This is a genomic window from Rhodococcus sp. MurmanLake-1 (assembly GCF_056945715.1).
On record NZ_JBWZNF010000001.1, the window covers coordinates 1,152,477 to 1,267,139 of the forward strand.

109 protein-coding genes and 2 riboswitches (2 of these 111 running past the window's edge) are annotated in these 114,663 nt (G+C 62.3%); of the genes, 50 read left to right on the forward strand and 59 right to left on the reverse strand.

Annotated elements, in window-relative coordinates:
- The 3 genes in view from AC2ETI_RS05310 to AC2ETI_RS05320 are tightly spaced (each overlapping or abutting the next) and all read left to right on the forward strand, a layout consistent with a single transcriptional unit that may run on beyond the window.
- Positions 1-179: the end of a Gfo/Idh/MocA family protein gene (locus AC2ETI_RS05310; protein ID WP_070386858.1), read on the forward strand. The gene continues 862 nt to the left of window position 1, outside the view; the window shows 179 of its 1,041 coding nt (coding positions 863-1,041); the start codon falls outside the window, past its left edge; it ends in the stop codon at positions 177-179.
- Complete coding sequence (locus AC2ETI_RS05315; RefSeq protein WP_029254998.1) at positions 176-1,042, forward strand: TIM barrel protein; 867 nt, start codon at positions 176-178, stop codon at positions 1,040-1,042. The genes AC2ETI_RS05310 and AC2ETI_RS05315 overlap by 4 nt, the downstream gene beginning before the upstream one ends.
- A complete protein-coding gene (locus AC2ETI_RS05320) occupies positions 1,039-2,040 on the forward strand; it encodes a Gfo/Idh/MocA family protein (RefSeq protein ID WP_483633631.1) in 1,002 nt (333 codons plus the stop codon). Before AC2ETI_RS05315 ends, AC2ETI_RS05320 begins: the two co-directional genes overlap by 4 nt.
- 58 nt (positions 2,041-2,098) lie before the next feature.
- Here AC2ETI_RS05320 and AC2ETI_RS05325 read toward each other — a convergent pair whose 3' ends face one another.
- The 4 genes from AC2ETI_RS05325 to AC2ETI_RS05340 form a co-directional block, all read right to left on the reverse strand.
- Positions 2,099-2,911: an ATP-binding cassette domain-containing protein gene (locus AC2ETI_RS05325; protein WP_007727336.1), complete on the reverse strand. Its 813-nt coding sequence runs from the start codon at positions 2,909-2,911 to the stop codon at positions 2,099-2,101.
- 3 nt (positions 2,912-2,914) lie between these two features.
- On the reverse strand, positions 2,915-3,973 hold the full coding sequence (locus tag AC2ETI_RS05330) for an ABC transporter permease (protein WP_483633632.1): 1,059 nt from the start codon (positions 3,971-3,973) through the stop codon (positions 2,915-2,917).
- Positions 3,974-4,036: 63 nt separating this feature from the next.
- A complete protein-coding gene (locus AC2ETI_RS05335) occupies positions 4,037-5,038 on the reverse strand; it encodes a substrate-binding domain-containing protein (protein WP_007727338.1) in 1,002 nt (333 codons plus the stop codon).
- 160 nt (positions 5,039-5,198) lie between these two features.
- Complete coding sequence (locus AC2ETI_RS05340) at positions 5,199-6,200, reverse strand: LacI family DNA-binding transcriptional regulator (RefSeq protein ID WP_019747686.1); 1,002 nt, start codon at positions 6,198-6,200, stop codon at positions 5,199-5,201.
- Positions 6,201-6,316: 116 nt separating this feature from the next.
- Here AC2ETI_RS05340 and AC2ETI_RS05345 point away from each other — a divergent pair, with 116 nt between their 5' ends.
- Positions 6,317-7,342 (forward strand): Gfo/Idh/MocA family oxidoreductase, encoded by a 1,026-nt coding sequence (locus AC2ETI_RS05345; RefSeq protein ID WP_483633633.1) that lies wholly within the window; start codon positions 6,317-6,319, stop codon positions 7,340-7,342.
- Positions 7,339-8,115, forward strand: a complete 777-nt coding sequence (locus tag AC2ETI_RS05350) for a TIM barrel protein (protein WP_081098366.1) — start codon at positions 7,339-7,341, stop codon at positions 8,113-8,115. Before AC2ETI_RS05345 ends, AC2ETI_RS05350 begins: the two co-directional genes overlap by 4 nt.
- Here the strand turns inward: AC2ETI_RS05350 and AC2ETI_RS05355 are convergent.
- Positions 8,112-9,152 (reverse strand): Gfo/Idh/MocA family protein, encoded by a 1,041-nt coding sequence (locus AC2ETI_RS05355; protein ID WP_483633634.1) that lies wholly within the window; start codon positions 9,150-9,152, stop codon positions 8,112-8,114. The genes AC2ETI_RS05350 and AC2ETI_RS05355 overlap by 4 nt on opposite strands.
- Positions 9,153-9,232: 80 nt before the next feature.
- Between AC2ETI_RS05355 and AC2ETI_RS05360 the strand changes: the two genes are divergently transcribed.
- From AC2ETI_RS05360 to AC2ETI_RS05370, 3 genes are all read left to right on the forward strand, one after another.
- Positions 9,233-10,228, forward strand: coding sequence for a Gfo/Idh/MocA family oxidoreductase (locus AC2ETI_RS05360; RefSeq protein ID WP_069145862.1), 996 nt, complete (start codon positions 9,233-9,235; stop codon positions 10,226-10,228).
- A gap of 95 nt (positions 10,229-10,323) precedes the next feature.
- Positions 10,324-11,508: a phytanoyl-CoA dioxygenase family protein gene (locus AC2ETI_RS05365; protein WP_060938838.1), complete on the forward strand. Its 1,185-nt coding sequence runs from the start codon at positions 10,324-10,326 to the stop codon at positions 11,506-11,508.
- 61 nt (positions 11,509-11,569) lie between these two features.
- On the forward strand, positions 11,570-11,887 hold the full coding sequence (locus AC2ETI_RS05370) for a hypothetical protein (protein WP_228118192.1): 318 nt from the start codon (positions 11,570-11,572) through the stop codon (positions 11,885-11,887).
- A 97-nt stretch (positions 11,888-11,984) separates the two neighbouring features.
- Here AC2ETI_RS05370 and AC2ETI_RS05375 read toward each other — a convergent pair whose 3' ends face one another.
- From AC2ETI_RS05375 to AC2ETI_RS05395, 5 genes are all read right to left on the reverse strand, one after another.
- Complete coding sequence (locus AC2ETI_RS05375; RefSeq protein WP_029254990.1) at positions 11,985-12,410, reverse strand: hypothetical protein; 426 nt, start codon at positions 12,408-12,410, stop codon at positions 11,985-11,987.
- Between the two features lie 58 nt (positions 12,411-12,468).
- A complete protein-coding gene (gene iri, locus AC2ETI_RS05380; protein WP_153213019.1) occupies positions 12,469-13,905 on the reverse strand; it encodes a rifampin monooxygenase Iri in 1,437 nt (478 codons plus the stop codon).
- Between the two features lie 121 nt (positions 13,906-14,026).
- Complete coding sequence (locus AC2ETI_RS05385) at positions 14,027-15,412, reverse strand: MFS transporter (RefSeq protein ID WP_322742364.1); 1,386 nt, start codon at positions 15,410-15,412, stop codon at positions 14,027-14,029.
- A 30-nt stretch (positions 15,413-15,442) separates the two neighbouring features.
- On the reverse strand, positions 15,443-16,591 hold the full coding sequence (locus tag AC2ETI_RS05390; RefSeq protein ID WP_046378299.1) for a Gfo/Idh/MocA family protein: 1,149 nt from the start codon (positions 16,589-16,591) through the stop codon (positions 15,443-15,445).
- Between the two features lie 106 nt (positions 16,592-16,697).
- Positions 16,698-17,435, reverse strand: a complete 738-nt coding sequence (locus AC2ETI_RS05395; RefSeq protein ID WP_003941006.1) for a GntR family transcriptional regulator — start codon at positions 17,433-17,435, stop codon at positions 16,698-16,700.
- A gap of 199 nt (positions 17,436-17,634) precedes the next feature.
- Between AC2ETI_RS05395 and iolC the strand changes: the two genes are divergently transcribed.
- From iolC to AC2ETI_RS05435, 8 genes are read left to right on the forward strand one after another with little or no spacing between them, the layout of a single operon-like run.
- Entirely contained in the window at positions 17,635-18,639 is a 1,005-nt protein-coding gene (gene iolC / locus AC2ETI_RS05400; protein ID WP_211917075.1) for a 5-dehydro-2-deoxygluconokinase, read from the forward strand.
- On the forward strand, positions 18,632-19,531 hold the full coding sequence (locus AC2ETI_RS05405; protein ID WP_133728409.1) for a Cgl0159 family (beta/alpha)8-fold protein: 900 nt from the start codon (positions 18,632-18,634) through the stop codon (positions 19,529-19,531). Before iolC ends, AC2ETI_RS05405 begins: the two co-directional genes overlap by 8 nt.
- A gap of 21 nt (positions 19,532-19,552) precedes the next feature.
- Positions 19,553-20,425, forward strand: coding sequence for a 5-deoxy-glucuronate isomerase (gene iolB, locus AC2ETI_RS05410; protein WP_195791093.1), 873 nt, complete (start codon positions 19,553-19,555; stop codon positions 20,423-20,425).
- A 14-nt stretch (positions 20,426-20,439) separates the two neighbouring features.
- A complete protein-coding gene (gene iolD, locus AC2ETI_RS05415) occupies positions 20,440-22,395 on the forward strand; it encodes a 3D-(3,5/4)-trihydroxycyclohexane-1,2-dione acylhydrolase (decyclizing) (RefSeq protein ID WP_046379854.1) in 1,956 nt (651 codons plus the stop codon).
- A gap of 52 nt (positions 22,396-22,447) precedes the next feature.
- Positions 22,448-23,353, forward strand: a complete 906-nt coding sequence (locus tag AC2ETI_RS05420; RefSeq protein WP_069145857.1) for a sugar phosphate isomerase/epimerase family protein — start codon at positions 22,448-22,450, stop codon at positions 23,351-23,353.
- A gap of 26 nt (positions 23,354-23,379) precedes the next feature.
- A complete protein-coding gene (locus tag AC2ETI_RS05425) occupies positions 23,380-24,420 on the forward strand; it encodes a Gfo/Idh/MocA family protein (protein ID WP_483633635.1) in 1,041 nt (346 codons plus the stop codon).
- A gap of 2 nt (positions 24,421-24,422) precedes the next feature.
- The gene (locus AC2ETI_RS05430) at positions 24,423-25,307 is read left to right on the forward strand and encodes a sugar phosphate isomerase/epimerase family protein (protein ID WP_483633636.1); all 885 of its coding nucleotides are present in this window, start codon (positions 24,423-24,425) and stop codon (positions 25,305-25,307) included.
- A 24-nt stretch (positions 25,308-25,331) separates the two neighbouring features.
- Positions 25,332-26,837 carry a CoA-acylating methylmalonate-semialdehyde dehydrogenase gene (locus AC2ETI_RS05435; protein ID WP_308372268.1) on the forward strand — a complete coding sequence of 502 codons (1,506 nt, stop codon included), beginning with the start codon at positions 25,332-25,334 and terminating at the stop codon, positions 26,835-26,837.
- A gap of 62 nt (positions 26,838-26,899) precedes the next feature.
- On the opposite strand, the gene AC2ETI_RS05440 is transcribed toward AC2ETI_RS05435, so the two are convergent.
- Positions 26,900-27,472, reverse strand: a complete 573-nt coding sequence (locus AC2ETI_RS05440; RefSeq protein WP_019747666.1) for a dihydrofolate reductase family protein — start codon at positions 27,470-27,472, stop codon at positions 26,900-26,902.
- Positions 27,473-27,670: 198 nt separating this feature from the next.
- Between AC2ETI_RS05440 and AC2ETI_RS05445 the strand changes: the two genes are divergently transcribed.
- Positions 27,671-28,984, forward strand: a complete 1,314-nt coding sequence (locus AC2ETI_RS05445) for a D-alanyl-D-alanine carboxypeptidase family protein (RefSeq protein ID WP_483633637.1) — start codon at positions 27,671-27,673, stop codon at positions 28,982-28,984.
- Here the strand turns inward: AC2ETI_RS05445 and yhjD are convergent.
- The 7 genes from yhjD to AC2ETI_RS05480 all read right to left on the reverse strand — a co-directional run bounded on the left by yhjD (position 28,981) and on the right by AC2ETI_RS05480 (position 35,640).
- Entirely contained in the window at positions 28,981-30,015 is a 1,035-nt protein-coding gene (yhjD, locus tag AC2ETI_RS05450) for an inner membrane protein YhjD (RefSeq protein ID WP_020969131.1), read from the reverse strand. The two genes, AC2ETI_RS05445 and yhjD, sit on opposite strands and share 4 nt — an antisense overlap.
- Before the next feature lie 51 nt (positions 30,016-30,066).
- Positions 30,067-31,101, reverse strand: a complete 1,035-nt coding sequence (gene trpS / locus AC2ETI_RS05455; RefSeq protein ID WP_003941025.1) for a tryptophan--tRNA ligase — start codon at positions 31,099-31,101, stop codon at positions 30,067-30,069.
- A gap of 26 nt (positions 31,102-31,127) precedes the next feature.
- Entirely contained in the window at positions 31,128-31,622 is a 495-nt protein-coding gene (locus AC2ETI_RS05460; RefSeq protein ID WP_483633638.1) for a barstar family protein, read from the reverse strand.
- Complete coding sequence (locus AC2ETI_RS05465; protein WP_021343644.1) at positions 31,622-32,170, reverse strand: guanyl-specific ribonuclease; 549 nt, start codon at positions 32,168-32,170, stop codon at positions 31,622-31,624. Before AC2ETI_RS05465 ends, AC2ETI_RS05460 begins: the two co-directional genes overlap by 1 nt.
- Positions 32,171-32,196: 26 nt before the next feature.
- Positions 32,197-33,042 (reverse strand): exodeoxyribonuclease III, encoded by an 846-nt coding sequence (locus AC2ETI_RS05470; RefSeq protein ID WP_080656710.1) that lies wholly within the window; start codon positions 33,040-33,042, stop codon positions 32,197-32,199.
- A gap of 36 nt (positions 33,043-33,078) precedes the next feature.
- Positions 33,079-34,287: an MFS transporter gene (locus tag AC2ETI_RS05475; RefSeq protein WP_372451250.1), complete on the reverse strand. Its 1,209-nt coding sequence runs from the start codon at positions 34,285-34,287 to the stop codon at positions 33,079-33,081.
- 129 nt (positions 34,288-34,416) lie between these two features.
- Positions 34,417-35,640: an NADP-dependent isocitrate dehydrogenase gene (locus tag AC2ETI_RS05480; RefSeq protein ID WP_019747659.1), complete on the reverse strand. Its 1,224-nt coding sequence runs from the start codon at positions 35,638-35,640 to the stop codon at positions 34,417-34,419.
- Between the two features lie 305 nt (positions 35,641-35,945).
- Positions 35,946-36,086: riboswitch (SAM riboswitch) on the forward strand.
- Between the two features lie 143 nt (positions 36,087-36,229).
- On the opposite strand from AC2ETI_RS05480, the gene AC2ETI_RS05485 reads away from it, so the two are divergent.
- The 4 genes from AC2ETI_RS05485 to AC2ETI_RS05500 all read left to right on the forward strand — a co-directional run bounded on the left by AC2ETI_RS05485 (position 36,230) and on the right by AC2ETI_RS05500 (position 41,211).
- On the forward strand, positions 36,230-37,555 hold the full coding sequence (locus AC2ETI_RS05485; protein WP_021332494.1) for a bifunctional o-acetylhomoserine/o-acetylserine sulfhydrylase: 1,326 nt from the start codon (positions 36,230-36,232) through the stop codon (positions 37,553-37,555).
- Complete coding sequence (gene metX / locus AC2ETI_RS05490) at positions 37,552-38,688, forward strand: homoserine O-acetyltransferase MetX (protein ID WP_020906986.1); 1,137 nt, start codon at positions 37,552-37,554, stop codon at positions 38,686-38,688. Before AC2ETI_RS05485 ends, metX begins: the two co-directional genes overlap by 4 nt.
- Positions 38,689-38,857: 169 nt before the next feature.
- Complete coding sequence (locus AC2ETI_RS05495; protein ID WP_070386844.1) at positions 38,858-40,636, forward strand: DEAD/DEAH box helicase; 1,779 nt, start codon at positions 38,858-38,860, stop codon at positions 40,634-40,636.
- Positions 40,636-41,211, forward strand: coding sequence for an SWIM zinc finger family protein (locus tag AC2ETI_RS05500; RefSeq protein ID WP_020969123.1), 576 nt, complete (start codon positions 40,636-40,638; stop codon positions 41,209-41,211). Before AC2ETI_RS05495 ends, AC2ETI_RS05500 begins: the two co-directional genes overlap by 1 nt.
- A gap of 5 nt (positions 41,212-41,216) precedes the next feature.
- Here AC2ETI_RS05500 and AC2ETI_RS05505 read toward each other — a convergent pair whose 3' ends face one another.
- Positions 41,217-41,501, reverse strand: a complete 285-nt coding sequence (locus AC2ETI_RS05505; RefSeq protein WP_003940740.1) for a DUF3017 domain-containing protein — start codon at positions 41,499-41,501, stop codon at positions 41,217-41,219.
- A 5-nt stretch (positions 41,502-41,506) separates the two neighbouring features.
- Positions 41,507-42,364, reverse strand: a complete 858-nt coding sequence (locus AC2ETI_RS05510; RefSeq protein WP_007727401.1) for a bifunctional methylenetetrahydrofolate dehydrogenase/methenyltetrahydrofolate cyclohydrolase — start codon at positions 42,362-42,364, stop codon at positions 41,507-41,509.
- 64 nt (positions 42,365-42,428) lie between these two features.
- Here AC2ETI_RS05510 and AC2ETI_RS05515 point away from each other — a divergent pair, with 64 nt between their 5' ends.
- A complete protein-coding gene (locus AC2ETI_RS05515; RefSeq protein WP_019747653.1) occupies positions 42,429-42,908 on the forward strand; it encodes a GNAT family N-acetyltransferase in 480 nt (159 codons plus the stop codon).
- A gap of 31 nt (positions 42,909-42,939) precedes the next feature.
- Entirely contained in the window at positions 42,940-43,215 is a 276-nt protein-coding gene (locus tag AC2ETI_RS05520) for a DUF1905 domain-containing protein (protein ID WP_070386843.1), read from the forward strand.
- A 6-nt stretch (positions 43,216-43,221) separates the two neighbouring features.
- Here the strand turns inward: AC2ETI_RS05520 and AC2ETI_RS05525 are convergent, their stop codons facing one another.
- Both AC2ETI_RS05525 and AC2ETI_RS05530 read right to left on the reverse strand, forming a co-directional pair.
- Positions 43,222-43,842 carry a pentapeptide repeat-containing protein gene (locus AC2ETI_RS05525; RefSeq protein ID WP_003940770.1) on the reverse strand — a complete coding sequence of 207 codons (621 nt, stop codon included), beginning with the start codon at positions 43,840-43,842 and terminating at the stop codon, positions 43,222-43,224.
- Between the two features lie 51 nt (positions 43,843-43,893).
- Positions 43,894-44,565: a DUF2510 domain-containing protein gene (locus AC2ETI_RS05530; protein WP_259118910.1), complete on the reverse strand. Its 672-nt coding sequence runs from the start codon at positions 44,563-44,565 to the stop codon at positions 43,894-43,896.
- A gap of 136 nt (positions 44,566-44,701) precedes the next feature.
- On the opposite strand from AC2ETI_RS05530, the gene AC2ETI_RS05535 reads away from it, so the two are divergent.
- Positions 44,702-45,166: a tRNA (cytidine(34)-2'-O)-methyltransferase gene (locus tag AC2ETI_RS05535; protein WP_019747649.1), complete on the forward strand. Its 465-nt coding sequence runs from the start codon at positions 44,702-44,704 to the stop codon at positions 45,164-45,166.
- Between the two features lie 6 nt (positions 45,167-45,172).
- Here AC2ETI_RS05535 and AC2ETI_RS05540 read toward each other — a convergent pair whose 3' ends face one another.
- From AC2ETI_RS05540 to AC2ETI_RS05550, 3 genes are all read right to left on the reverse strand, one after another.
- On the reverse strand, positions 45,173-49,357 hold the full coding sequence (locus AC2ETI_RS05540; protein ID WP_428691564.1) for a bifunctional nitrate reductase/sulfite reductase flavoprotein subunit alpha: 4,185 nt from the start codon (positions 49,355-49,357) through the stop codon (positions 45,173-45,175).
- A gap of 180 nt (positions 49,358-49,537) precedes the next feature.
- Positions 49,538-49,750, reverse strand: a complete 213-nt coding sequence (locus AC2ETI_RS05545; RefSeq protein WP_080909699.1) for a hypothetical protein — start codon at positions 49,748-49,750, stop codon at positions 49,538-49,540.
- 6 nt (positions 49,751-49,756) lie between these two features.
- Positions 49,757-50,920, reverse strand: coding sequence for an FAD-dependent oxidoreductase (locus tag AC2ETI_RS05550; RefSeq protein WP_483633639.1), 1,164 nt, complete (start codon positions 50,918-50,920; stop codon positions 49,757-49,759).
- A gap of 75 nt (positions 50,921-50,995) precedes the next feature.
- On the opposite strand from AC2ETI_RS05550, the gene AC2ETI_RS05555 reads away from it, so the two are divergent.
- On the forward strand, positions 50,996-51,676 hold the full coding sequence (locus AC2ETI_RS05555) for a TetR/AcrR family transcriptional regulator (RefSeq protein WP_020906975.1): 681 nt from the start codon (positions 50,996-50,998) through the stop codon (positions 51,674-51,676).
- Between the two features lie 25 nt (positions 51,677-51,701).
- Here AC2ETI_RS05555 and AC2ETI_RS05560 read toward each other — a convergent pair whose 3' ends face one another.
- On the reverse strand, positions 51,702-52,613 hold the full coding sequence (locus AC2ETI_RS05560; protein WP_019747644.1) for a LysR family transcriptional regulator: 912 nt from the start codon (positions 52,611-52,613) through the stop codon (positions 51,702-51,704).
- Between the two features lie 90 nt (positions 52,614-52,703).
- On the opposite strand from AC2ETI_RS05560, the gene AC2ETI_RS05565 reads away from it, so the two are divergent.
- Positions 52,704-53,789 carry a TDT family transporter gene (locus AC2ETI_RS05565; protein WP_044480105.1) on the forward strand — a complete coding sequence of 362 codons (1,086 nt, stop codon included), beginning with the start codon at positions 52,704-52,706 and terminating at the stop codon, positions 53,787-53,789.
- 74 nt (positions 53,790-53,863) lie between these two features.
- Positions 53,864-54,505, forward strand: a complete 642-nt coding sequence (locus AC2ETI_RS05570; protein ID WP_029254966.1) for a dihydrofolate reductase family protein — start codon at positions 53,864-53,866, stop codon at positions 54,503-54,505.
- Between the two features lie 50 nt (positions 54,506-54,555).
- On the opposite strand, the gene AC2ETI_RS05575 is transcribed toward AC2ETI_RS05570, so the two are convergent.
- Positions 54,556-54,864, reverse strand: coding sequence for a rhodanese-like domain-containing protein (locus AC2ETI_RS05575; protein ID WP_019747641.1), 309 nt, complete (start codon positions 54,862-54,864; stop codon positions 54,556-54,558).
- 85 nt (positions 54,865-54,949) lie between these two features.
- Between AC2ETI_RS05575 and AC2ETI_RS05580 the strand changes: the two genes are divergently transcribed.
- On the forward strand, positions 54,950-55,789 hold the full coding sequence (locus AC2ETI_RS05580; protein WP_031330946.1) for a CPBP family intramembrane glutamic endopeptidase: 840 nt from the start codon (positions 54,950-54,952) through the stop codon (positions 55,787-55,789).
- A 33-nt stretch (positions 55,790-55,822) separates the two neighbouring features.
- A complete protein-coding gene (locus AC2ETI_RS05585; protein WP_060938826.1) occupies positions 55,823-56,713 on the forward strand; it encodes a poly(ethylene terephthalate) hydrolase family protein in 891 nt (296 codons plus the stop codon).
- On the opposite strand, the gene AC2ETI_RS05590 is transcribed toward AC2ETI_RS05585, so the two are convergent.
- The 4 genes from AC2ETI_RS05590 to AC2ETI_RS05605 form a co-directional block, all read right to left on the reverse strand.
- On the reverse strand, positions 56,700-57,707 hold the full coding sequence (locus AC2ETI_RS05590; protein ID WP_483633640.1) for a zinc-dependent alcohol dehydrogenase family protein: 1,008 nt from the start codon (positions 57,705-57,707) through the stop codon (positions 56,700-56,702). The two genes, AC2ETI_RS05585 and AC2ETI_RS05590, sit on opposite strands and share 14 nt — an antisense overlap.
- 57 nt (positions 57,708-57,764) lie before the next feature.
- Positions 57,765-58,535: a glucose 1-dehydrogenase gene (locus AC2ETI_RS05595; RefSeq protein WP_019747637.1), complete on the reverse strand. Its 771-nt coding sequence runs from the start codon at positions 58,533-58,535 to the stop codon at positions 57,765-57,767.
- Between the two features lie 14 nt (positions 58,536-58,549).
- Positions 58,550-58,897, reverse strand: a complete 348-nt coding sequence (locus AC2ETI_RS05600) for a hypothetical protein (protein ID WP_007727425.1) — start codon at positions 58,895-58,897, stop codon at positions 58,550-58,552.
- Positions 58,898-59,113: 216 nt separating this feature from the next.
- Positions 59,114-62,401 (reverse strand): error-prone DNA polymerase, encoded by a 3,288-nt coding sequence (locus AC2ETI_RS05605; RefSeq protein ID WP_387404208.1) that lies wholly within the window; start codon positions 62,399-62,401, stop codon positions 59,114-59,116.
- A 269-nt stretch (positions 62,402-62,670) separates the two neighbouring features.
- Between AC2ETI_RS05605 and phoA the strand changes: the two genes are divergently transcribed.
- The gene (gene phoA, locus AC2ETI_RS05610; protein WP_021343627.1) at positions 62,671-64,203 is read left to right on the forward strand and encodes an alkaline phosphatase; all 1,533 of its coding nucleotides are present in this window, start codon (positions 62,671-62,673) and stop codon (positions 64,201-64,203) included.
- A gap of 37 nt (positions 64,204-64,240) precedes the next feature.
- On the opposite strand, the gene AC2ETI_RS05615 is transcribed toward phoA, so the two are convergent.
- From AC2ETI_RS05615 to AC2ETI_RS05630, 4 genes are read right to left on the reverse strand one after another with little or no spacing between them, the layout of a single operon-like run.
- On the reverse strand, positions 64,241-65,011 hold the full coding sequence (locus AC2ETI_RS05615; protein WP_387404210.1) for a (2Fe-2S)-binding protein: 771 nt from the start codon (positions 65,009-65,011) through the stop codon (positions 64,241-64,243).
- The gene (locus AC2ETI_RS05620) at positions 65,008-65,841 is read right to left on the reverse strand and encodes an ABC transporter ATP-binding protein (RefSeq protein ID WP_020969107.1); all 834 of its coding nucleotides are present in this window, start codon (positions 65,839-65,841) and stop codon (positions 65,008-65,010) included. Before AC2ETI_RS05620 ends, AC2ETI_RS05615 begins: the two co-directional genes overlap by 4 nt.
- Positions 65,838-66,878 carry an iron chelate uptake ABC transporter family permease subunit gene (locus tag AC2ETI_RS05625; RefSeq protein WP_172933419.1) on the reverse strand — a complete coding sequence of 347 codons (1,041 nt, stop codon included), beginning with the start codon at positions 66,876-66,878 and terminating at the stop codon, positions 65,838-65,840. The genes AC2ETI_RS05620 and AC2ETI_RS05625 overlap by 4 nt, the downstream gene beginning before the upstream one ends.
- Positions 66,875-67,870 carry an ABC transporter substrate-binding protein gene (locus tag AC2ETI_RS05630; protein ID WP_029254958.1) on the reverse strand — a complete coding sequence of 332 codons (996 nt, stop codon included), beginning with the start codon at positions 67,868-67,870 and terminating at the stop codon, positions 66,875-66,877. Before AC2ETI_RS05630 ends, AC2ETI_RS05625 begins: the two co-directional genes overlap by 4 nt.
- A gap of 116 nt (positions 67,871-67,986) precedes the next feature.
- Positions 67,987-68,134, reverse strand: a riboswitch (cobalamin riboswitch).
- A gap of 69 nt (positions 68,135-68,203) precedes the next feature.
- Here AC2ETI_RS05630 and AC2ETI_RS05635 point away from each other — a divergent pair.
- The 3 genes from AC2ETI_RS05635 to AC2ETI_RS05645 all read left to right on the forward strand — a co-directional run bounded on the left by AC2ETI_RS05635 (position 68,204) and on the right by AC2ETI_RS05645 (position 72,621).
- Positions 68,204-70,324 carry an MMPL family transporter gene (locus AC2ETI_RS05635; RefSeq protein WP_483633641.1) on the forward strand — a complete coding sequence of 707 codons (2,121 nt, stop codon included), beginning with the start codon at positions 68,204-68,206 and terminating at the stop codon, positions 70,322-70,324.
- A 129-nt stretch (positions 70,325-70,453) separates the two neighbouring features.
- Positions 70,454-70,576 carry a hypothetical protein gene (locus AC2ETI_RS05640; RefSeq protein WP_019747629.1) on the forward strand — a complete coding sequence of 41 codons (123 nt, stop codon included), beginning with the start codon at positions 70,454-70,456 and terminating at the stop codon, positions 70,574-70,576.
- A gap of 50 nt (positions 70,577-70,626) precedes the next feature.
- Positions 70,627-72,621, forward strand: coding sequence for an SDR family oxidoreductase (locus AC2ETI_RS05645; protein WP_387404214.1), 1,995 nt, complete (start codon positions 70,627-70,629; stop codon positions 72,619-72,621).
- Between the two features lie 96 nt (positions 72,622-72,717).
- On the opposite strand, the gene AC2ETI_RS05650 is transcribed toward AC2ETI_RS05645, so the two are convergent.
- Both AC2ETI_RS05650 and AC2ETI_RS05655 read right to left on the reverse strand, forming a co-directional pair.
- Positions 72,718-73,446, reverse strand: a complete 729-nt coding sequence (locus AC2ETI_RS05650) for a response regulator transcription factor (protein WP_020969102.1) — start codon at positions 73,444-73,446, stop codon at positions 72,718-72,720.
- The gene (locus tag AC2ETI_RS05655; RefSeq protein WP_483633642.1) at positions 73,443-74,684 is read right to left on the reverse strand and encodes a sensor histidine kinase; all 1,242 of its coding nucleotides are present in this window, start codon (positions 74,682-74,684) and stop codon (positions 73,443-73,445) included. The genes AC2ETI_RS05650 and AC2ETI_RS05655 overlap by 4 nt, the downstream gene beginning before the upstream one ends.
- A gap of 229 nt (positions 74,685-74,913) precedes the next feature.
- Between AC2ETI_RS05655 and AC2ETI_RS05660 the strand changes: the two genes are divergently transcribed.
- From AC2ETI_RS05660 to AC2ETI_RS05670, 3 genes are all read left to right on the forward strand, one after another.
- Positions 74,914-75,999 carry a serine hydrolase domain-containing protein gene (locus tag AC2ETI_RS05660; RefSeq protein WP_021343618.1) on the forward strand — a complete coding sequence of 362 codons (1,086 nt, stop codon included), beginning with the start codon at positions 74,914-74,916 and terminating at the stop codon, positions 75,997-75,999.
- A gap of 426 nt (positions 76,000-76,425) precedes the next feature.
- Positions 76,426-77,622, forward strand: coding sequence for a serine hydrolase domain-containing protein (locus tag AC2ETI_RS05665; RefSeq protein WP_483633643.1), 1,197 nt, complete (start codon positions 76,426-76,428; stop codon positions 77,620-77,622).
- 285 nt (positions 77,623-77,907) lie between these two features.
- On the forward strand, positions 77,908-79,059 hold the full coding sequence (locus tag AC2ETI_RS05670; RefSeq protein ID WP_230544065.1) for an MFS transporter: 1,152 nt from the start codon (positions 77,908-77,910) through the stop codon (positions 79,057-79,059).
- Between the two features lie 92 nt (positions 79,060-79,151).
- On the opposite strand, the gene AC2ETI_RS05675 is transcribed toward AC2ETI_RS05670, so the two are convergent.
- Together AC2ETI_RS05675 and AC2ETI_RS05680 are read right to left on the reverse strand one after the other, a co-directional pair.
- On the reverse strand, positions 79,152-80,777 hold the full coding sequence (locus tag AC2ETI_RS05675; protein WP_080909693.1) for an N-acyl-D-amino-acid deacylase family protein: 1,626 nt from the start codon (positions 80,775-80,777) through the stop codon (positions 79,152-79,154).
- 154 nt (positions 80,778-80,931) lie between these two features.
- Positions 80,932-81,921, reverse strand: coding sequence for a threonine ammonia-lyase (locus AC2ETI_RS05680; protein WP_153213043.1), 990 nt, complete (start codon positions 81,919-81,921; stop codon positions 80,932-80,934).
- A gap of 81 nt (positions 81,922-82,002) precedes the next feature.
- Between AC2ETI_RS05680 and AC2ETI_RS05685 the strand changes: the two genes are divergently transcribed.
- Positions 82,003-82,917 carry a LysR family transcriptional regulator gene (locus tag AC2ETI_RS05685; protein ID WP_153213044.1) on the forward strand — a complete coding sequence of 305 codons (915 nt, stop codon included), beginning with the start codon at positions 82,003-82,005 and terminating at the stop codon, positions 82,915-82,917.
- A gap of 25 nt (positions 82,918-82,942) precedes the next feature.
- Here AC2ETI_RS05685 and AC2ETI_RS05690 read toward each other — a convergent pair whose 3' ends face one another.
- Positions 82,943-83,527: a TetR/AcrR family transcriptional regulator gene (locus tag AC2ETI_RS05690; protein ID WP_020969094.1), complete on the reverse strand. Its 585-nt coding sequence runs from the start codon at positions 83,525-83,527 to the stop codon at positions 82,943-82,945.
- Between the two features lie 77 nt (positions 83,528-83,604).
- Between AC2ETI_RS05690 and AC2ETI_RS05695 the strand changes: the two genes are divergently transcribed.
- Entirely contained in the window at positions 83,605-84,219 is a 615-nt protein-coding gene (locus AC2ETI_RS05695) for an NAD(P)H-dependent oxidoreductase (RefSeq protein WP_387404221.1), read from the forward strand.
- Positions 84,220-84,233: 14 nt separating this feature from the next.
- On the opposite strand, the gene AC2ETI_RS05700 is transcribed toward AC2ETI_RS05695, so the two are convergent.
- Entirely contained in the window at positions 84,234-84,815 is a 582-nt protein-coding gene (locus AC2ETI_RS05700) for a GNAT family N-acetyltransferase (RefSeq protein WP_387404223.1), read from the reverse strand.
- A gap of 76 nt (positions 84,816-84,891) precedes the next feature.
- Here AC2ETI_RS05700 and AC2ETI_RS05705 point away from each other — a divergent pair, with 76 nt between their 5' ends.
- Positions 84,892-85,875 carry a hypothetical protein gene (locus AC2ETI_RS05705; protein WP_483633644.1) on the forward strand — a complete coding sequence of 328 codons (984 nt, stop codon included), beginning with the start codon at positions 84,892-84,894 and terminating at the stop codon, positions 85,873-85,875.
- Between the two features lie 54 nt (positions 85,876-85,929).
- Here AC2ETI_RS05705 and AC2ETI_RS05710 read toward each other — a convergent pair whose 3' ends face one another.
- The 4 genes from AC2ETI_RS05710 to AC2ETI_RS05725 are packed head-to-tail and all read right to left on the reverse strand — an operon-like array spanning position 85,930 to position 88,517.
- A complete protein-coding gene (locus tag AC2ETI_RS05710; protein ID WP_483633645.1) occupies positions 85,930-86,832 on the reverse strand; it encodes a sucrase ferredoxin in 903 nt (300 codons plus the stop codon).
- Positions 86,833-86,862: 30 nt separating this feature from the next.
- Positions 86,863-87,435, reverse strand: coding sequence for a YdeI/OmpD-associated family protein (locus tag AC2ETI_RS05715; protein ID WP_070796130.1), 573 nt, complete (start codon positions 87,433-87,435; stop codon positions 86,863-86,865).
- 9 nt (positions 87,436-87,444) lie between these two features.
- Positions 87,445-87,948 carry a hypothetical protein gene (locus AC2ETI_RS05720; RefSeq protein ID WP_387404229.1) on the reverse strand — a complete coding sequence of 168 codons (504 nt, stop codon included), beginning with the start codon at positions 87,946-87,948 and terminating at the stop codon, positions 87,445-87,447.
- 8 nt (positions 87,949-87,956) lie between these two features.
- Complete coding sequence (locus AC2ETI_RS05725; RefSeq protein ID WP_070386976.1) at positions 87,957-88,517, reverse strand: TetR-like C-terminal domain-containing protein; 561 nt, start codon at positions 88,515-88,517, stop codon at positions 87,957-87,959.
- Between the two features lie 292 nt (positions 88,518-88,809).
- Here AC2ETI_RS05725 and AC2ETI_RS05730 point away from each other — a divergent pair, with 292 nt between their 5' ends.
- Positions 88,810-89,643: an alpha/beta hydrolase gene (locus AC2ETI_RS05730; RefSeq protein ID WP_019747617.1), complete on the forward strand. Its 834-nt coding sequence runs from the start codon at positions 88,810-88,812 to the stop codon at positions 89,641-89,643.
- Here AC2ETI_RS05730 and AC2ETI_RS05735 read toward each other — a convergent pair.
- On the reverse strand, positions 89,640-90,596 hold the full coding sequence (locus AC2ETI_RS05735; RefSeq protein WP_029254948.1) for a GlxA family transcriptional regulator: 957 nt from the start codon (positions 90,594-90,596) through the stop codon (positions 89,640-89,642). The two genes, AC2ETI_RS05730 and AC2ETI_RS05735, sit on opposite strands and share 4 nt — an antisense overlap.
- A 126-nt stretch (positions 90,597-90,722) precedes the next feature.
- Between AC2ETI_RS05735 and AC2ETI_RS05740 the strand changes: the two genes are divergently transcribed.
- The gene (locus AC2ETI_RS05740) at positions 90,723-91,361 is read left to right on the forward strand and encodes an HD domain-containing protein (RefSeq protein WP_020969087.1); all 639 of its coding nucleotides are present in this window, start codon (positions 90,723-90,725) and stop codon (positions 91,359-91,361) included.
- 9 nt (positions 91,362-91,370) lie between these two features.
- On the opposite strand, the gene AC2ETI_RS05745 is transcribed toward AC2ETI_RS05740, so the two are convergent.
- From AC2ETI_RS05745 to AC2ETI_RS05775, 7 genes are all read right to left on the reverse strand, one after another.
- Positions 91,371-92,327: a R2-like ligand-binding oxidase gene (locus AC2ETI_RS05745; protein ID WP_019747614.1), complete on the reverse strand. Its 957-nt coding sequence runs from the start codon at positions 92,325-92,327 to the stop codon at positions 91,371-91,373.
- Between the two features lie 87 nt (positions 92,328-92,414).
- The gene (locus tag AC2ETI_RS05750; protein ID WP_483633646.1) at positions 92,415-94,052 is read right to left on the reverse strand and encodes a sulfatase family protein; all 1,638 of its coding nucleotides are present in this window, start codon (positions 94,050-94,052) and stop codon (positions 92,415-92,417) included.
- A 45-nt stretch (positions 94,053-94,097) separates the two neighbouring features.
- Positions 94,098-94,439 (reverse strand): DUF6292 family protein, encoded by a 342-nt coding sequence (locus tag AC2ETI_RS05755; protein ID WP_092763793.1) that lies wholly within the window; start codon positions 94,437-94,439, stop codon positions 94,098-94,100.
- A 67-nt stretch (positions 94,440-94,506) separates the two neighbouring features.
- Entirely contained in the window at positions 94,507-95,262 is a 756-nt protein-coding gene (locus AC2ETI_RS05760; RefSeq protein ID WP_020906952.1) for an alpha/beta fold hydrolase, read from the reverse strand.
- Positions 95,249-96,094 (reverse strand): alpha/beta hydrolase, encoded by an 846-nt coding sequence (locus AC2ETI_RS05765; RefSeq protein WP_483633647.1) that lies wholly within the window; start codon positions 96,092-96,094, stop codon positions 95,249-95,251. Before AC2ETI_RS05765 ends, AC2ETI_RS05760 begins: the two co-directional genes overlap by 14 nt.
- Positions 96,095-96,258: 164 nt before the next feature.
- On the reverse strand, positions 96,259-97,812 hold the full coding sequence (locus tag AC2ETI_RS05770; protein ID WP_069145839.1) for a DNA polymerase Y family protein: 1,554 nt from the start codon (positions 97,810-97,812) through the stop codon (positions 96,259-96,261).
- A complete protein-coding gene (locus tag AC2ETI_RS05775; RefSeq protein WP_483633648.1) occupies positions 97,809-98,729 on the reverse strand; it encodes a hypothetical protein in 921 nt (306 codons plus the stop codon). The genes AC2ETI_RS05770 and AC2ETI_RS05775 overlap by 4 nt, the downstream gene beginning before the upstream one ends.
- Positions 98,730-98,956: 227 nt before the next feature.
- Between AC2ETI_RS05775 and AC2ETI_RS05780 the strand changes: the two genes are divergently transcribed.
- The gene (locus AC2ETI_RS05780; RefSeq protein WP_020906948.1) at positions 98,957-100,156 is read left to right on the forward strand and encodes a serine/threonine-protein kinase; all 1,200 of its coding nucleotides are present in this window, start codon (positions 98,957-98,959) and stop codon (positions 100,154-100,156) included.
- Positions 100,157-100,183: 27 nt separating this feature from the next.
- Here the strand turns inward: AC2ETI_RS05780 and AC2ETI_RS05785 are convergent, their stop codons facing one another.
- Positions 100,184-101,572 carry an FAD-binding oxidoreductase gene (locus tag AC2ETI_RS05785; protein WP_019747606.1) on the reverse strand — a complete coding sequence of 463 codons (1,389 nt, stop codon included), beginning with the start codon at positions 101,570-101,572 and terminating at the stop codon, positions 100,184-100,186.
- Positions 101,572-102,408 carry a class I SAM-dependent methyltransferase gene (locus AC2ETI_RS05790; RefSeq protein ID WP_483633649.1) on the reverse strand — a complete coding sequence of 279 codons (837 nt, stop codon included), beginning with the start codon at positions 102,406-102,408 and terminating at the stop codon, positions 101,572-101,574. The genes AC2ETI_RS05785 and AC2ETI_RS05790 overlap by 1 nt, the downstream gene beginning before the upstream one ends.
- A 151-nt stretch (positions 102,409-102,559) precedes the next feature.
- Here AC2ETI_RS05790 and AC2ETI_RS05795 point away from each other — a divergent pair, with 151 nt between their 5' ends.
- The 6 genes from AC2ETI_RS05795 to AC2ETI_RS05820 all read left to right on the forward strand — a co-directional run bounded on the left by AC2ETI_RS05795 (position 102,560) and on the right by AC2ETI_RS05820 (position 108,138).
- A complete protein-coding gene (locus tag AC2ETI_RS05795) occupies positions 102,560-103,237 on the forward strand; it encodes a winged helix-turn-helix transcriptional regulator (RefSeq protein WP_141487510.1) in 678 nt (225 codons plus the stop codon).
- A gap of 110 nt (positions 103,238-103,347) precedes the next feature.
- On the forward strand, positions 103,348-103,932 hold the full coding sequence (locus tag AC2ETI_RS05800) for a M15 family metallopeptidase (protein WP_019747603.1): 585 nt from the start codon (positions 103,348-103,350) through the stop codon (positions 103,930-103,932).
- Between the two features lie 2 nt (positions 103,933-103,934).
- Positions 103,935-104,576 (forward strand): phosphatase PAP2 family protein, encoded by a 642-nt coding sequence (locus AC2ETI_RS05805; RefSeq protein WP_019747602.1) that lies wholly within the window; start codon positions 103,935-103,937, stop codon positions 104,574-104,576.
- A gap of 75 nt (positions 104,577-104,651) precedes the next feature.
- On the forward strand, positions 104,652-105,350 hold the full coding sequence (locus AC2ETI_RS05810) for a response regulator transcription factor (RefSeq protein WP_019747601.1): 699 nt from the start codon (positions 104,652-104,654) through the stop codon (positions 105,348-105,350).
- Between the two features lie 47 nt (positions 105,351-105,397).
- A complete protein-coding gene (locus tag AC2ETI_RS05815; RefSeq protein ID WP_243617069.1) occupies positions 105,398-106,741 on the forward strand; it encodes a sensor histidine kinase in 1,344 nt (447 codons plus the stop codon).
- Positions 106,742-106,929: 188 nt separating this feature from the next.
- Complete coding sequence (locus AC2ETI_RS05820) at positions 106,930-108,138, forward strand: MFS transporter (RefSeq protein ID WP_483633650.1); 1,209 nt, start codon at positions 106,930-106,932, stop codon at positions 108,136-108,138.
- Here AC2ETI_RS05820 and AC2ETI_RS05825 read toward each other — a convergent pair.
- The 3 genes from AC2ETI_RS05825 to AC2ETI_RS05835 are packed head-to-tail and all read right to left on the reverse strand — an operon-like array spanning position 108,135 to position 111,575.
- Positions 108,135-109,589, reverse strand: coding sequence for an MFS transporter (locus AC2ETI_RS05825; RefSeq protein WP_029254936.1), 1,455 nt, complete (start codon positions 109,587-109,589; stop codon positions 108,135-108,137). The genes AC2ETI_RS05820 and AC2ETI_RS05825 overlap by 4 nt on opposite strands.
- A gap of 49 nt (positions 109,590-109,638) precedes the next feature.
- On the reverse strand, positions 109,639-110,298 hold the full coding sequence (locus tag AC2ETI_RS05830) for a response regulator (protein ID WP_483633651.1): 660 nt from the start codon (positions 110,296-110,298) through the stop codon (positions 109,639-109,641).
- Positions 110,295-111,575 (reverse strand): ATP-binding protein, encoded by a 1,281-nt coding sequence (locus tag AC2ETI_RS05835; RefSeq protein WP_037134353.1) that lies wholly within the window; start codon positions 111,573-111,575, stop codon positions 110,295-110,297. Before AC2ETI_RS05835 ends, AC2ETI_RS05830 begins: the two co-directional genes overlap by 4 nt.
- A 236-nt stretch (positions 111,576-111,811) precedes the next feature.
- Here AC2ETI_RS05835 and AC2ETI_RS05840 point away from each other — a divergent pair, with 236 nt between their 5' ends.
- Together AC2ETI_RS05840 and AC2ETI_RS05845 are read left to right on the forward strand one after the other, a co-directional pair.
- Positions 111,812-113,206, forward strand: coding sequence for a PspC domain-containing protein (locus tag AC2ETI_RS05840; protein ID WP_069145833.1), 1,395 nt, complete (start codon positions 111,812-111,814; stop codon positions 113,204-113,206).
- On the forward strand, positions 113,203-113,436 hold the full coding sequence (locus AC2ETI_RS05845; RefSeq protein WP_020906937.1) for a hypothetical protein: 234 nt from the start codon (positions 113,203-113,205) through the stop codon (positions 113,434-113,436). The genes AC2ETI_RS05840 and AC2ETI_RS05845 overlap by 4 nt, the downstream gene beginning before the upstream one ends.
- Before the next feature lie 56 nt (positions 113,437-113,492).
- On the opposite strand, the gene guaA is transcribed toward AC2ETI_RS05845, so the two are convergent.
- On the reverse strand, positions 113,493-114,663 hold the 3' portion of the coding sequence (gene guaA / locus AC2ETI_RS05850) for a glutamine-hydrolyzing GMP synthase (RefSeq protein ID WP_019747593.1). The gene runs 401 nt beyond the window's last position; the window shows 1,171 of its 1,572 coding nt (coding positions 402-1,572); its start codon lies beyond the right edge, outside the window — the gene reads right to left on this strand; its stop codon occupies positions 113,493-113,495.

The following is a 114,663-nucleotide window of genomic DNA, read 5'->3' on the forward strand; positions in this document are numbered from 1 at the left end:
TCGAAGCATTCCTCGGCGTTGTCGCCGGGCGTCGGGAATCACCGTGTACGCCCACAGATGCGGTCGAGTCGGCCTGGATCTCCGAAGCTGCAACGCACTCTCTGCGCGAGGGTCGGCCCGTCACGATCACCGAAGTCAAAGATCTGTTCCTTCACGACAAGAATGAGGCACACACATGAGCACTCCTCGCATCGCCGGCGCACCGATCTCCTGGGGCGTGTGCGAAGTCCCGGGCTGGGGCTACCAACTCGACCCTGCGCAAGTCCTCCGGGAAATGCGCGAAGTCGGTCTGGCGGCAACGGAAATCGGACCGGAGGGCTTTCTGCCGACAGCACCTGCCGAGATGGCCAAGGTGCTCGCGGATCACGACCTGAGCGCAGTCGGCGGGTTTGCACCAGTACTGCTGCACGATGACGATCATGATCCGGTACCCGGCATCTCCCCCATCCTCGACGGTTTTGTCGCCTCAGGTGCCGAGGTTTTGGTTCTGGCCGCCGCGACGGGTTCCGACGGCTACGATTCACGCCCAGAACTGGACGAGCAGAGTTGGAAAACCCTGCTACACAATCTCGATCGCCTCACCGACGCCGCGGCCGAGCGTGGAATCAGGGCAGTTGTCCACCCTCACGTCGGAACGATGATCGAGCAGCGCGACGAGGTCCTGCGAGTGCTCGACGGCTCGGCCATCCCACTGTGCCTGGACACCGGCCACCTGTTGATCGGCGGCACCGATCCGGTCGACCTGGCGCGTCAAGCTCCCGAGCGCATCACCCACGTGCATCTCAAGGACGTCGACGATGCCCTCGCATCACGCGTTCGCAGTGGTGAGCTCACCTACACCGACGGCGTGAAGGCGGGAATGTACCGTCCGCTCGGTGGCGGCGACGTCGACATCGCCGGTGTCACAGCCATATTGCAGCGCCACGGTTTCGACGGATGGTACGTGCTCGAGCAGGACACCATTCTGACCGAGGCTCCGTCCGACGAGGGACCGGTGCGTGATGTGCGAGCGAGCGTCGAGTATCTGCGGTCGGTTCTGTGACACCTACCCCGCTGCGGATAGGCATTCTGGGAGCCTCACGCATCGCCGAGAACGCGATGATCAAACCTGCAACGGCCACCGGGCACCGCCTGGTGGCCGTTGCCGCACGCAGCCCCGAGCGGGCCAGAGCCTATGCGGCCCAGCATGGGGTCGAACGGGTGGTCGGTTCGTACGCCGAGCTGATCTCGGATCCGGAGGTGGACGTCGTCTACAACGCGCTGCCCAACAGCCTGCACGGACCGTGGAATCTCGCCGCCGTTCAGGCCGGCAAGCACGTGCTGACGGAGAAACCGTTTTCGAGCAACGCGGTGGAAGCGCGTGCTGTAGCCGAGGCAGCGCGCGTGAGCGGAGTGACGCTGCTCGAGGGGTTCCACTACCTCTTTCATCCGGTGAACGGGCGCCTGCTGGATGTGGTTCGGAGCGGCACAGTCGGCGCGGTCACTCGGGTGGAAACCGTACTGCGGATGCCCAAACCATCCGAGAACGACCCGCGGTGGGAGCTCGCCTTGGCAGGCGGGTCACTGATGGACCTGGGCTGCTACGGGTTACATGCTTCCCGGATGCTGAGTGACGTCTGTGGTGGTGCGCCAGTGGTGACCGGGACCCGCCACGAGGAATACGCTTCGGGGGTCGATTCGTGGTTCGACATCGAACTCGAGTATCCCGGCGGAGCGCGGGCATCCGTTGTGACAACGATGTTGGACGAGAAGTACCACTTCACTTTCCGGGTCTTCGGAACCAACGGAGACGTCCTGGTGCACAACTTCCTCCAGCCGGACGTCGACGACCGTGTCTCCGTCACTGTCGATGGGCGCACGAGTATCGAGCATCTGGGCACGAAGTCGTCGTACACCTGTCAACTCGAAGCGTTCGCCGATCATCTGTCCGGGGTCTCGGCGCTGCCGATCGGACCGGGCGACGCGGTAGCCAACATGACGATGATCGACGAGGCGTACATGCATTCCGGCCTCGGGGTTCGGCCGACGACCATCCTCTGACGAAACGACTACAGCCTCGGTTCGATTCGAACCGAGGCTGTAGTCGCGAGGTTTTGATCTAGCGGCGAAGCTCGTGGGTCAGTGTCTCGAGCTCGTCACCGCCCGCCATCTCCTTGGTCAGTTCTTCGAGTGAGATGTCGTCGTACTTGGCGTCGAGCTTCTGCCTGCCTCGGTTGAGGAGCACGAAGTGATCGCCGACCATGTACGCGTGGTGCGGATTGTGCGTGATGAAGATGACGCCGAATCCCTGTTCCTTGGCAGCGGTGATGTAGCGCAACACCATTCCCGACTGCTTGACGCCGAGCGCTGCTGTCGGCTCGTCGAGAATCAGCACGCGGGCACCGAAGAAGATGGCGCGGGCGATGGCAACACACTGACGCTGACCGCCCGAGAGACTACCGATCGGTGCGTCGACGTCAGGCAGTTCGATGCCCATCTTCGACAGTTCCGAAAGAGTCGTCGCGCGCATGGCGTTGGCGTCGAGCGACTTGATCAGACCACCCTTGCGCAGTTCCTGCCCGAGGAAGAAGTTGCGCCACACCGGCATCAACGCAACAACGGCGAGGTCCTGATAGACCGTCGCGATGCCTTTGCCAAGCGCTTCTTTAGGCGAGTGGAACGTTGTCGGTTCGCCGTCGACGAGTAGTTCACCTTCGCTCTGCTGGTGCAGACCGGCGATGATCTTGATCAGCGTGGACTTGCCTGCGCCGTTGTCACCGAGCACACCGGTCACTTCACCCGCACCGACGCGCAGGTTGATTCCCTTGAGCGCGATGATGTTTCCGTATTGCTTACCGACGTCCTTGAGCTCGATCAGTGGCACGTTGCCGCCCGAGTTCGAGAGAGCGGGAACTTCAGCTGTGGTACTCATGTGTCACCTTTTCGCAGCGTAGTTGCGGAATGCGTTGTTGGCGATGACCGCGAACAGCAGCATGGCGCCGAGGAAGAACTTGAACCAGTCCGGGTTCCAGCCTGCGTAGACGATGCCCTGGTTGGTCATACCGAAGATGAATGCGCCGATCGCAGCGCCGATCGCGGTTCCGTAACCACCGGTGAGCAAACAACCGCCGATGACTGCGGCGATGATGTACAGGAACTCGTTACCGACACCCTGACCGGACTGAACGGTATTGAACGAGAACAGCAGATGCATGCCCACGAACCAGGCAGCAAAGCCGACGGTCATGAACAAACCGATCTTGACTGCGGTCACCGGCACACCGATCGCGCGGGCACTGTCCTGATTGCCGCCGACCGCGAAGATCCAGTTGCCGATCTTGGTCTTGAACAAAACAAATGTTGCAATCGCGGTGAACAGCAGCCACCACACGACCGTGATCTTGACGGACACCCCGAAGACCGAGAACGACGACGCGAATACCTTTTTCGCGGAATCGAATCCGGCCATGTCGGAGACGCTGGGTGTGGCAACCTGACCACTCACGAGCTTGGTGACGGCCAGGTTGATTCCGGTCAACATCAGGAACGAGCTCAGGGTGATGAGGAAGCTGGGAATCTTCGTCTTCATGACGAGGTAGCCGTTGAAGAATCCGACTGCGAGCGAAACGACGAGCGCCAGAATCGCACCCACCCACAGATTGAGGTGCAGGTTGTAGGCGATCATCGACGCGGCGAGCGAGGACGTGGTGACTGCGACGCCGGCGGATAGGTCGAACTCGCCGCCGATCATGAGCAGGGCGACCGCGCAAGCCATGATGCCGATCGTGGAGCTGGAGTAGAGCACTGTCGCAAGCGCTTCCGGCGTACGGAACGGTGCCGCGACGATACAGAAGAAGATGAAGATGGCGATGGCGCCGACAAGTGAACCCATCTCCGGGCGGAGCAGTAGGCGCTGAATGCGCTTTTGCTCCTTCACCCGTTCATCGGTCACGACTTTGTGGGCGGCAAGGTCGAGATCTGCCTTAGTGGACATGATTTCCCTTCCGTGCTGGACAGGCGCACGGAGGGCGGACTCTCAGCCCTCCGTGCGCCCGGATCAGCGAGTTCCGTTCTTGGCGTACTCGGCGACCGAGTCGATGTTGGTGTTGTCGATGAACGCGGGTCCGGTCAGGGTCGGCAAGCCGCCACCGATCACGTTGCCGTTGTTGAGGTAAAGCCACAGCGAATCGATGGCGAGGTAGCCCTGCAGGAAGGGTTGCTGGTCCACTGCCCACTGCACGTCACCGGATTTGATGGCGTCGACGAGCGCCGCGTTGGTGTCGAAAGTGACGACCTTCGCCTTGCTGCCCGCATTGCCGACCGACGTCACGGACGTCAAGGCAAACGGAGCACCGAGTGCGAGAACTCGATCGATTGCCGGGTCCTGTTGAAGTTTCGCGGTGATGGTCGATTCCACCGACGGCATGTCCTTGCCGTTGACGTTGAGAATCTCCGTCGTTCCCTTGAACGACTTCTTCACTCCGGCACAACGTGATTCGAGGCTCACGTTGCCCTGCTCCTGAATGACGCACAACACCTTGGTGGCACCTTCGGTGTTGAGTCGCTCGCCGGCAGCTTCACCGGCAATCGACTCGTCCTGACCGAAGTACTCCTTGACGCCCATGTCCTTCCAGGTCTCGAGGCCCGAGTTGAGGGCGACCACCGGAATGCCCGCGGCGGTGGCACTTTGGACCGCGGCAACCATGGCGTCGGGCTTCGCGAGGGTCACGGCAATCCCGTCGACCTTGCTGTCGATCGCACTCTGAACCAAGTTGGCCTGATTCGGCGCCTCGGGATCGGCGGAGTACCGAAGCTCGATGTTGTCCTTGGCCGCTGCGGTTTCGGCTCCCTTGCGCACCAGATCCCAGAACGTGTCACCGGGAACTTCGTGAGTGATCATCGCAATGGTGGCGCGGGGCGTGTCCGCCGTACCCGCGCCCATTCCGGATCCGGAAGAATCCGGCTTTCCGCCGGTGCTTGAACAGGCGGCCAGACCCAAGACCACGACTGAGGCTCCGGCCAGTACGGCAACGCTCTTGCGTCCCGTGAGAAACGACATGTGAACTCCCTCTCGACATCAACCAACGGCCCGCGAACGGATGGTGCTCGGTTGTATGTGAAAGATGTAATACCCGTCACAGTCGAATGTCAATAGTTTGTTCTGACATTAGGACTGCTTATCAAAGACCGAACAAACTGATTGAAGTCGAAACTGCAGGTCAATGCCCTGCGGGTCCAGTTGAACCTCGAACCACCAGTTGTGGCTGCGCGACAATGTCCTTGCCCAATGGCCCACTTCCGCCGTCGAGGCGTTCGGAGATCCGCTCCACCGCGGCGCCGCCCAGAAACGCCGTGTCCTGCCCGACACTGGTCAGATCGATGTGCGCCAAACCTGCCAATGCACTGTTGTCGAATCCGATCACGGAAACGTCGCCAGGCACTGAGATCCCGGCACGCAGGAAGACGTCGAGAACTCCGAGCGCGCAGCGATCGTTGAAAGCGAAGACCGCCCCGGGTAACCCACCCTCGACCATCGACCTGGCGGCAGCTGCGCCGAACTCCTCCGTGAGACCGCCAGGAAGAATTCTCGGCTCCAGACCTGCCGCTCGCATGGCCTTGCGGTAGCCCTGACGCCGTTCCTGGGCGCCCGGGCCTCGCCCGCCGTCGACGTGGGCGATCGAGCGGTGCCCGAGTTCGACAAGGTGATTCACGGCCATCACCGCGCCCGCCTCGTCATCTGTTCGGACAACATCCACGTGCACTGACGACATCTTCCGCGCGATTACGACAACGGGAACCTTGTCGGCCAGGTCGACGATCTCTGCTTCCGGCGCCTGTGAACCCAACAGCAAGATCGCCTCACACCGGTCGTCGAGCAGGGTCCGCGTTGCACGAGAATCCGGCCGTCGCTCCGAGACCGCACTGAGGACGACGTCGTAGCGCGACCGTTCGGCGGCCACATAGATTTCGTCGAGCAGCTCCGCGTGAAATGTTTGCGCCGCAACGTAACTGACACCGATCAGGCGGCTGCGATGTTGGCGCAGCAGTCGCGCCGCGTTGTCGGGTCGATAGCCGAGTTCGTCCGCGGCCGCCTTGACCCGTACCCGCGTCGCATCGCTGGCACCTGGGACATCACGAATGACGATGGACACCAGAGCGCGTGACACACCGGCCAGGTCTGCTACGTCTTGCAAGGTGGGGCGTCGACTGTTCACCTCCACAGACTAGATCGTTCCAGCGAATTAGCACCGAAGCATTGACGCGCGCCGCATCCGGCGCTTTACTGGCATGGACTAGAACGATCTAGTTCCTCATTCTCACTCCGAACGGAGCCCCCATGTCTGCCTCTGTTGCAGTCGGTCTCATCGGCGCCGGATGGATCGGCCGCTTCCACGGCGAGTCCGTCGCGCTGCGTATCTCCGGCACCCGTCTCGTCGCCGTCGCCGATCCTGCGCCCGGCGCTGCGGCGTCGTTGATCGAACGTGTCAGTCCCGACGCCCGCGCGTACACCGACGCCCTTGAGCTGATTGCCGATCCGACTGTCGAAGCGGTGCTCATCAGCACGCCCGCATCAACTCACACCGATCTCGTGGTGGCCGCCGCGGAGGCCGGCAAACATGTCTTCTGCGAAAAGCCGATGGCCTTGACACTCGAGGACGCCGATCGCGCGATCGGCGCATGTGCCGCGAACAACGTTGCGCTGCAAGTCGGTTTCAACCGGCGCTTCGCCGCCGACTTCACCGCGGCCCACGACGTGATCACCGCCGGCGGGATCGGAACCCCACAGCTACTTCGTTCTCTGACCCGCGACCCAGGAATCACCGCCGACGTCGCCTCCCGAGTCAAGCCGTGGACGATCTTCAACGAGACACTGATTCACGACTTCGACGCTCTGCTCTGGCTCAACCCCGGGGCACGCGTCGTCGAGGTGTTCGCGCAGGCCGATGCTCTCATCCATCCGCAGTACAAGGAGCAGGGGCACCTCGACACGTCGATGGTTCAGTTGCGCTTCGACAACGGCGCCCTCGCGTCGGCCGAGGCCAACTTCCAAGCCACCTACGGTTACGACGTTCGCGGCGAAGTTTTCGGTTCCGGTGGAATGGTGAGTGCAGGCGAGGTCACGCGGACCGCGATGCGTCATTACAGCTCACCGGGCGTTCTGGCCGACACACCTCGGGTGAACATCGAACTGTTTCACGACGCCTATGTCGCCCAACTGGCGCACTTCGCAGACTGCATCCGCTCCGGCAGCGCGCCGTCGGTCGACGGTCTGGATGCCCGCAATGCGCTGGAAATTGCATTGGCCGCAAAGGAATCCGTGGAAACCGGACTGCCCGTATCATTGCTGGCGGTGCCGCAGTGAGCCCCTTCGATTTGGCGGTCTCTGCCGAGATGACGTTCACCGAACTCCCTGTCGTCGAGCGTGTTCGGCGGATCTCGGAGGCGGGGTTCGCAGCTGAGATCTGGAGTTGGCAAGACAAGGACCTCGATGCTCTGGTCGCCACCGGAGCTCGGTTCTCCTCGATGACCGGCTATCTCCACGGCGATTTGTTCGACGAAGCCGGCAGCGCCGAACTGGTACGCACAGCGGCGCTATGCCTCGCTCCGGCAGCGAAACTCGGCGTTCCCCGGCTGAACTTCCATACCGGCGAGCTCATCGACGGACAGGCTGCGCGCCCGCAGTATCGAACTACGGGAGCGATGTGGCTGACCGCCCAACGCGCGCTCGAGAAGATCGCGAGACTGGGCGAAGAAGCCGGAGTCGTCTTCTGCCTCGAGAATCTCAATACGATCGTCGATCACCCCGGCGTACCGATGGCCCGCGCCAAAGACACTCTGGCACTGGTGGAATCCGTCTCACACCCCAACCTCAAGATGATGCTCGACCTCTACCACGCACAGATCGGCGAAGGAAACCTCATCGAACTCGTGCGGCGTTGTGGTGACAACATCGGCGAGATTCAGGTGGCCGACGTACCCGGCCGATGCGAACCCGGAACCGGCGAGATCAACTACCCCGCCATCGCACGCGTGCTCGCCGACCAGGGTTACACCGGCACGATCGGTTTGGAGGGCTGGGCATCCGGCGACAGTGACACCGCACTCACTGCTTTCCGGAAGGCCTTTACGCTCTAGCCCTCACCCGGGAACGTGATCCCCACCTGACGGCGGATCTCGTCGAGGATGTCGAGCGTCGCAATGGCCGCGTCGAGCGGATGGACCGGCGACTCGATATCCCCGGCGGTGATCCGCCGCGCCGCCTCGGCCGCCTCGAACGCGAGACCTCCGACGTATCCGTCGACCGGATCGTCGTAGCGCGCAGATCTTCCGTCACCTAGCCGGACAGTGAAGGCCCCGGGCCGGTAGAACGTCGAGTCCAGAACGATCATCCCCTTGTCGCCGCAGATCGAGGCCGTGTTGGGCGTGTCAGCAAGGATCGTGGTGTTCAGACTGGCCTGAGCAATGCCTGCCCAGGACAGAACCGCTGAGATCTGGCCGTTCACCATGTCATTCGCCGGCTCGCCCAGGGCAGCAACCGCAGTAGGAACACCCAATACCCGATACGCGAGACTGACCGGATAGGTCCCGAGGTCGAGAAGTGGCCCACCCGCAAGCGCTGGATCGTAGATACGATGATCGGTCTCGAACCGTTCGCCGTGATCGGCCAGAACCGTACGTATGGTTCCCAGCAGCCCCGCCTCGAGGATCTGGTCGATCACGTCGAACTTGGGCAGAAACGACGTCCACATCGCCTCCATGCAAAACAGTCCGAGCGCAGCCGCCCGCTCCTGAATCGCCCGTCCCTGCGCTGCGTTCAAAGCCAGCGGCTTTTCGATCACGACATGCTTGCCGTGATCCAATGCCGCCATCGCGCAATCGAAATGGGCAGTGTGCGGTGTTGCGACATAGACGACGTCCACATCCTCGGAGGCAAGCAAAGCGTCGTAGCTACCGTGAGCGCGTCCGATCCCCCAATTGTCCGCGAAGGCCTGAGCGCGGGTGAGTCCGCGCGAAGCGACGACCGTGACTTCCTGCGCTGTATTTCTCTGCAGTGACTCCACGAAGCGTTGTGCAATCCAGCCAGGCCCGAGGATCCCCCAGCGCAAAGTCGGAGCGTCGACCGGATCGGGGACCCGGGTGCGAGGGAGTTCCAGAACTGTAGAAGAAGTCATGCCTCGAACTGTAGAGTCGAATCTCGAAATATGTAAGGACATTAGGTTGTCCGTTTCAATCCTCTGGAAGTAGGAACCTCATGTCGATTCGGGTCGGTGTGATCGGAACCGGCGTCATGGGCGCCGACCACGTCCGCAATCTCCACTCCACGGTCTCCGGGGCAACGGTCTCTGTGGTTGCAGACCTCGATCAAGAGCGAGCAAAGTCCGTAGCGTCCGCAGTCGGCGCACGGTGGGTGACCGATCCGTTGAAACTGATCAACGACGCCGGTGTGGACGCCGTAGTCATCGCTTCCCATGATTCAACGCATGCCGACCTCACGCTTGCTGCTGTCGAAGCCGGAAAACCGGTTCTGTGTGAAAAGCCCCTCGCAGTGACAGCAGAGGACTGCCGACTCGTCGCTGCGGCCGAGAACCCCGAAAGCCCCCTTGTGAGCGTCGGATTCATGCGCCGCTTCGATCCGGGATACGTGGCGCTGAAGGCCGAAACACATTCCGGTCGTATCGGTGACCCACTGATCGTGCACTGCTCGAGTCGCACTGTCAGCGCCTACCCGGGTGGCAGCTCGGAATCCACGGTGACCAACTCCGCGATTCACGAACTCGACATCGTGCCGTGGATCTTGAACTCTCCCGTCGTCGCAGCCAGCTGGCACTGCGGGCGCTCGAGTTCGCTGGTGACCGATCGCCAGGATCCGCAGATAATCATGCTGCGCACCGCCGACGGCGTTCTCACCACGGTCGAGGTCTTTCTCAACGCGCGGTACGGCTACGACACTCGGTGCGAGGTCGTGGGCGAAATCGGCGCCGCTCGTCTCGCCGAACCGGTGGTCATCCACACCGACGCGGATCGATCCCACTCGTACGGCTATGCGGCGGATTGGATTCCGCGTTTTGCCGAGTCGTATCGCCGCCAACTTCAAGAGTGGATCGACGCATTGAGCACCGGAAGACCGTCGACGTTGGCCACAGCCGCGGACGGCCTGCGGGCAAATCTCGTGGCAGCTGCCGTGATCAAGTCGATGCACTCCGCGGGGGCAACTGTCTCGGTCGAGCCCGTGGGGGAAAGTTTCTGATGTCTTTTTGATGGATTTCAGGGGTAGTTTCGATGGGTTCTCCTTGGCAGTCTTTGAGGTACAGCGCATCTTGAACACCGCAGGAAAGGCCCCGAATGACTCCATCACTGACCGACCACACCGTGCCGTCCGCAGGTAGGTTGCACCGAGAAGACTGCAACATCGACGACTTCGCCGCTTTGGTCGCGCACGACACCGACCTTGCCGATTACCCGTACGCCGATTCAGTGGCCGACGGGGTTCTTCTGTACCGCTCCGAAGCATTGGTAGAGCAATCGTCGAATCCTGAAACCCGGGCCGAGATCCAAGACGAGATCGCCCGGGCGTTACTCACCGGCCCCGGCATCACAGTCTTTCAAGGCGCATTCGACGCGGAGATACTGGATCGCGCCAGCGCGGTCTTCCGTGAACTCATTGCACGCCAACACGAATCCGGTGCAGCGTCCGGAGATCACTTCGCCAAACCTGGTGCCAATGACCGAATCTGGGGCGCACAACTGAAGTTGGCGCTCGAAGATCCCAAGGCTTACGTCGACTACTACGCAAACAGCATTGTCGCTTTGGCTTCGGAAGCGTGGCTCGGCCCCATGTATCAGGTGACGTCGGACGTCAACGTCGTCAATCCCGGTGGCGCCGCACAGAATCCACATCGCGACTACCACCTCGGTTTCATGTCGAGCGACGTAGCCGCGAAGTTTCGGGCGCATGTTCACCGCTTGACCCCTGCCCTCACCTTGCAAGGTGCAGTCGCCCACGTGGATATGCCGGCCGAGACGGGCCCGACCAAGTATCTGCCGTACTCCCAGCAATTCGAAGCCGGATACCTCGCGTTCGAGCGTCCCGAGTTCAAGGAGTTCTTCGAAGCCAACTACGTCCAATTACCTTTGAAGAAGGGAGATGCCGTCTTCTTCAACCCAGCGCTGTTCCACGCGGCAGGCCACAACAAGTCCGCGGACGTCCTGCGTATGGCAAATCTTCTCCAGGTGTCGTCGGCCTTCGGTCGAGCCCTCGGAACCATCGACCGGGAGGCACTCGTCAACGCGATCTATCCGGCACTGCTCGCTCTCAGCGAGGCGGGGTCCGACGAGGCAGTTCGGTGCGCCGTCGCCGCCTCGGCCGAGGGCTACGCCTTCCCGACCAATCTGGACCGAGACCAACCGATCGACGGCCTCGCGCCTCAGACGCAGGCCGAACTCGTGACGGAAGCGGTTCGCGAGCGGATCTCACCTGATCGACTGGCCGATCTACTGAAGGCACAGTCAGCGAGACGAATGAGCTGAGGGACGGCAGCGCTGAAGAGACTTGGGCCGCTTAATGCCGATCGGTCGGTACGCTCGAAGCATGGGGTGGGACTTGTTAGTGCTGTTCGCCATGATCGGCCCGTTGGCGACGTTCGGGTGGGCGGCTGTTCGGGCGAAGCGCCGCGGACTCGGTGGCTCGTTCGTGGGGCCGTTTCAGGAAATGTTCGATCCTGGTGCGGCGCGAGCACAGACGGTCATCGAACAGATCGCGGAACTGCCGGATCCTGCGGACTCCGGCGACCCGGACAACGATGACGATGTGCCGTACACAGTCACCTATGAGGGTGTTCGGCTCCACATCAATCCCGGTAAGGCTCGACAGCGGGGAGGCGAAGGGACCGCCAAGCACGCTGACTGAAAGTCGCGCCGGATACAACATGCTGTATGGGTTTTTTCGACGTGCAGTACAGGGATCGCTACTGTTCGAGAATTCGGGTGAGGGAGAACTGGTTCGGTCAGGGCCGGCGCAGTTGATAGGTGACACCGTTTTCCAACTCGTCCGAGCTGAACGACTTCGGGGAAAAGCGGCCCAAGCTCACCTCGTAGTTTTTCTGGTTTGCGGGGACGGCATCAAAATGTGCGGTGTAGGAGCACGTGCTCATTCCGTCAGGAAGTTGATCGATTGCCTCGACCTCGAGTGTCGACCTGACGGACGCAGCGCCACTGCCCCCGAAAATTTGAATCTGGTCGTTCGGAGCGACACGGATCGAGTCGATCACGCACTCTCCAGAGCCGGCCTCGACTTGCTCTGCCTGACCGGTCACCGTCAATGTGGCAGCAAATGTCTTCGGCACATCGACATTGGTCGTGCAGCCCGTGAGTATCAGCACTCCGACGGCGATCAAGGCCGCGGGCGCGATCTGCCCCAATCCTTGTCCCATAAACGGCAACGGTAGTGCACCCGAGGTGTCACGGTGCTCGGTTACCGAAATCGAAGCGTCACGCGCGGTCCCTCGCCGACCGGCCGAACCATGTGGACAGCTGAGTATCCAACTCCGCCTGCGCATCCCCGATCCATGCCACATGACCGTCCGGCCGAAGCAGGACAGCCGGAGCTTCCAATTCAGTGCTTGTGTCAACGATATGGTCGGCGCGATCGCTCCAACCATCGACGGACAGTTGGCCACCCTGGTCGAGAAGAAGTCCGCGGCCGGATCGCATCAGGTCGTACAGGTTGCCGCGCGTCAACGCGATGTTCCGCAGCCTCCGACCGAGTAGGTCGTCGCCTTCGCCGAAGTCGTAGCGAATCGAGATCGCAGTGATCTTCTCGGTCAAATAGCGCTTGACGTCTTCGAATTCCATCAGCTCGGAGATCAAGCGCCGCACCGCTTGTGGTCCGGCAGCGGTGGAGATCAACTCGGCCTGGGCGCGCGTGTTGTCCAGCACGTCGGCAGCCACCGGACGCCGTTCCGATTCGTACGTGTCGAGCAGGCCCTCCGGTGCCCAGCCGTTGATCTCGGCGGCGAGCTTCCAGCCGAGGTTGAAGGCGTCCTGCACACCGAGATTGAGACCTTGACCGCCCATCGGTGGGTGGATGTGTGCGGCGTCGCCGGCGAGAAACACCCGGTCGCGCCGGTAGTGCTCCGCCAGACGGGTGGCGTCGCCGAAGCGCGAGAGCCACCGCGGCGAGTGCACACCGAAGTCGGTACCGGCAATGGCCAGTAGCTGTTGTTTGATGTCGTCGAGGGTGGTCGGTGTTGCGCGACCGTCGGCAACTTCGGCTGCAGGGACCACGACACGAAAAGCACCATTGCCGGCGGGACCGACTCCGAATCGTTTGTGCGTTTCCCGGATTTCGGCGACAACGGCGGCCAGTTCATCAGCCGGCATGGTCACGTCCATTTCGCCGATCAACGTGTCGGCGCTCGACGGCTCGCCGGGAAACCCGACGTCGATCAGCTTCCGAACAGTGCTGCGGCCGCCGTCGCAGCCCACGAGGTAACGCGCGTGAAGTGTTGTGCCGTCGGATAATTCCGCTGTGACCTTGTCGGCGTCTTGACGGATTGCGACGACACGCTTCCCTCGCTGAATTTCCGCGCCGACTTCGGTGGCATGTTCGGCAAGAATCCTGTCGATCTCGGGCTGAGGTATTCCCAGTACGTACCCGTGCGCAGTATCAAGGTGCGCGGGTGCCGGCTTGCTGATCCCCGCGAAGAATCCACCGAGCGGATACTTGCGGCCGTGCGCGAGGAACTTGTCCAGCAACCCGCGCTGCTCCATGATTTCGATGCTGCGCACATGGATGCCGAGGGCACGGACGAACTGAGTCGGCTCCTCGTCCTTGTCCACGACGACGACATCGACGCCCTGTAGCCGGAGCTCACCTGCCAGCATCAATCCAGTTGGTCCAGCACCGACAATGATGACGTCACTCATGCGATCCCCTCCTTCGGGCAAGGCTTTTGCTTGCTCGCAGCAGACGAGTGTGCACCATCACCGGGGCCTTGCCGCAAGCCCCGGGTCCCGCGTTATGATGAAGGTGGCGGAAGACGCTTCATTATCGGCGCACCAACACCACAGCACCTGTATCGCGTGGGAGCCGCCAACTCTCGATCACCGTCGGCACCAGCATGGCCCCGAGAACACCCAGCGTCAGAGAAAACGGCACTCCGCCGCTCAGATCCTCCGACTCCGCCAACGGTGTGCAGAGCGTGATCACCAACGCGGACAGTGCAATACCCAGACCGGATGCCAACTCTTGCAGCGTTGCATGCAGAGTATTTGCATCGGTCAGCTCACCCGAGTCGACGTCGGCGAACGCCAAGCTGTTGTACGCGGTGAACCCGATGGATCGCAACGCGCCACTGACAAACAGTGCAACAGCGATAACGACGTCCGGTGTCGTCGACGAGATCAGTACCAGCGCACCGAAGCACACCACCGACAGAACTCCGTTTCCCACCAGAACTCGTCTGATCCCGAATCTACGCATGAGCGGAGTGGTGAGCGGTTTGATCGCGATATTCCCCGCGAACAGAACCATCACCAGCAGACCGGCCTTGAACGCCGACATTCCGAATCCCACTTGGAACAACAACGGCAGCACAAACGGCACGCCCATGATCACGAGCCGGTACAGCGAGCCGCTCGACGCGACGAGCCGAAACGATCGAAGTCGGAGGACGCGGAGCGCGATGAGCGGGTGATCCGACCGGATGAGGTGAATGACGGCCAAGCTCAACAAGATCAGAGCCGCAATGATCCCGAGGCCCACTCGTAGCCAGTCGGTTCCGGCACTGTGCACGCTGTCGAGCGCCACGACAAGCACTGCGACGCCTGCTCCGATCACCACCAATCCCAGCCAGTCGAGGCTCCGTTTCTGTGTTTGCCGAATGTCGGGCACCATGCGCAATGCCAGCAGAAACCCGACGATCCCGATCGGAACGTTGATCAGAAAGATCCAGCGCCACGAAGCGATCGACACGATGGCTCCACCCACAGCGGGCGCAAGAACCGGCGCTGTGAGCGCCGGCCACGTCAAGTAAGCGATAGCCCGTACGAGTTCTGCCTTCGACGTCACCCGCAATACTGCGAGCCGCCCTACCGGCACCATCATGGCGCCGCCTACCCCTTGTAGTGCGCGCATCCCCACCAGCATCGGGAGGGAGGTGCTCAGTGCACATCCCACCGACGCCGCCGTGAAAACGGCTATGGCAGAGATGAAGACACGTCGCGTTCCGAACCTGTCGGCCATCCATCCGCTCGCCGGGATCAGGACGGCCAACACCAGGAGGTACGAAGAAACGGCGACATTGACGTCGACGGCGTCAACTCCGAAGGATTGGGCGATCGACGGCAGTGCGGTTGCGAGAATCGTCGCATCGAGCATCTCCATGAACAGCGCTGCTGCCACCAGCAACGCCAGTCCGCGGGGAAATGTCACTGCGCCAGAGCCTTTCGGAGCAATTCTCGATCAGCCGAGAGAAATCCAGCCACCGGAGGAGACCGAGGCAACCATCGCGTCCAGAGCCTGCGCCGACGCGACAGCATCAGCGATGGTCGCGCCCTGCGGCGCTCCGTCCACGATCGAGGAGACGAAATTGCGAGCCTCGATGACCTTCAGGTCGTCATAACCCATGGCGTTGGCCGCGCCTGGTTGGAAGCGGCCGAACTCTCCCGACTCGGGGCCGACCAAAACCGTCGTGACGGATTGGTCCTGATACTTCGAGCCGAGGCTGGTGCCCAGTTCACCCATCCGGCGGTAATCCCAGAACACGGCACCCTTCGTACCGTGAATCTCGAATCCGTAGTTGTTCTGCTCTCCCACGGCGACGCGGCACGCTTCGAGTGTGCAGCGACCGCCCGAGCCGAGCCGCAGCAGTGCGCTGACGAAGTCTTCGTTCTCGACAGCTCCCATCTCCCCGCCGCTGGCTCGGGCATGTCCACTGGTAGCGGCGGACGGACGCGCACGCTCCGGGATGAAGATCGCAGTATCAGCAACGAGAGCGTCGACGTCACCGAGAAGATGACGAATCAGATCGATGCCGTGCGAAGCCAAGTCGCCCAGGACGCCGGCGCCGCCGCGCTCACGCTCGTATCGCCAACTCAAAGCGCCTTCAGGGTGGGCCGCATAGTCGCTGAGGAAACGAAATCGCGAGTGCGTGATCGTGCCCAACTCCCCTGAGTCGATCAGGCTTTTTGCCAGGGCTACAGCCGGCGCGTTTCGGTAGTTGAAGCCGACGGTCGACTGCACACCGGCCTTCGAGACTGCTGCGGCAACAGCTTTGGCGTCTTCCGTGGACAAGCCGACGGGCTTCTCGATCCAGATGTGTTTGCCGGCCTCTGCCATTGCGACGCCGATTTCACGGTGCAAGAAGTTCGGGGCCGTGATGCTCACCGCGTCGATGGCCGGATCGGCTGCGATATCGCGCCAATCCTGGGTGAAAGCTTCGAAACCGAATTGGTCCGCTGCTTCCTCCCCTCGGCCAGGCACCTCGTCGGCGACGGCGGCCAGGCGGATCACGGGAAGCTGGGGATAGTGCTGCCGCAGACGCAGATACGCCTGCGTGTGTACGCGGCCCATCCATCCGAATCCGGCAACTGCTACTGAAATGCCTGTCATGAGGCTCCGTTCGGGTCAAATGATCGAAGGATCGCAGAAATGCTGGGATCACAAATCACCCCCACTGACTCGGTCAGGCGGGTACTCGTGTCACCGGGATCGAGGTCTAGCGGTCGACCACGGTGGTGTCGAAGTAGTAACGCGACGCTCGGTAGCAGTGGCTGCCGTACTCGACGGCACTACCTGAATCGTCAAATGCAGTGCGGCTCATGGTCAAGAGGGCAGCACCCACTTTCTCGTCGAGCAATCCTGCTTCTTCGCGAGTCGCCGCCCGAGCGCCGATTCGCTGCCGCGCCACACGGATGTGAACGCCGCGAGTTCGCAAGGTTTGGTACAGCCCTTGCGTCTCCAACTCCTCGGGATCGGGTGCGATGTCCACCGGAATGTAGTTGGTCATCACTGCCAGCGGTTCACCGTTGGTGCTTCGCAGACGCCTGATGGTGGCCACTTCGGCGTCAGGTTCGAGGTTGAGTTCCGCGGCAACGTCCTCGGCGGGAACTCCCACCGTGAACTCGAGCAGCTTGGTCGTCGGCGCCTGGCCGGCCCTCGCAAGGTCGTCGAACAGGCTGGTGAGCTCGACCGGGCGGTGCACCGGACTTTGCACCACCTGAGTTCCGACTCCCCGCTTACGAACAAGTAGGCCCTTGTCCACCAGTTCCTGGATCGCACGTCGAGTGGTCGGACGTGAGAGATTGAGCCGTTTGGCCAACGCCAGTTCGTTCTCGAAGCGATCACCTGGGGCAAGTTCGCCACCGAGAATAGCGCCCTCGATTGCCTGGGCCAGCTGAAAATACAGCGGCACCGGGCTCGAGCGGTCCAACTCGACGGCGAGTGCTGCGACCACGGTCAACTCCGATCTGTCTTGGGAAGGCGCCGTATCGGCGCTACTTCTCTCGGCAGTGTATGCGAACACTAACATTCACTTGACCGCAAGTCATAATGTCCAGACAAACTATTGACAATCGCTGTGTCGCGGCGCACAGTTTCAGTCATACAACGGTGCCCTGCGCGGGCAGCCCACCACGAACTCTCGGGAGTCAGTCTTGACAAGCATCAACACTCACCAGAGCGGGTCACACATCCCTGACGCACCATTCGACGTGCTTGCCATCGGCCGATCGGGGGTGGACATCTACCCACTTCAAACCGGTGTCGGACTCGAAGACGTCGAGACCTTCGGCAAGTTTCTCGGCGGCAGCGCAGCAAACGTCTCGGTGGCGGCTGCACGCCTCGGCCGGCGAGCAGCACTGATCTCCGGCGTAGGCAGCGATCCCTTCGGAAAGTTCGTCACACGCGAGTTGGCACGTCTGGGCGTCGACAACAGGTTTGTCGTCACCAATTCCGAGTACCCGACACCGGTGACGTTCTGCGAGATCTTCCCCCCTGACGACTTCCCGCTGTACTTCTACCGCAAGCCGCATGCGCCCGATCTTCGGATCACCCCGGACGATATCGACCTCGACGCCGTTCGAGGAGCATCCCTCTACTGGTCGACTGTGACGGGACTGTCCGAAGAACCGAGTCGCAGTGCACACTTCGCTGCTTGGGAAGCCCGCGAACGACGCCCGCTGACGGTCCTCGATCTGGACTACCGCCCGATGTTCTGGTCGACACCCCAAGAAGCGACCACTCAGGTGCAGCGCGCTCTCGCGCACGTGACGGTAGCCGTCGGAAACCGCGAAGAGTGCGAGATCGCGGTCGGTGAGACCAACCCGAACAAGGCCGCTGACGCGCTTCTCGACCTCGGAGTCGAACTGGCGATCGTGAAGCAGGGCCCGAAGGGTGTCCTCGGCAAAACACGAAAGCAATCGATCACCGTGCCGCCCAATGCCGTCGACGTGGTCAACGGGCTGGGCGCTGGCGACAGCTTCGGCGGATCACTGTGCCACGGACTGTTGGCCGGGTGGCCACTGGAGAAGGTACTGCGCTATGCCAACGCGGCCGGTGCGATAGTCGCATCTCGGCTCGAATGCTCCACTGCGATGCCAACCGCTGAAGAAGTCCACGATCTCGCCGAAGCCACAGCCACGGAGGCAGTCAATGTCTGACAAGCTCGCCGCCCGCCCCCTCGCCACCACCTACGCCGACGTGACGGAACTGCGTGCGAGCGATCCGCAGATCATCGAAAAGTCCTGGGCAGCAAGAACTCCTCGCGCCACCGTTCGAGGCAACGGACGACTGATGATCGTCGCTGCCGATCATCCAGCGCGTGGGGCACTCTCTGTCGGCGGCAAGCCGACAGCGATGAACAGTCGTACCGATCTGCTCGACAGATTACGCACGGCGCTCGACAATCCCGGAGTCGACGGCGTTCTCGGTACCGCGGACATTCTCGACGATCTGCTCCTCCTCGGGGCCCTCGAGGACAAGGTCGTCTTCTCGTCGATGAACCGCGGCGGCCTGGCGGGCGCGAGCTTCGAACTCGACGACCGCATGACCGGATATACCGCGGCGGGCACCGCGAAGTTCGGAATGAACGGCGGAAAGATGCTGCTGCGCATCGCCCTCGACGACGCGGGCACCCTGCCCACCATGACGGCATGTGCCGAGGCCGTTGACGAACTGGCCGCGGCCGGACTGATCGCGATGCTCGAGCCGTTCCTCTCCAGTCGCGTCAACGGCAAGGTGGTCAACGATCTCAGCCCCGACGCCGTCATCAAGTCCATCCACATCTCCCAAGGTCTCGGCTCCACCTCGGCGTATACGTGGATGAAACTGCCGGTCGTCGACGAGATGGAACGCGTCATGGATGCGACCACCCTCCCGACGCTGCTCCTGGGCGGCGATCCGCAGATCGCGCCGGAAGAAACGTACGCGAAGTGGGGCGCTGCCCTTCAGCTGCCGTCCGTGCGCGGACTGATCGTCGGGCGCGCGCTGCTCTACCCACCGGACGGCGACGTGACCGCGGCCGTCGACACCGCAGTCAAGCTCGTCCACTAGAACCGACCTGGCAGGAGCAAGATGTTCAGCAAGTACTACGTCCCCGCCGGATCGTCCGCCGACGGTGATTTCACGACAGTGGTCACGCCGGAGTCCGCCGGGTGGGCCGAATCCAGCTTGTGGACACTCGAACTCGCCCCCGGCGCGAGCGTCCACCTGCAGTCCGGCGAGAACGAGATAGTCGTCGTTCCACTGTCGGGTTCGGCCGTGATCGTTGCCGAGGGGACGGAGATCGCCCTGACCGGCCGCGCGTCGGTCTTCGACGGACCGAGCGACTTCGCCTACATAGGACGCGATTCCGACTACACAGTGGCCAGCGCAGGTGGAGGCCGCTTCGCCCTGTGCGGAGCGCGCGCCGGCGCAAAGCTCCCCCATCGCTACGGTCCCGCATCAGGAGTTGCCGTCGAACTCCGCGGTGCCGGTAACTGCAGCCGACAGGTTCACAACTTCGCCACCGCAGACACTTTCGAGGCAGACTCCATCATCGCGTGTGAGGTCATCACCCCCGGCGGGAACTGGTCGTCGTATCCCAGCCACAAGCACGACGAGAACAGCGACGTCGAATCGGCCCTGGAAGAGATCTACTACTTCGAGATCGACCGAAGCCCCACCGGGACCGAAGGGTTCGGCTACCACCGCGTGTACGGAACCGCCGAGAGACCTATCGAGGTGCTCGAGGAAGTCCGCTCGGGCGACGTCGTCCTCGTGCCGCACGGCTATCACGGCCCGTCCATCGCAGCGCCGGGCCACCACATGTACTACCTCAACGTCATGGCAGGTTCGGGCGAGATCCGGGCGTGGAACATCTGTGACGATCCGCAACACACCTGGCTGCGTGGAAGCTGGGATCACCAGGACATCGACCCTCGACTGCCGTTGCAGTCCCACAACTGACGGAAGTGAAAGCTGTGGCACCCACCAACAACGCAACCGGCAATCGTCTACCTCGCGACGAGCCGACCGTATACCTCACCGTTTCTCAAGCTGTCGTCCGCTTCCTCGCCAACCAGTACACCGAACGCGACGGCCAGCGCACCAAGCTGTTTGCCGGCTGCTTCGGAATCTTCGGGCACGGCAACGTCGCCGGACTGGGGCAGGCACTCTTGCAGGCCGAGATCCAGGATCTCGATGCCGGCCGTGAGCCGACACTCCCCTACGTGCTCGGCCGCAATGAACAGGCGATGGTGCACTCGGCTGTCGCGCACGCCCGCATGAAGGACCGCCTGCAGACGTGGGCAGTCTCGTCCAGCGTCGGCCCCGGTGCCACCAATATGATCACCGGCGCGGCACTGGCCACCATCAACCGTCTACCTGTATTACTCCTTCCCGCAGACACTTTCGCGACCCGCGCCAGTGCCCCCGTCTTACAGGAACTCGAACTCCCGTCGAGCGGCGACGTCACAGTCAACGACGCTTTCAAGCCGGTCTCACGATACTTCGATCGGGTATGGCGCCCGGAGCAGTTGCCGAGCGCTCTGCTCGCCGGGATGCGCGTTCTCACTGATCCCGTCGAGACCGGCGCAGTCACCATCGCCATCCCGCAGGACGTGCAGGCCGAGGCTTTCGACTGGCCCGAGTCCTTCTTCGCCGAACGGGTGTGGCACGTGGCCCGCCCGCTCCCCGAGCGATCGGTGATCGAACGCGCCGCCGCGATCATCCGCTCGGCTCGCAAGCCACTGATCGTCGCCGGCGGCGGCGTGATCTACAGCCAGGCCACCGACTCTCTGGCAGCGTTCTGCGCGCAGACCGGAATCCCCGTGGGGCAGAGCCAGGCCGGCAAAGGTTCATTGGTCTACGACCACCCACAATCCGTCGGGGCGGTGGGGTCCACCGGCACTACGGCTGCGAACGCACTGGCTACCGAGGCGGACGTCGTCATCGGAATCGGCACGCGGTACAGCGATTTCACGAGCGCGTCCCGCACCGCATTCACCAATCCCGACGTTCGCTTCGTCAACATCAACGTCGCTTCACTGGACTCCGTGAAGCAGGGCGGAGTCAGCGTGGTCGCCGACGCACGTGAGGCACTCGACGCGCTGGCGATCGCACTGAACGACTACCGGGTGGACGACGAATACGCGTCCAGGATCGGTGAACTCGCTCGCGATTGGGATGCGATCGTCGAATCCGTCTACAACCCAGCCGAACCCGCTGCCGACGGGTCACTGAATCAGAATCAGGTGATCGGCCTGGTCAACACTCTGTCCGATCCACGTGACGTCGTCGTGTGCGCTGCCGGGTCCATGCCGGGTGACCTCCACAAGCTGTGGCGAACCCGTGATCCCAAGGGGTATCACGTCGAATACGGGTACTCGTGCATGGGATACGAAGTTGCCGGCGGTCTAGGCGTCCGCATGGCGTGCCCCGATCGCGACGTGTTCGTGATGGTCGGCGACGGTTCCTATCTGATGATGGCCACCGAATTGGTCACCGCCGTACAGGAACGCCTCAAGGTCATCGTCGTCCTGGTGCAGAATCACGGATTTGCCTCCATCGGTTCGCTGTCCGAGTCGCTGGGTTCCCAGCGCTTCGGCACGCAGTACCGCTACCGCTCGAATGACGGACGTCTCGACGGAGGTGTTCTCCCGGTCGATCTGGCCGCGAACGCCGCCAGCCTCGGTGTCGACGTCATCCGCGCCAACACCGCCGCCGAGTTCGCCGACGCGATCAAAGTCGCCAAAGCAAGCGACACCAGCACGGTCATCCACGTCGAAACCGATCCGCTGATCGGCGCCCCGGACAGCGAATCCTGGTGGGATGTACCGGTATCGGCTACCTCCGAACTGGAATCGACCAAGAACGCCCGGACAACCTACGAGTCCTGGAAGAAGATCCAGCGACCGTATCTACGTCCATCCGAATGAAATTTCCGCACAGACACACCCCAAAAAGCTTGCCCGCGAAAGGAATCTAGACATGAGCGCGATTCGCGTCGGATCAGCCCCCGACTCCTGGGGTGTGTGGTTTCCGGACGACCCTCAGCAGACCCCGTACACACGATTCCTCGACGAGGTGTCCGCGTCGGGATACGAATGGATCGAACTCGGCCCGTTCGGATACCTTCCGACCGATCCAGCCAAGCTGACTGACGAACTCGGAGCACGCGGCCTCAAGCTTTCGGCCGGTACCGTTTTCGAACACCTGCACCAGGACGATTCCTGGGATGCCGTCTGGAATCAGATCAAGGACGTCGCCAAGTTGACCGCAGCCGTCGGTGGCAAGCACGTAGTCGTCATCCCCGAGATGTGGCGCGATCCTTCCACCGGAGAAGTACTCGAAGATCGAAATCTGACTCCCGAGCAGTGGCGCAAGAAAACCGACGGCATGAACGCTCTCGGCAAGGCGATGCTCGAGGAGTACGGCGTCATGGCGCAGTACCACCCTCATGCCGACAGCCATGTCGACATCGAGGACAACGTCTACAAGTTCCTCGAAGGTACAGACGAGCGTTTCGTGAACCTGTGCCTCGATACCGGCCACATCAGCTACTGTGGCGGCGACAACCTGGCCATCATCAACAAGCATCCGGAGCGCATCGGGTACCTGCACCTCAAGCAGGTGGATCCGGCGATCGTCGCCAAGGTGGAGGCGGAGGACCTGCCGTTCGGCGAAGCGGTCAAACTCGGCGCGATGATCGAACCACCGCGCGGAATCCCGGACATGCCACCGCTTCTGGAGGCCATCGAGAAGCTCGGCATCGACGTGTTCGCGATCGTCGAGCAGGACATGTATCCCTGCCATCCCGACACACCGCTGCCCATCGCACAGCGCACTCAGAAATACCTGTCCACCTGTGGCGTTCCCGCCGTCCGTTTCAGCTGAGCAACACAATCGAGGAGTACCACCGCATGTCTGACAACCAGGATCTCCGGATCGCAGTGCTCGGCGTCGGCATCATGGGGGCCGATCACGTCGACCGCATCACCAACAAAATCGGCGGTGCCCGAGTCACTGTCGTCAACGACTACTCTCTTGCCCGCGCCGAGGAAATCGCAGCATTGACGCCGGGGTCACGCGTCGTCGTCGATCCGTTCGATGCCATCGCAGCCGAGGACGTCGACGCCGTTATGCTCGCAACCCCGGGCCCGACCCATGAGAAGCAGGTACTTGCCTGCCTCGAAGCAGGCAAGCCGGTTCTCTGCGAGAAGCCGCTGACCACCGACGCGGACAGTTCGCTGGCGATCGTCAAAGCCGAAGCAGCGCTGGGAAAGAAACTGATCCAGGTTGGTTTCATGCGCCGGTTCGACCACGAATACACCCAGCTCAAGGATTTGATCGACAGCGGCGATCTCGGTCGCCCTCTCGTTGTGCACTGCGCGCACCGCAATCCTGCGGTTCCGAACGGCTTCGACAGCGCGATGATCGTCAAGGACTCACTCGTCCACGAGGTCGACGTGACGCGATTCCTGCTCGACGAAGAGATCACCTCGGTGCAGATAATTCGGCCGTCTGCGAATTCGCTTGCTCCCGAGGGCATTCAAGACCCACAGATCGCGATATTCGAGACCGAGTCCGGTAGACACGTCGACGCCGAGGTGTTTGTCACCACCGGAGTTGCCTACGAGGTGCGCACCGAAGTTGTCGGCGAACTCGGAAGCGCGATGATCGGACTCGACGTGGGACTGATCCGAAAGACCAAGCCCGGCAACTGGGGTGGGCAGATCACCCCAGGATTCCGCGAACGCTTCGGGCAGGCATACGACACCGAGTTCGCCCGGTGGATCAAGGCAGTGAAGACGGGCGCCGGCACCGGCAACTACATCGACGGGCCAGGTGCCTGGGACGGGTACGCCGCGGCCGCTGTCTGCGCCGCTGGCGTGAAGTCTCTGGAGACGGGTCAACGCGTCGTCGTGGACATGGTTGCGCGCGACTCTGTGGCCGGGGCGTAGCGATGAAGGTCGCACTCGATCCCACTCCGTTCCATCACGATTACTCGCTGCTGGAGCTTCCCCGAGTTGTTGCCGATCTCGGGTACGAGTACCTGCAGCTCACACCGCACGTCGACATGATCCCGTTCTTCAATCACCCGAAAGCCGACGACGCGCTCGTCACCGAGTTCCGGAAGGCCTGCGCGAGTGCGGGAGTCGGCATCGCGTCGGTGCTCCCGGTCCTTCGGTGGTCCGGCCCGGACGAGGACGCTCGCGAAGCAGCAGTGCGTTACTGGAAGCGGGCCATCCAGATCACGGTCGATCTCGGTGTCAACGTCATGAACACCGAATTCTCCGGCCGCCCCGAGAAAGCCGAAGAGTCCGAGCGTGCGTTCTATCGTTCGATGGAGGAACTGCTTCCGATCATCGAACGCGAGGGGATCGACGTCCTGATCGACCCGCACCCGGACGATTTTGTCGAAGACGGACTTGCCGCGATCCGCACGATCCGTGGCGTGAACTCCAAGAACCTCGGCATGGTGATCGTGGCGTGCCACCAATTCCACATGGGTGGGGACCTTCCCGCCATCATGGAGGCCGCCGGCGACATGGTCCGTCTCGTACATGTGGCAGACACCATGGATCATCACCGTTCCCACGGACTTCGCTACATCACCAATCCGCCAGGCAATGCCGTTCGAGTGCATCAACACCTCAAAATCGGGGACGGAGACGTCAACTGGGACGAATTCTTCGGCGGCCTCGGCAAACTCGGCTTCTACGATCGTGACAACACCGTGATGGTGTCGAGCGTCTTCGCCGAGAACGAAAACGCACACGAGGTTTCCCGGTACCAGCGCGAGACGATGAACGACTATGTCGCCAAGTACACCTCCCCGAGCTCCTGAGCCACCAGACCACTAGGAAATACCATGACCAGCACTGATACTCGTGTCATCGCGCACTGGTTGGACGGCAAGTCGTTCGCCGGAACATCCGAGAACACCGCCCCCGTCACCAACCCCGCCACCGGACAGATCACCGGCCGACTCGCCCTGGCGAACCTCGAGGACGCTCGCACCGTCATCGACGCTGCTGCGGCGGCCTTCCCCGCCTGGCGTGACACCTCCCTGGCCCGGCGCACACAGATACTGTTCAGCTTCCGCGAACTCCTCAACGCTCGCAAAGGTGAACTCGCCGAGATCATCACAGCCGAGCACGGCAAGGTTCTCTCCGACGCCCTCGGCGAAATCAGCCGCGGACAAGAAGTAGTCGAATTCGCCTGCGGAATAGCGCATCTCCTCAAGGGCGGATACACCGAGAATGCATCGACCAAGGTCGACGTCTACTCCATCCGCCAACCCCTCGGCCCCGTAGGCATCATCTCCCCCTTCAACTTTCCCGCGATGGTCCCGATGTGGTTCTTCCCGGTTGCCATCGCCGCCGGGAACACCGTGATTCTCAAACCCTCGGAGAAGGACCCCACCGCGGCGATCTGGCTCGCCGAACTCTGGGCCGAAGCCGGTCTGCCCCCCGGCGTCTTCAACGTCCTCCAAGGTGACAAGCTCGCCGTCGACGAACTTCTGGAAAACAAAGCAGTCAAAGCGATTTCGTTTGTCGGATCCACCCCCATCGCCCAGTACGTCTATGCCACCGGCACCGCCAACGGCAAACGCGTGCAAGCACTCGGCGGCGCCAAGAACCACGCCATCGTTCTGCCGGACGCCGACCTCGACCTCGCCGCCGACGCAATGGTCAACGCGGGATTCGGCTCCGCGGGCGAACGATGCATGGCGATCTCCGCCCTGGTCGCAGTCGGCGACATCGCCGACGAACTGGTCGTCAAGATCGTCGAGCGCACCACTCCCCTCGTCACCGGTGACGGCACCAAGAACTCCGACATGGGTCCGCTCGTCACCAAGGCCCACCGCGACAAGGTCGCCTCATACGTCGATGCAGGCGAGAAGGACGGCGCCACCATCGTGGTCGACGGACGTACAGTCCAGGCCGATGGTGGACCGGACGGCTTCTGGCTTGGACCCACCCTCATCGACCACGTCACCACCGACATGTCGATCTACACCGACGAAATCTTCGGGCCTGTTCTCTCCGTCGTGCGCGTCGATACCTACGACCAAGCCCTCGAACTGATCAACAACAACCCGTACGGAAACGGCACCGCCATCTTCACCAACGACGGCGGCGCTGCCCGACGCTTCCAGAACGAGGTGGAGGTCGGCATGATCGGCATCAACGTCCCCATCCCGGTTCCCATGGCCTACTACAGCTTCGGCGGCTGGAAGAACAGCCTCTTCGGTGACACCCACGCTCACGGGACAGAAGGTGTTCATTTCTTCACGCGAGGTAAAGCCGTCACCAGTCGCTGGCTCGACCCCAGCCACGGCGGCATCAACCTCGGCTTCCCCGAGAACAGTTAGCCGGCAAAACATCTGTGGCCGAGACTCTCGAAGAGGCTCGGCCACAGATGTTTTCGAGAGGTCTACGCGACCGTGGGGTGGTACGTCAGCACCTGAACTCCGGATTCGTACCGACGATCGTCCTTCAACTCGAGGTCGATCTTGTCGGCCGATTCGGGGAACACTCTCCCGCCGGACCCGAGAATGACCGGGAAGACCATCAGTCGCAGCTCGTCGACCAGACCGGCCAGCAACAACGCGTGGACGAGCGTCCGACTTCCCGCGACCAGGATTTCGCCGTCGATCTGTTCCTTCAGCTTCGGAACGGATTCCTCGATGGGACCGTCGAGCGCCGTCGAGTTGTTCCATTCGAGCGGCTCCGTCGAACTCGTGACGACGTACTTGGGCATCTCGTTCATCTTGTCCGCAAAGCCTTGGTCGTCCTCGCGCTCAGGCCAGGCACCGGCGAAGCTCTCGTAGGTCCGTCGACCGAGTAGAAGCACGTCCGCGGCGAGGGTTTCGTCGAGTTTGAACTTCATCTGATCGCCCTCCTGGTACGGAAAGACCCATCCAGTGTGCGCATAGCCCGGTTCGCCACCGGGCGCTTCCATGACCATGTCCAAAGACACGAATTCTGTCACCACGATCTTGCCCATACCGATCCCCTGTCGTCAGTGCGTGTGCGCCATTCGAGTAGTCGACTACACCACTGTTACAGACTCTGCGTGGTGGTGGAACTCATCAGCGGCGATCGTCCACTATGACCGATGTACAAACCGAATCGCCTGTTTTCGATCCCTCTGCTTGCGTGGCGATTCGGACGTTCCCTCACGTTCGCATACCCTCGTATATCGATGATGTGGCGTCGAAAGTGTGCAGTGGCAGTGGCCGGAACAGTGCTCTCAGGGAGCATTGCGTTTACCGGTGTCGTAGGGACCTCGGGAGTGGCCGGCGCCCAACCGGCCCCGCCGCCGCCCACCACCACCACCGAGGCACCGTTCACAACACCCAACACCGACAACTGCCCGTTCACGAGTAGCCCGGCGCCGGCGATCGATCTCTCCGAAGCACCTGCGCCCGGATCCACGGCCCCGACTGCTGTCCCGATTCCGGAAAGCCCCGTCGGTGGAGACAAGCTCGGCGAGTGTGGCGTCGTACTTCCTGACGGCGCTCCCCCGCTCCCGGCCGACATCGCGGCATCCGGATGGGTACTCGCGGACGCCGAAACCGGTGAGGTCCTCGCCGCGAAAGATCCGCACGGTCGCTACCGACCGGCCAGCACCATCAAGATGCTGTTGGCTCTCGTCGCTCTCGACGAACTCGATCTCGACACCGAAATCACCGCAACTGCCGAAGACGCGGACGCTGAAGGTAGCGCTGTCGGCATCGGCAAGGGCGGCAAGTACACCAACCGGCAACTGATGCAGGGTCTGGTCATGGCGTCGGGAAACGATGCCGCGCACGCTCTTGCCCGCCAACTCGGCGGTGACGCTGCAGCCGTGTCGAAAATGAATGCGCTCGCGGCCGAACTCGGCGCCCTCGACACCCGCACGGCAACTCCATCCGGACTCGACGGCCCGGGGATGAGCAGCTCACCGTACGACCTGGCCGTAATCTTCCATACAGCCCTCCAGAATCCGACGTTTGCCGGACTGATCCATACCGAAACCGTCGAGTTTCCCGGCTTCCCCAAAGATCCGACGATTCCTGACGATCAGGACCGCCCCGGATTCACTCTCGCGAACGACAATCAGTTGCTCTACAACTACGACGGCGCATTGGGCGGCAAGACCGGCTTCACCGACGACGCCCGCCACACGTACGTCGGTGCTGCGGAGCGCAACGGCCGGAAACTACTGGTGACATTGATGGGCGGCGAAGCCAAGCCGATCCGTCCGTGGGAGCAGGCTGCCCGTCTACTCGACTACGGATATGCACTTCCCGCCAGCACAACCGTCGGCTCGTTGACGGACCGATCGACCGACGATGCCACGCCCGATGTCACTCGCACACCGTCTGCCGCTGCACCAGGCTCGATCTCGGCAGCACCCACCGCTACCGACACCGAGTCGGACACCACTGACCGCATCCTCATCGGTGCTGTCGGCGGAGCTGTGGTGATCGCGCTGGTGGCGGGAGCCGTTGCCCTGAACCGTCGAAGGCGCTAGCGCGGCCGACGGCGCATGAAGCCCGAAAGACCCAGGCCGGCAACCGCACCCGTGGCGATCAACGCAGCCACGCGAGACGGTGAAGCTCCGTCACTGACAACGATTCGCGGCGAGATCACGGCCGGATCCGGCGGCGGAACGAAGGCGAGAGCCATACTTTCCTTTGTCGTCGCCGCCCACGCCGTGCAGAACAGCAGCATCCTCGACGCAGTGAACACGAACACGAGCAAACCGATGATCGGGCCGAATGCCACGCCCGCCGGGCCACTGGTGACGGCCGCGAGGTAGATCGCACCGACCTGCTTGAAGATTTCGAACACGACCGCGGCGATAAGCGCTGCCTGCGCGGCGCTGCGCAGCGTGACAGGCTCGCGCGGCAGCCGGGCAATCACCCACAGGAACACCGCCCACGTCGCCAGGAGTGAAAGCAACAGTGAAACGACTCTGAGCCCCACGCCGACACCGGTGATGTTCTCGAGGTTGAGCCATTTCACGATCTGAGTCGCAACCGGCCCGCTGCTCAGCGCCGACATTCCCAGTGAGACGACCATGGCGAGAGCCAGACCGATGAGGGCCCCTGCGTCACCGAGTTTGGTACGAACGAAACCCTTCGGCTCGCGCTTGCTCTCCCACATCGCCGTCAGCGCGTCGCGAACATTTGCCATCCAACCGAGACCCGCGTACGCGGCACCCAGGAGACCGAAGATTCCGACGCTCGCGCGCGAGTCGATAGCCGAATCGATCAGCGTGTTGATGGTGTCACCCAAGCTGCCCGGAATGCTCTTGGTGATCTGCTCCTGAATCGACTCGAGGTACTCGGGATGCCCGGCCAATACGAAACCGGCCACTGCAAACGCGACCATCATGATCGGAATCAATGCGAGAACACTGAAGTACGTGATTCCCGCAGCGTAGTAATCGCCCTTTTGCTCTTGGAAACGTCCTGCGGCGCGAACCAGATGATCGAGCCAGGGTCGCGCTGCTCGTTGCTTCTCGAGAAAGCTCGGTGCGTCGTCGTCCGTGTCAGCCATTGCCGTCCCCCTCATGTTCGGTCAGGCGTCGTGAGTCCGAATTCGCGTAAGTCAGCCCTTCGGTGCCAGGAATCCGACCTTGTCATAGACAGCGGCGAGAGTGCGTGAAGACACCTCACGGGCGCGGTGCGCTCCAGCCGCGATGATGCGATCCAGCTCTGCCTCGTCGGCAAGGTAACCGTCGACCTTCGCCTTGAGTGGGGTGACGAACTCGGTCAGCACATCAGCGGTATCGGTCTTGAGGTCGCCGTACCCCTTGCCCTCGTAACCGGCCACCAGAGTCTCGATCGGTACTCCCGAGAGAGCCGACTGAATGGTGAGCAGGTTGCTGACGCCCGGCTTGGCCTGCGGGTCGAAACGAATCTCGCGCTCGTTGTCGGTGACGGCCGACTTGATCTTCTTCGCCGACACCTTCGGATCGTCGAGCAGATTGATCAGTCCGGCCGCACTGGCGGCGGACTTGCTCATCTTGGCGGTCGGATCCTGCAGGTCGTAGATCTTTGCCGTGCCCTTGATGATCTGCGGCTCGGGAACAACGAACGCCTTGCCGTAGCGGGTGTTGAACCGGCCGGCCAGATCGCGTGCGAGTTCGAGGTGCTGACGCTGATCCTCACCCACCGGAACTCGCTGCGGGCGGTACAGAAGGATGTCCGCGGCCATCAGAACCGGATACGTGAACAAACCGACACTGGCGTTGTCGCTGCCTTGCTTGGCGGACTTGTCCTTGAACTGCGTCATACGGCTGGCTTCACCGAAACCGGTGATGCAGTTCAGGACCCACGCCAACTGTGCGTGCTCGGGAACCTGACTCTGTACGAACAGCGTCGCCCGATCCGGATCGATCCCCACCGCAAGGAGTTGAGCCACCGCAACCTTGGTGCGACGACGCAATTCCTTCGGGTCCTGCGTCACCGTGATGGCGTGAAGATCCGGAATGAAGTAGAAAGCGTCGAAATCGTCCTGCAACGGAACCCACTGCTGCAGCGCACCCAGGTAGTTGCCGAGGTGGAAAGAATCCGACGTCGGCTGGATTCCGGAAAGCACGCGAGGCTTTGCGGTGGGCTTCTGTTCTGCAGGGGTCGACATGGTTCCGATCTTTTCACGAGTGGAAATCAGTGCAGTGGCGTGGTGCCCGGGTAGTCGAGTTCGACGAGGTCTTCACCGTGGGTGGTGAGGTCCTCCGCACCGAACTGGTAGACGGTCCGGAAAACGACGGGTTCCCATTCTTCGGTGTAGAAGTCCATCGTTTCGCGGAACCACTCCAACTGATCCTGTTGCTCGGACAGTAGAGAACCCGCACCTCGGATCACAACTACATATCCGGCGCCAAGTCCGAGTACGTCGTCGAGATCGCGCATGACATCGTCGAAAGCGTCTTTGTTGCGCCCGAAGTGGGACGGAAACTGGAAGGCTGCCGCGAACTCGCCGAAGACCTGCGCCGTTGTTCGCATGTTCTCTCCGCGAACCACCCGAACGACAAGATTCTCGCCACGAAGTTCACGTGCAAGATCATCCGCAACGGCCGGGTCGCTCCGCAGGGCCACCGAAGCCACATCCGAAGACGGATCCAGCCACTGCGCCACGCTGACCGTAGACGAGTCCGACATCAGCGAATCCTCACAAACGTGTCGTAGTGATCGAGGGTGTACCACGCCGAACCGTCGTTACCGGTGACGATTCGCTCGGCATCACGACCTTGGCCGTTTTTCTTCGCGTTGACGTCCCATTCCTGATAGACGACACGTCCGCCACCGGCACCGACAGCGGGCAGACGCCCTTCGCTGTTGCGGAAGGTGATGCCGCCCTTGGTGCCCGGCGCATTGGCGGAATCCGGCCACCGCCCGGCGTCGATCTCCACGAGCGTGGCGAGAACGCGCGTCGGCGCATCGCTGTTCGTCTGCTGCGTTGTCTTGACGGCGGAGCTGGAGGGCGCGGAGCTGGAGGGCGCGGAGCTCGAGGGCACGGAACTCGACGGCGCGGCCTTGGTGGTAGCACCCGGCTTGGCTTGAACAGTCGAGGACTGGGCACTCGAGGACTTCGCAACCGACGACGCCGAACTGTCGGAGTCACGTGAAGAAAGGGTGACCGCCAGTACGAGCGCCACCACAGCCACCACGACGGTGATGATGGCGTTGCGCGTCTTTGCGCTCGGCATTTTCAGACCTTCAGACATGCGCGTCCCTACCGGTACGAGACAGTGACAGGTGCGTGATCCGACCAACGGAGGTCGTAGGACTCAGCGCGTTCCACGAGCGCAACCTTGGCCCGCTCGGCGTATCCGCGGGTGGCAACCTGGTAGTCGATACGCCAACCCGAATCGTTGTCGAATGCCTTGCCGCGGTACGACCACCACGAGTACGGACCGTCGACACCCGGATGGAGGGTGCGGAAGACATCGACCCACGCGGAATCTTCGGCGAACAGCAGATCCATCCAGGCGCGCTCCTCGGGGAGGAATCCCGAAGACTTCTTGTTGGTCTTCCAGTTCTTGAGGTCGAGTTCGGTGTGCGCGATGTTCCAATCGCCGCTGACCACCACGTGACGATCGGCAGCCACGGCCGCCGCAGCGGTGGAGGCGAGGTGAACTGCGAAGGACGCCATGAACCGCTCCTTCTCCTCCTGCTTCGGCGTGAGCGCCTCACCGGAGGGCAGGTACAGGCTCGCGACGGTCAGATCCGCGAAGTCGGCTTCGATGTATCGACCGGCGTCGAGAAACTCGTCGTCGCCGTGACCGATCCGCACCGCGTCAGGTTCCGTGCGTGAAAGCACAGCGACTCCGTTGCGTCCCTTCGCGGACGGCTCGGCGGAGACGAGGAACCATCCGTTGCCGAGCGCTGGTTCGAGAGTCTCGCGAAGCTGATCGTCCGACGCACGCGTTTCCTGAAGGCAGATGAAATCCGCCGACGTCTTCTCCAGCCAATCGAGCATGCCCTTGCGGGCAGCTGCTCGAACGCCGTTGACGTTCACGGACGTGATGGTGTGGGGCGCAAGAATGTGGGAGTCAGCAGTTTGTGGCACGGCAAGCACCGTAGCCGATTCCACCGACGCGGATGGGCGCCCAGATCAGCGCACGGCCCTACGCTGCAGAATCACCGCAACCGCCAGCACGACGAGACCCGCGACGGCCAGCAACGACCCAACCGCTGCCGGTGCGGTATACCCGTAACCGGCAGCGATGACGACGCCGCCGATCCACGCTCCGAAGGCATTGGCGATGTTCAGCGCGGCGTGATTGAGAGACGCAGCCAAGGTCTGAGCGTCCTCGGCGACATCCATCAACCGTGTTTGAAGGCCAGGAACCATCGAGGACCCGGCAAGCCCGATGAGGAAGACGAAGACAAGCGCCGTGTACGGATTGCGCACGGCGATCACGAAGACCGCGAGGATCACCACGAGGGATCCCATCGACAGGAACAAACCCTTCATCAGCGCGCGATCCGCGAGGTATCCACCGACGAAGTTGCCGGCGACCATGCCCAGTCCGTACAGCATGAGCGCCAGAGGAACGAACGAAGCACCGAGACCGGACACGTCGGTGAGCGTCGTACTGATGTAGGTGTAGACGGCGAACATCCCGCCGAATCCGACCATTCCCACGATCAGGGTCATCCACACCTGAACGCGGCCCAGTGCCCCGAGTTCGGTGATCGGATTCGTCACCGGCATACCGTCCAACCGCGGAATCCAGACGAACAGCGAAGCAACCGTTGCCACCCCGATCACAGCCACCAAGGCGAAGGCGCTGCGCCAGCCGAGTGCCTGGCCGATCCAGGCCGCGACCGGCACCCCGATCACATTGGCCACGGACAGACCCATCATCACCATCGCCACGGCCTTCGCGCGTTTGCCTGGTTCGGCCAAATGAGCGGCGACCAGTGCGGCGACTCCGAAGTACGCGCCGTGCGGCAATCCAGCGACGAATCGAGCCATCATCAGCGTCGTGTACGAGGGCGCAAAGACCGAAGCGGCATTGCCGACGGTGAATGCGACCATGAGTGCGATCAACAGGGTGCGGCGCGGTACCCGTGCGGTGAGAGCAGCGATCAGCGGAGCACCGACGACAACCCCGAGCGCGTACGCCGAGATCACGTGACCCGCGATGGGTTCCGAGACGCCGAGCCCGGATGCCATTTCCGGGAGCAATCCCATGGCGACGAACTCGGTTGTGCCGATACCGAAACCGCCGAGGGCAAGAGCGAGCATCGCTGGACCTCTGGCGGAACGAACCCCGGGTGTCGAGGTGTCAGAACGAGAGAGGGTAGACGAAGTCACTGATCAATTGTGGTCTCACACCTGGTTGAACTTCCAAGTGAGAGCGGGTGAGTTCACTCACGTGAGACCGCGAACACAAATGGGACGCCCGGTTTCTCGGACGTCCCATCGGAAGGTGAAACAGTGAATCTACTTCGCGGCCATGGCCTTCTGCAGGTTCACGTCGAGTGCACCGAGGAACTCCTCGGTGGTCAGGTAGCCCTGATCGCCGCCGACCAGCATCGAGAGGTCCTTGGTCATCTGGCCGCTTTCGACGGTCTTGATGACAACGTCTTCGAGCGCCTGCGCGAAGCCGATGACCTCAGGGGTGCTGTCGAGCTTGCCACGATGCTCGAGTCCGCGGGTCCACGCGAAGATGGACGCGATCGGGTTGGTCGAGGTGGGCTTGCCCTGCTGGTGCTGACGGTAGTGACGCGTCACGGTGCCGTGAGCAGCCTCTGCCTCACAGGTCCTTCCGTCCGGTGTCAGCAGAACCGACGTCATGAGGCCGAGCGAGCCGAAGCCCTGGGCCACGGTGTCGGACTGGACGTCGCCGTCGTAGTTCTTGCATGCCCAGACGTATCCACCCTCCCACTTGAGTGCGGAAGCGACCATGTCGTCGATGAGGCGGTGCTCGTAGGTCAGACCTGCGGCATCGAACTCAGCCTTGAACTCGGTCTCGTAGACGTGCTGGAAGATGTCCTTGAAGGCACCGTCGTACGCCTTGAGAATGGTGTTCTTGGTGGACAGGTACACCGGGTAGTTCTGCTGCAGTCCGTAGGTGAGCGACGCGCGAGCGAAGTCACGGATGGACGTGGTGAAGTTGTACTGCCCCTGGACGACGCCGCCCTCTTCGGGGAAGTTGACCAGTTCGTGCTCGATCGGTGCGCTGCCGTCCTCAGGCGTGTAGGTGATCATCACCTTGCCGGGGCCGGGGACCTTGAAGTCTGTGGCGCGGTACTGGTCGCCGAATGCGTGACGGCCGATGATGATCGGCTTGGTCCAGCCCGGAACGAGTCGCGGAACGTTGGAGATGATGATCGGTGCGCGGAAGATCGTGCCGCCGAGAATGTTGCGGATCGTTCCGTTCGGGGAACGCCACATCTTCTTGAGACCGAATTCCTCGACACGTGCCTCGTCCGGCGTGATCGTGGCGCATTTGACGCCGACGCCGTGCTTCTGGATCGCGTGCGCTGCGTCGATGGTGACCTGGTCGTCGGTCTCGTCGCGGTACTCGATACCGAGGTCGTAGTACTCGAGGTTCACATCGAGATACGGATGGATCAACTTGTCTTTGATGAACTGCCAGATAATGCGCGTCATCTCATCGCCGTCGAGTTCGACGACGGTGCCCTCAACCTTGATTTTGGACATGGGTGCTTCGCGTCCTCCTAGGAAGTTTCCCTGGTTACACGGTTGCGGTCACACTTTGTGAGTGGGTCCGCGAACGGTTCGATTATCAAACCTAGACGGTGTGGACTGATCTCGGGAGATGAGTCCCAAACAAGACAAGCGTACTGCTAACCCGTGAGGCCGCAACCGGCAGGTCCACCCATCGGTCTCTACTCGCGAGTAACTTTTGCCTGCTAGTGGGCTGCGTCGCTCTGTCTCGCGTGCGGTTGCGGCTCACAATTCGCCCCGCGTCAGGACTGCGCTCACTTCCCGGTAGAATCCGACTTGGTCATGAGTGCCAGCGTCAAGCCCCGGCTCGCTGGACGGCAACCCTCCAACCGCGGTGGGGTGCCCCGGGTGATGACCAGGTTTCCCGACGTGGATCTGCTCACGCAGTTCCACCGCAATTCGGGTGACAAGCGCGGGTCCGACAGGGACGGACCCCAGACCGGGCCGAGCCCCACGGAGGTAACTCAGTATGTGTCGCACTTGTAGATAGACCCCAGCACGGGGCGGCGATCCTTCGCCCCCGTCCGACATCTATCCGTCAGACCACTGGAGTGAACAAATCATGACCGACAACACAGCCGACGGCGCAGCAACTTCTGATCCGACCGCGAACTGGTCGTTCGAGACCAAGCAGGTGCACGCCGGGCAGACAGCGGACACCGCCACCAATGCGCGCGCTCTGCCGATCTACCAGACCACCAGCTACGTTTTCGACAGCACCGATCACGCTGCGGCACTGTTCGGCCTCGCCGAGCCTGGCAACATCTACACGCGGATCATGAATCCCACACAGGACGCCGTCGAGCAGCGCATCGCCGCCCTCGAAGGCGGAGTCGCCGCACTCCTCCTCTCCTCGGGTCAGGCTGCCGAAACCATCGCGATCCTCAACATCGCCGAAGCCGGCGACCACATCGTCTCGAGCCCGTACCTGTACGGCGGCACGTACAACCTCTTGCATTACACCCTTCGCAAGCTGGGCATCGAAGTCACCTTCGTCGAGGATCCCGACGATCTCGAGCAGTGGCGCGAAGCCATTCGCCCGAACACGAAGGCGTTCTACGGCGAGACGATCGCCAATCCCAAGAACCACATCCTCGACCTGCCCGGCATCTCGTCGCTGGCCCACGAGAACGGTCTTCCGTTGATCGTGGACAACACAGTCGCGACGCCGTACCTGCTCCGCCCACTCGAACACGGCGCCGACATCGTCGTTCACTCCGCCACCAAATACCTTGGCGGACACGGCACCGCGATCGCCGGCGTCATCGTCGACGGTGGCACTTTCGATTGGACGCAGGGTCGCCACACGAACTTCACGACGCCTGATCCCAGCTACCACGGCGTCACCTTCGCAGACCTCGGCGCGCCGGCATTCGCACTCAAGGCGCGCGTCCAACTGCTGCGCGATCTCGGCTCCGCAGTGGCGCCGTTCAACGCGTTCCTCATCGCGCAGGGCATCGAAACCTTGAGCCTGCGCATCGAGCGTCACGTGTCCAATGCACAGAAGGTCGCCGAATTCCTCGACGGCCACGGCGAGGTGGCCTCCGTTTCCTACGCGGGACTCCCCTCCTCGCCATGGTTCGAACGCGGAAAGCAGCTGACGCCCAAGGGAACCGGCGCCATCGTCACCTTCGAGCTGCCCGGCGGTATCGATGCGGGCAAGACGTTCGTCAACGCCCTGACGCTGCACAGCCACGTCGCCAACATCGGCGACGTTCGCTCACTCGTCATCCACCCCGCCTCGACGACACACTCGCAGCTCACCCCCGAAGAGCAGCTCGCCTCCGGTGTCACACCCGGACTCGTTCGCCTCGCGGTCGGCATCGAAGGAATCGACGACATCCTCGCCGATATCACCGTCGGCCTGGCTGCGGTGGCAAACTCGTGACCGTGAACGAATTGGAGCCCAGGATCGACCTCCTTCCCCCGCCCGACGGCCAGGTGGGGTTCGTCGACATCGGCGCCCTGGAACTCGAGAGCGGCGCGGTACTCCCCTCGGTTTCGCTCGCCGTTCAGCGGTGGGGTGAGCTGTCCCCGAACCGCGACAACGTCGTACTCGTCGAGCACGCACTGACCGGAGACTCACACGTCACCGGACCGATCTCCGCAAATCAGCCCTCCCCCGGTTGGTGGAACGGGATGGTCGGCGCCGGCGAACCGATCGACACCGGCGAATGGTGCGTCATCGCAACCAATGTCCTCGGCGGTTGTCGCGGCACGACCGGTCCCAGTTCACTGGCCGACGACGGCAAGCCGTGGGGCAGCAGGTTCCCGGAAATCTCCATCCGGGATCAGATCGCGGCGGAGAAGAAGCTCGTCGATCTCCTCGGGATCGGCCAGTTGGCCTCGGTAGTCGGCGGATCCATGGGCGGCATGCGCACCCTCGAATGGGCAGTTACCTACCCGGACAGCATTCGCTCCGCGTTGGTTCTCGCAACCGGTTCACGAGCCACTGCAGATCAGATCGGCACCCAGACGACGCAGATCGCTGCCATCGTCTCCGATCCGGATTGGCAGGGCGGTGACTACCACGGAACGGGGCGGGTACCTCGCGCCGGACTCGGCATCGCCCGTCGCATCGCGCACCTGACGTACCGCACCGAGTCCGAACTCGATGCGCGCTTCGAGAACTCCGCCCAGAACGACGAAAATCCTTGGAACGGTGGACGATACGCCGTCCAGAGTTACCTGGAACATCAGGCAGACAAGCTGGTCGACCGCTTCGACCCGAGCACGTACGTCCTCCTGACCGAGGCCATGAACCGGCACGACATCGGTCGTGGACGCGGCGGCGTTGCAGCGGCGTTGGCATCGATCACGGCGCCGGTCGTCGTGGGCGGCGTGGACTCGGATCGGCTGTATCCCCTTCGTTTGCAGGAGGAGATCGCGGACGGCATTTCGACGTGCACGGGCCTCGAGATTCTCAAGTCCAGAGACGGCCATGACGGCTTCCTGACGGAGGCGGACGCTGTCGCCGGACTGCTTCGCCGAACGATGGAGTTCGCACGCACGGCCCGCTGATCCCGCACAGAGGCACAATTTCAGGATCCGTCAATGTCGGGAAAACCACAGCTGATCTGCAGGTTTTCCCGACATTTTCATTGGCATACCTGAGCCGGCGCGGCTAGCATCGGCGAACGTGAATCAGCCATGCTCGACGCGCCTGCAGGCTACGTACATTCCCGAGCACATGTCCTTTGCGTTCTGGGGTGATACAGACCCGGCAGCGCGACTGTCGGTGCTGGGGATGCCGACGGGATCGCCGGGCATCTGCCGGCTGGCGATCCCGGCCGACGAGTCGATCACACCGACCGACGTCGCAGCGCAACTGCTCGACCTCGCCGCCGCGATCGACGCCATGCACACCCTCGATGCACGTCGCGACGACCTCGGACCGTCGTTGCTCGCATGGAAGCGCGTCATCGACACCGGCGCACATGACATTCCGACTGCAGCGCATGCCGCGATCGAGCGCGACGACACGAAAATCAGAAGCGCCCGGTCCACGGTGCGGTTGTTCACGGAAGCGCGCGCAGCCATCGAGAGTCTTCGCCGAGCAAAGATTCAGGCGACATTGCGCCCGTATCAAGTGCACGGAGTTGCCTGGCTGACTGCACTGTCGGGTTCGGGCGGTGGAATCCTCGCCGACGAGATGGGTTTGGGCAAGACACTGCAAGCGATTTCGATGATCGCGATCCGCGCCGACGACGGTCCACACCTGGTTGTGTGTCCCACCTCGGTCATCGGAAACTGGCGGCGCGAGATCGAGCGATTCGCTCCGCATCTGCCACTGCACGTTCATCACGGGACCGCTCGCGCACTTCCCACTCGTATTCCTGCCGGCACCACGGTGCTGACCAGCTACAGCGTCTTGCGTTCCGACGCAGACCAATTGGCCCCGATCCATTGGAGTTCAGTGGTCTTCGACGAGGCACAGCAGATCAAGAACCCCTCTTCCCTGGCAGCGAAGGCCGCAATGCAGTTGTCGGCCGACGTCAAGGTAGCGATGACCGGCACGCCGGTGGAGAACCGCCTCGAAGAATTGTGGTCGCTCTTTCGCGTCGCAAATCCTGAAGTCCTCGGAACTCGCGCACGGTTTCGTCAACGCTTTGCCGTACCGATCGAATCCGGTCGATCGGCCACCGCGGCGACCAGGCTTGCCGCGGTCATCGATCCGTTCATTCTGCGCAGAACCAAAGACACAGTGGCCAAGGATCTTCCGCCCAAGCAATTTTCCACCGTCTCGTGCACTCTGACGTCGGAACAGGCGCGCATCTATCGGTCTGCAGTTGCAGATGCTTTCGACACCGGTTTGGGTACGGGAATTGCCCGGCGCGGCAATATCCTTGCACTGCTGACCACCCTCAAGCAGGTATGCAATCATCCGGCGCAGGTCACCGGCGATACGGATGACCTCTACGGAAGATCCGGAAAGCTCGACCGCGCAACGGAAATGATCGCCGAGATCGTCGACGACGGCGATCGCGCGCTGATATTCACGCAGTACCGGACGATGGGCGAGATGCTCTCGCGGCACCTGGGCTCCGAGTTGGGAATCGGCGCAATCCCGTTCCTTCACGGCGGCCTGAACACCGACAAGCGCGACGCGATGGTCGACGCATTCCAGAACGACACGGATTCACCACCGGTTCTGATTCTGAGCTTGCGCGCCGCCGGCTTCGGCCTCAACCTCACGCGCGCAAGTCACGTCGTGCACTACGACCGGTGGTGGAACCCAGCCGTCGAGGATCAAGCAACCGACCGGGCACACCGCATCGGCCAGAAGCGCACCGTCAACGTCCACACCTTGGTGACGGGCGGTACCGTCGAGGATCACATCGCAGCGATGCACGAGTCCAAACGAGCTGTGGCCGATGCTGTTTCCGGGAACGTCGAGGCCGCCCTGGCCGATCTCCCTGACACCGAACTGCGTGAACTCCTCGAACTCGACGGCGCGGTGATCATCTGATGGCCAACGAATTCGGTGTCACCGCTTGGGGTCGAGCATGGCTGCGCACGGTGGAGCGGACTGCGGCATCCGGTCCGAACCCGTCCCTGCCGACGGCTCGTACCCTCGCACGCAACGGTTCCGTGGAGTTCACCGTGGTCTCATCGGGGACCGTCGTCGCGGAGGTGAGCACCAAAGCAAAAACCTCGTCGGTGACAATTTCTGTCCCGCTCTGGACCAAATCCGAAATCGCCGCAGTGAAGAGCCTTCTCCGTTCGGCGGGAAAGGCCAACAGATCCGTCTCCACCGGCGAACTGCCGGACAGCATCGTCACCGAACTGCAGGCTCGAAATATCGCAGTAGCCGTTGATCTTTCGGAGTGCACTGCCAGCTGCGACTGCTCAGGTCGACGCTCGCCGTGCGTTCACCATCTCGCCGCGATCTACGCCCTGGCCGGGCGAATCGACGAGGAACCTGCACTTGCGGTGACGCTGCGAAGTGCACCGGTCAAGGCTGGAAAGAAGTCGACATCCACAGATTCACCGGAGTGGATCCCCTTGAGTGATATCGATATTCGCTCGTTCTACGGGGACTGATCTTCTCAGTCGGTGCCGAGCGGATCGATGGTCAGGGCGAGCGTCGCGATCAACACACCCATCACACCCATCGCCGCAGTGTCGAAGACCCTTCCGCGCACCGCGAGCAACCCCACACGATTCTCGGGAACGAACCACCGAGCGGCAGCTCCGATGATGACGGCAACACCGAAGACGAGGGCGCCGCGACGCCACCGGTCGGCCAGCACGAGAACCACGGCCGCCGCGATCACGGCGAGGACCGCGAGCATGGGCAGATTCTTCTTCGCGAGGCCGACCAGTGAGGACATCGGACTCAGACTCCGGCCAGAACCCGCTCGGCGCGCTCGACCACGTTGGTGATCAGGAACGCGCGGGTCAGCGGTCCGACACCACCGGGATTGGGTGAGACGAAGCCGGCGACCTCGTTCACGTCGGCTGCCACGTCGCCGCGCAGGCCGTCGTCGGTGCGACTGACGCCGACGTCGAGGACCGCTGCTCCGGGCTTGACCATGTCTGCGGTGATGAGGCCGGGAACGCCGGCGGCAGCGACGATGATGTCGGCGCGGCGAACCTCGGCCGCGAGATCGCGGGTACCGGTGTGGCAGAGCGTGACCGTCGCGTTCTCGCTACGACGCGTCAGCAGCAATCCGATCGGACGACCGACCGTGACGCCGCGTCCGACAACCACCACGTGTGCACCGGCAATCGGGACCTCGTAGCGACGCAGAAGGTGGAGGATTCCACGTGGGGTGCACGGCAGCGGGGCTTCCTTGCCCAACACCAGTCGACCGAGGTTGACCGGATGCAAGCCGTCGGCATCCTTGTCGGGGTCGATACGCTCGAGGGCCGCGTTCTCGTCGAGGTGCTTGGGGAGCGGCAACTGCACGATGTAGCCGGTGCACTCGGGATTGGCATTGAGCTCGTCGATCGTCGCGTTGAGCTGTTCCTGCGTGATGTCGGCAGGCAGGTCGCGTCGCAAAGAATTGATACCGACCTTGGCGCAGTCGTTGTGCTTGCCGCGCACGTAAGCCGCGGATCCCGGGTCGTCGCCCACCAGGATGGTGCCCAAGCCGGGTGTGATGCCCTCTGCCTTCAGAGCGCTCACCCGCACCTTCAGGTCTTCGAAGATTTCGTCGCGGGTAGCTTTGCCGTCGAGGATCGTTGCAGTCACGGCGACCATTGTTCCAGGTTAGGGTCGATGAGTGACAACGGCTCCGGAACTACGCGGCCCGAGGGTGCTCCTCTCCCCTGTCGCGCCCGATCATCACGCCCGTCTGCGGGCAATTCACCTGCACCCGGACGTCGTGCAGTGGTGGCAAAATCCCGACGACGACTGGCCTGCAGCGCCGGAGGCCGGCACCACGCGCTACAGCATCTTCTACGGCGACCACCTGATCGGCTTCATCCAGTGGTACGAGGCGGAGGACAACCCCGACTTCCGCCACGCCGGGCTCGACTTGTTCCTCGATCCAGACTTTCACAGCCAAGGGTTCGGTCGCGAATCGATTCGCGTGCTGTGTGCCCACCTGATCGACGACCTCGCATTCCACCGTCTGGTCATCGACCCGGAAGTCGACAACTCCGTCGCCATCGCATGCTACCGATCGGTGGGGTTCAAAGACGTCGGGGTGATGCGCGAGTACTCGCGAGATCGCCATGGTGTGTGGAAGGACGGACTGCTGATGGATCTGCTCGCACGGGAATTCATCCGCTGATCACAAGGTACGACCCGGAGGGACAGTCATCATGTTGCTGGACAAGGAATTCACGGCCACCTTGCAGAAAAGTGACGCCAAGGGTGGGTGGACCTACGTGATCTGGCCGGAGTCCGCCGAGTTCTTCGGCACCCGCGGCCTGGTCAAGGTACGCGGGACGATCGACGGACATCCGTTCCAGAGTTCGTTCATGGCGCTGGGAGACGGCAACCACAAGCTGCCGGTCAAAGCCGATCTTCGCAAAGCCATCGGCAAGGAGACCGGCGAGAGGGTGACAGTGCGCCTCGAGGAGCGCGTGGAGAGCTAGGCGCCTCTACTTCATGTCGACGACAAGACCGTGCGCCGACGCATAAGCCACCGCCTGCATCAACTCGATCTGCGCGTTTCCGACGGATGCGGACGTCCACAGGCTCGGATCGATCCGCGCGCCGCGCAGATCTGCACCTTCGAGTTTGAGTCCACCCGTACGAGCACCGGACAGATCCGCCGACGCCAGGACCGCGCCCCGCATGTCGGCCCGAACCAGGTTCGCTTCACGGAATCGGCATGAGGTGAAGTCGATCTTCCTCAGGTCCGCTCCACCGAGTGAGGTCAACGAGAAGTCGACTTCGTCGAGCGTCAACGGCCGGATACGGCAACCGTCGAACGTCGACCCGAGCAGACTGCAGTTTCGGAACGTGCTGTGCCACAGGCTGGTCCGAGCAAAATTGCAGGAGCGAAACGCCGTTCCCGTGTGCACGGACTCCCCCAGATCGGTGCCGGTGAAATCACAATCCGTGAACACCACCGACTCCGTCGTGAGTCCGGTGAGGTCGGCATCTCGGAAATTGCAATTGGTGAAAGTGCGCTGACGCCACTTCTGCCCGGCCAGCCGCGCGTCTGAATAGTCTTCGCCGACGACGTCGTCGGATTCTTCGGGGAGCATGCCGTCCATACTGCCCCGCCGCACCGACACCGGTTCAGCGCCCCTGATGGCGGCGGACAATCAGCCGGCCGACACCCAGCGATCTCGTCCGTCGCTACCAATCCCACACACCATGGGAGTGCCCTTCTTTGTCACGCCTGTCGCTCCAGGTGACGAGCAGAATGATCCCGGATTCACCGTTCCTCCCGACGGTTTCGGGGGAACGTAGACGGGTTCCGTTGTCTTCGGCGGCGTGTACGCCGGGGCGGGCGGAACGTACGGCGTAGTCGTGGTTACCGGAACCTGCGGAACCAGCGGCACGATTGCCACGGTTGTCGTCGTTGGTGGCGGCACGATCGTTGTCGTCGTCGGCAAGAGGGACGAAGTCGTGGTCTTCGTCGTCGACGGGACCGTGCTTTTGGTTGTCGTCGCCGCCGCTGTCGTAGAAGAGGTCACAGCAGGCGTCGTTGATTCTTCCGACTTGCCCGCGCCCGTCGCCGCGGCGATGGCAACCAGCCCCACGACTGCTGCGCCGGCGATCCACGGCCACTTACGCCGCGTCTTGCCTTCCTCGGCGTTTGCGTCCGGCACCGGCGAACCGGGAGCACCGAAGACCTGGGTGGGAGTGCCGAAGGCTTGAGTGGGTGCGTCGACGCCCTTGGGCCGTGTCTGTGCAGTCCACTGCTGACCGTCCCAGTAACGGTCGATCGTGGGGTCGAAGGGGTCGGGGTTCCAACCGGCGGGAGGGTTCATCAAAATGTCCGTTCTGCGAAGAGTGCCGGAAATAGATTCGCACGGACTGGCCGGTTTGTTACCAATTCGCCCACACTTCCCGACCGGTCTTCTCACGGACGCGGGCACCGATACGACGCCCGGTACAGTTCCTCGAGTGTTCCGAGTGATGTTCCACGAGCCCCGCATCCCACCCAACACCGGAAACGCGATCCGCATGGTCGCGGGCACCGGTTGCGAACTCCACCTGGTCGGCCCTCTCGGGTTCGACTTGTCGGAGCCGAAACTCAAGCGCGCAGGCTTGGATTACCACGATCTGGCGACTGTCACGGTCCACGAGAACCTTGCTGCGGCGTGGGAAGCCGTCACCCCCGCGCGCGTGTTCGCCTTCACCGCGCACGCGACCACGTCCTATGCCGATATCGCCTACCAACCCGGCGACGTCCTGCTGTTCGGGCCAGAACCCACCGGACTGTCCGAAGAAGTATTGGCGGACGAACACATCACCGAGCGCCTGCGTATCCCGATGCTTCCCGGACGCCGGTCCCTCAACCTGTCCAACGCTGCCGCCCTCGTGACGTACGAGGCGTGGCGTCAGCACGGGTTCAAGGGCGCCGTCTGATCGACGTCAGTAGACGTCTCGGACGTACCGCTTCTCGGCCGAGAGAGCCTTCACGTACGCCTCCGCACTACGAGGTGCCAGTTTTCCGTGTTGAGCGACCACCCCGTTGAGGGCACTGTCGACGTCCTTGGCCATCCGGTTGGCATCGCCGCAGACGTAGAAGTGGGCGCCCTTCTGCAACCACTCCCACAGCAGCGCACCGCGCTCACGCATCCGGTCCTGCACGTAGACCTTGTCGGCTTGATCCCGGGAAAATGCGAGGTCGAGTTCGGTGAGGAATCCGTCTTTCCGCAATTCTTCGATTTCTTCGCGGTAGTAGAAGTCGGTCGCGGCGTGCTGTTCCCCGAAGAACAGCCAGTTCGGGCCCGTGTGCCCCAATGCCCGACGCTCATGCAGGAAGGCACGGAACGGCGCGATGCCGGTTCCCGGACCGACCATGATCATCGGGGTTTCGGGATCGGACGGTGGCCGGAAATGGGTCGACTTCTGCACGAAGATGCCGATGTCATCATCGTGGGCGTGGTCTGCGAGGTAGGTCGAGCACACCCCACGCCGTGGGACACCCGCGACGTTGTAGCGCACCGCGGACACCGTCAGCTGCACTTCGCGTGGGTTCTCCTTCGGACTGGAAGATATCGAATACAGCCGCGGCTGAAGCGGTTTGAGGAGGGAGAGCCATTCGTCCGTCGAGGCACGAACGGGCGACTGCGCAAGTACGTCGACGGACTGTCGTCCCCACGACCAGTCTTTGAGCGTGGAGATGTTCTCCGGCTTCATCAACTCGGCGAGGTCTGCGTCGCGAGTTCGTTGATGCACGAACCGAATCATCTCGCTCGAGATTCGAGTGATCTCCAGGCGTTCGGTGAGCGCGGTACGCAGGGTCATATCGCCGTGCTGCCCCAGTTCGACGACCTCCTCACCGTCGAGGCCGGTGAGGGTGAGCCACTCGTCGACAAACGGAGAGCTGTTTCGGGGCCAGACTCCGAGAGCGTCGCCGGCTTCGTAACTGACCGTGTCGTCCGGAAGGTGAAAGCCCAACTGCCGCACGTCTTTGGAAGAGCCTGGCCGGTTGAGCACGACATTGCGCGTCAAGGCTGTGGTCAGCGGGGCCTTCTTGTTGTACTGCAGCGGCGCCGACATCGTCGGTGAAATCGGCTTGGCCGCAACGGTTGTCCCAGAATTCTTCTTTGCAACGACGACGTCGGCCGTCTCACCAGCCGCCGAGCGCTGAAGTTCAGCCGTGACAGAGTCCAGCCATCCAGCAGCGGTGTCCTCGAAATCGGGCTCACAGTCGGCGCGATCGACGATACGACTGGCCCCCAGTTCAGCAAGACGGGCGTCAAGCTTTCGTCCATGCCCACAGAAGTCGTCATAGTTCGAGTCACCGAAAGCGATTACTGCATAACGTGTCTCGTCCATGCGGGGCGCCGTGCCAGCAGCCAACGCATCCCAGAAACCGCTGCCGTTGTCCGGGGATTCGCCGTCACCGGAGGTACTGGTGATCAGCAGGACCTCCCGGGTAGCCACCAGGTCGGCGGCCGGGAACTCGTCCATTGCATGCATCACCACGGGCAAGCCAACTTCCCCGAGACGAGCAGCGCAGGCGGCGGCGAATTCTTCCGCGTTTCCGGTCTGCGATGCCCACAGCACCACGATCGGCGCGCGTTCTGGCGCAATGCCCGGAGCCGAGGACAACGCGGGCCCGTCGGTGTCAGGGAGCGCGGTTCGCGAGTACAGGCCGGCCAGTACCCCGTCGACCCACATCCGCTTTTCGGCGTCGAACGGCGCCGTCGACGGCAACGTCGGGACCCCGGCAGTGCGATCCGCGTCCGCACGCAACGCGGCGAGAAGACCGGCCAGGTAGCTCTGCTGGAGCGCATCGAATACCACTGCAGGTGTTCCTGTTTGACCGATGACATCCGCGAGGACATCGGTTCGCGACAAAGCCCGATCAGCTGGCGCGGAAGCCACCAGCGGCGCCTCGGCGAGCACTGTTTCAGGTGTGTTCACGGCGACCTTCGTCATAGTGACAGCACAGGCTTTGAACTCCGGTTGCTGCGAGGCTGGATCGATGGCGTCGTTGGTGACAGCGTTGATGGACAGATATTCGCCGAAGGCGTCGTTCCAGTGAAATGGGGCAAAGCAGTTCCCCGGACGCACTCGGTCGGTGATGACGGCCGGTAGCACAGCGCGACCGCGGCGTGAGGCAACCTCGATCGCATCCTGGTCGACGACGCCGAGCCTGGCGGCGTCGTCGGGATGGATCTCGACGAAGGGACCTGGGTTGAGTTTGTTCAGCTTGGCGACCTTGCCTGTCTTGGTCATGGTGTGCCACTGGTGCGCGAGACGACCGGTGTTGAGCAGGAATGGATAGTCGTCGTCGGGCATTTCGGCGGGAAGCATGTGCGGCCGTGCGAAGAACATCGCACGGCCAGTGGCGGTGGGAAATGCGAGCCGCGGAGTGCTGCCGTCCTCGCGGATCAGGAGCCTTTGACTGACACCGTCATTGACGTATCGGATGGGATGACGGTCCTGATCACTGTCTGGTGGGCACGGCCACTGGATTGATGTCTTGCGGAGGCGCTCGTAGGTGACGCCGCGTAAGTCGTAGCCGGTCTTCGGATTCCAGAACTGCTTGATCTCTTCGAACACCTCTTCGGCACAGGTGTAGGTGAACGCCTCGGCATACCCCATCTCGCAGGCGATCCGGGCGATGATCTGCCAATCAGGCAGCGCCTGCCCGACCGGATCCAGTGCCTGCTGAAAGAGCGTCAGGTTGCGTTCGGAATTGATCATCACTCCGTCGGACTCTGTCCACAGTGACGCGGGCAGCAGAACATCGGCGTATTCGTTAGTCTCGGTGCCCAGGAACGCATCCTGGGTGATGACGAGGTCAGCCTTCTCCAAGCCGTCGATGACGGTCTTGCGGTTGGCTACCGTTGCAACGGGATTGGTGCAGATGATCCAGCATGCCTTGATGTCACCCGCCGCCATGCGGGAGAACATGTCGATGGTGCCACCGCCGATGTCGGTGCGCAGCGAGCCTTGCGGGATCCCCCACCTCTCCTCTACGAATTCGCGATCGGCGTCGACCATCACGGCGCGCTGGCCGGGCAAACCTGGACCCATGTAGCCCATTTCACGCCCACCCATGGCGTTCGGCTGCCCGGTCAGCGAGAACGGACCGCTGCCGGGCTTGCAGATCGCACCGGTCGCAAGGTGAAGGTTGCAGATGGCGTTGGTGTTCCACGTGCCGTGGGTGCTCTGGTTCAAACCCATTGTCCAACAGCTCATCCAGTTTGCAGCCTCACCGATCCACTGCGCTGCAGTGCGGATGTCGGCCTCGGGGATACCGGTGATCTCACTGACCTTCTCCGGGGTGTACTCCGCGAGGAAACTGGGCATCACCTCCCAGCCTTCGGTGAAGTCGGCGATGAAGTCAGGGTCGGTGTGGCCGTTCACCACGAGCAGGTGGAGTAGTCCGTTGAGTAGCGCGAGATCGGTGCCGGGAGCGATCTGCAGGAACAAGTTCGCCTTGTCGGCGGTGGCACTGCGTCGAGGGTCGACGACGATCAACTTCGCGCCTGCCTTGATCCGCTCCTGCATCCGCAGAAAGAGGATCGGATGGCAGTCCGCCATGTTCGCGCCGGTCACGAAGAACACGTCGGCGTGTTCGAAGTCCTGATAGGAACCGGGCGGTCCGTCGGCCCCGAGAGACTGTTTGTACCCGGTGCCGGCACTCGCCATGCACAACCGGGAGTTCGATTCGATCTGATTGGTCCCGATGAATCCCTTGGCCAGCTTGTTCGACAAGTACTGGGCTTCGAGAGACATCTGCCCGGACACGTACAACGCAAATGCGTCGGGGCCGTGCTCGTCGATGATTGCCCGTAGACGCTGGGCGGTGTCAGTGATGACGGCGTCCATGTCCGCGGCTTCGATCGCATCCCCTCGGTGCGGACGGCGATATGCAGAGTCCATTCGCCCCGGACCTGCGAGCATGTCTGCGGTCGTGGTCCCTTTGGTGCACAGACGCCCGAAGTTGGTGGGATGTGTCTTCAGACCGGAAGACTTCGCAGCCTTCCGGCGTCCCGTCTCCGGATCGGTGATGATGTCGAGGACAAGACCACAGCCGACCCCGCAGTACGCGCAGAGTGTGTCGACACTGGTGGTGGTGAGTTGAGCGCCCATCGATTCATGCATCCCTTCGACCGAGGATCAAGGTCGACTTCTATCTTCGGATGCAGTTGTTTCGGGAGTTCATGCTCGATGTTGCGTATCAATCACTCTTTCCTCACCGCGCCCTTCGGACCGATGTGCGGTCCCGGAATCGGCGGTCGTCGACGGGCAGCGATACGCGAATGCCCAGTTCTACGCCCTGCCGCCGAATCGAGCGATGTAGTGCCAGACCTTTTTGACGTCCTGCGGATCGAAGGACGCACTCCGTGCGAGCCCCAGTACGGCAGGCGTCAGTCGCCTGCCGCGGGCAATTTCTCGGGCAAGGTCGACGACGGTCGCTCCCCGGTATTCGGGATGTTCGGCTATCTCTTCGACATCGACCGCGTAACCGTCGTGCCACAGCACTGCCCATTATCCGGATACGGAAGCAGCGCCGGTGAAGAAGTCGACCAGTGAATACGGTGCGCCTTCACCGAGGCAGAGATCAAGGATCACGTGCGAGTCAGCGGCCTCGGATGCACTGCGCACGAACATCGCTTCCTCGTAGCCGCTCAGTGCCGCTTCGATGTCGTCCGGGTGCGCGGCGATCGCCCTTCCCAGTTCGGCGCCGTCGAACATGGCCAAGTTCGCACCCTCACCAGACGGCGCCATCAGATGTGCCGCGTCACCGAGGAGCGTCACCCCAGGCACGCGATCCCATCGGTGCTCGTCGGGAAGAGCATGGATCGCGCGCGGAATCGGAGCGGTTTCGCCGTCTGTGATCAGGTCAGTGAGTTCCGTTGCCCAACCGTCGAACTCGGCCGCGACCCGCGCTGTCGCAGCAGCGGCGTCGGTGAAATCGATACCGGCAAACCACTCCGCCGTACGGTTCAGCTGGACGTAGGTGTGCACGATGTCCCCCGCCTCTCGATGCGCGGCGATCGCTTTTCCTGGTGCGGGCGCGTACATCGCCCCGTCACCGACTGCCTCGGCTGCAGCCGAATGCTTCTCGTCGACGTCGTACAGATACGTCTCGACGAACGTGGTGCCGACGTATTCGGGCTTCGCATCGGAGAGCAAGGGGCGGATCTTCGACCAGGCACCGTCGGCGCCGACGAGGAGGTCGGTAGTCACCGTCGAACCGTCGGCAAAGGTCAGTTCGTGTCGGCCGTCAGCGCGCTCGTCGGCAGTGTTCCGTGAGCCGAGCGAGCGGACACTGTCGACCTTGCGTCCCCATTCGATCGTGCCGTCCGGAAGGGATTCGAGCAGGATCCGTCGGAGGTCTCCGCGCAGCACTTCAGGACGGACTCCCGTGCCGTCATCGGGTTCGTCGAGGAGTACAGCGGCGTGTTGATCGAGTACGCGCGACGCGGCACCGCCCTCGTGGATGATCGCGCGGAACTCGTCGATGAGGCCGGCAGCATCGAGCGCCGCCTGACCGTTGAGTTCATGGATGTCGAGTTGGCCGCCCTGCGTGCGAGCTTCTGCCGACGGTTCCGCCTCGTAGATCTTCGACGGAATTCCGTGAACGTGGAGGACGCGCGCGAGGGTCAGACCGCCGAGGCCCGCCCCGATGATCGTTATCGAGTTGCTCATGTTTGTTTCCTTTCAGCCTTCTATTGGAACGTCGTTCCAGTGACCATCTTGGAACGGCGTTCCAGATATGTCAAGATGGTGCGCATGGCGACCAGGAATCAGCGGACCGAACGACGTACGGACGCGCTCTCGAAGGAGCGAATCGTCGAGGCTGCGATCGAGATCCTCGACGACGAGGGCGAAGCTGCGCTGACATTTCGCGCACTCTCCGCACGCCTGGCAACAGGTAGCGGGGCGATTTACTGGCACGTTGCCAACAAGAGCGAACTGCTCGCCGCGGCGACCGACGACGTCATCGCCCGCGTGACCACCGAAGGAACCGAAAGCGCAACCCCACGGGAGGCGATCCGGATCATCACTCTCGGTGTGTTCGACGCGATCGACGCGCACCCGTGGGTCGGCACCCAACTCTCTCGCGAGCCGTGGCAATCAGCGGTGATGCAGATCTTCGAGAGTCTGGGAGGGCAACTCCAAGCACTCGGCGTTCCCCAACCGGCACAGTTCGATTGTGCGTCCGCACTCCTGAACTACGTGCTCGGCCTCGCCGGACAGTATGCCGCGGGGGCCCGCCTCCTCCCCCGCGAGACAGATCGGTCCGCCTTCCTCGCCACCGTCGCGCAGCGGTGGGAAGAACTCGATTCCGCGAAGTACCCGTTCCTCAATCAGGTGACGGCGCAATTGCGCGACCACGACGACCGAGAACAGTTTCTGGCAGGCATCGATCTCATCCTCGCGGGGATCGACACCGTCCGATAGCAGCCGTTCCCGTCAGCCGCAGCCGTCAACGCGAATGAACAGCGGTATTGGAGCCGAGCGCTATGTCGAGGAAATCTCTTGCCGCACCGCGCAATCCGCGATCGGGATCCCAGACGGCTTGGAGTCGCCTCGGCATCCGCAAGCCGTCGACGTTGACCGCGACCAGTCGGCCGTCCGTCAGGTCGGCAGCAACGGCCAACGACGACAGAACGGCGGGCGCGTTGCCTGCCACCACCGCAGCCTTGACTGCGGTGCACGAGGTGAGCTCGAGCAACGGCGGCACACAATCGGGAACAGCATTCTCGAGCGTCAGACGCGTCCCTGACCCTGACTCGCGCTGAATCAGCGGCGTGCGTGCGAGGTCCGCAACCGGAACAGGCACACCATTGGCCCAGTCGTGTCCCGGCGGCACAACCACGACGAGGTGATCACGCGCCACCTCGCACGACGCGAGCGCCGACGGCACATCCGGACCTTCGACGAATCCGATATCGGCCTGGCCTGCCTGCACTTGAGCAGAGACATCCGAGGAATTGTGCAAGCTCACCGACGCCACGACGTTGGGGAACTTGTGCCGCATCGCGACCGTCCATCCGGGAACCAGATACTCGGCGATGGTCATGCTGGCCGCGACGGTGACGGCAGCGTCGCGTTCACCGCGAAGTGCGGCAACTCCCGATGCCATTTCCTCGGCACTGACGAGGATGTGACTTGCCCACTCGAGAATCAGACCGCCCTCGGCGGTGGGACGAACACCGGTCGCCGCTCGATCGAAAACCTTGATTCCGAGCTGCCGTTCGACCGAACGCACCCGGGCGCTGACCGCTTGCTGACTGAGTCCGTGCTCCCGGCCGGCAGCACCCATGCTGCCTAGACGCCCTACGGAAAGCAGGACGTCGAGGGCACTGAGTTCCGGCACCCGAGGAGACAACGACATAGACCCAGATTAGACCCACAAGGCGAGATTGTGGGCATTCAAGGACAACCGGTCTACCGGTACGAACCGGATGAGACGACAGTGAAATACATGACCACCACAACGAGTCCCACCTTCGCCCACATCACCCCGAACTGGTTCGCGGCAGCGATGGGAACGGGAATCGTCTCGGTGGCCGCAGCTTCGCTCGAACCGGAGATCGAAGGCTTGAAGCTGGTCTCGGAAATCTTCTGGGTTCTGGCGGTTCTCGTACTGTGCGCCTTGATCGGCGCATTTGCCACCCATTGGTCACAACATCGATGTCAGGCCCTCGCCTACCTGCACAGTCCCGCGATGTTCCCGTTCTACGGAGCCGTCGCCATGGCCCTACTGACCGTGGGATCGGCAACCGGCATCACCGGGCCGGACTTCCTCGGCCACGACGTGGCGATCACCGTCTCGCTGACTCTGTGGATACTCGGCACGGCACTCGGCCTGGTCACCTACGTCGTGATGATGATTCGTCTCGTTCGAGATGCTGGGATGGCGACGGCAATGCCCTTCTGGCTCATGCCCGTCGTACCTCCGATGGTCTCGGCCACCACCGGCGCAGCGGTCAGCACCCACATGCCCGAAGGCGCTCCGCGCATCGCGGTACTGATCTTCTGCTACATCCTGTTCGCTCTGGCACTGACCGCCGCTATCGGCATTCTGATAGCCGTCGCAAGGCAGTTCGCACGCAACCGCTCGGCCGGCGTCGACGTGATCCCGTTCAATGCCATTCCCTCGCTGTGGATTCCGTTGGGCGTGATCGGACAGTCGATCGCAGCATCCAACCTGTTGGCCGCCGCCTCACGGCATGCACTCAGTACCGAGCACGCCGACACCCTGCACGAATTCGGAATCGCATACGGAACCGTCGTCGGAATCATCGGCGTCATCGCATTTGTCACCGTCACCACCGTGACCATCCACGCACTGCGCCGCGGCTTGGACTTCTCGCTCGGTTGGTGGAGCTTCACCTTCCCCATCGGAGCATGTGCAGTCGGAGCGAATGCCTTCGGAGTCGCCACCGGTTCGACACTGATTCTGGGAATCGCACTTGCCCTGCTGACCGTGCTGATCCCCATCTGGGCAACCGTCGCGGTGCGGACCGTCCGATCGATCCGCAGTGGAGCTCTTCCCGCGGCTGCATGAATTGGCACCGATGAGTTTTGCCTCGCCGTACGGTCTGTACTCACGTAGACCATTGTCGAGAGCGGGAGTACATGGTGAGTCAGTTATTACGAGTACAGAATTTCAGCGTTTCCAGTGACGGAATAGCCTGCGGTCCGGACCAAAGCTTCGAGAGCCCGTTCGGCCTGGACCACGGTGAAATGTTTGCGTGGGCGGGAGCTACAGCGAGCTGGCCCAATCGCACCGATCCCGGCGGCAGCCGAGGCATCGACGACTATTTCACGCGGGACTTCTCCAACAACATCGGTGCCGAAATCATGGGCCGCAACAAATTCGCACCATACCGCGGCCCTTGGGAGAATCTCGAGTGGCAGGGGTGGTGGGGCGACGAGCCACCGTTCCACACCCCGGTTTTTGTCTTGACCCACCACGTGCGGCCGTCGTTCACGCTATCGGACACGACATTCCACTTCGTCAACGCTGACCCGGCGACGGCCCTCGAGCAGGCACGTGAGGCAGCGCAGGGCAAGGACGTTCGACTCGGCGGCGGGGTCAGCACTATCCGTGAATTCCTCGACGCCGATCTGGTCGACACGATGCACATCGCTGTCTGCCCGATCGAATTCGGATCCGGTCTACGCCTGTGGGAGACACCTGATGAGTTGCGCGACCGCTTCAACCTCGAAATCGTGCCGAGCCCGAGCGGCGTGACGCATCACCTGTTCTGGCGAAAGTGACCGGTGGGAGGGCGGCTCCCGAAACGGGAACTGCCCCCATCAGTTGTGTCTTAGGCTCCAGTCTCGACCTGGCGCCCCGACTGGTACCACGCCATTGTTCCACCGGCCACCGAAACGGCATTGATGCCACGGGCCTGCAGATACTCCGCGGCCTGCAGGCTACGGCCACCGACGGCGCAGATGATGTACACCGTTTCCGCGTCCGGAATTTCACCGACGCGAGAGACGAATTCGCTGAGCGGAATGAGCGCCGCACCGGGAACTCGGACCTGAGCGAACTCGTCGGGCTCACGGACGTCGATCAGCGGCTCACCTGCCGCCAATGCCGTGTCCAGTGCATTCAAGTCGACTTCCAACATGTCTTCTGCGTCCTGCCTTCGTGTTCGCTGCTGTCCGAATAGACGGTACCGCGTGATTTCGTGTGGTTGCCTTTACGATCTGACAATGACCAATACTGTTCCCGAAAAGTCGGGTTTTTGGAGTCGACCCACTTTGTGGAAGTTGCTCCTTCTCATCGTTGCCTATTTGGTCTTCTACCTTGCCGCCGGGCAGGTGATCTCGCGTGTTTTCGCCGACCAGATCGACACGGACAACGTGGTCTCGAGTGCCTCGAGCATCATCTTCGGCGTCATGTTGCCCATCGCGATCGGTGCAGTTGCGTTGCTGATCTTCACGGTCAAGGTCGGCTGGCTCAGCAGTATCTTCGGTCCTCAACCGGTACGCGGACGCGGCTGGATGTGGATCGGGCCGATTATCGTCGTTGCCGCCATCGCTGCCCACCTGGCCGGAACCGACTGGAGCGCGTGGTCGGCCGGCGAAATCGTCTCGTTGATCGCCCTCGGTGTATGTGTCGGTCTCGCAGAGGAATTGGTCACCCGAGGTATTGCAGTGAAGATGCTTCGTGATGCCGGCCACCGAGAACGCTTCGTCGCTGTTGTGTCGTCCCTACTATTCGCACTCATGCACACGGTGAACTTCATCGCGGGAATGGAACTGGCAACAGTCCTTGCCACCGTCGTCTACACCTTCGGATTCGGAATGTGCATGTACTTGACCATGCGCGTGACGGGCACGATCTGGGCCGCAATCGTGTTGCACGGCCTCACCGACCCCACCACCATTCTCTCGACCGGCGGGCTCGACACCTCGGTGACGACGGGTGCCAGCGGAGCCACCACGATCGCCACACTGCTCACTGTCGTGCTGGTCGCCTTCGGCGTAGTTGCCATCTTCTTCATCCGCGGCCGGGTCGGCGAAGAGCAGCCCACGCGCGTCTCGGCCTGACTGATCGCATGGGTACAAGACATACTTGTACCCATGCCTTCTCGGACCACACATTCGATCACCGTCGTGACCGCATCTTTTGTTCTGGCACTATCGGGCGCCGTCACACACGCCAGTGCGGGGGTTCCGGCCGCTCCCGAAGCCGCGACTACCGAATCCATCGCATCGGAGTCGATCAGCGATCTGTACGCAGCCCAGGGTGCGCACGAGGTGGCGGCCGACTCGGTTCCCGGATACCAATTGTTCTACCCAGCCGACTTGTCCGCTGATGGCAAGCGGCATCCCGTCATCACGTTCGGCAACGGCAGCTACGCGACGTTCGAAGAGTACGAGGCCCTCCTCCGACACTTTGCATCGTGGGGTTTTGTTGTTGTGGTGGCCGACAGCAGTGTGACCGGCGACGGTACTGAAATCTTGGGTGCCGCTCAGTACCTCGTCGATCAGAACACCAACGCTGAGAGCATTTTTCACCAGAGGATCGATACCGACAACATCGCCTCAGTCGGACACTCCCAGGGGGCAGGTGGCGCGATCAACGCTGCAACGCAGTCGGCGAATCTGATCACCGCCACTGCGGTGCTCGACCTGCCGGACCCGTGGTGGGCTTCGCGACCTGTCGATGTCGTCGACGTGGCGAAGTTGACCGGGCCGACGTTCTTCATGACCGGCGCCGACGATCCGGTCTCCACCGCCGATCCACAAGCTGAGTACTTCGACAAAACCGCAGCACCGGCGGTCCGGGGCAGACTACTTGGCGTCGGCCACAATTGGGCCGCCGACGGCGAAGGATTCCGGGGTTACCTGACCGCGTGGCTGAGGTTCGCCCTCAGCGGCGACCAGACTGCCGGACGTGCGTTTGTCGGCGACTCGGCGGAAATCCTCACCGATCCCCACTGGGACCGGCAAGCGATCAAGGGTTTGTGATGACGATCTTGCCGTAGGCCTGCCCGGATTTCTGCTGCTCGAACGCCTCGGCAAGATTGTCCAGACGGTACGACGAATCGATGACGGGACGAAGCGCGAGGCTCTCCAGCCCTGCAACCATCTCCTCCTGATGTGCACGACTGCCCACCAGAACACCTTCGATGGTGACCTGTTTGGTCAGTAGCGAAGTCAGGTCGATCGACGACGACGGGCCGTTCATGATGCCCAGCGCGCAGATCCGGCCACCTGGTCGGACTGCCGACAGAGATTGACCGAGGGTGGACGGCCCGCCCACGTCGAGCACAAGGTCGATCCCGCCGCTGAGCCGCATCGCTTCCGATCCCCAGTCCGGGCGCTCACGGTAGTTGACCACGTGATCGGCACCGAGCTCGGTCAATCGAGCCATCTTGTCGGGAGCCGACGAGGTTGCGATCACCTGAGCTCCAGCAGCTTTGGCAAGCTGGACGGCAAACAGCGCTACCGTGCTGGTCCCGGGAATCAACACCGACGAACCTGGGATGATCGGGACGCCGGCAAACAATGCACGCCACGCGGACAAGCCCGCAGTGGGCAAGGTAGCGGCTTCTTCGTACGTGTAGTTTCGCGGCATCGACGTCACTGCCGATACCGGCACGGTGACGGTGTCACGGGCGAACCCGTCGACGCCGTCACCGGGTGAATTTCCGAATCCGTCGAAATCCGGTGCACCGCTGCGCCAATGCGGCAGATAGGTGCTCATCACACGGTCCCCGACCCCGAACTGTGTGACGCCGTCGCCGACGGCAACTACCTCGCCCGCTGCGTCGGACAAGAGAATGCGAGGGCCGTCGGTCGGTATCTCGCCGGTCGCCACGAGGTAGTCGTGGTGGTTGAGCGAATTCGCGCGGATCGCGATCGTCACCTCACCCGCACCTGGCGCTGGCGTCTCGATCGTCCTCAAGTCGAGGTTGTTCAATCCTCCAGGCGGAAGTACGTATACAGCGCGGTTGGTCATGGTGTGGATCCTCGCACGATTGACGATTTCGGGTGACGTTCGGAAAGGTTCTGCTGCTCAAAGGAGAGAAGCCGTGAACCCTCCGTCGAGAACCAGGCTGCTGCCGTTGCACCACGACGACTGGTCGCTCGCAAAGAACACTGCGGCGGCGGCGACTTCCTCGGTCCGGCCGTAGCGGGTTTGCTTCGTGACCATCAGGTCGTCGAAGCCGCCGGACTCGAGGCCGAGTGCGTTCTCGAAATCCTGTTGGTGACTCTTGACCAGGTCTGTGTCGATGAATCCGGGTAGCAGGGCATTGGCTCGGATTCCGTGGAAGCGAAGTTCGGCTGACAGGGTTTCGGTGAGATTGCGAACTGCTGCTTTGGCGGCGGCATAGCTACCGATCAACGGCGACCCGGTGGTCGACGAGATCGACGAGATGTTCACGATCGAACCGCCTCCGGATGCGACGAGCGCGGGTAGCGAATGACGGACGGTCAAGAACACTCCATCGAGGTTGACCGACATGACTTTCCGCCAGTCCTCGAACGAGGTCTCGATCAGCGGAGTCGTGGTGGCGATGCCGGCGTTGGGTACTACGACGTTCAGTCCGCCGAACTCGTCGACCGCCCTGGCGACGAGATCCTTGACCTGCTGTTCGTCGGTGACATCAGTGGTGACAGCGATAGCTCCGTCGATCGAGTCCGCCACTGCCTGTGCTGCGTCACCGTTGATGTCGGAGACTACGACGCTCGCGCCCTCCGCCCCGAATGCCCGGGCAATGGCGGCGCCGATTCCGGCACCTGCGCCGGTGACAATTGCAACTTTGTTCGCGAGAAGATCGGACATGTCAGCGTTCCCCTTCAGTTCTCGGTCGGGACGTAGAAAAGCAATTCGGGTCCGGTGTCGCCGGTAGTCGCGATGGCCTCGGACATGTCGAGAGTCCCGTCGCCCAAAGCACTTCCCAACGCCTGCGCCGTGCCCGCGAGATCTTCCGTGTCGAGTTGATAGATGCTCAGGTAGCGGCGCGCGGGCAATGCATCCTCGGGCAGCAACTGCACATCCGCCAGGAAGAATCGGGAGGCGGAGACAACTCCAGGCACTCGTTCGACGACCTGCGGAATATGCACGTCGTCGTACCAGCGGTTGAACGCGTCCTCCGAAGACGGATCGGCAGGGTGTACGTGTGCGACGAGAATCGCTGTGCTCATGGAGTTCCTCTTCAACTCGAAGTGCTTTGGATTCAGCATGTTTGGAAGGCGACAATATTCACCAGCGAGGCCACTGGTCGTGGCCGTGCCAGGCGATTCGATGGCCGCTCAAGCGACAACCCTAGGCAGGGATTGTGACCCGCGCCATATGCTCGGAGGTCAGAGTTGAGCTCCACATTTGTCCTCTCGGCACAAAACTCCGAGCAGAATCGGGCATTAGCGAAAGTCTCGCGACTTGGCTGTGACTCGCAGATCCATCAGCTGCATCCGGTCTGCCACGACAGTGACAGCGCCTTCCGCATTTTGCACCTTTCCTCGAATAAGCAACGCCGGCGCCGTATTTGCCAGTTTTCGGTACTTTGCCCACAACCCCACCGAACACACGACATTGACCATGCCGGTTTCGTCTTCGAGGTTGATGAACGTGACGCCCGCAGCTGTGGCCGGACGCTGCCGGTGTGTGACCGCTCCCCCTACCAGCACACGGTCGCCGTCCGGGATGTCGAGCAGCCTCGAAGCCGGCACCACGCCGAGCGCGTCGAGCTGTGGGCGAAGAAACTGTGTCGGATACGTGTCGGGAGATACTCCTGTCGCCCAGACATCCGCTGCCGCCAATTCGACGTCGCTCATGCCGGGAAGGGTGGGAGCTGTGACCGACGCACCGATACCGGGCAAGCGGTCCGGACGCTCCCCTGCCGCAGCGCCCGCGGCCCACAGCGCTTCTCTACGCGAGATGCCGAAGCTGGCAAGCGCGCCGGCAGTCGCCAACGATTCAGCTTGCGCGGTAGTCAGTTCCACCCGACCGGTCAGATCGAGAAACGACGTGAACGGTCCACCGAGGTCGCGCTGTTCGACAATTTTCTCGGCGAGCGCATCGCCGATGTTGCGCACTTCCCCCAGTCCCAGCCGAACCTCGAATCCACCTGCCTCGACGGTGGCATGCGCGAGGCTGACATTGATGTCTGCACCGTGTACCTGCACTCCGTGCCGGCGCGCATCGGCGACCAGGGACTGTGGTGAGTAGAAACCCATCGGCTGCGCTCGCAGAAGCCCGGCACAGAACGCGGCGGGGTGATGAAGCTTGAACCACGAGGAGTAGAAGACCAGTGCGGCAAAACTCTGTGAATGACTTTCCGGAAACCCGAAATTAGCGAATGCGTACAGCTTTTCGTAGATTCGGTCGGCAACCTCGTCGCCGATGCCATGTAGGTCTCGCATGCCCTGGTACAGCCTCGCTCGCAGTTGCTCCATCTTCTCGGTGGAACGTTTCGATCCCATTGCCCGACGCAATTGATCGGCCTCGGACGGCGTGAAACCCGCAACGTCGACGGCCATCTGCATCAACTGTTCCTGAAACAACGGAACCCCCAATGTGCGTTCGAGTGCCTTCTCGAGCGACGGATGGTCATAGGACACAGGTTCGAGTTTGTTGCGCCGGCGGATGTACGGATGGACTGATCCGCCTTGAATCGGCCCGGGACGGATGAGCGCGACTTCGACCACCAGGTCGTAGAAATTTCGAGGCTTCAGACGCGGCAGTGTCGCCATCTGCGCACGTGATTCCACTTGGAACACCCCTACCGAATCTGCCCGCTGCAACATCTCGTACACCGCTGTTTCCGACAGATCGAGATGCGCCAAATCGACTGTGATGCCTTTGTGTTCGGCCACCAGATCCATCATGTAATGCAAAGCCGAGAGCATGCCGAGCCCGAGTAGATCGAACTTGACCAACCCAGCGGCAGCACAATCGTCCTTGTCCCACTGCAGGACACTGCGATTGGCCATCCGCGCCCACTCCACCGGGCAAACGTCGGCGATGGGACGATCACAGATGACCATTCCGCCGGAGTGGATACCGAGGTGCCGTGGATAGCCTTCGATCTGCGCCGCCAGTTCGAGTACCGGACGCGGAATATCGGTATCCGCATTCTTGTCGATACCACCCCACCGGCCGACCTGCTTACTCCACGCATCTTGCTGGCCCTGCGAAAAGCCAAGCGCGCGGGCCATGTCCCGCACCGACGACTTTCCTCGATAGGTGATGACATTGGCTACCTGCGCGGCATACGTACGCCCGTATTTCGCGTACACGTGCTGGATCGCCTCTTCCCGGCGATCCGACTCGATGTCCACGTCGATATCCGGTGGGCCGTCGCGCTCGGGCGCAAGAAACCGCTCGAACAGCAATTTGTTGCGAACCGGATCGACGTTGGTGATGCCGATCGCGTAACACACCGCAGAGTTCGCAGCGGAACCCCTTCCCTGACAGAGGATGTCGTTGTTCTTGCAGAACGACACGATGTCATGCACGACCAGGAAGTATCCGGGAAAGTTCAATCCCTCGATGATGGCAAGTTCATGTTCGAGCTGTTTGTATGCCTTCGGTGCACCTTCCGGGGGTCCGTAGCGTTCCAGCGCCCCGACCATGGTCAGCTCACGCAACCACGACGCCTCGGTATGCCCGGCAGGAACGTCGAACGGTGGCAATTTGGGCGCGATGAGCTTGAGATCGAAAGCGCACTCACGACCAAGATCGGCGGCACCACTGACAGCCTCGGGATAGAGCGAGAACAGCGTCGCCATCTCCGCGCCGGACCGCAGGTGTGCTCCGCCGGTCGGAGCCAACCATCCAGCTGCCTCATCCAAGCTTTGACGCGCCCGCACAGCTGCCATTGCCATGGCGAGGCGTCGACGCGGAGGAGCGGCGAAGTGTGCGGCGGTGGTCGCCACCGTACGTAGTCCACGTTCTCTCGCCAGTTCTGCAAGAACGGCATTGCGCTCGTCGTCCTCCGCCAACCCATGATGAGTGAGCTCCACCGACACTCGCTCCGCCCCGAAACGCTCGACCAGATCCTGCAAGGCCTCCGTCGCGGCTTCGCGACCACCCGACGTCAAGGCTTGCCGCACATGACCTTTGCGGCACCCGGTCAGGATCTGCCAGTGCCCACCGGCGGCTTCGGTCAGCGCGTCGTAGTTGTACTGCAGTTTGCCCTTCTCACCGCCCGCCAGATGTGCGGCGGCTATCTCCCGCGAAAGACGGCGATATCCTTCCTGCCCACGGGCAAGTACCAGAAGATGCGTTCCACCGGGATCTGCCGTCCCAGTTCTGGGTACCGAATCGAGCGACAACTCGGCCCCGAACACGGTCCGCATTCCCCATTCACGCGCAGCCTCCGCAAACCTCACCACGCCGTAGAACCCGTCGTGATCGGTGACGGCAATCGCCTCGAGCCCGAGACGCACAGCTTCCTCGACCAGTTCTTCCGGCGGTGATGCGCCGTCGAGGAAGCTGAAGGCCGAGTGAGCGTGCAGTTCTGCGTAAGGAACCACGCCGGTGCCACGAGTGAGTTCGCCTGCGTGATACTCGCCGCGCTTTCGTGACCAGGCGGGACTGTCACTTCCGTCGCCCGGGAACAAATCCTCGTGTTCCACGCGGCCTGGCCGTCCGGACAGCACCCGTTCCATCTCGGACCACGTCGGCGGCCCATTTCCCCAACCCACACTGACCTCGCACCTGATCGAGCCGGCCGTCACGGGACGACCGACTGCTCGAGGATGCCGAAAGGGAAGACGCACCACATGCATCGAACTGATGTTCGATGCAGATTCAGTCTGACAGGTCACTCACCCGCAGTCAACAGAGCGAATCTCAACCCTCACCGTCTCGTCACATTCAGATGTACGCATGTCTGCACTCCGTTCACTTTGGCCCCAGATCATTAGCGGCGTTCATAATCTCCATCCATACTGTTTCCAGGAGTACTACTCGTATGTCGTTCTCGCGCAACACACGTAGGTTGACGGCCGTCGCCGGCGCCGTCGCCGTTCTGGCCGCTGCCGGCTGCAGCAGCAGTGCCGACGAGGCAACAGGCTCCAACGGCACGACCGTCGATCGCGCCGCGACCGGCGAACTGTCCTCGAACGGTGGTGCTCGCCGCATCGACGGTGATCAGTCGGCTGCAGTGCGTGACGCCGTCAACGCTTCCGGCGCGAAGAACGTCATCCTCCTGATCGGGGACGGCATGGGCGACTCGGAGATCACCGCCGCGCGCAACTACGCCGAGGGTGCTGCTGGCAGCTTCGCCGGCCTCGACGCCCTGCCGATCACCGGCCAGTACACGCACTACGCGTTGACCAAGGACGGCAAGCCCGACTACGTCACCGACTCCGCTGCCAGTGGATCGGCATGGTCCACCGGCACCAAGACCTACAACGGCGCGATTTCCGTCGACATCAAGGGGCAGGCCCAGTCGACCGTCCTCGAGATCGCCAAGGCGAACGGCAAGGCCACCGGCAACGTCTCCACCGCCGAGGTGCAGGATGCCACCCCCGCAGTGCAGGTCGCGCACGTCAGCGGCCGCAAGTGCTACGGACCCGAGGCGACGTCCAAGTCCTGCCCGGAGAACGCCATCGAGAACGGCGGCAAGGGGTCGATCAGCGAACAGCTCCTCGACACCCGCGCCGACGTCACCTTTGCCGGCGGCGCCAAGTCCTTCGCTGAAACCGCGAAAGCCGGTGACTGGCAGGGCAAGACCCTCAACGAGCAAGCTGCCGCTCGTGGCTACCAGCTGGTGAAGAATGCCGCCGAGATGAACGAGGTCGGCAAGGCAGATCAGGACGCACCCGTGCTCGGGCTGTTCGCCGACGGCAACATGCCCGTCCGCTGGGAAGGCTCTGTCGCCACCCGCGACGGTTACCTGCAGCCCGCCGAAACCTGCATCGACAACCCCAAGCGAACCTCCGACGTACCGAAGCTCGCGGACATGACGCAGAAGGCAATCGACCTACTGAAGGTCAACGACAACGGATTCTTCCTCCAGGTCGAAGGTGCCTCGATCGACAAGCAAGATCACGCAGCCAACGCGTGCGGTCAGATCGGTGAAACCGTCGACCTCGACGAAGCTGTGCAGAAGGCACTCGAATTTGCGAAGACCGACGGAGAAACCCTGGTCATCGTCACAGCCGACCACGCTCACACCAGCCAGATCGTCACCAACGTCAGCGCAGACGACATCGCCACCATCGCCAAGGACCAGAACATCCCGGTCGAGCGCGCCCAGGAAATCGTCTACCCCGGTCTGACCCGCAAGCTGACCACGAAGGACGGCTCGGAGATGACGATCAGCTACGGAACGTCCGAAGATCCGGCCGTCGAATCCGAAGGGCATACCGGAACTCAGTTGCGCGTAGCAGCTTTCGGCCCGCACGCGGCCAATGTCAGCGGCCTCACGGACCAGACCGATCTGTTCTTCACGATGACCGATGCGCTGGGACTCGACCGTTCCAAGGTCGCAGCTCACTGACCTGACAACACCCGACCCGATAAAAGCCTGGGTCCAGTCACACCAGAGCAGCCAAGGCGCGCACCCGATCTTCGGGTGCGCGCTTCGGGCAACTGGTGCACTTACCTTCACCGGGCACCTCGTAAATCAGGCAGCACGACGCGCGCTGCGTGAATCTGCGTCGCCCGGATGCCACCGGTGTCAACGGATTAGAAACGCGCACAACACTTTCATTGCGGTCGACATCGACGAAACGCGGGACCGGAATGCCCAGGTTCTCACCGCGGAGAACATCGATCAGGCCGGCAGCAAATGCACTTCCGCGCTCCCTCGCGCTACCGGCGGCGTCGAGGCTGCGATTGGCGATGGAGTCCGTCGCGATCGCCCACAGCGCCTGCTGCCGAACGCCGGACACCTCGGCGAGTACCTCGATCACGGGACTGAGTGAGCGGAACATCGCGTGGCCCAACTCCGCCACACTCCGCGAGATCGGAATGACCGACCCGGCAGCAAACCCGCCCAGGTAGCCGTTGTCACGCAAGAAGATCCGCCCACCGTCCAACGATGGATCGGCCGCGAACCCGGTCACCATTCCGGTTCCGATCGGAATGCCAGTCAGCGTGGAACTGGCCGAGTACCACCACAACGTGCCGTTCACTCGGCTGTCCGCACTCCCCCATCGCTCGGCCGTATCGGCGACACGTGCTGCCAACCACTGGGGGTCGGTCATCAACACCGCGGGCACCGTATCCGGATACGCGCTCAGGTTGTCGAAGAACGGCACAGCTAATGCCATACGGGCGTAGATCCCGGCTACCGATTCCGTCATGCCAGCCCCAATATCTCCATCCGCGGACGTACTCCGCGTTCGACTCGCGCCTTGATGCCGAAAACCTCGGCCAACAACGGCTCGTCCAACACCTCGACCGTAGACCCACACGCGCGGAGTTCACCTTCGGTGAGCACGGCAAGGTTGTCGCAATACTCGACTGCCAACCGTAGATCGTGCATCGTGACCACAACCGCGAGCCCCGCCGACGCAAGTTCGGCGAGCAATTCCATCACGATCAACTGGTGACGAAGATCGAGATGATTGGTCGGCTCGTCCAACAACAGAACCTTGGGCTCCTGAGCCAATGCGCGCGCTATCGAGACACGTTGCCGCTCACCACCCGACAGGGTGGACACGTCGCGTCCGGCAAGCTCGACCAAACCAACCTGCTCGATGCACCGGTCCACGATGGCGGTATCTCGCTCAGTGCTTCGGTCCAACCAGCTACGGTGCGGAGTTCGTCCGAGCGCGATCGATTCACGAACCGAAAGTCCTGCCGAGACAGTAGGTTCCTGGACGCTCGCCGAGATGGTTTTGGCGATGTCCTTACGCGAGAGCGTCGTCGAGTCGGCTTGATCGATCAGAACTGCGCCACCTGTCGGAGTCAAAGCGTTGTAGCAGCAGCGCAGCGCCGTCGTCTTGCCACTGCCGTTCGGTCCGACCAAGCCCAATATTTCACCGGACGTCACCGCGAAAGTGATGCCGCGCAGGACTTCGCGGTTGCCAAGCCGCGCCCGGGTCTCGACGAGTTCGAGCAGAGGCGCAGCTTCGGCGTCCTTCGGGAGTGTCTCTGTTCTGGCCTGTGTCACTGTTCTGGTCTGCGTCACTGTTCGAGCCTCCGATACTGCCGGTAGAGCATCCAGACGAAGATCGGTGCACCCACGAGGGCGGTGATCACTCCGACCGGAACTTCGGTGGATTGTGCCACCGAGCGCGCAGCGGTATCCGCGGCAACCATCGCGACGGCGCCCAGAAGGGCTGCAGCAGGGAGCAGTCGAATTGCTCTGGTGCCGACGATGAAACCGGCCAGATGTGGGATCAGGAGGCCGATGAATCCGATTCCACCGGCAACGCTGACTGCCGCGCCCGCCAGTACGGAGACCGCAAGCAAGGACAACACTCGGAACCGTCGGACGTTCATACCGAGTGCTGCAGCCCCGTCGTCACCGGTCTGCAAGACGTCCATCCACCGCGAACTGAACAGAAGGGCCGTGCCGACGACGACCAGTGTGATCGTCGGGAAGATCAGCGTCGACCATCGCGCATCACCGAATCCGCCGGCAATCCAGTGCATCACCGACGTCACGTGCCGATCATCGGCCAACACCAGGATGCAAAAGGTGATGAGCGCCGAGAATATCTGGGCGAGCGCTACACCCACCAAAATGATCGCGGTCGGCTGCGGATACCGGCCGCCGATCAGCAGTGCGAGAAACAACGGGATCATCGCCCCGACGAATGCTGCGACCGGAATCGTGAAAACCCCGAGGAGGCCGGCGCCGAAACCCAGCACCGACACGAGCACCACCATGAATCCCGCACCCGACGAAACTCCGAGCAGATACGGGTCGGCAAGAGGATTCCGTGTGACAGCCTGAGCAACGGCACCCGACATCGCCAAGGACGCACCCACCACCGCAGCCGTCAGGGCGCGCGGTAGGCGAGAATCGATCACGATCGACTCCCGCGCCGCGGTCCACCACGTCTCGAAAGTCCCTGGTGCCAAACGGGCTCCGACTATCGCCCAGACGTCACCGACGGGGATGCGAACCGATCCGAAGGAGACAGCCAACCCCAGTACGATCGCCAAGGCGACCAACAAGGCGACAAGCAGGGCGCCGTACCCGTAACGCGTGCGGGTCACTTCGCCGCGTCAGCGCCCGGATGGAAGGCTGTTGCGATGGTCTGTGCCGAACGCACCAACCGTGAACTCTCGAACAGGTCAGCGAGAGGAACCACGACGAACCGGTTCTGCTGCACAGCAGGGGTGGTCGCCATCAACGGCTGGGCACGGAGGAAGTCGATCTTCTGCTCGGCCGTCTTGTCGCCGTAGTCGATGACCACGATCGCCTGGGGTGCACGCTCGGCAACAGCTTCCCACGATGCGTCGATGTAGGGCTTTGTCCCTTCGGCGAAGATGTTCGAGACACCGGAGTATTCCGCGACCAATTGACCGACGCCGACTCCGCCGATAGTCGTCGGAACCTGGTCACCACTGTCGTAGAAGAAGGTCGGTACCGGCGCCGCGTCCCCGACCGAAGCGCGGACGGAATCGAGACCATCGCTGATCTCCTCTGCGACCTCGCGGGCGGAATCTTCAACGCCCAGGACTCGACCGAGTTGCGTGTAGTCGTTCTCGAGCAATCCGATGTCGGGGAAACCGGTGCCACAGTATTCGGAGAACAAGAAGGTGTTGATTCCGCGCTCGCCGAAGGCGTCTCGGGAACGGCCTTGCTTCTCGTTGAAGGCACTGGTCATTCCTCCGACCACGAAGTCCGGGTCGACGTCGAGAACCTGCTCCATGCTGGGGAACGTATCGGAGAGGCTGGGAATCTTGTTGAATACATCGGCGGTCTCGGCAGTTGGCGGGTTGTCGCTGTACGCCCGACCGACGATCCGGTCACCCGCACCGATTTCGATGAGCGCCTCGGTGACATGCCCGTTCAAAGACACGATGCGCTGCGGCGGCGAGTCGAAGGTCATCTCTCGATCGCAGTTGGTCACGGACACAGGCTGTGCGAAGGATTCCGCCGCAGACGCGGACTCTGATTCCTGGCCTTTGGAACAACCTGCCGAAACCAAGGCGACCGCGATGAGAACCGCGGCGGCGCGGGACGGGGAGAACTGAAGTGACACGGGGACCTCGTAAGGGCTCTGAGCCACGAATGAGAATCCGACAGACAACTCCGCCCGCACACTGATACTCGGCCAGAGCTCCTGCTGGACTTCCTTTTCGTAGACCACGACGAATGGATGTCGCACACCGCGCGGTGGGTAATCGGGCTTGCCGACGCTCGGTGACTACCGAGAATCGACCTACCGTTGCGGGTCAGCGCCGGATTCGGACCGGCTTCCCCCACACGCGTGGCTTGCAAGTGCTTCGAGCAGTATGCATGACGTTTCCGATTCAAGACCAAACGCCCACTACAGTCGATCTGGCCAGACGCCCCCACACACCGGAGTTGATACATGACACGCTGGGCCCAAACCGTCGTCGCCCGGAAATGGTGGGTACTGAGCCTCGCGGTTCTGATAGTGCTCATCAGTGGGGTGTGGGGACTCGGAGTGTTCGGCAAGCTCAGCCAGGGCGGCTTCATCGATCCGGGCAGCGACTCCGCGAAGGTTGCGGACATCATCGAAGACAATCTCGGGCCGCAGACCCCGGACATCATCGCGATCTACTCACCCACCGACGGTAAGACCCTCGACGACATCGGGCCGGCAGTAACGGCCGCCGTCGACCAGTTCAAAACGGAAGTGCCGACCGCGTCGGTGAAGTCGTATTGGGGAACAGACGCCGCGGCCAAGGCCAGCCTGCTCTCGAACGACGGATCCATGGCGGCCGTTGCGATCACGTTGGCACCGGACTCGGGCGTCACACCGGCCACTTTCGCCGATCTCTTGCCGAAGCTCGAAGTTGAAGGTGCCGAGGCACAATTCGCGGGCAATACCGTCATCGGCGTTGCCTTCAACACCAAGCTCGAGAAGGACCTGGTGGTCGCCGAAGCCATCGCCATTCCGATCACTCTGGTGCTGTTGGTCTTCATCTTCGGCGGCATCGTCGCTGCGGCGGTTCCGGTATTCGTGGGTGTACTCAGTGTCTTGAGCGCCTTGGCGGTTCTGCGAATCCTCACGTTGATCACCGATGTGTCCTCGTTCTCGATCAACGTCGCTTCTCTTCTCGGGTTGGGACTTGCAATCGACTACGGACTGTTCGTGGTCGGTCGGTTCCGTGAAGAACTGAATTCGGGCTCGGACCCGGGAGCGGCTGCGCAGCGGACAGTTCTGACCGCGGGTCGCACCGTCATGTTCTCGGGTCTGCTGCTGATCTGCGCGTTCAGCGGCATGCTCGTTTTCCCGCAGGCCGTCATCCGGTCTTTGGGTTTCGGTGCGATCGCAGCAGTACTGAGCGCGGCAGTTCTGTCGCTGACCGCTGTGCCTGCGCTGCTTGCCATTCTGGGGCATCGCATCAACGCCCTGACGTGGCGCAAGGATGCGGCGCAACGCGGCGAGGAACGCTCGCGCAAGTTCTGGGGCCGCGTCGTCACGTGGGTGATGAAGCGTCCGGTCGCGGTCTCGGTGACGATCGTGGCCGTGCTGCTCGTGATGGCCTCGCCGCTGCTCGGTGCCCGTTTGGGAGAACTCTCGTACACCGCACTCCCGGACAACGACCCCGCTCGCGTCGCAATGGACACGTTGGTCAACGACTTCCCGCAGACCGGCAACGGCGCGACGATGATCCTTCAGGCCGAGGACGGGAACACTCTCGCCCCGGCCGAAGGTGCAACGATCGCCGAGTCCGCCGGTCAGGTCGAGGGCATCGGTCAGGCGACCGTCGTCGCGAGCACCAATCAACTCATCGCGGTTCAGGCTCTCTACAGCGAGGGCTCTACGCCCCAATCACAGAGCACCGCAGTGACAGATCTGCGTGCGATCTCCGCTCCTGACGGAACAGTGCTGCTTGTCGGTGGCGGTCAAGCCATGGTCGACGACGGCAACAACGCCGTCCTGCACTGGTTGCCGGTGATGATCCTCATCATGGTCGGATCGACCTTGATCCTGTTGTTCCTCGCGTTCGGTTCGGTGGTCCTGCCCATCAAGGCGGTACTGATGGCCGCGCTGAGCCTCGCGACCACCTTCGGTGTCCTCACCTTCGTCTTCCAGGACGGTCACGGCGTCGAACTCCTCGGGGTCAGTCAAACTCCGCTGGAGGCGACGTTCGTCGTGCTCATCCTGGCGGTGGTGTTCGGATTGTCCACGGACTACGAGGTTTTCCTGATGTCCCGGATGGTCGAGGCCAAGAACGCGGGAGCGACGACGGAGGAAGCAGTCAAGTTCGGAACCGAACGCACCGGCCGAATCGTGACGGCCGCCGCCCTACTCCTGATCGTGGTGACGGGGGCATTCGCGATGTCCGGGTTGTCGGTGATGAAGTTCCTGGGCGTCGGCATGATCGTCGCGCTGATCGTCGACGCGACCATCATCCGCATGTTGCTCGTGCCCTCGCTGGTGAAGTTGATGGGCGAAGCGAACTGGTGGGCTCCGGCCTGGATGAAAAAAGTTCACGCGAAGGTCGGCATCGGCCACTGATTTCGGGCCACTGATCACGCACTAGTGGATTTCCCTGATCGGGCAGTCGTCCTCGAGGATGACTGCCCGATCAGGGAAATCGCTCCGCAGGGCGATGTTCTCCGAAGCTGATTTCGTCAGACTTGGAGCATGACAATTTTCGAATGGATCCTTGCAATCCCCGCTCTTGCACTTGCCGTCGCGTTCCTGTTTTCCGGAATCATCACTGCGGGCATCGACTTCGACACCGAGGATGGCGTCATGACGCACTGATGTCCGGTTCCCCCTAGCCGTCGATCTTACTTTGGAGTAAGTTACCGACCATGGCCACATACATCGTCACTGGCGGTACCGGGTTCCTCGGACGAGCTGTACTACCGCTCCTGCTCGAGCATGATGAAACTGCTCAGATCTACGTGCTGGTCAGAGCGGGTTCTGTCGCAAAACTCGAAGCACAGGTGTCGGCAATTCCCGGCGGCGATCGAGTGCATCCGCTCGTTGGCGATCTGACCGAGCCCGAGCTGGGCATCGACTCTCCCCCGCCGGCCGACCATGTCCTTCACCTCGGCGCGATCTACGACATCACGGCCGGAGACGAGCAGGCTTCGACGAATGTCGAGGGCACACGCTCCGTGGTCGAACTTGCTGCGAAACTGGGAGCCACCCTTCATCACGTGTCATCGGTCGCAGTCGCAGGCGACTATCCGGGCACGTTCAGCGAGACCGATTTCGATTGCGGCCAAGGCTTTCCGACGCCGTACCACCGAACCAAGTTCGAGGCCGAGAAGCTCGTTCGAGCACGAGAAGGCCTCACCTGGCGTGTTTATCGGCCGTCTGCCGTGGTCGGCAACTCCGTCACCGGAGAGATGGACAAGATCGACGGACCGTATTACTTGTTCCCAGGTCTGGCGCTACTCGCGAAACTACCTGCAGCACTACCTGTCCCGATCCCCAACCTCGGGGCAACCAACGTGGTGCCGGTCGATTATGTGGCCGCTGCCCTCGTCGAGTTGATGCATGTGCCCGGCCGTGACGGCGAAGCATTCCATCTCGTCAATCCGAAACCTCAACCGGTACGCGAAATCTATGCCGGCCTCGCCAAGGCCGCCGGAGCACCGCGGCCCGCGCTCAGCCTGCCGGGCGTGATCGCCAAACCCTTTGTCTCGCCATTGCCGATGGACTCGGCAGAATCGGCACGGAAAGTCTTCCTCGATCGCATCGGCATGCCTGCAGCGTTGCTCGACAACATGACGATGGCGCCGACCTTCACCTCCGAGAGAACCGTTGCCGCCCTCGCCGGATCAGGCCTGACGGTCCCCGAGTTCGGCTCCTACTCGACGGTCTTGTGGAAGTACTGGCGCGCAAACCTCGATCCCAATCGCGCACGTCGCAACCATCCCGAAGGACCACTTGTCGGGCGGATAGTCCTGATCACCGGTGGCTCGTCCGGAATCGGCAAGGCCTCTGCCATCGCCGCCGCCCAGAAAGGCGCCACAGTTCTCCTGATCGCACGCCGCACCGACGAACTCGATGCCGCGGTACAGGAGATTCGATCAAGCGGAGGCAAAGCGTTCGGTTATCCCTGCGACATCACCGACGACGAGTCGGTCCAGCACACGATCAAAAGCATTCTGACAGAACATGATCACGTGGACATGTTGGTCAACAACGCCGGCCGATCCATTCGGCGCGGCATTTACCATTCCACGGATCGTTTCCACGACTACGAACGAACAATGGCCGTGAACTACTTCGGCGCTGTGCGATTGGTGCTCGCATTGTTGCCCACCATGCGTTCTCGCCGCTTCGGTCACATCGTGAACATCAGCAGCGCGGGAGTCCAGGCGGCAACGCCTAGATTCTCGGCCTACGTGGCGAGCAAGGCCGCGCTCGACGGTTTCTCCGACGTAGCTGCCTCCGAAACCCTGGCGGACGGAATCACTTTCACGACCATCCACATGCCGCTGGTCGAAACGCCGATGATCGCTCCGACCGGCGAATACAACAACGGCCCGATCACCAGCCCGGAAAAGGCTGCGGCAATGGTGATCCGCGCGCTGATCGAACGCCCCAAGCGCATCGACGTGCCACTGGGCACTCTGGGTGATCTGGGAACCTTGTTCGCACCGCACACCAAGGACCGGATTCTCAACCAGATGTACCAGGCCTTCCCTGACTCCCCGGCGGCAAAGGGGCAGGTAGACAAAGAAACTCCGTCAGACGTTTCGGCAACACCGTCGCGTCAGCGCCATTCACGCTCGCGCATCCGCAAACTCGGCCGACGCGCCGCCCGACTCGTGCCCGGAACGCACTGGTGACCGGTGGTGTGACTTCGCCTCGGAGCGTGTTGGCAAGAGGAACGGATCTGTAGGTTCAGTCGGCGAATCCTCACCGGGTTACGCTGACAAAAGCAATCAACCGCCAGTTGCACAGGGTTCCGTATCGGTGCCCGACCCCGGGACCACCAGACCAGACTCGTAGGCGATGACGACAGCGTGCGTCCGATTCTGAGCACCGAGCTTTGCCAGCACGTTCCCGACATGCGTTTTCACTGTCTCCAGGCTCACAACCAGAACCTGAGCAATATCCGAGTTGGACAGCCCGGTGGCCATCAACCGCAATACCTCTTCCTCCTTTGCTGTCAGCGCTGCATTCGGGAACGCCTCAGCGGAAACCAACGGGCGGGGCGTAACCATCCGGCGTAGCGCGGCAGGGAACAGGATCACTTCGCCCGCCGCCACCACACGTACTGCCGCTGCGATCTGCGGGACTGGGAGCCGCTTCAGCACGAAGCCACTCGCGCCCGCACTGAGTGCGGCCGTGACGTAGCCATCGTTTTCGAAAGTGGTGATTACCAAGACTTTCGGCGGTTCGGTGCACTCGGCCTGGAGGTGCCGAGTTGCCTCTATTCCGTTGCGCAGCGGCATCCGCACGTCCATCAGCACCACATCCGGACGAAGTTGCCGCGAAAGCTCCACTGCTTCGATACCGTCGGATGCCTCGCCGACGACCACAATCCCGGGCTGAGCTGCGAGCAGCATACGCAGGCCGCTGCGGGTAACGTCGTCGTCATCCGCAATCAGCAGGGTGACTGGCATGCTTGCAGAGTTGGAGGCGTCCTCACTCCAATTGGCTTCGGTCATCGTGCCACCCGTACCGGCAACTGAACACTCAATCGCCAGCCGTGGGCTCCGTCCGGTCCAGCCTTGAACTCACCGTTCAAGAGTCGCACGCGCTCGGCCAAACCCGCCAGGCCGCGCCCTGATCTTCGAACTACGTCTGCCTTTCCCCCGGTCACTGCCCCGATGCTGTTGACCACTCTGAGCTCGACGCACTCCGAGCCGACTGCCACCGTGATTTCGATCGGCCCGCTGTCCCCGTGCCGCAGAGCATTGGTCGTCCCCTCTTGCAGGATCCGGTACGCCGCGCGAGAGAGTGTCCCCTGGATCTGTGAAAGGTCACCCGACAGGTTCACCTCCACAACCGCCCCCGCATGCCGCAACCGATCAATTAACGCAGGCAAGTCCGACAGCGTCCGAGAAGGTACAGCCCCAGGCCTCTCCTCGCGAAGTACACCCAGTACGTAGTCCAGGTCCTCGAGCGCTGCCCGTGTCGACTCCTCGATGCTACGCATGGCGGCCCTCGCGGCGGCAGGATCGGAGGCGAGCACCTCGCCGGCCACCGCCGCCTGGATCGTGGCGGCGGTGAGCGTGTGTCCGATCGAGTCGTGCAACTCGTGAGCGACCCGATTACGTTCGGCCAGTTGCAGTTCACGTTCTTCCACCAGCGCGAGCCGTTCAGCCGTGGACGGCCCCAACAGTCGTGGCGCCAGCCATCTCAGCAGTGTTGCCACCAGGACACAAATTCCTACCGCAAGCAGGAGGCAGCCGGCCGCCACGACCCAGGTCCATCCACCCGTCACGTCAACCGACGTATCGAACAGACTGATTCGCGCCGTGCCGCCGAGCCAGTTCCCCGGGAGCGAAATCCCCATGATGAAAAGGACGCTGGTCGCGAGCGCCGCCAGCCAACCCACCATGACATGCAGGACAATCCAGAGCGGGGCCCGCCAGCGATCAATGTCCGAGAGGTTGGGAGTACGGTGTCCGAGCGCTGGACTCGGCAGCGACACCTGCAGCAGTCGGCGGGCAGAAACGATGAGCGCGCGTCGCACAGGATGCGCCAGGCCGAGTGCTCCTACCAAAGTCACCCATATGAGCAGGACCGAAAGCACCCGGACGAACTCGGGTGCGGATTGCCACGCGAGAGCAGGCAACATCGCAACCACCAGAAGTGGCAGGCTTGCCAACACACCACAAAAGGCGAAAAGCACAGCTGAGTATGTAGAGCCCCGCATCAGCGGTCGTAGTCCTGTGATCATGATTCGACAAGTATGACTGGGCCGCTCGGCGATGGCCTCCCCCGATCGAGGGAGATGGTTTTCCCGCGTCGGAGCGATGCGCGACCAATCCTCCAGCAGACAGGATCGTGTCCAGACCGATCAATCTCTCCAAGGAGTTCTACTGATGCGCCGCCACAGTCGACAGGGCCAACCTCCCTCACCCCAAAGACAAAGCCGGAAGCGGCACCGCGCCCTCTGTTCCGTCGCAATGACTCTCAGCGTGGTCACCCTCGGTGCGTGCTCGTCGTCCGCCGATACCGCCGCTGCGCGGCACGATGCGGTTCAACACTCACTCGACGCACTGGTGAGCGAGGACGGACTACCCGCCGCCCTCGCAAGCATCCAAGACCGAAACGGCAACTCCCACAACTACACCGCAGGAGTCGGTGACCTGACCACCGGATCAGAGGTACCCCACAACGGCCAGATACGAATCGGCAGCAACACCAAAACCTTCACCGCAGTAGTGGTCCTGCAACTGGTCGCCGAAGGAAAGATCGAACTCGACACCCCCATCGAGACCTACCTACCCGGACTCGTCCGCGGAGAAGGGATCGACGGCCACAACATCACCATCCGCCAACTCCTCCAACACACCAGCGGACTCCCCAACTACAGCAACTACCTGGAAGACGAAGTCCGATATTACGACCCCCGCGAACTTCTCGACATCGCGCTCGAACATCCTGCCGACTTCGCCCCCGGAACGAGTTGGAAGTACAGCAACACCAACTACGTCCTCGCCGGCCTACTCGTACATAAGATCACCGAAAAACCCCTCGCCGAGGAGATGAACCGGCGAATCTTCGCGCCGATCGACTTGCAGCACACATACTTTCCTGAACCATACGACGAGAAGATCTCGGAACTTCACCCCCGCGGCTACTACCGGGAGTCATCGGACGCGCCTCCCCTCGACATCACAGAGATAGACCCCTCGTGGGGATGGGCCGCAGGGCAATTGATCTCCACCACCTCGGACCTCAACCAGTTTCTCCACGCACTCCTCGACGGACGATTGCTCCCCGCAGCCCAACTCGACCAGATGCGCACTACCGTCCCCGCGGAGGAAACCTTCGGACCCGAGGCTCGCTACGGACTTGGGTTGGTCAGCCGTCCGCTACCGTGTGGCGGCCTGTCCTGGAGCCACGGCGGCAGTTTCCCTGGATACGAGACACGCGGGGGCGCTACCGACGACGGACGCGAAGCGAACATCGCGGTCACCATGCAAGTCGCCGACGATGCCACACGTAGAAACCTCGAACACGCGGTGGATATCGCCCTTTGTCGCTGAGGCTCTCCTGTCAATTACCAAAAGCCGCCTACTCCGGAATAACTCGGCAATCCGACAGTGCCGGCCACGAGAGGGCGCACTCCGAGGTGCAGCCAGTTACACCTCGTACGCTCCGGCAAGCCTCACCGAGAGACTGCACTTCGCACCATGGAGGACGCGTACGCACGTCAATACTGTTCTCTGCATGTGGAACTCACCATGAGATCCGACGAATAGGAGACCACACAGGACGCGCTGTGACTCTCACCCTCAATCACATCCCGACGAGCGAGGACGCCTTCGTAGCAGCACAGCGAGTTGTCGACGCAGCGATGTGCGAGGAGTGAAGGAAACATGTTCGTGCACGACTTCGCGCGCAACATCGAACAACGATTCTTCCCGATCGAACGATGTCCCGACCCATACCAATCCTCAGGAGTTCTACTGATGCGTAACAATATTCGAAAGGGCTTCCCTTCCTCAGATCGCCGGCAGGATCGCAAACGGCACCGGACCTTTTCGGTCGTTACCGCGATGGCCCTCGGTGCCATGACGCTGGCGTCCTGCTCGCCGTCATCCGCCCTCAGTCCCGATACCGTCGGTTCTTCCTCCACCGAGTCCGACACGGTTCAACGCTCCCTCGACGCACTGGTGAGCGAGGACGGACTACCCGCCGCCCTCGCAAGCATCCAAGACCGAAACGGCAACTCCCACAACTACACCGCAGGAGTCGGTGACCTGACCACCGGATCAGAGGTACCCCACAACGGCCAGATACGAATCGGCAGCAACACCAAAACCTTCACCGCAGTAGTGGTCCTGCAACTGGTCGCCGAAGGAAAGATCGAACTCGACACCCCCATCGAGACCTACCTACCCGGACTCGTCCGCGGAGAAGGGATCGACGGCCACAACATCACCATCCGCCAACTCCTCCAACACACCAGCGGACTCCCCGAGTACGGCATACACGTCAATGACGAAGAGATCAGATACCGCTACGCCGACCCCCACGATTTGCTCGACATAGCCTTCCAACACCCCGCCGACGCACCGCCCGGAACGAGTTGGGGGTACAGCAACACCAACTACATTCTGGCCGGCCTACTCGTACAGAAGGTTACCGGCCGCCCCCTCGCCGAGGAGATGAATCGACGCATCTTCGCGCCGATCAGCCTGCGCGACACCTACTTCCCATCCTCTGGCGACATGACCATCCGGGGTCCCCATCCCAGGGGCTACCACCGCACCACACCAGACAGCCCACTGAGTGACGTCACAGAGATGGACCCGTCGTGGGGATGGGCCGCAGGGCAGCTGATCTCCACCACCTCGGACCTCAACCAGTTTCTCCACGCACTCCTCGACGGACGACTGCTCCCCGCAGCCCAACTCGACCAGATGCGTACCACCGTCCACGTCGGCGGGCCTACCGGACTCGAGTACGGCCTCGGCCTCACCAGCAGGACTCTCTCGTGCGGCGGGGTCTACTGGGGCCATGGCGGCGACATAGTCGGTTACGAGACCCGCGGCGGCATCACCGACGACGGGCGCGCCGTGAACCTTGCGGTGACTGCTCTTCCCTCGACTGCGTCCGCCACCCAACACGTCGTAGACACCGTGGACAAAGCTTTGTGCAGCTAGCTCTGGTGACAGCGTCACCCGAAATGTCCGCTCAAGTGACGCTGTACTGACCGACGAAACATTCGGTCGGTTATTGGCCGAACGGACCAATGCGGCCAACGTGTCCGCTGCCACACTTCATCAGTCCATGCGGCACAACGCAATTCAGGAGGCATGATGAAGTCGGAACGCGCCACAGTTGAGGAACCCTCGCATAGCGGCGGCAAGTCGATACAAAACATATTGGACAACAAGTCAATTCGTCGAACAACGACTATGACTGTTGGGCTGCTCAGTACGATCTGGATGATCGACATGATAGATCGCGTGATGATCGGGCTTGCACTGCCGATGATCGGAGACGAATTCTCCCTCAGTAATACGCAATTGGGCGGAGTCGTGTCGATCTTCGCCATCTTTTACATGCTCGGGCAGGTCCCCGGCGGCATGCTGGCCGACCGATTCGGACCCCGGCCACTGTTGATCGTTGCGTTGATCCTGTGGTCGGTGTTCACCGCACTGACAGGATTCGCCTGGGGGCTCGTCTCGCTGATGGTCATGCGTGCGATGTTCGGGCTCAGCCAGGGTCTCTTCCCAGCAGCGTCGTTCAAAGCTCTGGCCGAGCGAACCCGTCCGAAAACTCGCGCCACGGCCATGGGCTTCATGATCGGTGCAAACAACCTGGGCCCCGGCATCGCACCATTGATCATCGCCCCAGTTCTCATGTCCGTCGGTTGGCGGGACGCATTTTGGCTGGTAGCCATAGTCGGCGCCGTGATCGGCACAGTCGTCTGGTTGGTGCTCCCGGCGCCGTTGGACACAGAGATCACGGAAGATCCGGAGGCCGCACTGCAACCGCTCGCCAGTGAACACTCACGCGCGGCGGTATTCAAGTCCGTTTCGGTCTGGAAGTTCGCACTTCTGTTCTGCCTGGCCAACATGGCCGGATATGGGTTGTTGACCTGGGTGCCGAGCTACCTCCTCAACGAAAAGGGGCTCTCGCTGATCGATACGGGAATCTTCGCGGCGATCCCGTTCATCGTCACGGCATTGGCCATCATCGTCGGTGGACGTCTGGTGGACAAGTACTTCCACGACAGCGCGCGCATTCTGCTCGTTCCGTGCATGGCCACCTCCGCCATTCTGCTGTTCTTGATGACTACCACCGATACCGTCGCGATGTTCACGTTCTATCAAACCCTCGCGATGGGCGTCAGCGGACTGTGCTCGATGTCGATCTTCGCCCTCCCGTTGCGGGCATTGCCCGCCGAATTCCTCGGTTCCGGAATGGGTTTGATCAACGGTTGTGGACAGCTTGCCGGTTTCATCACCCCCCTCGTGATGGGATGGATGGTGGACCAGTTCTCGTACATGGCCGCGTTCGGAGTCCTGGTCGGCGCGACGGCTGCTGCGGCATTGGTGGCCATGATCGTTCCGCAAACCCCGGCGAAATTCTGAGGGCTGTCACGTGGTCCGGCGAAGTGGCCACTGAAGGGTCGTCCCATCAGTGGCCACTTCGCCGATCTGGACCTGACCCCGGTGCCAGTTCGTCACCTCACTGCATCGAACCCGTTGCGCGAGCGCCGAAGTGCGCGCCCTGCAAGCTTCCCCGTCGGCACCCCGTCCGACAGTGCCGGTTGCCCATTCACCAGAACGTGCCGCATTCCGGTCGCATACATCCTTGGGTTGTCGTATGTCGCGAGATCCTCTACCTGCGAGGGGTCGAAGATCGCCAGATCGGCGTATCCCCCTGGCGCAATGTAGCCCCGCTTCGCCAAACCGAAGTTTTCAGCAGGAAGGCTGGTCATTCGGCGAATGCATTCCTCGACTGATTGCCCGCTGGTGCCGCGGGTGTAGCGGCTCAGAATACGGGCGAAAGTTCCGAATGAACGGGGGTGGACGGGTTGCCCCGCGAAAAGGGTCTCCTTGCTTTGAGTATCGGCATCGGAACCAACCGAAACCCAGGGACGCTCGAAAGCAATTCGCGTGTTGTCCTCCGACGCAATGAAATAGGCAGCTTCGGCAGCGGGAAGAGCGTCGAGAACAGCCAGCAGCGTGTCCACCGGGTCGTGATGCCCCATCCTCCGAGCAATAGACCCCAGTGCTTCCCCCGCTCGGATACCGAGTGCCGGTACCTCGGACAAGATCACCACCCCATCGGCCCCTCCGGACGCAGCGAAGAGATTCTCCCAGTCCTCGTCCTCACGATGGATCCTCTCGCGGATCTTGTTTCGCACACCGGTCGAGTTCAGTTGAGTGCGCCCGGCCGTCGTGTCACGACAGCGAAACTCCGGTGGCAACGCGGCACTGAGCAGCGTGTTCCCTGCCTCGTACGGATACACGTCCGCGGTGATTCGCACGCCGTCCTCGCGAGCCGACTCAACCAATTGCAAGGCATCGGACATTTTGTGCCAGTGCGACTTACCAGCAACCTTGAGGTGATAAATCTCCGCACGCGCTCCTGTCGTTCGAGCGATGTCGATCAGTTCCTCGATGCTTTCGAGGAACCTCTGCCCTTCACTTCGAAGATGGCAGATATGGACGGCATCATGCCTGGCGAGCACCCGCGAAAATGCTCGCAACTCGCCGGTATCCGCATAGCTTCCGGGTGGATAGATCAGAGCCGAACCAACTCCGAGAGCTCCATTTTCAAGCTCCTCGTCGAGCAGGGCGCACGCGTCGGCCAACTCTTGTTCGCTCAACAGGCGATTGTCCACACCCGCAACCACCATGCGCAGATTCGCTGCGCCGACGAAGCTCGCCACGTTGAAACCGACGCCGTCCGTCTCCAAGGATTCGAGAAAATCGTGCAACCTCGGCCAATGTGATTGCACCCCAGACGGAATCGCACCCAATCCGAGCATCGCCGGAGTCATCGAACCCGCGACCGGTCCGAGAGACACGCCTTCACCGAAGACCTGGGTTGTGACCCCCTGATACAAGTCCGACAATCCTCGCGGGTCTTGCTGCAGCGTGAGGTAGCTATGACTGAGCACATTCACAAAACCGGGAGCCACCATGCAACCGCGAGCATCGATGTCGATCGCCCCCGACACAGCACCGATCGTTCCGACTTCCACGATCGTGTCACCCGCGATCGCAACATCCGCTTTCCTGGGCAGGCTCCCTCTACCATCGAGCACAGTCCCGTCCCGAACGATGATTGTCGGCAGCATCACGTCTCCTCCACGGTGGCCTTGCTGTCGCGAGATGCGACCCTGTTCACTCTGCTCAATCGTGGAAGCGAAATCTTGTTCCAGACACACATACCCGATGCAAAAATCGTGCCGCCCTACCAAACTGGCAACATGGTTCCGATCGTGTTATCGATTAGCTGACGACCCTGCGGATCTCACTCTCGGAGGCATTGGCGCCCGTACAGACGACGGCAACACGCTTGTCCGCGAAGGTGTTCGGATGTGCGTAGACCGCAGCAAGTGCGGCCGCACCGGCGCCCTCACTCAATGTGTGTGCGTCGAAGAGGAGAGCCCGCTGAGCGAGGGTGATGTCATCGTCCGTGACGAGCAGGAAACCACCTAGCCGTTCTCGCATGACACGTTGAGTCAATGAGAATCCGGCCCCGGTCGCGAGCCCTTCGACACGAGTGGCGTTCGGGCGCTCGACACAGGTGCCGGAAGTCCACGAGTCGTGCGCCGCTCGTGCGGCCTCCGACTGCACCGCGAACACCTCCAGGTGCGGTGCAAGCGCACTGGCGACGAGGCAAGCGGCCGCCGCACCACTGCCACCACCGACGGGGACCACCACGGCGTCCAGATCTGACTGCTGCTCGACGAGTTCGACGTACGCCGTGGCAACACCGGCGAGGATTGCCGGCTCATTGGCGGCGCTGACGAGACGCAGGCCGTCACGTTCGCTGATGAACTCTGCGTGAGCGCGTGCCTCGTCGAAGTTTGCGCCATGCTCGATGAGGTCGGCCCCAAGCATGCGGACAGCGTGAGCCTTGACCGGATTCGCCCCAGCCGGCATCACAATTACGCACCGCACGCCCGTATACGCTGCGGCATACGCCAGGGACTGAGCATGATTTCCCGTCGAGTAGCCGATGATGCCTCGGGCCCGCGTCGGCTCATCGAGTCCAGCCACCAGGTTCAGTCCACCACGAACCTTGAACGCACCTGTGGGTTGCACGTTCTCATGTTTGACAAACAACTGGCTGCACGAGCCCGCTCCCAAGGTCGGGTGCGATATCAGGGGCGTGACCGGTAGGTGGCGTCGGACAACCTGACTTGCACACTGAATGTCCGCCCAAGTGGGTGGTTGTAGCCCGGTTGTTGCCGCGAGATCAGGTGCCTGTGTCATGTGGATCACCCTGTCAAACACTGATTCATAGGTCTAATACATGTTTTCGTCGAAAGCATCGAAATCCTCTATGATTTCGGCATGCTCGATCTAATTCGGCTGAGGGTCTTGGTCGCTGTCGCGCAGGAAGGATCGGTGACAGCCGCCGCCGATTCGCTCGGTTACGCGCAGCCCTCCATCAGTCACCACCTTCGACAGCTCGAATCGGAAGTCGGAGTTCCGCTGTTCCAGCGAGCCGGTCGTGGGCTTCGTCTGACGGATGCCGGTGCGGTACTGGTTCGGCGCGCCACGGAAATTCTCGGTCACGTCGACGCTGCCGTAGCCGAAGTCGAAACGTACGCGGGACTGAGGGCGGGGCGGGTACGACTTGCCGCATTCCCGTCAGCCCTGGCGAGTTTGATTCCGCAGGCGATGGCAGCGTTCACATCCCAGTACCCCGACGTGTCCATCAGCCTCGTTGATGCAGAACCACCCAAAGCACTTGCAATGCTTCGTAACAACGACGTCGACGTAGCTGTCGTTTTCGCACACGCGGATACCCCGGATGTGGGGCTGAAGCACGTCACCCTAACGACGTTGCTGGACGATCCGTTGTACCTGATCACCTCTGCGCGGAATGCAGATGCCGCCAACGAGATCACGGACTACGCCGGTGAGACCTGGATTGCAGGCTGTCCGAGCTGCCGCGCCCACCTTCTCACCGCCTGCAATCGAGCTGGGTTCGTTCCACGCATCGAGTTCGAGACCGACGACTACGTCGCGGTCCAAGCGCTGGTCGCCTCCGGAAGCGGAGTCAGCACCCTTCCCGCCCTCGCTCTCCATGCACATCAGAACCCGGGTATCCGCGCACACCGCATTCCCGGCGAGCGACGCACTGTCTCCGTCGCAACCTACGGGAAACCTCCGCTCGCTCCCGCCATCGACGCGTTCGTCAGCACCCTCGCGGCGACATCCGACTCCGTGCGAGAGCGGTTCGAACTGGATGGGCACCTGTAGGCGATGAGATCACGGCTGCACCGCACTACCCAGTCAGTGATGGCCTGCCGACGACCGCGACGATCAGCGCGGCAAGTTCACCTTTGGCGTCCTCGGGCGAGAGCACTCCGACTACCGCCGCGTGCGAGAGGGCCTCTGCAGCACCGAATATCGCAGTCATCGATGATTGTCCAAGCCCATCGGCGCTGAAAGGAGCCAGCACCTCGCGACAACGCTCTGAATAGGCGCGTTCCGACTCGCGCTTGACCTGCTCCAGCTCGGGCGAGCCCTCCAGCGCTGCAAGCACTCCCGTCAGTTCACGCCCCTGTGCCAGTGAACATCCGACATAGGAGTCGGCGATGGCATTCGCCCGCCCGTTCACAGACTCCTCCGCAGCTTCGAGGTATTCCCCGAGCATCACCGTCTGACGATCGTCGAATTCCTTGAAGAGGGCCGCCAACAGCGCAGCGCGGGAGGCGAAATGGCTGTAGACGACCGGCTTTGCAACGCCGGCACGTTCAGCCAACCGGCCGAGGGTCAGCGCATCCGCGCCCTCCTCTCGCACCAGTGCCCACGACACCTCCACGAGTTGTTCGTACCTGTCGGCCCGCGACAGTCTCGTTCGTGCCATCGGACACCTCCTTGCGCTATATACCAATAGTAACCTACTCTTAGTACATAAGCGCACCATCTACCGAAGGAACGCTCATGACCACACTCGTCGTAGTCTCCCACTCCGATCCACAGTCACTTACCCAGCATGTCGCCCGTTCTACCTCCGACGCGATCCGCAACCTGGGCGGCGATGTCGACATCGCGGACCTACATGCCGAGAATTTCGATCCCCGATTCTCCAAAGCCGATGTGAACCTGTTCCGCGGCAAGGGAACTCCCCCGGCCGACGCTGTAGCCGAGCAGGACCGAATCGATCGAGCAGACGATCTGATTCTCGTGTTTCCGATGTACTGGTGGTCGATGCCCGCACTACTCAAAGGTTGGATCGATCGAGTCTTCGTCAGCGGATGGGCGTACGAGTTCACCCCGGGAAGCGAATTCGTGAAGAAACTGGACCGACTCACGGTCCACCTGATCCCGGTCGCGGGTGACGACGCGGAGAGTTTCGAACGCCACGGTGTGTACGAGGCCTTCCAGACACAGATCGAGCGCGGCATCATCGAATACTGCGGTGCCACACTGGGATCGACAACATTCGTTCACGAGTCGGACACGAAGAGCCGCGATACCCTCGCCGCAGAAATCCAAGACCTCAGCGAAAGCATCGCTGCCCGTGTCGCCTACCCTGCGACCGTGGCTTCCCGTTGACGGTCAGACATCGGTCAACTGACGCTTGACCGGCCCGTGACTGCCCAGTAGCGAAGCGTATCCCCCGTGTGACCGAGGTTGCGCGACAACTGATCAGCTGGGCGCACGCTGTCGAGTAGACCACCACACCCTTCGATTGCCTTACGTGAACCCGCGTTCGTTTCGTCGCAGGTAATCAGGACGCGACTGAGCCCCACCGTGTCGCCGGCATACGTGAGCACTTCCCGCAGAGCAGCCGACGCTATCCCTTTCCGGCGTTCCGACGGCCGAATCCCGTAGCCGATATGACCACCAAGATCAGCCAAGAACTCATTCAAGCTGTGTCGCAACTGGATAGCACCGAGATACCTGCCGTCTCGCACGATCCACCAGTTGGTTGCCGGGACAATGTCGGGCCCCGGCAACGCCTCGGGCTGCGCCAACAACTCCTGCACCCAGTGCCCGAACCCATCGCGGGAGGCAAGGTCGAGATCCAGACGTTGCGCAACTCCCAAGGCCGAGCCGGGCTGATCCGCCCGCGGTCCGCCCCACTCGTCACGCGACTCCAACCAGGACACCCACAAGGCCTCGTCAGGCGCAACCAAATCGACTGTCATAGCAGCGATGCTACGTCGCACCCGCAATGGTCGAGACTTCGCCTCAATCCATCGCAAAAGCACATAGTGTCGATGTATGAGTGGACGATTCACAGCTGGGGTCTTTATCGTCGTCGTCAGTGTCGTCGCCGTTGCGTTGGTTTGGACCGGCGTTCGAGACTATGAATCTTTCACTCCACCGGTCGCGACGGCGGTCGATCGGGCAGACTGCCTCGCCCCTGATATCACCGCCGCGCTCGTAGCCCCCGAGGCACGCGACAGCAGCATCGCACTTCGCCCCGAGGGAAGTGGTTACCCGCCTCCCGATTTCAGCCCCGTTGCCGTTGTTCGATGCGAACGCGGAGAAACGTCCGACGGTGGGTTGACCATCGACTCCATACGGCTCGAGGGGGACATCCACGCGGTGGACGATGCATTCCGCGAACAGTCTCGTCGATTTCCTGCCAACGTCCGGGCCGACTGCGCGTACCGTCTCGTCCCGCCAGCCGGTTTGTGGCTGGTAGACGAAGCAGGAGCAGCCATACGCCCTACCTGGCCGACCGCGCCATGCGGCCTGCAAGAGAAACCGCACGCAGCCCTGAACCGATTGCAAGAGGACAGCCGCGAACAACACTTGGTCGACGGTGTGTCCGCCGATGATGCGGGAATTTGCCCCGACTCGATCGGACAACCGTTCGCGACGACCACTGAAGCTGACATGAGTCGCATGGCAGAACACGAAGACACTCACGCGCGCCCACTGACGGAAACAGCTTTGGCTACACCGATTTCCGACGTCGGCAGACTACAGGTGTGCCGCTATTCCACCGAACCGCCGCTGCCCGAGTCCCGAATCCGCTTGTCACGCCAGCAGAGTACTGATCTGATGGAGGTTGCATCCACCGCGCCACCTGCAGGCCCATGCGATCTCATCGCCCATCGCATCGCTTCGATCGACGTACTTCGTCCCGACGGATCGGGCGGCACGCGGATGGCAGTCGAACTCGACGGATGCCAACGCATAAACCTCCTCGGACAACGTCAATTACCGCCCGCAGTCATTGCGCTCCTGTTGCAGTAGCGATGACCCACACCCGAGTTCATCGAGACTGATCGTATGAAACCGACGATGAAATCACAGGTCTCGAATCGACGTGACCACAACTGGCCTGACCGGCTTGGGTGCCGCGCCGCAACTCGGTGGACGCGGCGCGAGTTCGGAGACTGCCGTCTCCACGGCCCATCGCCGGCCGTCCACATGTGCGACGACGGATGTCCCGTCACTCGCCTGCTCGATGACAGCCAAGTCGTCGATTCCGCAGCTTATTTGTTGTCGTACGGCAATTTCCGAAGCCTGCCCCGCAAGAGACCAGCAACTCCGTCCACGCAGGCCTGGCAAATGGACCTGATCTCGGGAAGCCACCTCCACGGCCGTGACACTCTCACCAGCGGACAGACGGCCGTACGTATTGCCGCTCGGCAGCAGGATCATCGACGGCGCAAATCGGTGCCCGCCAGTATGCGAACACTCCCACACCTGGGGTCCGAAGGACGACATCAGCGCTGCGGCAATCGGCCTGCCGAACACAGCGCAGCATTGGTCACGCTTACCGTGCGCACAAACCAAGACGACTGGCTCGTCCACCGAGTCGCCCAATCCTGGTGGAGGGCCGTCGAGTAGCGCGAAATCGATGTCGAGCAGATCAGCCGGTGAATCGATGCGCAACCGTTCGCACCACGAGTCGCTCGGATCGGAGCGCGCGAGCAAGACCGTGTGCCCATCAGTCAGCGGATCGGTGCGGCCTGGTCGCCGAATGAACATGATTCGTACGTCGGCAGCATCAGCTCGCCGACTCAGCTCGGCGGCAAGCTCCTCCCCCAAGGCCGTACCGTCCAGCACGTCACGGCCCCAAGCGGCATTGAATTCGAGGCATACCCAACCCCGCACGACGGCAGCGCTGCCTGCCAACGGTTCGTCAACAGCAGACAGCGCGGAACAGGTCTCGGCTTCGATCACGAGCCCTATTGTGTCAGCCACGTTGAAAGTCGATCAGCCATCCCAGTCAGCTCAGTAGAACTTCTTGCCCTCCGCGAGTTGGTTCACGAACTTCTCGATCCGCCTGGCGCGTGTCTCCGGCCGCTTTGCCTCCTGCAGTCGGTACGCGATGGTGAATCGATTCGTGGAATTGAGCGTCGCGTAGAACTCGCGAGCCTTCGGGTTTTCCGCAAGCGCATCGAGAAAGTCCTTCGGGACCTCGGCCTTGGCTGCTCCCTCGTACGCGCGATCCCAGCGACCGTCGGCCTTGGCCTTCTCTATCTCAGCGATGCCGGATGGCTCGAGAAGTCCCGCAGCGTCAAGGCGGGCGACTATCTCGACGTTGCGTTTGGACCACGGACTCCGCGCAGTGCGACGCGAAAACTTCTGCACGAAAAAATCGTCGTCGATTCGCCGGGAGAGGCTGTCGATCCAGCCGAAGCACAGGGCAACGTCCAACGCTTGGTCGTAGTCGATCGAACTGTGTGACGAGGTCTTCTTGGCCATTTTCAGCCAAAGCCCGGGGACCGCCTCGTGGTTCTCGCACAGCCATCGACGGAACTCTTCTCCGTCAGCGAAGTATTCGGTACCGAGTTCGACTGCCATCAGTGCTCCTCATTTTCGCGATACCCATACTCTGACAAAACCCTGCGACAAATATCCGAAAGTTCCGAGTGCGAGTACCCATTTGGCAATACTGACCGTCGAGGCGGCGCGAACCCTCGAGTCGGTGATGCTGTCGCGATGATCGAGGAAATGGAGGCCGATCACGTTCTCGACATAATCGCCCGCCGCCGACAGCACCGGCGCTACGGCAAGCGCGCGCCGAGTTGCGACCGAAAGGGGAACCCGCTCTCCGAGCCGCTTGCCTGCGGACCGCAAAGCCATCGCGTAGATCGCGGGATGTACGAAGTCCGGGTAGTAGTGACTACGAAATCGCGCCCTGGCCTCCGCTTCCATGGAGTCCAAGATCTCGAGGTACCGACGAGCGGAAAACGCCGTCTGCACTTCCAATACTTTAGGAGCCACCGGCCCGAGTAAACGCGCAATGTTTGCTTGTGAGACAACAAAAGCGGTGGTCCACAGTGCCATCGTCTTCGCAGAGCCGGTTAGTGCCATGCCGTCGATCATTTCACTATTGGATCAACGCCGACGACAAGTGCAACCAGTTTGTCGAGTTCGATACGAGGCTCGGTGTTCTGGGAAATCGCTGCCAGCCGGATCGGCGAAGCTAGTGCCGCGAGAACAGTATCTGGATCAGTACCGTCCGGGACCTCGCCGCGTTCGATTCCACGGTGAATCATGACCGCTGCCGCATCGAATCGGGCGCGCCAGAACTGTGCGCGCGCAGCCAAGATTTCCGCGTCGTCGGTAGGCATCACACCCGTACGGGCCAGTGCCAATCCGGTGTCTGTCGCGAGCCAATCTTGGAGACTCCGAGCAAAAGTCCGAAGATCACCGAAGAGTGTCCCGGTGTCAGGTATCGCCAAACCTGCATCCGTGAACTCGCGGAGAGCATCCACGACCAGCAAGTCGACCGTCGCCCATCGGCGGTAGATCGACGTTGGATGAACGTCCGCTTCGACCGCTATCGCGGCGATCGTCACCGACTGCGGTCCTAGTTCAGCAACCTTTCGCACAGTCGCTTCGATCACGGCCGTTCGGACCGCTCGGCCCCTTTGCTTCATGGCCTCATTGTGCCAACCGCGACACCCCGTCATATCGCAACAACTACTTGCGATATGTTCGATACTAGGGCGATTCCTTCAACCAGTGAGGCAGCGATTTACATGGTCATGTTCTTCGAAGTGCTATTTGTTCTCGCATCGGTCGCGATGGGATGGTTTGCCATATACGTCATTTACCGCCTGATCACGGACGAGTGACAATGACCTCTGTCGAGGATCTGGTCACTGGTGAATGAGTCCGTAAAAAGCGGGCATCCCGTATCGATCATCGGTCCGAGAGCGGGGAGCGCGCATGTCGCCCAAGTCCAACCCGACTGTTCTGTTCATCCACGGACTCTGGATGCACCCGACCACGTGGGATCCCTGGGCGCAGGTTTTCAACGCGCAGGGGTACTCCACGATGGCACCCGGATGGCCAGGGGATGCGTCCACGGTGGGTGAGACGCGCGAACACCCGGAGGACATCGCGGGACACGGCATCGACGACGTGACGGACCACTACGCCAAGGTGATCGCTGATCTCGACGAACCACCGATCGTGGTCGGGCATTCGTTCGGAGGTTTGATCGCGCAGAAACTGCTGGGCCAGAAGTTGGCGACCGCGGCAATTGCCATCGACCCCGCTCAGCCCAAAGGTGTGTTGAAACTTCCTCTCGTTCAGCTTGGAAGCGTGTTCCCTGTCCTGTCCAACCCTGGCAACTACCGGAAGGCCTACTCACACAACAGAAAATCGTTCCACAAGTCCTTCGCCAGCGCCGTGTCCCAGGACGAGTCCGACGCCCTGTTCGAGCAGTATGCAATTCCCGCCCCCGGACGGCCGTTGTTCGAGGCAGCACTCGCCAACTTCGCGCCCCACAGCCCCGCTGCAGTGGATTTCAACGCCCGCCGCGGCCCCCTCCTGATGATCGGCGGCGGTAAGGATCGCACAGTACCGAAGGCCAGTTCGGACAGCTCGTTCAAGAAGTACGCCAAGGCCCCGACGATCAACGAATACAAGGTATTCGGCGACCGAGGTCACTCGCTGACCATCGACCACGGTTGGCGTGAGATCGCCGATTACAGCCTTGCCTGGCTCGACAAGCAGGGCATGAGCCCGCCACAAGGCAAGCACGAAAGTCAGTCCTAGCCGAACGCTTGAAACCGACGACGGTACACCTGGGGCGAGATTCCGAGATGAGTCGAAAATGCTCGTCGTAGGGATTCCGAACTGCCGAATCCCGCCAACTGCGCGGCTTCGGTCACCGAGTGGCCGGCATCGAGGAGCGCCTTCGCAGCGTCGAAACGGATCAACTCGACGTATTTGGCCGGCGTCGTCCCTAATTCTTCGCGAAAGAGCCTCGTCAGATGACGCGGGCTCAGGTGCGCCAGGGCAGCCAGTTGCTCGACCGAATACTCCCCCGCCGGATCGGCCGCGACGGCGTCGACCACTTCTCGGAGCGCAGGGACCCGAGGCCGCGGCCCACTGAGCGAGGGCGAAAACTGTGACTGTCCGCCTGGACGCTGGAGAAATACCACCAGAAGTTGTGCGACGCGTCGAGCCATTTCTGCACCATGATCACGCTCGAGCAATGCGAGCGCGAGGTCGATGCCCGCGGTCACACCCGCAGACGAGAACACCGCGCCATCCTGAATGAAGATGGCGTCAGGAACCACCGTGATCTGTGGATAGGCGCGCGCCAGCGTTGCCGTGTGTTGCCAATGTGTCGTTGCGCGGCGTCCGTCGAGCAATCCACTCGCCGCAAGAATGAATGTCCCGGTACAGATTGAGGCGACCCGGCCCGAACGCCCCGCCAGATCGCTTGCTGCCTCGCGCAGTTCCGGACTCACCGGCGTCGACGGGAACACGTCTCCACCCATGACCAGCAACGTGTCGAAAGAACCGGAATCTACAACGTCACGGTCGACCGGAATGCGCATCCCGGTCGACGAGTCGACATCGTGTCCACCTACCGAGCAGATCACCAACTCGTAGTTCGCCCCGCCGCGATTGGCTTCCGCGAACACCTCACTCGGACCTGCGACGTCGAGCAGTTTGACGCCGTCGAACACCAGGACGGCAACTCGATGCACTGCGGTCACGATGCGCTCTCCTTCGTCCTGATCTGTGGACAGTATGGCCGAGATCAGGGTGCGCCCGCGGGCGTGCTCGACCGACACTGGGATAGACCGAGAAATTCGCAGCAACGACGAGCAGAGCAGGTACCGATGACCACGATCATTGCCGGTGTGAAAATCCCCGATTCGAAGATGGCTGCCGACGCCACCGAGCTGGTACGAGATACGGCGTCCGAGTTACTGTTTCACCACTCGCGACGTGTCTTCCTCTTCGGATCGCTTCAAGGAGCGCGTCTGGGTCTGCAGGCCGACCCCGAATTGCTCTACGTCGGCGCCATGTTCCACGACCTGGGGCTCACCGAGAAATTCCGGGACAGTACGTCACGTTTCGAATTGGACAGCGCCGACGAAGCGCGGCGATTCCTCACCGGCTACGGAGTCGACGAAACCGACATCCGCACAGTGTGGGAAGGCATCGCTCTGCACACGACGCCCGAGATCCCCTCCCGATTGGAACCCGAAATCGCCTTGGTGACAGCGGGTGTGGAGACCGATGTACTCGGAATCGGATACAGCGAACTCGACCAGGCCGACATTGACGCCGTCACCGCGGCTCACCCGCGCCCGGATTTCAAGAATCAGATCTTGAAGGCTTTCACCGAAGGCTTCAAGCACCGTCCCGAAAGTACATTCGGGACGGTCAACGCTGACGTACTCGAACATTTTGTGCCGGGATTTCGGCACATCGATTTTGTCGAGGTCATCCAGAACTCGGCTTGGCCCCAGTAGAATTCGCTGTCATTTGGCCGCCTCACTCATCGCAGCGGCATCTTCCGCCCCGAACTTTTCCTCGAGGGTCTCCGGCGAATAGTCGAGGTCGATCTCGGCGACGTCGCGCCCGCGCGCGGACTCGATCGCCGAAAGTCGGCGCTGCGCACGGTCTGCGGCGTACTCGAGGAACTCCTGATTGTCCAAACCGAACGGCTGCACCTCGAATTGATCGTTGACCCAGTTGATCATTCCGAGTGCCATGGGCATGAGTTCACCCATCCGCTGCTGGACGACGTCCCAGTTGTGATCGTCGGCAGCTACGTGCCTTCGGCAGGTGAACGTCCCCCAAGCCATGTGCCGTCGCTCGTCGTCACCGATCTTTCGCACCAATTGCTGCATGCCAGGCAGGATTCCGCGCGTCGCACAGACTTTCTGCCAGGCGTAGTAGCCCGTCAACGCCAAACTGCCCTCGATGACGTGGTTGTACGTGACGCTGGCACGCACCTGGTTGACCGGACTCGGATCCGTCTCGAGAATGCGTAGCGACGAAGGCAACTCCTCGTAGAACAGTTGCCGGTAGTACGGATTGTCAGCGACGTAGGAATGCAGATCGCTGGTCAATCCCACTTCGTCCATCCACAGCCGAAAGACCTGGGTGTGCTTGGCTTCCTCGAAACAGAACTGCGTCAAGTACATCTCGTCGCCGAATCGCCCCTCGGTCGACATCGCTTTCATGAACGGTTGAATGTCTTCGGTGACGGCTTCTTCACCGGCAATGAACTGCGCGCACAGGAAGGTGGCGCTGCGCTGCTGCTCGCTGGTCAGCTCCTGCCAGTCACGAGCGTCCTGGGAAAAATCGAGGTCGGTTGGGTTCCAGAATTTGGCATTTCCCTTGGTGAACAATCGGAGTGGGAACGAATCCCAGTTCAACCCTCCCGACCGAAGAGTACTGAAACCTTCTCGCCCCGGCGAGGTGACAGTCATGACATTCCTTCTTCCCGAACCGAAGACAGATGCCCCATCAGCATGCCCGCAGAACTGAAACGTGAATCAGTTTTGGCGAAATTCGATCTATTCCTTCAGAGAAACGCCCTTGGTCTCCATCACTGCGAAGAGCTTGGCGTTCATCTGAGCCGCCAGATCCGGCCGATACGAGCCGATATTGAGCGGATTGGCTAGATTGTTCAGTTCCAAGGGGTCGGCTTGTAAGTCGTAGAGTTCGTATTGCGGCGCAGCAACTCCCGCAGGATCGAAGTACATCGTGTACTTCCACCGGCTCTCCCGGATGCAGCGGATGTGATTGGGCTGCGTGACGATGTTCTGACCGTCGGGCGTCGCACAATTCTGATCGTCGTAGGTGAACAGAATCGTGTCCTGAACCTGCGCGCTGGGACCGTGGGGGTAGGTGGCAGCGTCGATGATGACCGGTGTCAGATCGGTACCCGAGAAGTTCCACGATTCACGCGCTGGCGCTTGGGCGAGAGTGGCGAGAGTGGGCATCACGTCGATCAACGACGCCAAGGCGTCTGTGCGAACGGGTTCGGGAAACAGCAGGGGGTTGCTGATGACCAGTGGAACGCGCAGCGTTTCCTCGTAGGCGTTGAACACCTTCTGCCGCAAACCTCCGTGGCACATCCCCATCTCTCCGTGATCGGACATCCGTACGATCACCGTGTCGTCGAGCATCTGCGGGGTGGCTTCGATCGCGTCGAGCACGCTGCCGATGTGTTCGTCGACCACCTTGTGCATGTAGGCGTAGAAGTTGATGTAGTTGCGTGCCTGATCAGGCCCGAGCAGCGGCCCGAGCCCGGCTGCGAGTAGCAATTCCGACTGAACCTGCGCTGTCGGTTTGTGATTGAGTGCCAGGATCTCGTCGAAAGTGGGCGGCAAGTCGATCCCCTGCTCGAAGGCGCCTGGCGCGTCCGATCCATAGTTGTCGCACGTTCCGTTCATCGCATTCCAGGTCTGGGGGTACGCGAGGACGTCGTGTGGGTTCACGAACGAGACGATGAGCGCCCAAGGCTGCCCGGATGTGACCGCAGATCCGGAGAGGAAATCGACTGCCTCCTCGGCAACACGGCGATCATGGTCGGCGCACCCGCCACCGAAGTGGTCCGGATTGGTGTCCTGACCCGCGTCGGGGGGAATCCACCCTTCGAAGCCGAATCCCGCTACATCGTCACTTGTCGGATCTCCACCCTCGACGCCTTTGCTCAGATGCCACTTCCCCCGGTACTGAACGTTGTAGCCGGCCGACGCCAGCAGCTTTGCCATGTTCTGCTCGGAGACTTGTAACTGTGGCTCGGTGGGTGAGACAGTGCCGCCTTCGGTGAGGGTTCTGGTGACCCCGTGCTGCGCGGGAAAGAGGCCGGTGAAGAACGTACTACGACTGGGCGAGCACATCGCGGTATTGCACACTGCCTGGTCGAACGTCAGCCCGTGATCGGCAATCCTCTTGCGGTTGGGCAGATTCTGATCAGCCCAGCCCTGCGGCCAATACATCGGCCGGCGCTCCTGATCGGTGATGATGACAACGATGTTGGGTTTCTGCGGAAACCGATCGGCGGGCGATGCTTTCGCCGGCGCCGCGCTCGCCGCGCCGGTTGCCACGTCTGCCACTCCGGCGAGGACAAGAGCACCGACGCCACCGAGGAACGTCCGGCGCGGCAATGAATGACAGTGCGAGGCAGGAACGTTCTCTGGGTTCACGGGCGTCGTCCTCTCGGAGGCGTTGTGGCCCCAGAGTTGACCGAATCAGTGTTCGCTACACATGCGCGAGCAAACTGCCTCGGCGCTGATCAGTTCGATGACTCGATCCGCGCAGCGCAGCGGATCCGGTGTCCGGCCGATACCGAGAGGGTCGACAATCGAAATCGTCCTTCGCACGTCAGCCTCCTCGACACCCCACGACCAACCGAAGTCGTGATTCCAGAGCAGAACCGCATTCTTCCCCGGATGGTTTCGGGCATGAACTGGCAGAACGATCACCGCATCCATACTCGGTCCCTGCGGCCATCGGACGGTCTCACCGTGAACGGATCGTGCTACCGCGTCGACGTATTCGTGTGGGGACCAGTCGTTGCCGTTGGTATGCATGGAAGTACATTCGGTGCCGCACGCGTAGCGGATGGGTTCTTGCCGGAACTGATCGAGTATTGCGCTTTCAGGAAATGAACGGCAACACAACGGATTCGAATTGGCGATGGCCGTCGCGATGGACACTGTGGCCGGTACGGAACGAGACCAATTCGCAGCGCGCGACGGTGGCTGCAACAGCGTCGAGGCGATCGGGATCCACCATCCCGCCCAGACCTCCACGCAGGAACAACATGTCAGCTTCGATGAGCGGCAACCGATCCCACCACTGCGGATCCGGTCGGCGGAACTGCTCGAGCGCGGACCGCGTCATCGAGCGATCGAACGTGAGCGCAGCTCGCGGGTGCCGAACCAGACTTGTTGTTGCATGCCACAGTTCTGGCACACTCGGCAATTTCCTCGCGAATACCTGTTCTGCGTCACCTGTGCGTAGCGGCAACGGCGCTTCCTCGATGACCAACTTCCGCACCACGGTGGGTCGTTTCTGCGCGATCAACGACGCCGCGTGCCCGCCGAGCGAATGGCCGACGAGATCCACCTGATCGAGTTCGAGATGATCACACACGTCCATGACGTCGTCGGCGAACTCGTCGAACAGATACGACGACGCCCGAGCGCTCCGGCCGTGGCCGCGAAGATCGACCGAGACAACTCGCCGGTTGCGTGATCGCAAGGTCCGCGCGAACTTGTCCCAGGTACCGCTGTCGCCACCCATTCCGTGCACGAGGACTACCGGAGGCAGATCGGCAACACTGGGATGCGAGCCGGAATCGCGGTAGCTGATCTGGACCCCGCCGGCACTTCGTACGTTAGCGACACTCACGAGTTCCCAGGATAGACCTGTCCTCGTGGATTGCTGAAGCTGTCAGCCGAGGCGGCAACTGCCCTGGCCGCGTGACCTCGTCGTAGCGACCGAGCCCGATCCTCGCGATGTTGCGCAGCGACTCGCTTGCATCGGCGAAGTATCCACAATGCCCTCGAATGGCACCGGTGTCGAAAACAACAGCTCCGTGCTGCGCCCGAACTGGAGACGGGCCGTGCCCGAGGCGACCGATCTTCACGCGTGGGAAATACCGAATCCAGTCCGACGGCCCCAGCGCGGCCCAGAGATTTCCGGCAAAGCACAGGTCTTCGCGAGAACTGGTCCCCATCCCCGGGCTACCAAGCACCACACAATCGTCTACTCGCGCCGACGGGAGGGCGAGTCCGCACACCACGGCCCCGTAGCTGTGTCCGATGAGCGTGACATGCGCCAAACGCGGCAGGATGTGTGTCAATCGCGCCAGATCGATCGCACCGCGTTCTGCGAGTGTCCGCGAGAACGACTCGAGAAATCCCCACGGCGTCCGATAGCCGACCCACACGATCACCGCGACGTGATCGTCCGGTCCGAGCGTTCGGAGCATTCTTCCCAGTGTCCATCCGCTCGCTCGTGGTCCGGTCGGACGGTTCTCGTCGAAGTAGTTTCCCAATCCGTTGTCGTTGCCAGGCACGAAGATGACGATGTGCTCGGCTGTGGCGACATCGCCGAACACCTCCACGATCCGGCCTTCGCCAGACTCGTCGTACGCCAGAAGTTGTGCGTCGTGCAGCTCCGTCTGCTCGTAGTGAAGTCGATCGGTTCCGGAAACTTCAGGTCGACCCGCCGTTGCCATGACACTCCTCGTAAAGAGTTGCAACGGTGAGAATCATTGCAACGGTTACTTTTTGAATGTCATCAACGCTAGGAGCCGAGCGACGGCATGACGATGGTGCCAACGCCCCTACTGTTCGTACAGTCGACTCGACCAGGCGGGTACAGCTGGCTATACCTGCGAGCTCATTCGTACACACCCTCCACCGACCATCCACCGCCTTCACAGATCATCAGCAGCGCACGCGATTCCTCCAACAGAACCTGAGCCCGCGCCGCCGTGCGTGCCGAGGCAGCGTCCCACCATCGCTCGTCAACCGGCCAGGGCCCGGCCCACCCCTGCACTGCCCATTCCTTGCTCCCCCACTTCAGCCTTCCCGGCTGCGAACTGAAGACACCGCGCTCAGTGACGTACACGGCGTTACCGGCCACATCCCCCAGCCACACCTTGGGATTGTCGACGAAGATCGACCCCGGAGACGGTTGTGGCAGACGGCCCGGCCACGGGGCTGTCGGATCATGGGTAGCTACCCGCTCGTCACCCAAGGGCAACAAGGTAATTCGCTCCAAGGGCCCTCGACCTCCGCTCAGGACACCGACCTGAACCGATTCGCCACCCAGAAGACCCTGCACGCGCACCAATGCTCGCCTGGCTCGCTCCTCCTCGTCGCCGACACCGCCCCACAGCCCCAACTGCAAAGCGCCGGCACTGACCACCTCCACCGGTTCCAGACGCAACACGGCTATGCCTGCGGTTGGCCGGGTCTCACTGCGCCCGGTGAGCCAGCCATCCAGTTGCCATCGCACTCGATCGGCCGTTCCCTCCGGCGTCAGAGGTTCGGCGCAACGCCAAGTCCGAGAAAGATTTTCACCGTTACCCGTACTGGCCGAAATCGACAGACGGGTGCACGCCACCGCGGCAGCAGACAACTTGTCGTGCAGGAGACTCGCCAAGGCGCGCCCGGCAAACGCTGCGGCATCCACCCGCTCGATCGACGGATCGTAATGCTGCTCCACCTCCAGGCCCGGCGGAAGTGTCCGCGCCGACGGTGGCCGTTCGGGTTCACCGCGCGCCGCACGATGCGCGAGCACCGCATCGGCACCGAAACGCGAAGCGACGTCCACTGCCGGTAGATCCGCAAAAGCACCGATGGTTCTGATCCCGAGCCTGCGCAGCAGATCCACCAGCTCCCCGCGATGCGGTGCAGACAGGCTGGGTTCGGCCGCCAACTCCGGCATGGGTAGCGGCGCCAGAAACCGTGCCCCCTCCCCCGGCGGCACCAACGCTGCCCGGCGCGCGGCAATGACCGCCGTGGACAGCTGATCTGCCACCCCCACCTGACTCTCGACACCCGCAGCAGATGCCTGATCCACCAATCGTTCCGCCGCAGCTTCCTCAGAACCGAAGTACCGACTGACACCACGCGCGCTGAGCACCAACAAACCAGGACGGAGTACCTCGACGCCCGGTGCCACCGCGTCGATGGCCGCGGCCACCGGCTCGAACAATCTTGCATCGCGTTCCGGATCTGCCATCGCCACATACAGTTCCGGGCAGCGAGCCTGCGACTCGCGTCGGCGCAGGCCTCGTCGCACTCCCTCCGCACGAGCCGTCGCCGAACATGCGATCACCCGATTACCCGAAGTGACCGCGACGGGATGTGTGGCCGGAAGATCGGCAAGCGCTGCCGCTGCCACCGCCGGCCAGTCCGGGCACCACAACGCCAGAACTCTGCTCACAGTGACACCACCTGCGACGACACCACCTGCTCCGGCATCACCTGCTCCGACACCACCTGCGACGACACATCCTCAACCGGCCGAGAAGGTACCCACTCGACCCGCCCGGCTGCACTGCAGATGTCCAGACGCGTGGTCCGGGGCTGGAACGAGCGCCCCCGAGCACGAACCGCGAGGCTCAGGGAACTGAGCCGTCCACGCCCCAACTCCCGACCCTGACCGAACCCACCATAGCCATGAACCCGAGCGTCCAACCGAACCTCGACTCCGTCCCAGTGACCTTCGGTGACAACAAGAGTCGAGCCCTTGCTCCGAGCACGTGCGACCACCGCCCGAGCACGCGACGGGGATACCGACGCACCCGCCAATCCCAGAATCACCAGATCCATACCGTCGAGCAGCACGGCGGCGATCTCGACCGGATCCGGCCCAGGCGCCGGAATGAGTGCCAGACGTTCCAGTTGCGCACCCATCTCGTACGCCGCCAGCAATCCCAGTCGAGGCTGCCCGATGACTGCAACATGCCCTCCGGACGCCGTCACCGACGCGACCAATCCCAAAAGCAAGGACGCTGCACCCTCGACGGACACCACGGTTCCCCGCACCAAACCGCCCTGCGGTAACAATGCGGCGATACCCTCCGGCACCGGGAGGACACCGGCTTTGTGCGCACGGTCCACGACCGGCCTGTCCCGGTCGGCAACACTCTCGGAGGCCGCTGCACTTGTCCCGGAAACACCAGCCACAGGAACACCGGCCACAGAAACACCGGGCCCGGAAACACTCGGTCCCGAAAACGACGTATCGCCTCGCGAGGGAATGGACGCGATCTGTCGGCGGAGCTGTGCCAGCCGATCCTGACGGGACAACCCCGCCGCATCTGCCGACAGCTCTACCAACTCGGTCACCTCGGTCATCCCCATCCTCCGGAACACCGGAAAAACTCACTCGGCAGCAATCCATAACCAGCCGGCAAACCGCGGGGAAGTCGGGTCTGACATGCATCCAACGAACAGCAATTTCGAACATATTTTCGAACTGTTTTCAGTAAACCGTGTCACCCCCGACACGTCAAGCAGAGCCAAAAACCCAGTTCACAGGAGCCTCGAGCGTCACAGTGGCATCAATCCATTAACCTTGAGATGTGACAGCTCAAGAGCAGACCGGGAGGGGCATCGGGCCCGAATACCTGCTGGCGGGGCGGTACCGACTCCGCTCCAAGATCGGCGACGGAGGGATGGGCGCCGTCTGGCTGGCCCGCGACACCCTCCTCAGCCGTGACGTCGCGGTGAAACAGGTCACAAGCACGGAAGGCCTCGACACCGAAACGGCCGAAGAGGTCCGTGAACGTACATTGCGCGAGGGCAGGAACGCCGCAAAGCTCACCCATCCCCACTCCATCGCCATGTACGACGTCGCGATCGAGTCCGGCGAACCCTGGCTGGTCATGGAGTACTTCCCGGCTCGCAGCCTCGCCCAGGCCATGAACCTGGCGGACACGTTGCCACCACTCGAAGTCGCGCAGATCGGCGCGCAGATCGCTGCGGCACTCACCGAAGCGCACGCCGCCGGCATCGTCCACCGCGACATCAAACCCGGCAACATCCTGATCGCCGACCGAGGCAAGTCCCTCGGCACCGTCAAGATCAGCGACTTCGGCATCGCCCGCGCAAAGAGCGACGTGTCCGACACCCAGGACGAGGTCATCACCGGCACTCCCGCGTACTTCGCACCCGAAGTTGCCCGCGGCGACGACCCCACCGAGGCCAGCGACGTCTTCTCACTCGGGTCGACGCTCTACACGGTGATCGAGGGCCAACCGCCCTTCGGCATCGACTCGGACGCCATCGCCCTACTGCATCGTGTCGCCAAGGCCGAGATCTACCGACCCACCAAGTCTGGACCGCTCACCGATGTTCTCCTTCAGCTCCTCGAGCCGGACCCGACCCGTCGGCCGACGATGGCTCAGGCACGCGACGCGCTCGCCGCAGCCGCGACCGGCGGCGGCACGATCGATCAGTTGATCGACGCTCCCGTCTACTCGTCCGAGGGCGCCGTGCCGGCCTGGGCTCACCGCACCACACAACTCGCCGACCCACACCGCCGCAATCGCCTGACCGGCTCCACGGTCACCGGACTTCCTGCAGTGCAACAGAACACGCCACTGCGAAATGTTCCCAGTCCGATGGACATGTTCTCCTGGCCGCCGCGGATGCCGACCGGACCCGCCGATGCCAGCACCCGCGACAAGGTAGTCGCGTGGGCTCCCCTCGCCATGACCGGCATGGTCGCCGTCATCGTCTTGGCCGCACTGATCGTCGTCATCCTGGTGTTCACCGCCTGACTGGTGTTCACGGTCTGAGCACAAGCTTCACGCAGGCAGAATGTTTGCATTGAGGTGAAACACGTTGTCCGGGTCGTACTTCGCCTTGACTGCGGACAACCGCGCGTACTTCCCCGCGCCGTAGGAAGCTCGCACTCGGTCCTCGTCGACGTCGGTCATGAAGTTGACGTACCCGCCTTGGTTGGATGAGAACGGACGCAAGGCTTCCCAGGTCTCACGCACCCACGATCGATCCAATTCCAGCGTCCCGGCATCGGTGGCCGTCGCCGTCATATTGCACACGTAATGCGGTGTGCGAGAACCACCGAACGCTGTGTCGTCCTCGCCGACGGAAGTGAAAGCTCCCTGCAGCGGAAAGATCGGCATGAAGGACATCGGCGACGATTTCTTGCCCGCTTGTTCGGTCAGAACATCGATCACGTCGTCGGAGAAATCCACCAGGTCCAAAGCCTTCTCATAGGCGTACGCACCCCACGGTTCCGATTCGTCGAGCATCGACTGCAAGCCGACGTACGGGATCGGAGTGACGAACTCGAAAAGCGTCGGCAAGCCCTCTCGAATCGGCGCAATCGCGTTCGAGTGTTCTACTTCCGATCCGAAACCGGCTACCAGCAACGCGTATCCGGGCAGTAGGTGAAATTGATCCGGGACAAACGGCGCCGGCGGCGCGGACAAACTGACGGCAACCATCGCACCCGCATTTCTCGGCAGGGCAGGCACTACCTCGCGGCACAGACGAAGCGCTGCGGGTCCGTCCTCCATCCCCCAGAAGAACAGTCCCAGATGCACTTCCGGACCGATCTCGCTCAGACGGTACTCGAACTCGGTGACCACTCCGAAATTTCCGCCGCCACCGCGCAGTGCCCAGAACAAGTCGCTGTGATCGTTCTCGGAGGCTCGAACGATCGAACCGTCGGCGAGCACCACCTCTGCCGACACCAGATTGTCGATCGCCAGGCCGAGCGTGCGGGTCAACCACCCCATGCCACCACCGAGTGTCAGGCCACCGACGCCGGTATCACTGATCACTCCGCCGGTCACCGCCAACCCGTGTTCCTGCGTCGCCTTGTCGAGGTCGGCGATCGTCGCACCACCACCGACCCTGGCTCGCTTCGCTGACGGGGCGACGCTGACTACGTTGATCGCACTGAGATCGATCATCACGCCGCCTTCACACACCGATGTGCCTCGGTAGGAATGCCCGCCACCTCTGACCGAAACCTCCAACGAATGGGCTCTGGCAAATGCAAGTGCCACAGCCACATCCGACGCCGACCGGCACCTGGCGATCACCGCCGGACGATGATCGATCTGCCCGTTCCAGATCGATCTGGCGTCGTCGTACTCCGGATCTCGGGGGCCGAACACAGAACCTGTGATCGCCGATTTCAGTGGCGCGAACTCAACCGTCGTCATCACGCACCTCCCCCACCGGGCGTCACGGTGACCAGCAGGTACTCCCACTCCATCGTGAACGGTTCGCTTCCGCTGCCGTACCTTTCCGCCAATTCGAGCAGATCGCGGTCCAGCGCCTGCGTTCGGTCAGGATCGCCGACGATGTTCCGGTACACCGCGATGGTCGGCCCGTAATTCTTCTTGAAAAAATCACGGAACTCTTCCGGCCCTCTGAATGTGTCCACACGAAGTACGTCTTTCCTCGTGGCCACATCGCCGAGCAGATCACGAGCATGGTTCTCATCGCCCCACAAAGGCGCCGGCTGCGAACCAGGAGGCGGCGGCGGTGCGTACGGCTTCATCGTTTTGAACATCTCGCCGATGAATCCCGTCGGAGTCCAACTCAGCACTCCGATCTTTCCGCCGGGTCGGCACACTCGCACAAGTTCGTCCGCGGCGCGCTGATGATGCGGTGCGAACATCACACCGACGCACGAAAGCACCACGTCGAACTCGTTGTCACTGAAAGGAAGAGCCTCGGCATCGGCCTCCTGCCAGTCCAATTCGACTCCGGCGAGGGAAGCGGCCTCCTTACCCGCTACGAACAATTCGGGAGCCAGGTCAGTGGCAATCACCTGCGCACCCAGCGCGGCCGCCGGAATGGCGGCATTGCCGGACCCCGCCGCGACGTCCAGCACGCGGTCACCCTTCTGCACACCGCACTCGCCGACCAGTACCGGCCCGAGTTCCGCAATGACCTGCGTGGCCACCGCCGGATAGTTACCGAGACCCCACATGGCCCGATGCTTGGCCTTCAGCTCACGATCCAGCCCGAGCGTTTCCGTCGATTCACTCATTACCGTTCTCCTTCAATATTTTTGGTACTCGGAGCCCAACAACCTCGGAGCCCGACAACATTCATGCCGTTACTTCGACGCTACGACGACGGTTCACTCCGCTCCAGTACGAAATCTGTACCGGAGCACTCCAGAGGCCTACGATCGAATGATGGGGTCCTCGTACCACCAGTTCTGCCCCGTCGCCAAGGCGATGGAGCTACTCGACGAGCGGTGGACGCTGCTTCTCCTGCGCGAACTGATGATGGGAAGCGACCATTTCAACGATCTCCGACGCGGACTTCCGCGAATGTCACCGACTCTGCTCTCCACGCGGCTGCACCAACTCGCGATCGCCGGCATCGTGGAGCGAGAAGAAACCGACTGCGTCGTCCGTTACCGATTGACCGACGCGGGCCGAGAACTGCGCCCTGTGGTCGAAGCTCTCGGAATCTGGGGTACCAGGTGGATCGGCGAGCTGGGCGATGAAGACCTGGATCCGAAACTGCTGCTGTGGGACATGCATCGACGCGTGGATCACTCCGTGGTTCCCGACGGAAAGACCGTGGTGCACTTCGTTTTCTCCGGAGTGCGTGAACATTCGCGAAACTGGTGGCTCGTCATCAATTCCGGGGAGGTGGACATGTGCGATATCGATCCGGGTTTCGACGTTGCGGTGTCGGTCTCTGCGGGCTTGCGATCGATGACCGAGATCTGGCGCGGTAACCTGACCTGGTCGGACGCCATACGGTCAGGTGACGTCACCATTTCGGGGCCTACGGCGTTGCGTCGTAGCTTGCCTTCGTGGTTCGAACTGTCGACTTTCGCATCGATCCCGCGCCCCGCGTAAAGCGCGCTCACCAGCCCCGTTCCGTCCTGTTACAGAGCTGTTTCAGACCGTGACACCGTCGACGAACGGCGACCACCTGACGGTGACACTGACCGAGCAGTCTCTGTTGTATGCCCAGCCACCGCGGAATAATCCGCCTCGCCGCACTCGGTGCAGTCGTACTCGGTGCGCTCACGCTCAGCGCATGCTCGTACACAGAAGAAGCAAAGCCCAAGAGTGGTAATTACCTTGCCACTCAGCCTGATTCAGGACCTGCAGGCGGCGAGATCGAGGACGGCATCAGCGTGCAGGATACCCATGTACCTGCACTGGCCCGTCTCGATTCCGCACTGCTCGCGGCGCTGCAGTCGGCAGCGGCCGACGCACAGGCCTCCGGAGTGAACATGCACGTCACCTCGGGTTGGCGGTCCGCCGCATACCAACAGCGACTGTTCGACGAAGCCGTCGTCAAGTACGGCAGCATGAACGAAGCGTCCAAATGGGTGCACTCCCCGAGCCTGTCGAAGCATGTCAGCGGACAAGCCGTCGACATCGGACCGACCGACGCCGACGACTGGCTCATCCAGCACGGCAATGATTACGGCCTCTGTCAGACCTATGCCAACGAGATGTGGCATTTCGAATTGGCAACCACTCCCGGCGGGGAATGCCCGCCCCAACTGAGCAACCCTTCGGACGAGAGAGCGGAAGGCTGATCATGACTCGAGTCAAACCCGCGAGACTGATTGCCGCACTGGCACTCCTGATCCTCGGAGTCGTCGAATTCGAACTGGCAGTCAACACTACTGGTGGTCAGATCGTCGACCAACAACTCATGGTGGGCGCGGCCACTTCCGAAGGACTCAGTGTGTTCTCCACCGAGTTCATCGGCCTCGTCACTCCGATACTGATAGTGGGAGGAGTGCTCGTGGCACTCATGATCACATTGCGCAACAACCCGATTGCGCTGGCCCTACGCGTCGTCGTCGTGACCCTCGGTCCCATCACGACGGCCTGGGTTCTCAAACAATCGTTGGATCGACCGGACCTGAACGGTCTGGTGATGCACAATTCCTTCCCCAGCGGCACACTGACGGCCATCGCTGCTCTGGTCTGCGCGATCGTGCTCGTCACACCCTCGAGGTGGCGGGCAGTCGTTGCAGTCAACGGCGCGCTGATCACCATCGGGACCGCGATCTCGGTAGTCGTGTTGCAATGGCACCGGCCGAGTGACGTGATCGGTGCGCTACTGCTCGTCGGCTGCTACACCCTCGCCGTGTCGGCATTTCCGTTGAACACCAGCGTCGCACGGCACGCGGTACTGGCAGACTCAGGCAACGAACGGCTCTCGAAAGTGTGACCCCTGTACCCTTGGCTGACCGAGATTCCTCCGACCGCAGAAGGCCCCTGATCATGGCGAGTCCAAGGTGAGCTCATGGTGAGCATTCTTTTCATAGAAGACGATCCAGCGGTGGCCGAGGCAATCACGTTGGGACTGAACCGACTCGGGCACAACGTCAGCCATCGCCCCGACGGTAACGGCGATTTCGACGACGTCCTCGGCTCCACCGACCTCGTCCTACTCGACCTCGGACTGCCAGGAGCCGACGGTTACGAGATCTGTAGACGCATCCGTACGCGCAGTTCGATCCCGATCATCATCTTGACCGCCAGATCCGACGACATCGACACTGTTGCCGGCCTCGAGGCCGGTGCCGACGACTACGTCGTCAAACCGGCCAGTCCGCGTGTCCTCGATGCTCGGATCAAAGCCGTCGTGCGGCGCTCGGCGCCCGCAACGACGCGTTCAGATGTGGCGCCGGGCGCAGAGAAGTTCGGCGACCTGGAATTGGATCGGTCGTCATTGCAGGTACGCAAAGCCGGGACGCTGCTGACCCTGACTCCGACCGAACTCCGACTGATACTGGCGCTGACCGAAAACCCCGGACAGGTTCTCAGCCGCAGGCAGTTGTTGTCCGCAGCCTGGGACCAGGAATACCTGGGCGACTCACGAATCGTCGATGCAGCAGTGCAGCGGCTGCGCGGAAAGATCGAGGACGACCCAGCCACACCGACCGTGATCGAAACGGTGCGCGGGTTCGGGTATCGCTTCAACACCAGCCCGGCCCGATGAGACCGACCTGGCTTCGGGTCGACGGTCTTCGGACCAGGCTCGTGCTCGTGTTCATCGCAATCGTCGTGATCATCGCCGGGGCAACCGCAGGCGTCGTCTCGTTCATGGCGCGGTCGTGGATCTATTCCAACGCTCAGGACGTGGCAACGGCACAATTTCGCGACGAACTGCAGTACAGCAACGGACCGCCGGTAGACGGGTTGACACCTGACACCCTCGACCAGATCTTCCAGTCCGACATGACTCTGATCGTCGACGGCGAAGTCATCCGTCAAGGATCAGTGGATGCGGCAACGATCCCACCCAGCTTCGAAGAGGGTTTGGACAGTCCCAAACTGATCCGCTTCGAGAGACTCGACTCCCAGCGCATCATGTTGGGAATGTCGGTCAATGTCGTGGACATGACTGCAGACGACGGCTACGACAACGAGACACTGGTCAAAGCCGTCACCATCCGGCCGCTGGTAGGGGTGCAGGACAAGTTCGACGACCTGCTTCGAGCTGTCGGTCTCACCCTCGCGGCGGGTGTGCTGGTGAGCGGTCTGCTCGGACTCTGGATCGCGTCGACGCTGGTCCGTCCGCTCAAACGCCTGGACGAGGCCGCCGCCCGCGCCGCCGACGGCGACCTGAGCGTCCGGCTCCCCGAAGACGGAGTAGCCGAACTTGCCCAGGTCACAACAACATTCAACAACATGGTCGCTCGCAACGAAGCGGTCATCCGAGGTCTGGAAGAATCGGAAGAGCAGTCGAGAAGATTTGTCGCCGACGTCTCCCACGAGCTTCGAACGCCGCTGGCGGCATTGGTTCCGGTCAGCGAAATCCTCCGCGAAGAGATCCCTAATCTTCCGCCAGACGCCGCCGCTGCAGCGCGCATCGTGAGCAGTGAGATCGGCAAGCTCACTCGACTTGTCGAAGATCTGATCGAAATGTCGCGCCACGACTCACAACAGGCGCGTCTCGTCCTCGACGACGTCGACCTCGTCGAATTGACCGAGCGCACACTCGAGAGCCGAGGTTGGACAGAAACCGTCGAACTCCGTGCACCCGAAAACGTCAGCACCAGAGTGGATTCGCGTCGAATCGACATAGTCGTCGCCAACCTCGTCGGCAACGCACTGCGCCACGGAGCGCCTCCGGTTCGCGTCGAGTTGAGCGCAGAACCCGGTTTCTCCGTCATCACCGTCGTCGACCACGGCCCCGGCATCTCACCCGAAGACCGGCAGGCGATTTTTCGGCGGTTCTACAAGGTCGACACCGCGCGCGGACGCAGCGAGGGCAGCGGACTCGGGCTCTCCCTCGCCGTCGAAAACGTGCACTTGCACGGCGGCACCATCGGCGTCGACCAGGTGGACGGGCGCACGATTTTCACGGTTCGCCTGCCTCATCGCTGACCCCTTCCCGAGCGAACGTACCTTTCGGCGCACCCAGGGCGATCGTCGTACCGTTCGCTCGAAAAGGGGTGGGCACTTCGCACCCTGGGCCGCCCACGTTTGACCAAATAATGGGATTCCGGTTTCAACATGTGAAACTACGCGAGTAGCGTCGGCATCGTCGAACAGCGTAGAAATCGGAGGGCACCATGACGCAGGCGTCGCGCTTGGAAAAGACGGCCGTCTCCCCGAAGGCGTGGACGATGCTCGGAATCGGCGTCGCAGCCCAGGCCGCAGGCACCGTCTTCGTCAGCACCCCCGCCTTTTTGATCCCCCTGCTGCATTCCGAGCACGGTCTCTCGTTGACGCAAGCCGGAACCCTGGCCGCTGCACCCACTTTCGGCATGGTTCTCACCTTGGTGGCGTGGGGAGCGATGGCCGACAGATTCGGTGAGAAATGGGTCATCTCCATCGGGCTCGCGCTGACGGCGATCGCCGCGCTCGCCGCGACCACCACCGACAACTACGCCCTCCTCGGGATCGCATTTCTACTGGGCGGAATGGCTGCGGCGAGCACCAACGCCGCCAGTGGGCGTGTTGTGGTCGGCTGGTTTCCCAAGGATCGGCGCGGCCTTGCGATGGGCATCAGGCAGATGTCACAGCCACTGGGCGTGACCATTGCGTCGTTGACCATCCCGACTCTCGCCGCGAATGTAGGAATCGGTTCGGCCGTCGGACTGTCGGTGGCGCTCAACGGCGTCCTCGCCCTGATCTGTGCCGTCGCATTGGTCAATCCCCCGCGCCCGGCGGCACGGTCCACAGATATCCCGGTCGAGACGATCAACCCTTATCGCTCGAACTGGTTCCTCTGGCGCATTCACGTCGTCTCGGCACTGCTGGTACTTCCGCAGTTCACCCTCTCGACGTTCGGTCTGGTCTGGCTGATCAGCGAGCAAGGCTGGGATGCGGCGCCCGCTGGACTCCTGATCGGGATCTCCCAGTTCGTGGGTGCGCTCGGCCGCATCGTCGTCGGCATCTGGAGTGATCGTGCCGGAAGCAGAGTAGGCCCGCTGAGGTTGGTTGCCGTCTCCGCGTCCGCGGTCATGTTGGCCATGGCAGCAGCCGGCGCAGCGCCTTGGGGCGTTCCGGCCCTGATCCTGCTGCTGGCAACAACCGTCAGCGTCGCCGACAACGGTTTGGCGTTCACATCCGTCGCCGAAGCTGCCGGGCCGAAATGGCAAGGAAAAGCGTTGGGCGCACAGAACACCGGCCAGTTCATTGCCGCGTCAGCAGTGGGCCCGGTGGTCGGTGCGCTGATCGGCGCGGTCGGCTACCCGCTCGCTTTCGCGATAGTCGCGGCATTTCCAGCCGCGGCAATCCCCTTGGTGCCCAGCCGAGATCGCGACATCAGCGTCTAGTCCCTCATCGGATTCGGTTGCACTGCAGGTCCCGTCAGATCACAATGCGGCTTGCAGGCAACCGAATCCGCTTCCTGAACAGGCTCGACTGCCGGAGTACGAATCAGCGTCGCGGCGATGGCCGCACCGATCAACAGCAGAGCCACACAGATGTACATCGCGTACCGGAAACCGTCGGAGAAACTCGACGGATCGACCAGGCTCTCGGCATCAATGCCCACGAGAGCGGGCAAGGCCGCAACCGCAAGAAGCTGGCTCGTGCGAGCAACGGCATTGTTCACACCTGACGCGATTCCGGACTGCTCCACCGGCACCGAGCCGAGCACGGCCGCAGTCAACGGCGCCACCATCACCGCCAGGCCGAGCCCGAAGACCAGAACTCCCGGCAGCACGACGGTCAGGTACGACGCATCCGGGCCGATCCGCGTCATCAACACCAACCCCACCGCGGCAACGGCGGGCCCGACCGTCATCGGCAATCGCGGTCCGTGCGTCTGCGCGTAACTGCCCGCGCGCGAAGACAACAGCAACAATGCCAAGGTGATCGGTACCGTTGCGACGCCGGCAGCCACCGGCGAGTACCCCGCGACCAACTGCAATTGCAGCACGAGCAGGAAGAACACACCGCCAAGCGCCGCATAGACCGCGAGAGTCACCAGATTGGCCGCGACGAACATCCGCGAACGAAACAGGGACGGCGGCACCAACGCACTCGGCGATCGACGTTCCACCACAACGAACAGGCACAGCGCGAGCACCCCGACCAGCCCGACTATCGGGTTGACTTCGATCAGCCCGTACGTCAGCGCCCCGAGACCGACTACTGCGCAGGCAGATCCGACCACGTCCAGGTGCTCGGGCGGATGCGGATCGCGGCTCTCGGGCACGTGGCGCACCGCTGCCCACACCACGACGATCGCCAACGGAATGTTGAGCAGGAACACCGATCTCCATCCCGCTACTTCCACCAGCCAACCGCCGAACAGCGGACCGATAGCGCCGGCGACACCACCCAAGCCCGACCACAAGCCGATGGCCGCACCGCGGTCCTCCTCGCGAAGTGACGCGGAAATGATGGCAAGGCTGCCAGGCGTCAAGAGCGCAGCTCCCACTCCCTGCAGGATCCGCGCAATCACCAGAAATGTGATGTCAGGTGCAATTCCGCACAGCAACGACGCGACCGCGAACCAGACCGTCCCCCACACGAATACCCGCCGCCGACCCCAACGATCGCCGAGGGCTCCGCCGAGCAGTATCAGCGACGCCAATGCCAAGGTGTATCCGCTGAGAGTCCACTGCAGCCCGGCGACACCAGAATTCAAGTCCTCGCCGATGTGCGGCAGAGCAATGTTGACGACGGTGCCGTCGAGGAGAGCCATGCTCGAGCCGAGAACGGTGGCGGCGACAACCCAACGCCCACGTCTCGACGCGAGCGCCAGTGGTTCCGTCATCGGTCCATGGTGCGCCTTCACTCGCAATCGCGAAAGGGTGCGCGGAAATTCAGTCGATCTGTCGGCGATGTGCCCAACGTGTCAGCGCATTGCGATTGGACTGCTGAGTCTTTCGCAGAACGTTCGATGCGTGAGTCTCGACGGTCTTCACGGAAATCACCAGGTCCTCGGCAATTTCACGGTAGGTGTACCCACGTGCCAGCAATCTGAGCACTTCGAGTTCCCGCGGAGTAAGAGAATCGAGTTCCGGATCGAGTTGTGGCTCGGGTGCATTGGAGCGTCCGGTGAAGGAGTCCAACACGAAACCTGCCAGGCGCGGCCCGAACACCGCGTCACCACCGGCAACGCGTCGTATGCCCTCGGCAAGTTCGGATCCCGAGATCGTCTTGGTCACATACCCGCGCGCACCGCCGCGGATCACCGCGATCACGTCTTCGGCGGCATCGGAAACGCTGAGCGCCAGGCACACCGGGCCGGAATCGATTCCGCGCAGAACTGCCACTCCACCACCGTCGGGCATGTGGACATCGAGCAGAACGACATGCGGCTTCGTCGAGTTGATACCGGCGATTGCCTCCGCCACGCCGCCGGCCTCACCGACGACATCCATATCCGTCTCGCGCGAGAGCTCGGCCCTCACCCCGGAGCGGAACACTGCATGATCGTCGACAAGAAATACGCGGTACGGGGGCGGCGCAAGCGAAGTCACTGGGGCTGTTCCTCGGGGTTGTCGACACGGTCAGCAGTCTGGTCCCACTTTAGAGCAGAGTCACCGAGCGGCATGTGCACGCGGATTTCGGTGCCCTTTCCGATGTCGGATCGAACCACGACGCGGCCACCGCGCCGCTCGATTCGACCACGAATCGACTTGGCCAGCCCCTGGCGATCTTCCGGCACCGCGTCGACGTCGAATCCGACGCCGCGATCACGAACGAACACACTGACCTGATCACCCTCGACCTCGGCGAACAGATTGATTTCCTTCTCCCCCGAGTGCTTTGCCGAGTTCACGAGAGCTTCACGCGTCGCACCGAGGAGCGCGGTGAACGCTTCCTTGGGCAGGCCGTTCTCGACGCCTTCGCCTTCGAGTTGTACGTCGCCGACAGTGACGGGACGGACCGTGACACCGTGCTGGTCTTCCACTTCACCGGCGATGATCTTCAGGCCTTCCGTCAGGCTCGTGTGGTCGATGTCGCCGCCGCTGAACAACCACTTGCGCAGCTCGCGTTCCTGACCGCGGGCCAGGCGCGCCACCTCTTGTGGGTTGTCGGACTGCTTCTGAATCAGAGCCAACGTCTGAAGGACGGAGTCGTGTAGATGCGACGCAATCTCTTCACGTTCGTCGTTGCGAATTCGGGCCGCACGCTCGGCGCCGAGAGCACGCCACATCCGCAGCCACAGCGGCACCGTCAACAAACCGACACCGATCAGCGTCACGACCACAGCCAAGAGAGACGAGCGCAGTGCTTCGAGGTCGACCTGAGCAAGGACGACAACGCCAAGACCCAAGATGATCAAGGTGGCTCCCCCGACCACCCGCGCCCACGTCAGAACGGTAGGCCGCTGCGGCAAGCCGATGACAGTACGGGGACCGTCGGAGTCGAACTCGCGCCACACCAAGGCGGCACCGATCGCGACGACGAAGAACGGCGCGAGCACCGAACCCGCCGTGCCGCTGAACAACCAGGACAACGCGGCTGCGCCGCCCAATCCGAGTGCGATCAAGCCGTACGCCCGCTGCCGCTCGGCCGCGGACGGCTTCTGCGTGTCCGTGCCGGCGGAGGTGAAGATCCACAAGGCGCCGTAAATGACGATGCCGGATCCGGCCATCGCCGCAAGAATCGTGAAGGCGACGCGCACTTTCAGGACGTCGATACCGAGATGATCGGCGATCCCGCCCGCAACTCCGGCGACGATGCGACCGCCGGAGCGCCGCTCCAGCTTTCGCAGTGGCACGGCACCCGGAATGGGCACGCCCTTCTTCATGGGTACGGGATGCACCGGTACCCCGTTGACGGGCGGGCCTCCCGCAAACCCGGGAGCGGGACCGCTCACGAACGGCGGATCTGACAGATATTGCACATAGTCGATACTGGCACGAACCACGCGGACACACATCAGGGTCCAACCCTGAATCAGTCCGCCACCCTCACCCGCGATCACCACAAAGATCAGGGTTGGCCCTGATGCGCGGAGGCTGCCTCGGAAGCCAGGATTGATTCATGAACAATCCGACTTTCCAAGAACAGATCCAGGATCTGTGGCGGACCCGCCCCGTGCGTCTGCCGGCACAAGGTCACGTGGCTGGGGTATGCGCCGGAATCGGATACCGGTACGGCATCGACCCCGTTCTCGTACGCGTGGCGTTTGTCGCGTCCACCATTTTCGGTGGCTCAGGCATCCTTCTCTACCTCGCCGGCTGGTTGGTACTTGCTCGTGCCGGTGACGGATCGTCCCCCGCGCAGTCGTTGATGGGCCGCGGACACAGTTCCGATTCCAGTACCAAGACCATCGTCTTGCTGGTGGCCCTCGCCATCGCGGCTACGACTGTCGGCCCCGTCGGCGTCGGTCTGGGTGGTTCCGGACTGATCGGGCTGATCCTGATGGTCGGTGGCCTGTGGCTGCTCTACCAACGAGCGCCCATCCCGCCCGCACTGCCGCAGAACACGTCGCCTTATGTCGGCGCAGGTACCGCGTATCCAGGCACCGGATTCACGCCTGGGCCGTTCACCCCCGGATACTTCGCGCCCAATCAGCCTCCCGTGTACACGCCGTACACCAAACTCCCCGACAGCTATGTGCCCGAGGAACGACCGGCCGACCATCCGCAGCAGTCACCACAATCTCAGGCCGCTCATCCGACGATCAACCTGTCGAAGGACCCGAGCGCTTCGGTCAGCACCAATCCGACCGAGGTGATCGGTGAGGCCGCCATCACGCCGCCGTCCTGGGATCCGCTCGGTGTCGCTCCGTTCGCCTGGGATCTTCCGGATCCGGCAGCCAAGGCCACACCGCTGCTCCCGTTGCCGCCACGTAAGCGTCGCTCGCGTTGGACGCTGACGGTCCTCGGACTCGCAATCATCGTCGCCGCAGTCACCGGGGCAGCGGGCGCCGCAACCGGCAACGAGTGGTTCACTCCCGGCCGAGTCGGTGCTGTCGGACTCGCCGTCATCGCACTCGGCCTGATCCTCGGGGCATTCTTCCGCAAGGGGTACGGCCTGCTGGTCGTCACCGGACCACTCGTGGGTTTCGTGCTTCTCGCCTCGTTGGTCTACCCGATCGAGTTCGACGCCTCGGGTGAGCAAAGATGGACTCCGGCAACAGCTTCCGAGTTGGAGCCGTCGTATTCAGGAGCCTTCGGAAGCTTCACTCTCGACCTCAACGGGGTCAAGTTCACCGAGGACAAGACCATCGACGTCGCGGCGTCGTTCGGCGAGTTCACCGTCATGGTGCCACCAACCGTCAACGTCAAGAACAGCTGCACCGTCGTCATGGGTGACGGATCAGGTTGCCTCGACGGCGGAATACACCCGGGCCGTGATGTGACACCGGACTCTCCCACCCTGACCATCAACGCCAAAGCCACGTTCGGCAGCCTGAAGGTGACGCAATCATGAGCGAGTACGACGAGACGACAGACCAGGACGAGACCCGAGAATCCAAGCGCCCCTCAGCACTTCTGCTGATCGCAGGACTGGCCGCACTACTGGTCAGCGTGTGGGCGTTGGTCGGGCCGTTCTCTCTGGCGCCGGCAGCGAACATTCAATTCCGTTGGCTGTTCGTCGGTGCCGCCGTCGTGGCAGGACTACTGCTGGTGATTCTGCCGAATCGGCGCAACCGCAAGTAAAACTACTGTGCGCCTTTATTAACCGCGGGGGGTTAATAAAGGCGCACAGTTGTTTTTTACTCCCACTCAATAGTTCCCGGCGGCTTGCTCGTCACGTCGAGGACTACGCGGTTCACGTCCGCAACCTCGTTGGTGATTCGAGTCGAGATGCGCTCGAGGGTCTCGTACGGCAGACGCGTCCAGTCTGCGGTCATCGCGTCTTCACTCGAGACCGGACGCAGCACGATCGGATGACCGTACGTCCGGCCGTCACCCTGCACGCCCACGCTGCGGACGTCGGCGAGGAGAACCACCGGGCACTGCCAAATCGTTCCGTCCAAGCCTGCAGACGTAAGCTCTTCGCGCGCAATGGAATCTGCATGACGCAGGATCTCGAGGCGATCGCGGGTGACCTCACCGATGATGCGGATACCGAGTCCGGGACCGGGGAACGGCTGGCGTCCGACGATCTCTTCCGGCAGACCGAGTTCGCGGCCCACTGCACGGACCTCGTCCTTGAACAGCAGACGCAGCGGTTCGACCAACTTGAACTGCAGGTCTTCCGGCAGCCCGCCGACATTGTGATGGCTCTTGATGTTTGCAGTTCCCGTGCCGCCGCCGGACTCCACGACATCCGGGTACAGGGTGCCCTGCACGAGGAAGTCGACGGTCGCACCGTGAGATGCGTTCTCGCCCAGGACATCACTGACTGCGCCTTCGAAGCTGCGGATGAACTCGCGTCCGATGATCTTGCGCTTGGTCTCGGGATCGGTGACTCCAGCCAACTCACCGATGAAGGTGTCCGCGGCATCCACCGTGATCAGACGAGCGCCGGTTGCCGCGACGAAGTCCTGCTCGACCTGCGTGCGCTCACCGGCTCGCATCAAACCGTGATCGACGAAGACACACGTCAACCGGTCGCCGATTGCCCGCTGAACCAAAGCCGCAGCGACAGCCGAGTCGACACCACCGGACAGACCGCAGATGGCGTGTCCGTCGCCGACCTGCTCGCGAACCTGCTCGATCAGCGCATCGGCGATGTTGGACGCCGTCCACGCTGCCGGAATACCGGCGATCTCATGCAGGAAGCGGCTCAGAACCTGCTGACCGTGCGGGGAATGCAGAACCTCGGGGTGGTACTGCACGCCGGCGAGCTTGCGGGCGCGATCTTCGAACGCTGCGACGGGAGCGCCATCGCTGGTCGCAGTCACCTCGAAGCCGGACGGCGCTTCGGTGACGGCGTCACCG

What these genes read in the sequence shown, in the direction of transcription:
- AC2ETI_RS05315 (WP_029254998.1), top strand. Translation starts at nt 176, where the DNA reads ATGAGCACTCCTCGCATCGCCGGCGCACCGATCTCCTGGGGCGTGTGC.
- AC2ETI_RS05325 (WP_007727336.1), bottom strand. Translation starts at nt 2,911, where the DNA reads ATGAGTACCACAGCTGAAGTTCCCGCTCTCTCGAACTCGGGCGGCAAC.
- AC2ETI_RS05330 (WP_483633632.1), bottom strand. Translation starts at nt 3,973, where the DNA reads ATGTCCACTAAGGCAGATCTCGACCTTGCCGCCCACAAAGTCGTGACC.
- AC2ETI_RS05335 (WP_007727338.1), bottom strand. Translation starts at nt 5,038, where the DNA reads ATGTCGTTTCTCACGGGACGCAAGAGCGTTGCCGTACTGGCCGGAGCC.
- AC2ETI_RS05345 (WP_483633633.1), top strand. Translation starts at nt 6,317, where the DNA reads ATGTCTGCCTCTGTTGCAGTCGGTCTCATCGGCGCCGGATGGATCGGC.
- AC2ETI_RS05355 (WP_483633634.1), bottom strand. Translation starts at nt 9,152, where the DNA reads ATGACTTCTTCTACAGTTCTGGAACTCCCTCGCACCCGGGTCCCCGAT.
- AC2ETI_RS05360 (WP_069145862.1), top strand. Translation starts at nt 9,233, where the DNA reads ATGTCGATTCGGGTCGGTGTGATCGGAACCGGCGTCATGGGCGCCGAC.
- AC2ETI_RS05365 (WP_060938838.1), top strand. Translation starts at nt 10,324, where the DNA reads ATGACTCCATCACTGACCGACCACACCGTGCCGTCCGCAGGTAGGTTG.
- AC2ETI_RS05370 (WP_228118192.1), top strand. Translation starts at nt 11,570, where the DNA reads ATGGGGTGGGACTTGTTAGTGCTGTTCGCCATGATCGGCCCGTTGGCG.
- AC2ETI_RS05375 (WP_029254990.1), bottom strand. Translation starts at nt 12,410, where the DNA reads ATGGGACAAGGATTGGGGCAGATCGCGCCCGCGGCCTTGATCGCCGTC.
- iri (WP_153213019.1), bottom strand. Translation starts at nt 13,905, where the DNA reads ATGAGTGACGTCATCATTGTCGGTGCTGGACCAACTGGATTGATGCTG.
- AC2ETI_RS05390 (WP_046378299.1), bottom strand. Translation starts at nt 16,591, where the DNA reads ATGACAGGCATTTCAGTAGCAGTTGCCGGATTCGGATGGATGGGCCGC.
- AC2ETI_RS05405 (WP_133728409.1), top strand. Translation starts at nt 18,632, where the DNA reads ATGTCTGACAAGCTCGCCGCCCGCCCCCTCGCCACCACCTACGCCGAC.
- iolB (WP_195791093.1), top strand. Translation starts at nt 19,553, where the DNA reads ATGTTCAGCAAGTACTACGTCCCCGCCGGATCGTCCGCCGACGGTGAT.
- AC2ETI_RS05420 (WP_069145857.1), top strand. Translation starts at nt 22,448, where the DNA reads ATGAGCGCGATTCGCGTCGGATCAGCCCCCGACTCCTGGGGTGTGTGG.
- AC2ETI_RS05425 (WP_483633635.1), top strand. Translation starts at nt 23,380, where the DNA reads ATGTCTGACAACCAGGATCTCCGGATCGCAGTGCTCGGCGTCGGCATC.
- AC2ETI_RS05430 (WP_483633636.1), top strand. Translation starts at nt 24,423, where the DNA reads ATGAAGGTCGCACTCGATCCCACTCCGTTCCATCACGATTACTCGCTG.
- AC2ETI_RS05435 (WP_308372268.1), top strand. Translation starts at nt 25,332, where the DNA reads ATGACCAGCACTGATACTCGTGTCATCGCGCACTGGTTGGACGGCAAG.
- AC2ETI_RS05440 (WP_019747666.1), bottom strand. Translation starts at nt 27,472, where the DNA reads ATGGGCAAGATCGTGGTGACAGAATTCGTGTCTTTGGACATGGTCATG.
- AC2ETI_RS05445 (WP_483633637.1), top strand. Translation starts at nt 27,671, where the DNA reads ATGATGTGGCGTCGAAAGTGTGCAGTGGCAGTGGCCGGAACAGTGCTC.
- yhjD (WP_020969131.1), bottom strand. Translation starts at nt 30,015, where the DNA reads ATGGCTGACACGGACGACGACGCACCGAGCTTTCTCGAGAAGCAACGA.
- trpS (WP_003941025.1), bottom strand. Translation starts at nt 31,101, where the DNA reads ATGTCGACCCCTGCAGAACAGAAGCCCACCGCAAAGCCTCGCGTGCTT.
- AC2ETI_RS05460 (WP_483633638.1), bottom strand. Translation starts at nt 31,622, where the DNA reads ATGTCGGACTCGTCTACGGTCAGCGTGGCGCAGTGGCTGGATCCGTCT.
- AC2ETI_RS05465 (WP_021343644.1), bottom strand. Translation starts at nt 32,170, where the DNA reads ATGCCGAGCGCAAAGACGCGCAACGCCATCATCACCGTCGTGGTGGCT.
- AC2ETI_RS05480 (WP_019747659.1), bottom strand. Translation starts at nt 35,640, where the DNA reads ATGTCCAAAATCAAGGTTGAGGGCACCGTCGTCGAACTCGACGGCGAT.
- AC2ETI_RS05485 (WP_021332494.1), top strand. Translation starts at nt 36,230, where the DNA reads ATGACCGACAACACAGCCGACGGCGCAGCAACTTCTGATCCGACCGCG.
- AC2ETI_RS05495 (WP_070386844.1), top strand. Translation starts at nt 38,858, where the DNA reads ATGTCCTTTGCGTTCTGGGGTGATACAGACCCGGCAGCGCGACTGTCG.
- AC2ETI_RS05500 (WP_020969123.1), top strand. Translation starts at nt 40,636, where the DNA reads ATGGCCAACGAATTCGGTGTCACCGCTTGGGGTCGAGCATGGCTGCGC.
- AC2ETI_RS05505 (WP_003940740.1), bottom strand. Translation starts at nt 41,501, where the DNA reads ATGTCCTCACTGGTCGGCCTCGCGAAGAAGAATCTGCCCATGCTCGCG.
- AC2ETI_RS05520 (WP_070386843.1), top strand. Translation starts at nt 42,940, where the DNA reads ATGTTGCTGGACAAGGAATTCACGGCCACCTTGCAGAAAAGTGACGCC.
- AC2ETI_RS05525 (WP_003940770.1), bottom strand. Translation starts at nt 43,842, where the DNA reads ATGGACGGCATGCTCCCCGAAGAATCCGACGACGTCGTCGGCGAAGAC.
- AC2ETI_RS05530 (WP_259118910.1), bottom strand. Translation starts at nt 44,565, where the DNA reads ATGAACCCTCCCGCCGGTTGGAACCCCGACCCCTTCGACCCCACGATC.
- AC2ETI_RS05540 (WP_428691564.1), bottom strand. Translation starts at nt 49,357, where the DNA reads ATGGGCGCTCAACTCACCACCACCAGTGTCGACACACTCTGCGCGTAC.
- AC2ETI_RS05550 (WP_483633639.1), bottom strand. Translation starts at nt 50,920, where the DNA reads ATGAGCAACTCGATAACGATCATCGGGGCGGGCCTCGGCGGTCTGACC.
- AC2ETI_RS05555 (WP_020906975.1), top strand. Translation starts at nt 50,996, where the DNA reads ATGGTGCGCATGGCGACCAGGAATCAGCGGACCGAACGACGTACGGAC.
- AC2ETI_RS05560 (WP_019747644.1), bottom strand. Translation starts at nt 52,613, where the DNA reads ATGTCGTTGTCTCCTCGGGTGCCGGAACTCAGTGCCCTCGACGTCCTG.
- AC2ETI_RS05565 (WP_044480105.1), top strand. Translation starts at nt 52,704, where the DNA reads ATGACCACCACAACGAGTCCCACCTTCGCCCACATCACCCCGAACTGG.
- AC2ETI_RS05575 (WP_019747641.1), bottom strand. Translation starts at nt 54,864, where the DNA reads ATGTTGGAAGTCGACTTGAATGCACTGGACACGGCATTGGCGGCAGGT.
- AC2ETI_RS05580 (WP_031330946.1), top strand. Translation starts at nt 54,950, where the DNA reads ATGACCAATACTGTTCCCGAAAAGTCGGGTTTTTGGAGTCGACCCACT.
- AC2ETI_RS05585 (WP_060938826.1), top strand. Translation starts at nt 55,823, where the DNA reads ATGCCTTCTCGGACCACACATTCGATCACCGTCGTGACCGCATCTTTT.
- AC2ETI_RS05590 (WP_483633640.1), bottom strand. Translation starts at nt 57,707, where the DNA reads ATGACCAACCGCGCTGTATACGTACTTCCGCCTGGAGGATTGAACAAC.
- AC2ETI_RS05595 (WP_019747637.1), bottom strand. Translation starts at nt 58,535, where the DNA reads ATGTCCGATCTTCTCGCGAACAAAGTTGCAATTGTCACCGGCGCAGGT.
- AC2ETI_RS05600 (WP_007727425.1), bottom strand. Translation starts at nt 58,897, where the DNA reads ATGAGCACAGCGATTCTCGTCGCACACGTACACCCTGCCGATCCGTCT.
- phoA (WP_021343627.1), top strand. Translation starts at nt 62,671, where the DNA reads ATGTCGTTCTCGCGCAACACACGTAGGTTGACGGCCGTCGCCGGCGCC.
- AC2ETI_RS05615 (WP_387404210.1), bottom strand. Translation starts at nt 65,011, where the DNA reads ATGACGGAATCGGTAGCCGGGATCTACGCCCGTATGGCATTAGCTGTG.
- AC2ETI_RS05635 (WP_483633641.1), top strand. Translation starts at nt 68,204, where the DNA reads ATGACACGCTGGGCCCAAACCGTCGTCGCCCGGAAATGGTGGGTACTG.
- AC2ETI_RS05640 (WP_019747629.1), top strand. Translation starts at nt 70,454, where the DNA reads ATGACAATTTTCGAATGGATCCTTGCAATCCCCGCTCTTGCACTTGCC.
- AC2ETI_RS05645 (WP_387404214.1), top strand. Translation starts at nt 70,627, where the DNA reads ATGGCCACATACATCGTCACTGGCGGTACCGGGTTCCTCGGACGAGCT.
- AC2ETI_RS05650 (WP_020969102.1), bottom strand. Translation starts at nt 73,446, where the DNA reads ATGACCGAAGCCAATTGGAGTGAGGACGCCTCCAACTCTGCAAGCATG.
- AC2ETI_RS05655 (WP_483633642.1), bottom strand. Translation starts at nt 74,684, where the DNA reads ATGATCACAGGACTACGACCGCTGATGCGGGGCTCTACATACTCAGCT.
- AC2ETI_RS05660 (WP_021343618.1), top strand. Translation starts at nt 74,914, where the DNA reads ATGACTCTCAGCGTGGTCACCCTCGGTGCGTGCTCGTCGTCCGCCGAT.
- AC2ETI_RS05665 (WP_483633643.1), top strand. Translation starts at nt 76,426, where the DNA reads ATGCGTAACAATATTCGAAAGGGCTTCCCTTCCTCAGATCGCCGGCAG.
- AC2ETI_RS05670 (WP_230544065.1), top strand. Translation starts at nt 77,908, where the DNA reads ATGATCGACATGATAGATCGCGTGATGATCGGGCTTGCACTGCCGATG.
- AC2ETI_RS05675 (WP_080909693.1), bottom strand. Translation starts at nt 80,777, where the DNA reads ATGCTGCCGACAATCATCGTTCGGGACGGGACTGTGCTCGATGGTAGA.
- AC2ETI_RS05680 (WP_153213043.1), bottom strand. Translation starts at nt 81,921, where the DNA reads ATGACACAGGCACCTGATCTCGCGGCAACAACCGGGCTACAACCACCC.
- AC2ETI_RS05685 (WP_153213044.1), top strand. Translation starts at nt 82,003, where the DNA reads ATGCTCGATCTAATTCGGCTGAGGGTCTTGGTCGCTGTCGCGCAGGAA.
- AC2ETI_RS05690 (WP_020969094.1), bottom strand. Translation starts at nt 83,527, where the DNA reads ATGGCACGAACGAGACTGTCGCGGGCCGACAGGTACGAACAACTCGTG.
- AC2ETI_RS05695 (WP_387404221.1), top strand. Translation starts at nt 83,605, where the DNA reads ATGACCACACTCGTCGTAGTCTCCCACTCCGATCCACAGTCACTTACC.
- AC2ETI_RS05700 (WP_387404223.1), bottom strand. Translation starts at nt 84,815, where the DNA reads ATGACAGTCGATTTGGTTGCGCCTGACGAGGCCTTGTGGGTGTCCTGG.
- AC2ETI_RS05705 (WP_483633644.1), top strand. Translation starts at nt 84,892, where the DNA reads ATGAGTGGACGATTCACAGCTGGGGTCTTTATCGTCGTCGTCAGTGTC.
- AC2ETI_RS05715 (WP_070796130.1), bottom strand. Translation starts at nt 87,435, where the DNA reads ATGGCAGTCGAACTCGGTACCGAATACTTCGCTGACGGAGAAGAGTTC.
- AC2ETI_RS05720 (WP_387404229.1), bottom strand. Translation starts at nt 87,948, where the DNA reads ATGGCACTAACCGGCTCTGCGAAGACGATGGCACTGTGGACCACCGCT.
- AC2ETI_RS05725 (WP_070386976.1), bottom strand. Translation starts at nt 88,517, where the DNA reads ATGAAGCAAAGGGGCCGAGCGGTCCGAACGGCCGTGATCGAAGCGACT.
- AC2ETI_RS05730 (WP_019747617.1), top strand. Translation starts at nt 88,810, where the DNA reads ATGTCGCCCAAGTCCAACCCGACTGTTCTGTTCATCCACGGACTCTGG.
- AC2ETI_RS05740 (WP_020969087.1), top strand. Translation starts at nt 90,723, where the DNA reads ATGACCACGATCATTGCCGGTGTGAAAATCCCCGATTCGAAGATGGCT.
- AC2ETI_RS05745 (WP_019747614.1), bottom strand. Translation starts at nt 92,327, where the DNA reads ATGACTGTCACCTCGCCGGGGCGAGAAGGTTTCAGTACTCTTCGGTCG.
- AC2ETI_RS05755 (WP_092763793.1), bottom strand. Translation starts at nt 94,439, where the DNA reads ATGCATACCAACGGCAACGACTGGTCCCCACACGAATACGTCGACGCG.
- AC2ETI_RS05765 (WP_483633647.1), bottom strand. Translation starts at nt 96,094, where the DNA reads ATGGCAACGGCGGGTCGACCTGAAGTTTCCGGAACCGATCGACTTCAC.
- AC2ETI_RS05775 (WP_483633648.1), bottom strand. Translation starts at nt 98,729, where the DNA reads ATGACCGAGGTGACCGAGTTGGTAGAGCTGTCGGCAGATGCGGCGGGG.
- AC2ETI_RS05785 (WP_019747606.1), bottom strand. Translation starts at nt 101,572, where the DNA reads ATGACGACGGTTGAGTTCGCGCCACTGAAATCGGCGATCACAGGTTCT.
- AC2ETI_RS05790 (WP_483633649.1), bottom strand. Translation starts at nt 102,408, where the DNA reads ATGAGTGAATCGACGGAAACGCTCGGGCTGGATCGTGAGCTGAAGGCC.
- AC2ETI_RS05795 (WP_141487510.1), top strand. Translation starts at nt 102,560, where the DNA reads ATGGGGTCCTCGTACCACCAGTTCTGCCCCGTCGCCAAGGCGATGGAG.
- AC2ETI_RS05800 (WP_019747603.1), top strand. Translation starts at nt 103,348, where the DNA reads ATGCCCAGCCACCGCGGAATAATCCGCCTCGCCGCACTCGGTGCAGTC.
- AC2ETI_RS05805 (WP_019747602.1), top strand. Translation starts at nt 103,935, where the DNA reads ATGACTCGAGTCAAACCCGCGAGACTGATTGCCGCACTGGCACTCCTG.
- AC2ETI_RS05810 (WP_019747601.1), top strand. Translation starts at nt 104,652, where the DNA reads ATGGTGAGCATTCTTTTCATAGAAGACGATCCAGCGGTGGCCGAGGCA.
- AC2ETI_RS05820 (WP_483633650.1), top strand. Translation starts at nt 106,930, where the DNA reads ATGACGCAGGCGTCGCGCTTGGAAAAGACGGCCGTCTCCCCGAAGGCG.
- AC2ETI_RS05825 (WP_029254936.1), bottom strand. Translation starts at nt 109,589, where the DNA reads ATGACGGAACCACTGGCGCTCGCGTCGAGACGTGGGCGTTGGGTTGTC.
- AC2ETI_RS05835 (WP_037134353.1), bottom strand. Translation starts at nt 111,575, where the DNA reads ATGAAGAAGGGCGTGCCCATTCCGGGTGCCGTGCCACTGCGAAAGCTG.
- AC2ETI_RS05840 (WP_069145833.1), top strand. Translation starts at nt 111,812, where the DNA reads ATGAACAATCCGACTTTCCAAGAACAGATCCAGGATCTGTGGCGGACC.
- AC2ETI_RS05845 (WP_020906937.1), top strand. Translation starts at nt 113,203, where the DNA reads ATGAGCGAGTACGACGAGACGACAGACCAGGACGAGACCCGAGAATCC.